The 115,343-nt window shown below is 49.7% G+C and carries 108 protein-coding genes (1 of these 108 running past the window's edge); 52 read left to right on the top strand and 56 right to left on the bottom strand.

Annotated features, from left to right (window positions below; translation table 11 throughout):
• From AC2YIT_RS09830 to rpsL, 32 genes are all read right to left on the bottom strand, one after another.
• Positions 1-240 carry the beginning of a DNA-directed RNA polymerase subunit alpha gene (locus AC2YIT_RS09830; protein ID WP_041735400.1) on the bottom strand. 750 nt of this gene lie to the left of the window's left edge, so the window shows 240 of its 990 coding nt (coding positions 1-240); its start codon is at positions 238-240; its stop codon lies beyond the left edge, outside the window.
• Positions 241-374: 134 nt separating this feature from the next.
• Positions 375-980, bottom strand: a complete 606-nt coding sequence (gene rpsD / locus AC2YIT_RS09825; protein WP_430844312.1) for a 30S ribosomal protein S4 — start codon at positions 978-980, stop codon at positions 375-377.
• A 90-nt stretch (positions 981-1,070) separates the two neighbouring features.
• Positions 1,071-1,466: a 30S ribosomal protein S11 gene (gene rpsK, locus AC2YIT_RS09820; protein WP_015813813.1), complete on the bottom strand. Its 396-nt coding sequence runs from the start codon at positions 1,464-1,466 to the stop codon at positions 1,071-1,073.
• A 42-nt stretch (positions 1,467-1,508) separates the two neighbouring features.
• On the bottom strand, positions 1,509-1,886 hold the full coding sequence (rpsM, locus tag AC2YIT_RS09815) for a 30S ribosomal protein S13 (protein ID WP_353722165.1): 378 nt from the start codon (positions 1,884-1,886) through the stop codon (positions 1,509-1,511).
• 5 nt (positions 1,887-1,891) lie between these two features.
• Entirely contained in the window at positions 1,892-2,008 is a 117-nt protein-coding gene (gene ykgO, locus AC2YIT_RS09810) for a type B 50S ribosomal protein L36 (protein ID WP_015813811.1), read from the bottom strand.
• Positions 2,009-2,047: 39 nt separating this feature from the next.
• Complete coding sequence (infA, locus tag AC2YIT_RS09805; protein WP_015813810.1) at positions 2,048-2,266, bottom strand: translation initiation factor IF-1; 219 nt, start codon at positions 2,264-2,266, stop codon at positions 2,048-2,050.
• Positions 2,267-2,278: 12 nt separating this feature from the next.
• Positions 2,279-3,076 (bottom strand): type I methionyl aminopeptidase, encoded by a 798-nt coding sequence (gene map, locus AC2YIT_RS09800; protein ID WP_487279069.1) that lies wholly within the window; start codon positions 3,074-3,076, stop codon positions 2,279-2,281.
• 1 nt (position 3,077) lies between these two features.
• Positions 3,078-4,391, bottom strand: coding sequence for a preprotein translocase subunit SecY (secY, locus tag AC2YIT_RS09795; protein ID WP_430844308.1), 1,314 nt, complete (start codon positions 4,389-4,391; stop codon positions 3,078-3,080).
• A gap of 60 nt (positions 4,392-4,451) precedes the next feature.
• Positions 4,452-4,898, bottom strand: coding sequence for a 50S ribosomal protein L15 (gene rplO / locus AC2YIT_RS09790; RefSeq protein WP_015813807.1), 447 nt, complete (start codon positions 4,896-4,898; stop codon positions 4,452-4,454).
• Positions 4,899-4,910: 12 nt separating this feature from the next.
• Complete coding sequence (gene rpmD / locus AC2YIT_RS09785) at positions 4,911-5,090, bottom strand: 50S ribosomal protein L30 (RefSeq protein WP_015813806.1); 180 nt, start codon at positions 5,088-5,090, stop codon at positions 4,911-4,913.
• Positions 5,091-5,123: 33 nt separating this feature from the next.
• Entirely contained in the window at positions 5,124-5,639 is a 516-nt protein-coding gene (gene rpsE, locus AC2YIT_RS09780) for a 30S ribosomal protein S5 (RefSeq protein WP_015813805.1), read from the bottom strand.
• A 14-nt stretch (positions 5,640-5,653) separates the two neighbouring features.
• Positions 5,654-6,007, bottom strand: coding sequence for a 50S ribosomal protein L18 (rplR, locus tag AC2YIT_RS09775; RefSeq protein ID WP_106594292.1), 354 nt, complete (start codon positions 6,005-6,007; stop codon positions 5,654-5,656).
• Positions 6,008-6,054: 47 nt separating this feature from the next.
• Entirely contained in the window at positions 6,055-6,612 is a 558-nt protein-coding gene (gene rplF, locus AC2YIT_RS09770) for a 50S ribosomal protein L6 (protein WP_430844304.1), read from the bottom strand.
• A gap of 21 nt (positions 6,613-6,633) precedes the next feature.
• Entirely contained in the window at positions 6,634-7,032 is a 399-nt protein-coding gene (rpsH, locus tag AC2YIT_RS09765; RefSeq protein WP_026350532.1) for a 30S ribosomal protein S8, read from the bottom strand.
• A 77-nt stretch (positions 7,033-7,109) separates the two neighbouring features.
• Positions 7,110-7,379: a 30S ribosomal protein S14 gene (rpsN, locus tag AC2YIT_RS09760; RefSeq protein WP_015813801.1), complete on the bottom strand. Its 270-nt coding sequence runs from the start codon at positions 7,377-7,379 to the stop codon at positions 7,110-7,112.
• Between the two features lie 29 nt (positions 7,380-7,408).
• On the bottom strand, positions 7,409-7,963 hold the full coding sequence (gene rplE / locus AC2YIT_RS09755) for a 50S ribosomal protein L5 (protein ID WP_430844303.1): 555 nt from the start codon (positions 7,961-7,963) through the stop codon (positions 7,409-7,411).
• A 73-nt stretch (positions 7,964-8,036) separates the two neighbouring features.
• Positions 8,037-8,378 (bottom strand): 50S ribosomal protein L24, encoded by a 342-nt coding sequence (gene rplX, locus AC2YIT_RS09750; protein ID WP_223401956.1) that lies wholly within the window; start codon positions 8,376-8,378, stop codon positions 8,037-8,039.
• Between the two features lie 42 nt (positions 8,379-8,420).
• Positions 8,421-8,789 carry a 50S ribosomal protein L14 gene (rplN, locus tag AC2YIT_RS09745; RefSeq protein WP_015813798.1) on the bottom strand — a complete coding sequence of 123 codons (369 nt, stop codon included), beginning with the start codon at positions 8,787-8,789 and terminating at the stop codon, positions 8,421-8,423.
• A 2-nt stretch (positions 8,790-8,791) separates the two neighbouring features.
• Entirely contained in the window at positions 8,792-9,055 is a 264-nt protein-coding gene (gene rpsQ, locus AC2YIT_RS09740) for a 30S ribosomal protein S17 (RefSeq protein ID WP_430844301.1), read from the bottom strand.
• A 14-nt stretch (positions 9,056-9,069) separates the two neighbouring features.
• Positions 9,070-9,264: a 50S ribosomal protein L29 gene (gene rpmC, locus AC2YIT_RS09735; RefSeq protein WP_015813796.1), complete on the bottom strand. Its 195-nt coding sequence runs from the start codon at positions 9,262-9,264 to the stop codon at positions 9,070-9,072.
• Between the two features lie 39 nt (positions 9,265-9,303).
• Positions 9,304-9,732: a 50S ribosomal protein L16 gene (gene rplP, locus AC2YIT_RS09730; protein ID WP_019941740.1), complete on the bottom strand. Its 429-nt coding sequence runs from the start codon at positions 9,730-9,732 to the stop codon at positions 9,304-9,306.
• Positions 9,733-9,776: 44 nt separating this feature from the next.
• On the bottom strand, positions 9,777-10,601 hold the full coding sequence (rpsC, locus tag AC2YIT_RS09725; protein WP_019941739.1) for a 30S ribosomal protein S3: 825 nt from the start codon (positions 10,599-10,601) through the stop codon (positions 9,777-9,779).
• 19 nt (positions 10,602-10,620) lie between these two features.
• Positions 10,621-10,995: a 50S ribosomal protein L22 gene (gene rplV, locus AC2YIT_RS09720; RefSeq protein ID WP_090152025.1), complete on the bottom strand. Its 375-nt coding sequence runs from the start codon at positions 10,993-10,995 to the stop codon at positions 10,621-10,623.
• A gap of 50 nt (positions 10,996-11,045) precedes the next feature.
• On the bottom strand, positions 11,046-11,324 hold the full coding sequence (rpsS, locus tag AC2YIT_RS09715; RefSeq protein ID WP_430844298.1) for a 30S ribosomal protein S19: 279 nt from the start codon (positions 11,322-11,324) through the stop codon (positions 11,046-11,048).
• 10 nt (positions 11,325-11,334) lie between these two features.
• Positions 11,335-12,159, bottom strand: coding sequence for a 50S ribosomal protein L2 (rplB, locus tag AC2YIT_RS09710; protein ID WP_430844297.1), 825 nt, complete (start codon positions 12,157-12,159; stop codon positions 11,335-11,337).
• A gap of 37 nt (positions 12,160-12,196) precedes the next feature.
• Entirely contained in the window at positions 12,197-12,484 is a 288-nt protein-coding gene (rplW, locus tag AC2YIT_RS09705) for a 50S ribosomal protein L23 (protein ID WP_487279068.1), read from the bottom strand.
• 2 nt (positions 12,485-12,486) lie between these two features.
• Positions 12,487-13,116 carry a 50S ribosomal protein L4 gene (rplD, locus tag AC2YIT_RS09700; RefSeq protein WP_106594289.1) on the bottom strand — a complete coding sequence of 210 codons (630 nt, stop codon included), beginning with the start codon at positions 13,114-13,116 and terminating at the stop codon, positions 12,487-12,489.
• Positions 13,117-13,121: 5 nt separating this feature from the next.
• Positions 13,122-13,742, bottom strand: coding sequence for a 50S ribosomal protein L3 (rplC, locus tag AC2YIT_RS09695; RefSeq protein WP_015813788.1), 621 nt, complete (start codon positions 13,740-13,742; stop codon positions 13,122-13,124).
• Between the two features lie 282 nt (positions 13,743-14,024).
• A complete protein-coding gene (rpsJ, locus tag AC2YIT_RS09690; protein WP_015813787.1) occupies positions 14,025-14,330 on the bottom strand; it encodes a 30S ribosomal protein S10 in 306 nt (101 codons plus the stop codon).
• Positions 14,331-14,465: 135 nt separating this feature from the next.
• The gene (gene fusA / locus AC2YIT_RS09685; RefSeq protein ID WP_430844294.1) at positions 14,466-16,586 is read right to left on the bottom strand and encodes an elongation factor G; all 2,121 of its coding nucleotides are present in this window, start codon (positions 16,584-16,586) and stop codon (positions 14,466-14,468) included.
• A 228-nt stretch (positions 16,587-16,814) separates the two neighbouring features.
• A complete protein-coding gene (gene rpsG / locus AC2YIT_RS09680) occupies positions 16,815-17,282 on the bottom strand; it encodes a 30S ribosomal protein S7 (protein WP_430844292.1) in 468 nt (155 codons plus the stop codon).
• A gap of 120 nt (positions 17,283-17,402) precedes the next feature.
• Entirely contained in the window at positions 17,403-17,816 is a 414-nt protein-coding gene (gene rpsL / locus AC2YIT_RS09675) for a 30S ribosomal protein S12 (protein ID WP_026350530.1), read from the bottom strand.
• Positions 17,817-18,213: 397 nt separating this feature from the next.
• On the opposite strand from rpsL, the gene AC2YIT_RS09670 reads away from it, so the two are divergent.
• The 8 genes from AC2YIT_RS09670 to AC2YIT_RS09635 all read left to right on the top strand — a co-directional run bounded on the left by AC2YIT_RS09670 (position 18,214) and on the right by AC2YIT_RS09635 (position 28,346).
• Positions 18,214-20,235: a CHU_0125 family OmpA-like outer membrane integrity protein gene (locus AC2YIT_RS09670; RefSeq protein WP_487279067.1), complete on the top strand. Its 2,022-nt coding sequence runs from the start codon at positions 18,214-18,216 to the stop codon at positions 20,233-20,235.
• A 109-nt stretch (positions 20,236-20,344) separates the two neighbouring features.
• The gene (locus tag AC2YIT_RS09665; protein WP_487279066.1) at positions 20,345-21,535 is read left to right on the top strand and encodes a deoxyribodipyrimidine photo-lyase; all 1,191 of its coding nucleotides are present in this window, start codon (positions 20,345-20,347) and stop codon (positions 21,533-21,535) included.
• Between the two features lie 147 nt (positions 21,536-21,682).
• Positions 21,683-22,264 (top strand): LemA family protein, encoded by a 582-nt coding sequence (locus tag AC2YIT_RS09660; protein ID WP_090152000.1) that lies wholly within the window; start codon positions 21,683-21,685, stop codon positions 22,262-22,264.
• Between the two features lie 69 nt (positions 22,265-22,333).
• Positions 22,334-22,777, top strand: coding sequence for a TPM domain-containing protein (locus AC2YIT_RS09655; RefSeq protein WP_487279065.1), 444 nt, complete (start codon positions 22,334-22,336; stop codon positions 22,775-22,777).
• Between the two features lie 3 nt (positions 22,778-22,780).
• Complete coding sequence (locus AC2YIT_RS09650) at positions 22,781-23,563, top strand: TPM domain-containing protein (RefSeq protein ID WP_487279064.1); 783 nt, start codon at positions 22,781-22,783, stop codon at positions 23,561-23,563.
• Between the two features lie 146 nt (positions 23,564-23,709).
• Entirely contained in the window at positions 23,710-24,618 is a 909-nt protein-coding gene (locus AC2YIT_RS09645) for a hypothetical protein (protein ID WP_487279063.1), read from the top strand.
• A gap of 157 nt (positions 24,619-24,775) precedes the next feature.
• Positions 24,776-26,269, top strand: coding sequence for a peptide MFS transporter (locus tag AC2YIT_RS09640; RefSeq protein ID WP_430844280.1), 1,494 nt, complete (start codon positions 24,776-24,778; stop codon positions 26,267-26,269).
• 37 nt (positions 26,270-26,306) lie between these two features.
• On the top strand, positions 26,307-28,346 hold the full coding sequence (locus AC2YIT_RS09635; protein WP_430844278.1) for a M13 family metallopeptidase: 2,040 nt from the start codon (positions 26,307-26,309) through the stop codon (positions 28,344-28,346).
• Positions 28,347-28,543: 197 nt separating this feature from the next.
• Here AC2YIT_RS09635 and AC2YIT_RS09630 read toward each other — a convergent pair whose 3' ends face one another.
• The 4 genes from AC2YIT_RS09630 to AC2YIT_RS09615 are packed head-to-tail and all read right to left on the bottom strand — an operon-like array spanning position 28,544 to position 34,510.
• Positions 28,544-29,704: a XylR family transcriptional regulator gene (locus AC2YIT_RS09630; RefSeq protein ID WP_430844277.1), complete on the bottom strand. Its 1,161-nt coding sequence runs from the start codon at positions 29,702-29,704 to the stop codon at positions 28,544-28,546.
• 12 nt (positions 29,705-29,716) lie between these two features.
• On the bottom strand, positions 29,717-30,973 hold the full coding sequence (locus AC2YIT_RS09625) for an MFS transporter (protein WP_487279062.1): 1,257 nt from the start codon (positions 30,971-30,973) through the stop codon (positions 29,717-29,719).
• A 52-nt stretch (positions 30,974-31,025) separates the two neighbouring features.
• Positions 31,026-31,856, bottom strand: coding sequence for an ROK family protein (locus tag AC2YIT_RS09620; RefSeq protein ID WP_430844273.1), 831 nt, complete (start codon positions 31,854-31,856; stop codon positions 31,026-31,028).
• Between the two features lie 47 nt (positions 31,857-31,903).
• Entirely contained in the window at positions 31,904-34,510 is a 2,607-nt protein-coding gene (locus tag AC2YIT_RS09615) for a family 20 glycosylhydrolase (protein WP_487279061.1), read from the bottom strand.
• A 155-nt stretch (positions 34,511-34,665) separates the two neighbouring features.
• On the opposite strand from AC2YIT_RS09615, the gene AC2YIT_RS09610 reads away from it, so the two are divergent.
• Genes AC2YIT_RS09610 through AC2YIT_RS09600 form a run of 3 tightly spaced genes read left to right on the top strand, consistent with a single transcriptional unit; the run spans position 34,666 to position 39,035 of the window.
• Positions 34,666-35,766 carry an acyltransferase family protein gene (locus AC2YIT_RS09610; protein ID WP_487279060.1) on the top strand — a complete coding sequence of 367 codons (1,101 nt, stop codon included), beginning with the start codon at positions 34,666-34,668 and terminating at the stop codon, positions 35,764-35,766.
• 3 nt (positions 35,767-35,769) lie between these two features.
• A complete protein-coding gene (locus AC2YIT_RS09605) occupies positions 35,770-38,190 on the top strand; it encodes a beta-N-acetylhexosaminidase family protein (protein ID WP_487279059.1) in 2,421 nt (806 codons plus the stop codon).
• A gap of 14 nt (positions 38,191-38,204) precedes the next feature.
• A complete protein-coding gene (locus tag AC2YIT_RS09600; RefSeq protein ID WP_487279058.1) occupies positions 38,205-39,035 on the top strand; it encodes an HpcH/HpaI aldolase family protein in 831 nt (276 codons plus the stop codon).
• A gap of 3 nt (positions 39,036-39,038) precedes the next feature.
• Here the strand turns inward: AC2YIT_RS09600 and AC2YIT_RS09595 are convergent, their stop codons facing one another.
• Together AC2YIT_RS09595 and AC2YIT_RS09590 are read right to left on the bottom strand one after the other, a co-directional pair.
• Entirely contained in the window at positions 39,039-40,013 is a 975-nt protein-coding gene (locus tag AC2YIT_RS09595; protein WP_487279057.1) for a nucleoside hydrolase, read from the bottom strand.
• Between the two features lie 96 nt (positions 40,014-40,109).
• The gene (locus AC2YIT_RS09590) at positions 40,110-45,497 is read right to left on the bottom strand and encodes a S8 family serine peptidase (RefSeq protein ID WP_487279056.1); all 5,388 of its coding nucleotides are present in this window, start codon (positions 45,495-45,497) and stop codon (positions 40,110-40,112) included.
• Between the two features lie 256 nt (positions 45,498-45,753).
• Between AC2YIT_RS09590 and AC2YIT_RS09585 the strand changes: the two genes are divergently transcribed.
• A complete protein-coding gene (locus AC2YIT_RS09585; RefSeq protein ID WP_430844262.1) occupies positions 45,754-46,527 on the top strand; it encodes a shikimate dehydrogenase family protein in 774 nt (257 codons plus the stop codon).
• Here AC2YIT_RS09585 and ribD read toward each other — a convergent pair.
• Positions 46,524-47,588 (bottom strand): bifunctional diaminohydroxyphosphoribosylaminopyrimidine deaminase/5-amino-6-(5-phosphoribosylamino)uracil reductase RibD, encoded by a 1,065-nt coding sequence (gene ribD / locus AC2YIT_RS09580; protein WP_487279055.1) that lies wholly within the window; start codon positions 47,586-47,588, stop codon positions 46,524-46,526. The genes AC2YIT_RS09585 and ribD overlap by 4 nt on opposite strands.
• A gap of 90 nt (positions 47,589-47,678) precedes the next feature.
• On the opposite strand from ribD, the gene prmC reads away from it, so the two are divergent.
• Entirely contained in the window at positions 47,679-48,539 is an 861-nt protein-coding gene (prmC, locus tag AC2YIT_RS09575; protein ID WP_430844260.1) for a peptide chain release factor N(5)-glutamine methyltransferase, read from the top strand.
• A 27-nt stretch (positions 48,540-48,566) separates the two neighbouring features.
• On the top strand, positions 48,567-49,520 hold the full coding sequence (locus tag AC2YIT_RS09570) for an AAA family ATPase (protein WP_430844258.1): 954 nt from the start codon (positions 48,567-48,569) through the stop codon (positions 49,518-49,520).
• Between the two features lies 1 nt (position 49,521).
• Here AC2YIT_RS09570 and yidD read toward each other — a convergent pair whose 3' ends face one another.
• Complete coding sequence (yidD, locus tag AC2YIT_RS09565) at positions 49,522-49,731, bottom strand: membrane protein insertion efficiency factor YidD (RefSeq protein WP_487279054.1); 210 nt, start codon at positions 49,729-49,731, stop codon at positions 49,522-49,524.
• Positions 49,732-49,781: 50 nt separating this feature from the next.
• On the opposite strand from yidD, the gene lgt reads away from it, so the two are divergent.
• Both lgt and AC2YIT_RS09555 read left to right on the top strand, forming a co-directional pair.
• The gene (gene lgt / locus AC2YIT_RS09560; RefSeq protein ID WP_430844254.1) at positions 49,782-50,612 is read left to right on the top strand and encodes a prolipoprotein diacylglyceryl transferase; all 831 of its coding nucleotides are present in this window, start codon (positions 49,782-49,784) and stop codon (positions 50,610-50,612) included.
• Between the two features lie 83 nt (positions 50,613-50,695).
• Entirely contained in the window at positions 50,696-51,310 is a 615-nt protein-coding gene (locus AC2YIT_RS09555) for a hypothetical protein (protein WP_430844252.1), read from the top strand.
• Between the two features lie 79 nt (positions 51,311-51,389).
• Here the strand turns inward: AC2YIT_RS09555 and AC2YIT_RS09550 are convergent, their stop codons facing one another.
• Positions 51,390-51,929 carry an RNA polymerase sigma factor gene (locus AC2YIT_RS09550; RefSeq protein WP_487279053.1) on the bottom strand — a complete coding sequence of 180 codons (540 nt, stop codon included), beginning with the start codon at positions 51,927-51,929 and terminating at the stop codon, positions 51,390-51,392.
• A 573-nt stretch (positions 51,930-52,502) separates the two neighbouring features.
• Here AC2YIT_RS09550 and AC2YIT_RS09545 point away from each other — a divergent pair.
• The 7 genes from AC2YIT_RS09545 (at position 52,503) to AC2YIT_RS09515 (ending at position 61,892) form a co-directional block, all read left to right on the top strand.
• Entirely contained in the window at positions 52,503-54,428 is a 1,926-nt protein-coding gene (locus tag AC2YIT_RS09545) for a PfkB family carbohydrate kinase (RefSeq protein WP_487279052.1), read from the top strand.
• Positions 54,428-56,671 carry a ligand-binding sensor domain-containing protein gene (locus AC2YIT_RS09540; RefSeq protein WP_487279051.1) on the top strand — a complete coding sequence of 748 codons (2,244 nt, stop codon included), beginning with the start codon at positions 54,428-54,430 and terminating at the stop codon, positions 56,669-56,671. Before AC2YIT_RS09545 ends, AC2YIT_RS09540 begins: the two co-directional genes overlap by 1 nt.
• A gap of 14 nt (positions 56,672-56,685) precedes the next feature.
• Positions 56,686-57,735, top strand: a complete 1,050-nt coding sequence (locus AC2YIT_RS09535) for a polysaccharide deacetylase family protein (RefSeq protein WP_487279050.1) — start codon at positions 56,686-56,688, stop codon at positions 57,733-57,735.
• Positions 57,736-57,748: 13 nt separating this feature from the next.
• Complete coding sequence (locus AC2YIT_RS09530; protein ID WP_430844245.1) at positions 57,749-59,968, top strand: ligand-binding sensor domain-containing protein; 2,220 nt, start codon at positions 57,749-57,751, stop codon at positions 59,966-59,968.
• 56 nt (positions 59,969-60,024) lie between these two features.
• Complete coding sequence (locus tag AC2YIT_RS09525) at positions 60,025-61,347, top strand: DUF3748 domain-containing protein (protein ID WP_487279049.1); 1,323 nt, start codon at positions 60,025-60,027, stop codon at positions 61,345-61,347.
• 81 nt (positions 61,348-61,428) lie between these two features.
• Complete coding sequence (locus AC2YIT_RS09520) at positions 61,429-61,632, top strand: DUF2683 family protein (RefSeq protein ID WP_430844242.1); 204 nt, start codon at positions 61,429-61,431, stop codon at positions 61,630-61,632.
• The gene (locus tag AC2YIT_RS09515; protein ID WP_309980760.1) at positions 61,623-61,892 is read left to right on the top strand and encodes a Txe/YoeB family addiction module toxin; all 270 of its coding nucleotides are present in this window, start codon (positions 61,623-61,625) and stop codon (positions 61,890-61,892) included. Before AC2YIT_RS09520 ends, AC2YIT_RS09515 begins: the two co-directional genes overlap by 10 nt.
• Here the strand turns inward: AC2YIT_RS09515 and AC2YIT_RS09510 are convergent.
• Entirely contained in the window at positions 61,882-62,436 is a 555-nt protein-coding gene (locus tag AC2YIT_RS09510; protein WP_487279048.1) for a Uma2 family endonuclease, read from the bottom strand. The genes AC2YIT_RS09515 and AC2YIT_RS09510 overlap by 11 nt on opposite strands.
• 71 nt (positions 62,437-62,507) lie before the next feature.
• Positions 62,508-63,536, bottom strand: coding sequence for a LacI family DNA-binding transcriptional regulator (locus tag AC2YIT_RS09505; RefSeq protein ID WP_487279047.1), 1,029 nt, complete (start codon positions 63,534-63,536; stop codon positions 62,508-62,510).
• A 143-nt stretch (positions 63,537-63,679) separates the two neighbouring features.
• Here AC2YIT_RS09505 and uxuA point away from each other — a divergent pair, with 143 nt between their 5' ends.
• From uxuA to AC2YIT_RS09475, 6 genes are all read left to right on the top strand, one after another.
• Complete coding sequence (gene uxuA / locus AC2YIT_RS09500; protein WP_487279046.1) at positions 63,680-64,885, top strand: mannonate dehydratase; 1,206 nt, start codon at positions 63,680-63,682, stop codon at positions 64,883-64,885.
• A gap of 24 nt (positions 64,886-64,909) precedes the next feature.
• Positions 64,910-65,701 carry an SDR family NAD(P)-dependent oxidoreductase gene (locus AC2YIT_RS09495; protein WP_487279045.1) on the top strand — a complete coding sequence of 264 codons (792 nt, stop codon included), beginning with the start codon at positions 64,910-64,912 and terminating at the stop codon, positions 65,699-65,701.
• 23 nt (positions 65,702-65,724) lie between these two features.
• Positions 65,725-66,582 carry a ThuA domain-containing protein gene (locus AC2YIT_RS09490; RefSeq protein WP_487279044.1) on the top strand — a complete coding sequence of 286 codons (858 nt, stop codon included), beginning with the start codon at positions 65,725-65,727 and terminating at the stop codon, positions 66,580-66,582.
• Between the two features lie 42 nt (positions 66,583-66,624).
• Positions 66,625-68,058 (top strand): Gfo/Idh/MocA family protein, encoded by a 1,434-nt coding sequence (locus AC2YIT_RS09485; RefSeq protein WP_487279043.1) that lies wholly within the window; start codon positions 66,625-66,627, stop codon positions 68,056-68,058.
• Positions 68,059-68,157: 99 nt separating this feature from the next.
• The gene (locus AC2YIT_RS09480; protein WP_487279042.1) at positions 68,158-68,493 is read left to right on the top strand and encodes a type II toxin-antitoxin system RelE/ParE family toxin; all 336 of its coding nucleotides are present in this window, start codon (positions 68,158-68,160) and stop codon (positions 68,491-68,493) included.
• A 17-nt stretch (positions 68,494-68,510) separates the two neighbouring features.
• A complete protein-coding gene (locus AC2YIT_RS09475; protein ID WP_430845347.1) occupies positions 68,511-68,822 on the top strand; it encodes a helix-turn-helix domain-containing protein in 312 nt (103 codons plus the stop codon).
• Between the two features lie 28 nt (positions 68,823-68,850).
• Here AC2YIT_RS09475 and AC2YIT_RS09470 read toward each other — a convergent pair whose 3' ends face one another.
• Positions 68,851-69,711 (bottom strand): AraC family transcriptional regulator, encoded by an 861-nt coding sequence (locus AC2YIT_RS09470; protein WP_430844230.1) that lies wholly within the window; start codon positions 69,709-69,711, stop codon positions 68,851-68,853.
• Between the two features lie 259 nt (positions 69,712-69,970).
• On the opposite strand from AC2YIT_RS09470, the gene AC2YIT_RS09465 reads away from it, so the two are divergent.
• From AC2YIT_RS09465 to AC2YIT_RS09435, 7 genes are all read left to right on the top strand, one after another.
• Positions 69,971-70,399, top strand: coding sequence for an META domain-containing protein (locus AC2YIT_RS09465; protein ID WP_430844228.1), 429 nt, complete (start codon positions 69,971-69,973; stop codon positions 70,397-70,399).
• Positions 70,400-70,646: 247 nt separating this feature from the next.
• Positions 70,647-71,474, top strand: coding sequence for a sugar phosphate isomerase/epimerase family protein (locus AC2YIT_RS09460; RefSeq protein WP_487279041.1), 828 nt, complete (start codon positions 70,647-70,649; stop codon positions 71,472-71,474).
• A gap of 200 nt (positions 71,475-71,674) precedes the next feature.
• On the top strand, positions 71,675-74,149 hold the full coding sequence (locus AC2YIT_RS09455) for a TonB-dependent siderophore receptor (RefSeq protein ID WP_487279040.1): 2,475 nt from the start codon (positions 71,675-71,677) through the stop codon (positions 74,147-74,149).
• A 21-nt stretch (positions 74,150-74,170) separates the two neighbouring features.
• Entirely contained in the window at positions 74,171-75,343 is a 1,173-nt protein-coding gene (locus tag AC2YIT_RS09450) for a PepSY-associated TM helix domain-containing protein (RefSeq protein ID WP_487279039.1), read from the top strand.
• A gap of 121 nt (positions 75,344-75,464) precedes the next feature.
• Positions 75,465-75,857, top strand: coding sequence for a transcriptional regulator (locus AC2YIT_RS09445; RefSeq protein WP_487279038.1), 393 nt, complete (start codon positions 75,465-75,467; stop codon positions 75,855-75,857).
• 250 nt (positions 75,858-76,107) lie between these two features.
• Positions 76,108-76,320, top strand: a complete 213-nt coding sequence (locus tag AC2YIT_RS09440) for a hypothetical protein (RefSeq protein ID WP_090151881.1) — start codon at positions 76,108-76,110, stop codon at positions 76,318-76,320.
• Positions 76,321-76,381: 61 nt separating this feature from the next.
• The gene (locus AC2YIT_RS09435) at positions 76,382-76,684 is read left to right on the top strand and encodes a hypothetical protein (protein ID WP_487279037.1); all 303 of its coding nucleotides are present in this window, start codon (positions 76,382-76,384) and stop codon (positions 76,682-76,684) included.
• Here the strand turns inward: AC2YIT_RS09435 and bioB are convergent.
• The 3 genes from bioB to AC2YIT_RS09420 all read right to left on the bottom strand — a co-directional run bounded on the left by bioB (position 76,662) and on the right by AC2YIT_RS09420 (position 79,950).
• Positions 76,662-77,642, bottom strand: a complete 981-nt coding sequence (bioB, locus tag AC2YIT_RS09430; protein ID WP_487279036.1) for a biotin synthase BioB — start codon at positions 77,640-77,642, stop codon at positions 76,662-76,664. The genes AC2YIT_RS09435 and bioB overlap by 23 nt on opposite strands.
• A gap of 146 nt (positions 77,643-77,788) precedes the next feature.
• On the bottom strand, positions 77,789-79,219 hold the full coding sequence (locus AC2YIT_RS09425) for a glycoside hydrolase family 125 protein (protein ID WP_487279035.1): 1,431 nt from the start codon (positions 79,217-79,219) through the stop codon (positions 77,789-77,791).
• Positions 79,220-79,398: 179 nt separating this feature from the next.
• Positions 79,399-79,950 (bottom strand): GNAT family N-acetyltransferase, encoded by a 552-nt coding sequence (locus AC2YIT_RS09420; protein WP_487279034.1) that lies wholly within the window; start codon positions 79,948-79,950, stop codon positions 79,399-79,401.
• A gap of 301 nt (positions 79,951-80,251) precedes the next feature.
• Here AC2YIT_RS09420 and AC2YIT_RS09415 point away from each other — a divergent pair, with 301 nt between their 5' ends.
• The 12 genes from AC2YIT_RS09415 (at position 80,252) to AC2YIT_RS09360 (ending at position 100,854) form a co-directional block, all read left to right on the top strand.
• Positions 80,252-81,376, top strand: coding sequence for a Gfo/Idh/MocA family protein (locus AC2YIT_RS09415; RefSeq protein ID WP_487279033.1), 1,125 nt, complete (start codon positions 80,252-80,254; stop codon positions 81,374-81,376).
• Positions 81,377-82,001: 625 nt separating this feature from the next.
• Entirely contained in the window at positions 82,002-82,475 is a 474-nt protein-coding gene (gene tnpA, locus AC2YIT_RS09410; RefSeq protein ID WP_430844212.1) for an IS200/IS605 family transposase, read from the top strand.
• Positions 82,476-82,520: 45 nt separating this feature from the next.
• On the top strand, positions 82,521-86,261 hold the full coding sequence (locus AC2YIT_RS09405) for a PVC-type heme-binding CxxCH protein (protein ID WP_487279032.1): 3,741 nt from the start codon (positions 82,521-82,523) through the stop codon (positions 86,259-86,261).
• Positions 86,262-86,539: 278 nt separating this feature from the next.
• Positions 86,540-89,731, top strand: coding sequence for a SusC/RagA family TonB-linked outer membrane protein (locus AC2YIT_RS09400; protein WP_487279031.1), 3,192 nt, complete (start codon positions 86,540-86,542; stop codon positions 89,729-89,731).
• 9 nt (positions 89,732-89,740) lie between these two features.
• On the top strand, positions 89,741-91,624 hold the full coding sequence (locus AC2YIT_RS09395) for a RagB/SusD family nutrient uptake outer membrane protein (protein WP_487279030.1): 1,884 nt from the start codon (positions 89,741-89,743) through the stop codon (positions 91,622-91,624).
• Between the two features lie 11 nt (positions 91,625-91,635).
• Complete coding sequence (locus AC2YIT_RS09390) at positions 91,636-92,325, top strand: DUF3823 domain-containing protein (RefSeq protein WP_487279029.1); 690 nt, start codon at positions 91,636-91,638, stop codon at positions 92,323-92,325.
• A gap of 187 nt (positions 92,326-92,512) precedes the next feature.
• Positions 92,513-93,385 (top strand): AraC family transcriptional regulator, encoded by an 873-nt coding sequence (locus AC2YIT_RS09385; RefSeq protein ID WP_430844204.1) that lies wholly within the window; start codon positions 92,513-92,515, stop codon positions 93,383-93,385.
• A 174-nt stretch (positions 93,386-93,559) separates the two neighbouring features.
• Complete coding sequence (locus AC2YIT_RS09380) at positions 93,560-97,321, top strand: hydantoinase B/oxoprolinase family protein (protein ID WP_487279028.1); 3,762 nt, start codon at positions 93,560-93,562, stop codon at positions 97,319-97,321.
• A 75-nt stretch (positions 97,322-97,396) separates the two neighbouring features.
• Entirely contained in the window at positions 97,397-98,554 is a 1,158-nt protein-coding gene (locus tag AC2YIT_RS09375) for an NRAMP family divalent metal transporter (RefSeq protein ID WP_487279027.1), read from the top strand.
• 9 nt (positions 98,555-98,563) lie between these two features.
• Positions 98,564-100,132, top strand: coding sequence for a glycoside hydrolase (locus AC2YIT_RS09370; protein WP_487279026.1), 1,569 nt, complete (start codon positions 98,564-98,566; stop codon positions 100,130-100,132).
• A 115-nt stretch (positions 100,133-100,247) separates the two neighbouring features.
• A complete protein-coding gene (locus AC2YIT_RS09365) occupies positions 100,248-100,688 on the top strand; it encodes a DUF6934 family protein (RefSeq protein WP_430844199.1) in 441 nt (146 codons plus the stop codon).
• A 13-nt stretch (positions 100,689-100,701) separates the two neighbouring features.
• Positions 100,702-100,854, top strand: a complete 153-nt coding sequence (locus tag AC2YIT_RS09360; protein WP_430844197.1) for a hypothetical protein — start codon at positions 100,702-100,704, stop codon at positions 100,852-100,854.
• Here AC2YIT_RS09360 and AC2YIT_RS09355 read toward each other — a convergent pair whose 3' ends face one another.
• Positions 100,855-101,196: a hypothetical protein gene (locus AC2YIT_RS09355; protein ID WP_487279025.1), complete on the bottom strand. Its 342-nt coding sequence runs from the start codon at positions 101,194-101,196 to the stop codon at positions 100,855-100,857.
• 334 nt (positions 101,197-101,530) lie between these two features.
• On the opposite strand from AC2YIT_RS09355, the gene AC2YIT_RS09350 reads away from it, so the two are divergent.
• Both AC2YIT_RS09350 and AC2YIT_RS09345 read left to right on the top strand, forming a co-directional pair.
• Positions 101,531-101,776 carry a hypothetical protein gene (locus AC2YIT_RS09350; RefSeq protein WP_430844194.1) on the top strand — a complete coding sequence of 82 codons (246 nt, stop codon included), beginning with the start codon at positions 101,531-101,533 and terminating at the stop codon, positions 101,774-101,776.
• Positions 101,773-102,171 (top strand): type II toxin-antitoxin system VapC family toxin, encoded by a 399-nt coding sequence (locus AC2YIT_RS09345; RefSeq protein WP_430844192.1) that lies wholly within the window; start codon positions 101,773-101,775, stop codon positions 102,169-102,171. Before AC2YIT_RS09350 ends, AC2YIT_RS09345 begins: the two co-directional genes overlap by 4 nt.
• Positions 102,172-102,275: 104 nt before the next feature.
• On the opposite strand, the gene AC2YIT_RS09340 is transcribed toward AC2YIT_RS09345, so the two are convergent.
• Positions 102,276-103,676, bottom strand: coding sequence for a S8 family peptidase (locus AC2YIT_RS09340; protein ID WP_487279024.1), 1,401 nt, complete (start codon positions 103,674-103,676; stop codon positions 102,276-102,278).
• A gap of 161 nt (positions 103,677-103,837) precedes the next feature.
• Between AC2YIT_RS09340 and AC2YIT_RS09335 the strand changes: the two genes are divergently transcribed.
• Together AC2YIT_RS09335 and AC2YIT_RS09330 are read left to right on the top strand one after the other, a co-directional pair.
• The gene (locus AC2YIT_RS09335; protein WP_430844188.1) at positions 103,838-104,164 is read left to right on the top strand and encodes an ArsR/SmtB family transcription factor; all 327 of its coding nucleotides are present in this window, start codon (positions 103,838-103,840) and stop codon (positions 104,162-104,164) included.
• Positions 104,154-104,648, top strand: coding sequence for an SRPBCC family protein (locus tag AC2YIT_RS09330; RefSeq protein WP_487279023.1), 495 nt, complete (start codon positions 104,154-104,156; stop codon positions 104,646-104,648). The genes AC2YIT_RS09335 and AC2YIT_RS09330 overlap by 11 nt, the downstream gene beginning before the upstream one ends.
• Before the next feature lie 80 nt (positions 104,649-104,728).
• Here AC2YIT_RS09330 and AC2YIT_RS09325 read toward each other — a convergent pair whose 3' ends face one another.
• From AC2YIT_RS09325 to AC2YIT_RS09295, 7 genes are all read right to left on the bottom strand, one after another.
• The gene (locus tag AC2YIT_RS09325; protein WP_430844185.1) at positions 104,729-106,153 is read right to left on the bottom strand and encodes an APC family permease; all 1,425 of its coding nucleotides are present in this window, start codon (positions 106,151-106,153) and stop codon (positions 104,729-104,731) included.
• 163 nt (positions 106,154-106,316) lie between these two features.
• Positions 106,317-107,576, bottom strand: a complete 1,260-nt coding sequence (locus AC2YIT_RS09320) for an NAD(P)/FAD-dependent oxidoreductase (RefSeq protein ID WP_487279022.1) — start codon at positions 107,574-107,576, stop codon at positions 106,317-106,319.
• A gap of 191 nt (positions 107,577-107,767) precedes the next feature.
• Positions 107,768-108,769 (bottom strand): 4-hydroxyproline epimerase, encoded by a 1,002-nt coding sequence (locus tag AC2YIT_RS09315; RefSeq protein ID WP_430844182.1) that lies wholly within the window; start codon positions 108,767-108,769, stop codon positions 107,768-107,770.
• A 112-nt stretch (positions 108,770-108,881) separates the two neighbouring features.
• Positions 108,882-110,363: an aldehyde dehydrogenase (NADP(+)) gene (locus AC2YIT_RS09310; RefSeq protein WP_430844180.1), complete on the bottom strand. Its 1,482-nt coding sequence runs from the start codon at positions 110,361-110,363 to the stop codon at positions 108,882-108,884.
• Between the two features lie 255 nt (positions 110,364-110,618).
• Positions 110,619-111,551, bottom strand: a complete 933-nt coding sequence (locus tag AC2YIT_RS09305; RefSeq protein WP_430844179.1) for a dihydrodipicolinate synthase family protein — start codon at positions 111,549-111,551, stop codon at positions 110,619-110,621.
• Between the two features lie 109 nt (positions 111,552-111,660).
• On the bottom strand, positions 111,661-113,595 hold the full coding sequence (locus AC2YIT_RS09300) for a DUF3857 domain-containing protein (protein ID WP_487279021.1): 1,935 nt from the start codon (positions 113,593-113,595) through the stop codon (positions 111,661-111,663).
• A 15-nt stretch (positions 113,596-113,610) separates the two neighbouring features.
• Positions 113,611-115,343, bottom strand: a 1,733-nt coding sequence (locus tag AC2YIT_RS09295) for a DUF3858 domain-containing protein (RefSeq protein ID WP_487279020.1), incomplete at its 5' end; no start/stop codon positions are given.

The raw sequence follows: 115,343 nt of genomic DNA, 5'->3' as shown, positions 1-115,343 counted from the left end.
GATGATTTCCGTAACATCCTCAACTATACCTTCGATAGAAGAAAATTCGTGAAGTACGCCAGGGAACTTCACACTCGTGATGGCATAGCCTTCCAAAGATGAAAGGAGAATCCTACGCAACGCATTACCAATGGTTACGCCGTATCCTTTCTCTAAAGGCTTAAACTCAAACAACCCGTGAAAGTCGTCTGCTTTCTCCATGACGACCTTATCAGGCATTTGGAAAGCTAATATTGACATAGTCCTTGCTCCTTTTATAGTAGTAAATGATAGTTGATCACGCTACCTTACCTTTGCGATCGCAAAATTGTGCTGTTGCCAGCAAAAAAAGCACTACCCCGGATATCGGGGGAGTGCATGTAATATGAAGATTATTATTTAGAATACAATTCAACGATCAGCTGTTCGTTGATGTTTTCTGGAATTGACTCGCGGTCCGGGAAAGAAATAAACTTGCCAGAAAGTTCCTGACCGTTCCATTCCAACCAGCTGAAACCTTTTGAACTATGTCCTGCAAGGCTATCGGTTACAGCTTCAAGAGATTTTGATTTCTCACGAACGGTAACAACCTGGCCTGGACGCAATGAATAAGATGGGATGTTTACTACTTCACCGTCAACCAGGATGTGCTTGTGCGAAACTAGCTGGCGGGCAGCACGACGTGTAGGAGCGATACCCAAACGGTAAACTGTGTTATCCAGACGTGCTTCACAGAATTTCAACAGGTTTTCACCGGTGATGCCGTCTTTTACAGAAGCTTTCTCGAACAAGCTACGGAATTGTCTTTCAAGAATACCGTAGATGAATTTCACTTTTTGTTTCTCAGCCAATTGCAGAGCGTACTCTGACTTCTTTGACCGACGACCCTTTCCGTGCATTCCCGGAGGGTAATTTTTCTTTGCAAGCGCTTTGCTTGGGCCCATAATGGGCTCTCCGTAACGTCTTGCGACTTTGGTTTTGGGACCTGTATAACGTGCCATTAAAACTATTTGTTTACTAAATTGATAAAAACCATTCTGTAACCCCAGTGTCCAAATTACGAATGGGTACCTTCCGGTACTAACTAATTACTATACTCTACGACGTTTTGGAGGACGGCATCCGTTGTGCGGAAGCGGAGTGATGTCACGGATAGTGGTCACTTCGATACCTGCATTCTGGATCGTACGGATCGCCGACTCACGGCCTGATCCAGGTCCTTTAACGAAAACCTCTGCTTTACGCATTCCGAGGTCGAACGCAACTTGTGCAGCGCTCTGTGCAGCAGTTTGTGCTGCATATGGAGTGTTCTTCTTAGAACCACGGAATCCCATTTTACCGGCAGAACCCCAAGAAATAACTTGTCCGTTGCTGTTGGTAATCGAGATGATGATATTATTGAAAGAAGCTTTGATGTGAACCTGACCAACAGGCTCGACAACAACCACTCTCTTTTTTGCTTTATCTTTTCTTTTATTCTGTGCCATTGCTCTTGGAATAAGTTGTGGATCACTCCACCGCTCACTTTATTATTTAGTAGCCTTTTTCTTGTTCGCGATAGTTTTGCGTTTACCCTTACGAGTACGTGAGTTGTTTTTCGTTCTCTGACCACGCAAAGGCAATCCTTTACGGTGACGGAGGCCACGATAACAAGCGATATCCATAAGACGCTTAATGCTCAACTGAACTTCGGACTTGAGAGCGCCTTCTACTTTATATTCCCCAGCAATAACCCCACGGATCGCACCAGACTCTTCGTCGGTCCAGTCGATCACTTTTTTGTTCAAATCAACACCTGCCTTTTCGAGGATTTTCTTAGCCGAGCTACGGCCGATCCCGAAAATATAAGTCAATGAGATTTCGCCTCTTTTGCGATCTGGAATGTCTACTCCTGCAATACGTGCCATAATTATTATCCTTGTCTTTGTTTATACCGTGGGTTCTTCTTGTTAATAACGTACACTTTACCCTTCCGGCGGATAACCTTGCAGTCCTCGCTGCGTTTCTTTACTGATGCTTTGACTTTCATCTGATTAAACTAAGTGTTAATTTAAGGTAATCGATCTCCTTACTTGTACCGATATGTAATCCGGGCTTTCGATAGGTCGTAAGGAGACATTTCCAGCTTTACTCTGTCGCCCGGCAATATTTTGATATAGTGCATTCTCATTTTACCTGAGATATGCGCTATCACTTCATGCTTATTCTCTAATACAACACGAAACATTGCGTTTGACAATGCTTCGAGAATTACTCCGTCTTGTTCGATTGATGCTTGTTTTGCCATTCGTAGCGTTTGTTACTGTACTTCAACCATAAGGCTGGTATTGGCCGTCACTTTTTCAATGTAATCGAATGTTGTCAGAATTTCAGCCTTTCCTTTTCTCACAACCACGGTATGTTCGAAATGCGCGGAATACTTTCTGTCGTTGGTCCGGATCGTCCAGCCGTCGCGCTCCTGCACTACTGCTTTCGCTCCCAGGTTGATCATCGGCTCGATAGCAATAACCATACCTTCTCTCAACCGTATTCCTTTGCCCCGTTTTCCGTAGTTTGGTACTTCCGGAGCTTCGTGCAGATCCCTGCCTACTCCGTGTCCTACCAATTCCCTCACCACTGTATAGCCACGGTCTTCAACATAACTCTGAACCGCATGGCCAATATCTCCGATCCGAAGGCCATCTACCGCTTGCTCGATACCCTTGTACAAGGATTTCTTGGTCGCAGTCAAGAGGTTCATCACCTCTTTGGAAACCTCTCCCACCGGGTAAGTGTATGCGCTGTCGCTATGATAGCCATTCAGCTTAACCCCGCAGTCAATAGAAACGATGTCCCCCTCTTTTAGCACGTAGCCCCCGGGAATCCCGTGGACTACAACTTCATTGACCGATATACAAAGAGAGGCCGGAAACTTGTTGAATCCCTTGAATGAAGGGATCCCACCATTATCTCTGATATACTCCTCAGCAACTGCATCCAACTTTCCAGTTGTAACACCCGGTTTTACCCAGGTCGCTACTTCTGCGTGTGCTTTGCCGAGCACCTGAGCACTAACCTTTATCAGGTTGATTTCCTCTTCTGTTTTAAGATAAATCATTTCAGATTGCTACGCTCTCGGTGCGTCCCTTTACACGTCCCGACTTCATCAAACCTTCGTAGCGACGCATCAGCAAGTAGCTTTCAACCTGTTGCAAGGTATCCAGAACCACACCTACCATGATCAGCAATGAAGTTCCTCCGAAGAAGTGAGCAAAGTCAGTCGAAATTCCCAAAAGGCTTGCGAATGCAGGCAAAGTAGCAACTACTGCCAACATCAATGCGCCTGGGAAGGTGATACGGTCTAGCACAGAGCTGATGTACTCAGATGTTTGCTGACCTGGTTTCACCCCGGGGATAAACCCGCCTCCACGCTTCATATCATCAGCGATCTGCTGAGGGTTTACCGAAATTGCGGTATAGAAGAACGTAAATACAATAATCAATACTGCGAACAGGAGGTTGTACTGCCAGGTTGTGTAGTTAGCAAAAATCGTTGCTACGTTGCTGGCAAAATCACTTTTCTCAGCGAAGTAAGACGCACCCAGTGAAGGGATGAACATCAGAGCTTGTGCAAAAATGATCGGCATTACACCCGCTGCATTCAATTTCAATGGAAGATATTGACGTTGACCACCCATTACACGGTTACCTACCACCTGCTTAGCATACTGGATAGGAATACGGCGAACAGCTTGAGTCAACATTACCGCACCCATAATCACAAAGTACAAGGCAACGATCTCCAATACGAACACAAGAACCTGGCCGCTACCTCTTGATACGAACTCTTTGTAGATCGCACCAGGGAAACGCGAAACGATACCGATCATGATCAGCATCGAAATACCATTACCGATACCCTTGTCTGTGATCCTTTCACCGAGCCACATACAGAACATTGTACCCGCTGTCAGTACGAATACTGAAGAAACGGTGAACATGCTTCTGGAAACCAGAAGAGCCTCGTCAGGTACAGTGGTATTCAAATACGCAGTACCTTGAACAAGTGTAACAACGATAGTCAGAACCCGGGTAATTTGGTTCAGCTTTTTACGGCCTGATTCTCCCTCTTTCTGCATTTTCTGGAAATATGGCAGCGCCATAGTCAACAGCTGGATTGCAATGGAAGCGGAAATGTAAGGCATGATACCCAACGCAAAAATGGACGCTTTGCTAAAAGCGCCACCTAAGAAAGTATCCAGCAACCCCAACAACCCTGCGGAGGATACATTCATTTGATCAGGTTCAACACCTGGCAACGCAACGTAAGACCCCAACCGGAAGATCGTTATAAACAAAAGAGTGTTGAGAATACGTGTTCTCAACTCCTCAATCGCAAATATGTGTTTTATAGTCTCTAAAAATCGTTTCATCTTCTGGGCTTACAACGCTCTGTTCAAAGTAAACAAATTCTGTCGGGTATCGCAGCTAAATTACAATTTAACTGCTTTACCACCTGCCTTCTCGATCGACTCGATAGCCGAAGCAGAAAACCCATGAGCCTGAACTTCAACCGCAGAAGTAATTTCGCCACGGTTAAGGATCTTAACCAAGTCGTTCTTCGCGCTGAGACCATTTTCACGAATCAGATCCAACGTTACTACCGCAGCTCCGGTTTTTTCGACCAACGCCTGGATTGCATCCAGGTTCAACGCCTTGTATTCAACGCGGTTGATGTTGTTGAAACCGAACTTAGGCAAACGTCTTTGAAGAGGCATCTGACCACCTTCGAAGCCCAGCTTACGGCTGTAACCTGAACGCGACTGCGCTCCTTTGTGTCCACGTGCAGCAGTGCCTCCTTTTCCGGAACCCTGGCCACGTCCAACCCGCTTTCCTACCTTAACGGAACCAGCAGCCGGTTTTAATGAACTTAAATTCATACTATTCGTATATTAAATTTCTTCAACTTTAACCAAGTGGCTTACCTTGCGGATCATTCCCGCGATGGCATCGCTGTTTTCTTTCTCAACAGACCGGTTCAGTTTACCAAGACCCAACGCTTTGATCGTTAGCTTTTGCTTCTCAGGGCGGTCAATTGTGCTTTTAACTTGTGTAATACGTACTTTTGACATGATTACTCTCAGATTGAGGATAATCCCGAAGGATTATCCGTTGAATACTTTTTCCAATTTAACGCTGCGTTGGAAAGCAACCTGATGCGGAGCTCTCATTTTCAAAAGAGCGTCAATTGTAGCCTTGATTACGTTGTGCGGGTTCGAAGAACCTTTGGATTTTGCAAGTACGTCTTTGATACCTGCACTTTCCAATACCGCGCGCATCGGGCCACCCGCCAGTACCCCTGTACCAGGAGCAGCCGGCTTGATCAGAACGAAACCGCCGCTGAACTTACCTTCCATTTCGTGAGGAACGGTATGTTTAAGCATAGGAATTTGGATCAGGTTTTTCTTAGCATCGTCAATTCCTTTGGCAATCGCGTCAGTTACCTCATTGGCTTTGCCCAATCCGTAACCTACAACTCCGTTTCCGTCTCCTACTACCACAATGGCAGAGAAGGAGAAACGACGACCACCTTTTACTACTTTTGCTACCCGGTTGATCGCTACAACGCGCTCTTTCAGGTCTGATTCGTTAACCTTTGAAGGTCTTGTATTTGTAGACATAGTCTTTGTTATACTTAGAATTTCAGGCCACCCTCACGAGCTCCGTCGGCCAATGCTTTTACCTTACCGTGATACAAATATCCGTTACGGTCGAAAACCACTGCCTGGATACCTGCTTCCTGCGCTTTCTCAGCGATCTTTTTACCTACCTGGGCAGCAACTTCAACGTTTGCGTTTTCTTTTCTGCCTCCCAGTTCTACCGATGATGCACTTGCAAGGGTAATCCCTTTAATGTCATCGATAATCTGAGCATATATGCTTGTGTTCGAACGGAAGACTGATAGTCTCGGACGTTCTGCGCTTCCCTTCACCCGCTTACGGATGTGAAGTTTAAGGCGTGTTCTTCTATCTGCTTTTGCGTTAGCCATCTTAAATCTTATCTTACTTGTTTATAACATTGATCGGTGGCTACGCACTATTTCTTAGAAGCAGACTTACCTGCCTTACGACGGACCACTTCACCAACAAAACGGATACCTTTTCCTTTGTAAGGCTCAACTTTGCGAAGGGATTTGATTTTCGCTGCTACTGCACCAATCAATTCTTTGTCGATACCTTCGAGGATCACCTTAGGGTTCTGACCTTTTTCTGAGGTCGTAGTAACTTTGATTTCTCCCGGAATCGCCATGAAAATGTTGTGTGAATAACCCAATTGAAGTTCGAGAACATTGTTCGTCGAGCTCGCTTTGTAACCTACCCCGATAATTTCAAGCTCACGCTTGTAACCTTCACCTACACCGATTACCATGTTGTTCAACAGGGAACGGTAAAGGCCGTGTAATGCTTTATGACGCTTCTGCTCTGTAGGGCGCTTCACTTTCAGCTCGCTACCTTCCACTTCAACAGTGATGTCGCTGTCAACAGCTTGGGTAAGTGTGCCTTTCGGGCCCTTTACAGATACTACGTTATCGTCTGCAACCGATACGGATACCCCCGCCGGCAACGTGATAACTTTATTTCCTATTCGTGACATTTCCTGAATAACTTTAAAATATTAATACACGAAACATAACACTTCACCACCCACATTCAGTGTCTTAGCTTCTTTATCTGTCATTACACCTTTCGATGTAGAGATGATCACTGTTCCTAAGCCGCCCAATACACGTGGCAGTGTTGATGAACCTGAATATTTACGTAGTCCAGGCTTACTAACCCTCTCCAATTTCACAATTGCAGATTGCTTTGTCACAGGATTGTATTTCAAAGCGATTTTGATAACTCCCTGAGGACCAACCTCGTCGAATTTATAGCTTTGAATGTACCCCTTGTCAAAAAGTACCTTTGTAATCTCTTTTTTTATGTTGGATGCAGGTATCTCAACAACCCGGTGCTTCGCTTTGATAGCGTTTCTGAGTCTCGTCAGATAGTCTGCTATGGGATCCGTTAACATGTTTATGCCAAGTTTAAACACCCCCTTTTGAACGGGAGTGCAAAGTTAAGTAATTGAAATCAGAATTGAAAGTATTCTTACCAACTTGATTTTGTAACTCCTGGAATTTTTCCATCTGACGCCATATCGCGGAACAGAACCCGGGAAATTCCGAATTTACGCATATAACCGCGAGGTCTTCCGGTGATTTTGCACCGGTTGTGCAGACGTACAGGAGAAGAGTTACGTGGTAACTTGTCAAGACCAACCCAGTCACCGGCAGCTTTCAACTTGCTACGTTTTTCAGCGTAGCGCTCTACTAGCGCTTGTCTTTTTCTCTCCCGTGCTTTTACTGATTCTTTTGCCATTGTCGGTAAATAATCTTAGTAGTATTTTCTTATTTATTCGCGTTCGTGAAAGGCATTCCCAATGCTTTCAGCAGCTCGTAGCTCTCTTCATCAGAGTTGGTAGAGGTCACAAAAGTGATGTCCATACCAGTGATTTTCGCTACTTTCTCGATGCTGATTTCCGGGAAAATGATTTGCTCTTTCACACCGAAAGTATAGTTTCCACGTCCATCAAATCCCTTGTCGCTGATCCCTTTGAAGTCACGTACACGTGGCATTGCAATGGTAGTAAGTCGGTCAAGGAATTCGTACATCCGGTCGCCGCGAAGCGTTACTTTCGCTCCGATAGGCATATTCTCACGCAACTTAAAGTTAGAGACCGCCTTTTTAGAAACAGTAGCGATCGCTTTCTGTCCTGTAATCAGGCTCAACTCTTCTACACCGGTGTCAACAAGTTTCTTGTCTGCCACAGCAGCACCGATTCCCTTATTGATAACAATCTTTGTCAAGCGGGGAACCTGCATGCTTGATTTGTACTGGAATTTCCCCTTCAATTGCGAAACGATTTCGCTAACGTATTTCTCTTTTAATCTAGGCGTTGCCATGTTTGAAAGTGATTATGTGGATTGCCGACCCACGCGCTTTTATAAAATTCGACTGCTTTCGGCTAAATCCGGATTACAACAAGTTTCCGGATTTTTTTGAATAGCGTTGGAGTTTTCCTTTGTCGTTCGCTTTACGGCCGGTTCTTGAAGCTTCTCCTGTTTTAGGATCTACTACCATCAGGTTACTGATGTGAATCGCGCCTTCGCGTTTTTCGATGCTTCCTTGTGGGTTTTGAGCGTTTGGCTTAACATGCTTGGTGATCATGTTCACACCTTCCACAGTAGCTCTCTGTTTTTCTACAAGCACCTTGGTGATTACGCCGGTTTCGCCTTTTGCGTTACCTGAAATCACTTTCACGGTATCACCTTTGCGAACGTGCAATTTTGCCGGTGCTTTTTTATTTGTACTTTCCATTGAGGTATTCTTCTTAACAGTTTAAAGAAATACTGATGTTTCCTACAACACTTCTGGTGCCAGTGATACGATTTTCATGAACTGCTTCTCGCGCAACTCGCGGGCAACTGGTCCGAAAATACGAGAACCACGTGGTTCGTCATTGTTGTTCAATAAAACTGCCGCATTATCTTCAAACCGGATGTAAGTTCCATCTTTGCGACGTACCTCTTTTTTAGTACGTACAACCACGGCTTTGGAAACCGTTCCTTTTTTCATGTTGCTCGAAGACAGAGCGGATTTCACTGTCACGACGATCTTATCGCCCACCGAAGCGTAACGCTTTCCAGTTCCGCCCAATACCCGGATTACGAGTACTTCTTTCGCGCCACTGTTATCGGCTACTGACAGTCTTGATTCTTGTTGTACCATGATTACTTCGCTCTTTCAAGGATTTCTACTAATCTCCAACGCTTGTTTTTGCTAAGCGGACGAGTTTCCATTACACGGATAGTATCGCCGATACCAACCTGGTTTGTTTCGTCGTGAACCATCAACTTGGTAGTTTTAGTCATAAACTTACCATACTTGGCGTGTTTCACTTTACGCACAACGGTGATCACACAGGACTTGTCCATTTTGTTGCTCACCACTTTGCCAATTCTCTCTTTACGTAAATTTCTTACTGTTGCCTCCATAATTTCTAAACTGTTTACTGTTGGTTAGATTTAGCCGACAGCTCGGTTAAGAGTCTTGCAATTTCCTTACGTGAGGCGCGAATACGCAGAGGGTTCTCAATTGGAGAAATAGCATGCGCAAATTTCAACCGGAGTAAGCGCTCTCTCTCTTGGGCGATCTGCTCTTTAAGCTGATCCTGCGACAGATTCTTTATTTCTTTACTAGTCATTGCTTTTGATAATTAGCGGTTCTTAATACGTTCGGACTACTATGATTCCTGATAATCCCGGCGTACGACGAACCTTGTCTTAATTGGCAACTTTTGTGCAGCCAAACGCAATGCTTCGTTTGCAGTATCCAGCGCTACACCAGTCGCTTCGAAAATGATAGTTCCAGGCTTAACAGGAGCTACCCAATACTCAGGAGCACCTTTACCTTTACCCATACGAACCTCTGCAGGTTTTTTGGTAATCGGTTTGTCAGGGAATACACGGATCCAAACCTGACCTTCGCGTTTCATCGCACGTGTTACCGAGATACGAGCTGCTTCGATCTGACGAGCAGTCAACCAACCTGGTTCCAGTGCTTTTATTGCAAACGATCCAAAAGCGATCTCATGTCCGCGGGTCGCGAGACCGTTGTGCGAACCTTTGTTCTTTTGTTGTTTGCGAAATTTTGTCCTTTTCGGCTGTAACATGATTCTAATCTATTTGAACCGGTTTGATACCGGAAAGTATCTGATTACTTCTTCTTGTTCTTGTTGCGTTTACGACGATCTGCATCACCGCCTCCTCCTTCGCCACGTGGAGCGCCGTCGTTTCTGTCACGACCGCCTCTTCTGTCGCCACGTCCGCCGCGATCGTTACCACGCTCGCCGCCTTGTGCGCTTCTTTCAGCTCTGTCGGATGCCGCAGTAGCTGCGCTTGGAGTCAAGTCACGCTTTCCGTACAATTCACCTTTGAAGATCCATACTTTAATACCGATCTTACCGTAGATAGTTTGTGCTTCGGAGATAGCGTAATCGATGTCCGCTCTCAATGTATGCAAAGGAATACGTCCTTCTTTGTATTCTTCTGTACGGGCCATTTCAGCACCACCCAGACGACCTGCCAAACGAATTTTGATTCCTTGTGTTCCTACACGCATTGCAGAAGCGATCGATTGCTTCATCGCACGACGGTAAGAAATACGAGCCTGCAATTGCTGAGCGATAGCCTCGCCTACCAGTTTCGCATCGATTTCAGGACGTTTGATTTCGTAGATGTTGATCTGAACATCTTTGCCTGTAATCTTTTTAAGCTCTTCTTTGATTTTATCAACTTCGCTACCACCTTTACCGATCACGATACCCGGACGGGCAGTGTGGATCGTCAATGTGATGCGCTTCAATGTACGTTCAATAACTACTTTTGAAATCGATCCTTTCGGGATACGTGCTTTGATGTAGTTACGGATTTTCTCGTCTTCAACCAGTTTGTCAGAGAAGTCTTTTCCTCCGTACCAGCTAGATTCCCATCCTCTAACAATTCCTAGTCTCAGACCTATCGGATTAACCTTTTGTCCCATTCGAAATAGATCGTTTTACTTATGATTCGATTACTGCTTCATTTACTGACACCGATGCGTCGTCTACCACGATTGTGATGTGGTTGGAACGCTTACGGATTCTGTGTGCTCTTCCCTGAGGTGCAGGGCGCAAACGCTTCAACATACGTCCACCGTCGATGAAAACGGTTTTAACGATCAGGTCAGCGTCTTCCAGTTTCGCTCCCTCGTTCAGTTGCTGCCAGTTGGCAACAGCCGAAAGAAGCACTTTGTGTAAAACCGGCGATGAAGCTCTCGGTTGGAATTTCAAAAGTGCCAACGCTTTGCTGACCTTCTGTCCGCGAATCATGTCGGCCACCAATCTCATCTTGCGAGGAGAGGTAGGCACGTCTTTTAATATAGCTCTTGCTTCCATGTTTCTTTTCAGATATCGGCTCGTCCGTTAGGACCAGCTACGTCGACAAATTATTTTCTTCCTTTATCTTTTTTTGCGGTGTGGCCACGGAAGTTACGGGTTGGAGAGAACTCGCCCAGTTTGTGTCCTACCATGTTTTCAGTCACGTAAACCGGGATAAACTTGTTCCCGTTGTGAACTGCAAATGTGTGCCCGATAAAATCAGGCGAAATCATTGAGCGCCGCGACCAGGTCTTGATAACTGATTTGCGAGAAGAGTTATTCATCGCATCAACTTTGGCTTCAAGACGGAAGTCGATATATGGTCCTTTTTTTAATGAGCGTGCCATGTTTTACTGCTTATTTTTTACGACGGCTGATAATCAATTTCTCAGAATGCTTGTTGCGGTTACGTGTCTTGAGACCTTTCGCGAACTGACCATTTCTAGAACGAGGCTGACCTCCTGACGAACGGCCCTCACCACCACCCATCGGGTGATCAACAGGGTTCATAGCAACACCACGTACACGTGGACGACGTCCCAACCATCTCCTGCGGCCCGCTTTTCCAAGCGAAACGTTCATGTGGCTAGCATTGGAAACAACTCCAACCGTTGCGATACAAGTTGAAAGTACCATGCGCATTTCGCCCGATGGCATTTTCAGTACCGCATATTTACCTTCTCTCGCTACCAGCTGCGCGTACGCACCGGCGCTTCTTGCAAACTGACCACCTTTACCAGGAGTCAATTCGATATTGTGTACAATCGTACCGATTGGCATAGATCCGAGTGGAAGAGCATTTCCAACCTCAGGGGCTACTGATGCGCCGGATACAATAACTTGTCCAACTTTCAGGCCGTTTGGTGCGATGATGTAACGTTTTTCTTCATCCTCAAACTGGATCAGGGCAATACGCGCTGAACGGTTTGGATCGTATTCGATCGTAAGGACAGTAGCGGGAGCGTCGAAACGATTTCTTTTGAAATCGATAACGCGGTATTTTCTTTTGTGACCGCCACCAATATATCGCATGGTACGATGTCCCTGGCTGTTACGACCACCTGTTTTCTTGATGGTTTCCAGAAGACTCTTCTCAGGCTTCGACGCGGTAATCTCCTCGAATGTAGGAGCCGAGCGGAAACGCTGACCAGCACTTGTAGGTTTTAATTTTTTAACTGCCATTTGCTATTAACTCGTCTAATGATTTGAAATCGTTCAACTAGGCTTCACCGTAAATATCGATGGCTTCGCCTTCGGCTACCGTAATGATCGCCTTTTTGATAGTTGACGTTTTTCCAGTGACAAACTTACCTCCCGATGTGCGGGATTTGCTTTTACCAATGCTGCGCATGGTGTGAACGCATTCTACGGTAACCCCGAACAGTTTCTCAACAGCTTTTTTGATCTCTACCTTGTTTGCAGTAAGGGAGACCTCGAAAGCGTATTTACCTTGACCACCCTGAGCCGTTACCTTTTCAGTAATAATCGGACGTTTCAGTACACTCATTGTTATTTGTTCAATTGGGTTTCCAAAATAGAAATCGCAGATTCACTTATCAGAAGACGGTCTGCATTCATCAGGTCATATGTATTTACCGAATCAACAGTAGTAACTTTCGCTTTTGGAATGTTACGGCTTGACAGGTATACATTGTTATCGATCTCAGGAAGGATCAATAATGTTTTGGTGTTCACCAATGAAAGGGAATTCAAAACATTCAGATAAGACTTTGTTTTAGGCGCATCGAAAGTGAAGGCTTCCAAAACAGAGATAGCAGAAGAAGCAGCTTTAACCGAAAGCGCAGATTTGCGCGCCAAAGCTTTAACTTTCTTGTTCAGTTTGAAACCGTAAGTACGAGGACGTGGACCGAAAATACGGCCACCACCTACGAACACTGGTGATTTCATGCTACCTGCACGAGCACCGCCGGTTCCCTTCTGGCGTTTCAGTTTGCGTGTTGAGAGACTAACCTCTGCACGCTCCTTAGATTTGTGCGTTCCCTGACGCTGGTTGGCCAGGTACAGCTTTACGTCGAGATAGATCGCGTGCGTGTTAGGTTCTATGCCGAATACTTCCTCGGACACGTTTACCTTCTTGCCGGTATCTTCTCCTTTTATATTTAATACGGACAGTTCCATTGGTACTACTTCTCAATGATTAGAAATGAATTCTTTGAACCAGGTACCGAGCCACTCACAACGAGAATGTTCTGCTCAGGTATCACTTTCAGAATACGCAAATTCTGAATCTTTACACGATTGTTACCCATGCGTCCACCCATACGGATACCTTTGAATACGCGTGATGGGAATGAACAAGCACCAATCGAACCTGGGTGACGGGCCCTGTTGTGCTGACCGTGCGTCTGGCCACCTACCCCGCCGAATCCGTGACGTTTTACAACACCCTGGAAACCACGACCTTTGGCAGATCCTACAACGTCAACAAACTCGCCTTCTTCAAAGATGTCCTGTACGGACAATGAAGTTCCAAGTTCATGTTCCACTTCGAATTCCTTGAACTCAACCAATTTTTGCTTGGGAGTCGTGTTGGCTTTCTTGAAGTGGCCAATCAGAGGCTGGGAGGTGTTCTTTTCTTTCTTCTCACCAAAACCTAACTGGATAGCCTTATAGCCATCCTTTTCTTCGGACCTAACTTGTGTTACAACACAAGGACCAGCTTGGATCACAGTACATGCCAGAGCCTGCCCGTCAGCATTGTACAAACTAGTCATTCCGATTTTTTTACCAATTAAACCAGACATGTTTGAAATTTAAATTTAGCAGGTAAAACCCCTTAATCTTTAAAACGGACTGCAAAGGTAGAAAAAACGATTTTCATATCCTAACAGCCTAAAAATATTTCTCGCTGATAATCAGCAAAAAAGGTCAGATGAACGAACATCTGACCTCATTTTTCAAGAAGCTGACTGATCCGTGGCATAACCCTGTGCCTGTCAGGCTTTTCTGAGCTCAGATGTGGTTTCCAGAGGAACCCGGACCTTCATCCAATTTATGTAGTTGCTTAACTGAATAAGCCGGTATTACTAAACTTTGATCTCTACGTCAACGCCACTTGGCAATTCGAGCTTCATCAGGGCGTCTACCGTTTTTGCACTTGTTGAGAAGATATCCACCAAACGCTTGTAAGTACAAAGCTGGAATTGCTCTCTTGATTTCTTGTTAACGTGCGGCGAACGAAGAACAGTGAATTTCTCTGTCTTTGTAGGCAAAGGAATAGGACCGCTTACTACCGCGCCTGTTGCCTTTACTGCCTTAACGATTTTCTCAGCTGACTTGTCAACCAAGTTGTGGTCGAATGACCGAAGTTTGATACGGATCTTTTGATTCATTGTATTTGTTTGTTTCCGGTTCAGAAAATCTCGCCGGTGACCCCGGCAATTACACCTGCGAAAGAACCATTTACTTCACAGGCTATATCATAGAAAATGCGTTGCAGAATCGCTCCTGCAACGCACTACATCATATTAAGCTTTAACCAGGCCTTTCGCTTTCTCGATCACACCATCGGCGATGTTCTGAGGTACGATCTCGTAGTGAGAGAATGTCAGGGAAGCAGTAGCGCGACCAGATGACATCGTACGAAGGTCAGTTACATAACCGAACAGTTCTGACAGAGGTACGTCAGCTTTGATAACCTGTGCACCGTTACGAGTGTCCATACCGCGCATGATACCACGACGACGGTTCAAGTCACCTGTGATTGGACCGGTGTACTCGTCCGGGGTCAGAACTTCAACAGCCATGATAGGCTCCATCAGTTTAGAACCGGCGTGACGTGCCGCTTCTTTGAAACCGATTTTAGCAGCCAATTCGAATGACAGTGAGTCGGAGTCAACATCGTGGAATGAACCATGGAACAAACGCACTTTCATTGAATCCAATGGGTAGCCTGCCAATGCACCGTTGATCATCGCAGCTTCGAAACCTTTCTGTACCGGAGCGATGAATTCGCGAGGAATAGCACCACCTACGATCTCGTTTACGAATTGCAGACCTGGCTTAACTTCCTGGCCTGGCTCGTGGTCATCACGTGGTCCGATTTCAAATACGATATCGGCGAATTTACCACGACCACCCGTTTGTTTCTTATAAACCTCGCGGTGTTCGTAGTTCTTGGTAAGGATCTCTTTGTAAGCAACCTGAGGAGCACCCTGGTTTACCTCTACTTTAAACTCACGACGCATACGGTCGATGATGATTTCAAGGTGAAGCTCACCCATACCCTTGATGATCGTCTGACCAGTCTCTTCGTTTGATTCAACCTGGAGTGTCGGATCTTCTTCGATCAGTTTGGTAATTGCTTTCGAGAAGTTGTCGCTGTCAGCAGCTTTCTTAGGCTCGATCGCATAACCGATAACCGGCTCTGGGAACACCATTGATTCGAGTACGATCGGCGCTTTTTCCTCAGAAAGGGTATCTCCCGTTTTGATGTCTTTAAAACCTACTACCGCACCAATATCACCCGCCTCAAGCTTATCGATCTGATTTTGCTTGTTAGCGTGCATTTGGAAAATACGTGAGATACGCTCTTTGTTCCCCGAACGGTTGTTCAATACATAAGAACCTGATTCAAGTACGCCCGAATAAGAACGGATGAAGCAAAGGCGACCTACATAAGGGTCAGTAGCGATCTTGAATGCAAGCGCGCAGAAAGGATCTGATTCAGAAGGCTTACGGCTTACTTCGTTTCCAGTGCGTGGATCTGTACCGACGATATTTTCGCGGTCAAGTGGTGAAGGCAGGATAGCCATCACGTAATCCAGCATAGTTTGAACACCTTTGTTTTTGAAAGAAGAACCGCAAACCATTGGCACGATCTTCATGCTGATGGTCGCAGCGCGCAATGCGGCAAGGATTTCGTCTTCCGAGATCGAGTTAGGATCTTCGAAATATTTCTCCATTAAAGTATCGTCGAACTCAGCAACCGCTTCGAGCAATTTCTCTCTCCATTCAGTAGCTTCTTCCAGCATATCATCAGGAATAGGCACCTCGGTGAAAGTCATACCTTTATCAGCTTCGTTCCATTCGATACCACGGAAGTTAACGAGGTCAACCACACCACGGAATGAATCCTCAGCACCGATAGGCAATTGAAGAGGTACCGCGTAGCTGCCCAGCATTTCTTTCACCTGGTTACAAACTTTCAGGAAGTCAGCACCTGAACGGTCCATTTTGTTTACAAAACCGATACGTGCTACGTTATAGTTATTAGCAAGGCGCCAGTTTGTTTCAGACTGTGGCTCAACACCATCTACTGCACTGAAAAGGAACACCAGGCCATCCAATACGCGGAGTGAACGGTTTACCTCTACGGTAAAGTCAACGTGTCCCGGAGTATCGATGATGTTGATGTGGTATTTTTCGCCGCGGTAGTTCCAGTTAACTGTCGTAGCAGCGGATGTAATAGTGATACCACGCTCCTGCTCCTGCTCCATCCAGTCCATCGTAGCAGCACCATCGTGCACCTCTCCGATTTTGTGGCTAACCCCTGCGTAGTAAAGGATACGCTCCGTTGTCGTTGTTTTACCGGCATCGATGTGCGCAGCAATACCTATGTTTCTTGTTAATCTTAAATCACGTGCCATGACAGATGGTGATGTGTTTTTTTATATTCAAAGTGCAATTCAATGCGAAGCTGTTCGAACTTTCCTCTTAGCGTAAAGTGCTGGTTTTGAAAATTCAGAGCGCAAAAGTATAAATTGTTGATTATAAAAACAATTAAGGAAAAGTTATTTTTCTCAAAACCACTAAAATAAAAATCGGGAACCCGGATAAACCGGGCTCCCGACCATCATTTATGCCTGCGCTCCTGATTAGAAACGGAAGTGCGAGAACGCCTTGTTGGCATCTGCCATACGGTGCGTATCGTCTTTCTTCTTCACAGCAGCACCTTCACCTTTCGCAGCAGCGATGATTTCGCCAGCCAAACGATCGACCATAGTTTTCTCACCACGCTTACGTGCGTAGTTGATCAACCATTTCATGCCCAGTGACTGCTTACGCTCAGGACGAACTTCGGTAGGAACCTGGAAAGTAGCACCACCTACACGACGGCTCTTTACTTCCACAGAAGGAGTAACATTATTCAATGCTTTTCTCCAAGTTTCCAGACCGTTTTCGCTGGTTTTTTTCTCAACCAGCTCCAATGCGTCGTAGAAAATGGTGAATGCGATACTCTTCTTTCCTTCGTACATCAGGTTGTTAACGAATTTAGTAACCTGTACGTCCCGGAACTTCGGGTCAGGAAGGATATATCTCTTTTTAGGTTTCGACTTTCTCATTTTGTCTTAATGTTTTTAACGAGGTTTCGTTTTGCAACTTATTCACCCTGAGGTAATGGTCAGGATTACTTCCCTTTTATAAGAATTGAATTACTTAATAAAAGCAGAGAGAGTTACTTTTTATTTTTTCTTACCTTTCACTGGTGCTGCCGGAGCTTGTCCTGGTTTCGGGCGCTTAGCACCGTATTTAGAACGACGTTGTTTACGGCCGTTAACACCTGCGGTATCCAATGCACCACGGATGATGTGGTAACGAACACCTGGCAAATCCTTCACACGACCACCGCGGATCAATACGATCGAGTGCTCTTGCAGGTTGTGGCCTTCACCTGGGATGTAGGCGTTCACCTCCTTGTTGTTCGACAGACGAACACGGGCTACTTTACGAAGCGCCGAGTTTGGCTTCTTAGGCGTAGTTGTGTACACCCGAGTGCACACGCCCCGACGCTGAGGGCATGAATCCAAAGCCGGAGACTTGGATTTCCATGTAATGGTCTCTCTACCTTTACGGACTAATTGTGAAATAGTAGGCATTTAACAATTTGATTTTGATCCGGTTAACAAACCGGTCGTTTGTTATATAAACACTTTTCCCGAAAAATCGGACTGCAAAAGTAATAAACCATCCTTGATTTACAAACCGTTAACAACTTTTTTTCATGCACTTCCTACCATTCGGTGTCAGGGGTTGTCAGGTGATGGTCAGGAAATAGTCAGGTTGTTATCAGGAAATGGCCAGTATGTAACCGCTGGAATTTGAAAGAAAGGTGGGTTCCGGCAGAGAAATGCAGCAAAAAATCACGAAAAGCTCATTTTTCGAATAAAATTCTTCCTATCTGGTATCCCGAATTTTATTTCCAATCGTTGTTTATTAGTATTGTTTTTCAGAAACCCAGTGCGCGTCGAATCGTTTGATTTTATACTTCACATTATGAAACTTTTCCGGAGTTACTTTACTCTCATAGTTTGTTTTGCCACGTGTTTATATTTGTCCGGCTGCAACTCGGCGATGCAGGCATACAAAGACGGCCAAAAGAAATTTGCGAACGGAGAATACGACCTGGCCATCAAGGGTTTCCAGAAAGCCGCCGAAGCCAACATTGAACCGGTACAGACAAGCTATCTAATCGCCGAATCCTACCGCCTTTCCAACCGCTTCAAGGAGGCCGTTCCCTACTACAAAAAAGCGCTCGACGGAGGCATTACCAATCCCGATGCCCGCTTTCAGTATGCTTATGCATTGAAAACAACGGGGGACTATGCCGACGCTTCCGCCCAATTCTCTGAATTCGCCAAAGGCGAGAACGTGCCGCAAAACTTGCAGGAACGCGCATTGCGCGAGGTGGAAATCCTGAAAATTGCCGATCGGTTGAAAACCACTAAAATGGAAGTCGAGCTGAAATCGCTCCCCCTCAATACGGCAAGTTCCGAGTTTTCGCCTACGGTAGTCGGCAATGAGCTGATTTTCTCTTCTTCCAAAAAAGAAAAAATCTATAAGAACAACGGCCAGCCGATGCTGGGCCTCTATAAAATCAATATCGCGTCTGACCCGGGCAATACACAGGGGAATCCGGTGGTGTTTAGCCAGGAAATTTTCTCCCCTGATGCCAATGAAGGCTCACCCGCATTCTCTCCTGACGGCAAAACACTGGTTTTTGCGAGAGGTAACACCGGCAAAAAGAACGGAGGTGTGGATGTGGACCTTTACATGAGCCGCAATATCAATGGCCAATGGACGCCCCCTGCAATCCTGCCTATCAACGACTCCCTGGCGTGGGACGGATCGCCGGCATTCTCCCGCGATGGAAAAACGCTTTACTTCGCATCTAACCGCGCAGGTGGTGTGGGTGGCATCGACATTTACCGCACCAATATGGATGCCTCTGGCCGGTTCAGCCGCCCGGTAAACATGGGACGTGACATTAATACCCCCGGTGACGACATGTTCCCCTATGTAGCCGAGGGGGGGAAACTCTATTTTGCATCGGACGGACACCCTGGTCTCGGTAAGCTCGATTTGTTTTCTGCAACGAGAACACAAGGTGTAATCACAATTGAAAACATGGGCCTGCCATTCAATAGCCCGCAAGATGATTTCGGACTGGTGTTTTATCAAAACCTTACCAAAGGCTTTTTCGCGTCCAACCGCGATGGCGGCAAGGGTGACGACGACATTTACTACTTTGCCGGACCGGAAGAAGAGGACACGACCAAAATCGCGAAACACACCGATCCGAACGACCCGCTTAATCCGAACAACCCGAACTACATCAACGGCAAGCGGAAAGTGGTGCGTTACTTCCTCGGCGGTACCGTCCTCGCGAATGGCGAAACCCCTACCCCGATCGATTCGGCGATAGTACATATTCTTCCGGACACTTCGGATACGCAAATCGCCGAATTCCCGACTGCAAAAGACGGCAAGTTCGGCCGGCAGCCGGTGGAAGAAGGCAAATCCTATCAGTTATTGGTTCAACGCAAAGGCTATATCAGCAAACGCGAGCCATTCTCAATGTCGGGCCGCAACATTCCGCCGATATTCCTGACTAAAGAACTGACAGACACGACATTCAACGTTACCATCAAACTCGACAAGCTGGAACTGAACAAAACCTTCGTTCTGGAAAACATCTATTACGATTTGAACAAATACAATATTCGCCCGGATGCCGCCGTGGAGCTGGATAAATTGGTTCAAATACTGAAAGACAACCCGACGATGACCATCGAGCTCAGCTCACACACGGATGCGCGCGCAACAGACGCTTATAACATGACCCTCTCGCAAAACCGCGCCGAGTCGGCTGTGGCTTACCTGGCTTCCAAAGGCATTGAACCCGATAGAATGGAAGCCAAAGGTTATGGAGAAAGGGAGCTCATTATTCCGAATGCAAAGACCGAAGAAGAGCATCAGCGCAACCGCCGTACGGAATTCACAATCCTGAGTTATTGATTTAGCCGACCATAAGAGGGCCCGCTGTGAACCGAACTATTCGCAGCGGGCTTTTTCGTATAATTGCATTTCTTAATATTTCCCAAAGAATACTTATCAGTTTATATTAATGGCCCGACGCATAATCTATTGGTTCCGGAATGATTTGAGGTTAAAGGATAACCAGGCACTTTCCGCAGCCGTTGGCTCAGCCGATGAAATCATCCCGGTATATGTTTTTGATCCCCGCCAATTTGAAAAAACAAAGCTCGGCTTCCGCAGAACCGGCGCATTGCGGGCGCGCTTCCTGATCGAATCCGTGGCCGAGCTCCGCGAAAATATACGGCAAAAAGGCGGCGACTTGCTCATACGCACGGGTAAGCCGGAGGAGATTGTGGCCAAGCTCGCTGAAGACTACAATGCCGACTATGTTTACACCAGCAAGGAAATCGCCCCGCAAGAAACCCGCATTGAATCTTCATTGAGCAAAAACCTCAAAACGGCGAACGTCGATATCAAACTGTTCTGGATGGACACGATGATCAGTGCATTTGACCTCCCGTTCCGGATATCGAAGCTACCGTCCGGCTTTCCGGAATTTGAAAGGCTGTTGAGTAACGACCTTAAAATAAAGGATCAGTTCCCAACGCCGACGGTAATCACATTACCCGCCGATTTCGAAGCCGGAGCCATTCCCGGGTTGCCGGAACTAGGCATTGACCCGAATGAAATCCCATCGGAAACCTCGGGCGTATCACAAGGCGGCGAAACCCGTGCATTGGCTGTTTTGAAGGAATATGTGGAGCAATATGTCAAAAAAGACATTGCCTACCCTTCGGCAGAACCGCTTACCGACACCCAGCTTTCTGACTGGCTCTCGCTGGGCTGCATTTCGGCATCTTATATTTATCGAAGTGTAAAGACTGCCCAGTCACATGCCGTAACGGAAGACGCTATCATTACTAACCTGCTGAGAAGGGAGTTCCTGCATTGGACATTGCTCCGTTTCGGCCCGCGGATGTTCAAGCCGAGCGGTGTGAAACATCATTTCAACCGCCGCTGGAAGAATGATAATGTCATATTCGAGAAATGGGTAAACGCGCAGACCGAGAGCGAGGCAATAAATGGTATTATCCAAAAGCTGGCTGCTACCGGCTTCATTACAGCAGCACAACGTGAATCCGCGGCTAAATACCTCGTCGACGACCTCGACATCAACTGGACCTGGGGTGCCATGTATTTTGAAAGCCTGTTGCTGGACTATGAGGCGTCTGTCAACTGGGGCCGCTGGAACAATATTGCCGGCGTCGGTGAAGATTAATTTACCGGGTTTTGACTTCAAAACCCGCCATCCCACGCTAGCAGGCCCATATTGCCTCAGGGGACCGGTTATGTAGTTTTTCTTAAAGATTTTGCTAGCTTTGGTCAACTTTGAACCACATTCAATAACTCTAAACTGAATATTAAAATGTCAAAAGGACTCATTGCAGTTATCGTCGTAGTTCTGATTCTCGGATTCGTTGGCTGCGGTAAATATAATGGCCTCGTACAGAAAGATGAGGTCGTAAAAGAGGCTTGGGCCGGAGTGGAAAGCCAGTACCAGCGCCGCGCAGACCTTATTCCCAACCTGGTTAACACCGTGAAAGGTGCGGCCGATTTCGAAAAAAGCACATTGACGGCCGTGATCGAGGCGCGTAGCAAAGCCACGCAAACCACGATCAATGCAGACCAGCTTACCCCTGAAAACATCGCCAAATTTCAGGCGGCCCAAGATCAGTTGAGCGGTTCGCTGTCACGCCTGCTTGTATCGGTGGAACAATACCCTCAGTTGAAAGCCAACCAGAACTTCCTCGAACTGCAAGCCCAGCTCGAAGGCACTGAGAACCGCATTACCGTGGAACGCGGCAAGTTCAATACGGTCGTGAAAGACTATAACCAGGAAGTGCGCACCTTCCCGACCAACCTCTTCGCCGGGGTGTTCGGCTTCTCCCAGAAAGGCTACTTCACAGCCGCTCCGGGCTCCGAAAAAGCGCCTACCGTACAATTCTGAGTTTCAGCGCCGGGCCATTCCAAAAAGCCCGGCGCAGTGTTTTTTCTCCATCCGTATCAATCCGGCCCCATGGCAACCGAACCCGTATTTTTCACCAACGAAGAGCAGCAATACATTGTTGAGGCAATTCAGGAAGCAGAAAAACAGACTTCCGGGGAAGTGAAAGTGCATATCGAAAAGAAATGTCCCACGCCCGACGTCATGGAGCGTGCCAAGGAGGTATTCCTTTTCCTGCACCTGCACGAAACCGCAGAGCGGAATGGGGTATTGTTCTACCTCGCATACGAAGACCGGAAATTCGCGGTACTCGGCGACAAGGGGATCGACGAAAAGGTCACTGCCGACTTTTGGGACAGTACCAAAGACCTCCTCCGCAAACATTTTAAAGCCGGGGAGTTTAAGGAAGGGCTTCGCCACGGCATTCTGGAAGCCGGTTTGCAATTGAAAAAACACTTCCCCTACCAGTCCGGCGACATCAATGAACTTCCGGATGATATTTCGTTCGGCCAATAGACTATGAAGCAATTCGTCATTTACCTACTGCTTGTCATCGCGGCATTTGCCGGCGTGCAGGCGCAGGATATTCCCCCCAAGCCCGATCCTCCAAGGCTCGTCAACGACCTTGCCAACCAGCTTAACCCCAACGAACGGCAGATGCTGGAACAGAAACTTGTGGCCTATAATGATTCCACATCCTCTCAGATCGTGATTGTGACTGTGCCGACATTAGGTGACTACCCTATCGCCGACTATGCATTCAAGCTCGGTACCGAATGGGGCGTCGGCCAGAAAGGCAAGAATAACGGTATTGTGCTGCTTTGGGCACCGAAAGAGCGAAAAGTATTTATTGCAACAGGCTATGGCCTCGAGGGCGCGATACCAGACGCTATTGCCAAGCGCATCGTCTCCCAGGTAATTACCCCGCAGTTCAAAGCGGGACAATTTTACCAGGGCCTTAATGATGGCGTCGATATGATCTTCAAATACGCTTCGGGCGAGTACAAGGCAGATCCGAAGCAGGACAACGGCGAAGGTGACGGCTTCCCTCCCCTGCTGATTGTCGTGATCATATTCATCATTATCCTCATCATCATATTCCGCAACCGGGGCGGTGGCGGCGGTAACCGTGGCTATCGCGATATAGGGGTTCCGCCTATATTCTTCCCCTACACCACGCATTCAGGTCGTGGTAGCTCATCGGGCAACTGGGGCGGCGGATTTGGTGGAGGAGATGGCGGCGGGTTCGGCGGATTTGGTGGCGGCAGCTTCGGAGGCGGCGGCGCAGGTGGTGATTATTAGTATTCAAAAAATCCATAATAGGAAAGCGGGTAGAAGCATTGGTCTTCTGCCCGCTTTTCTATTATGATCACAGCACGACGTATATTAGTGGCATACTTTTTTGTACCTATTCCATAAACTATATCACCAAAACCTAAACGTAGATTATGGAAAGAAAAAGCAATACCGGTCTGGTAGTCGGATTGATCCTGATGACCATCCTGGCAGCAGTGTTCGGATACCTTTATTACAAGGAACACAACATTACCCAAAAGCAGGAAACTGACCTTACAGCCCGGGTTCAGGAACTTGCGGCCTCCGAAATTAAGCTGGATTCGATCTCTAAACAGCTCGATGCCCGCATTCTGGAAGTACAGAATCTGGGCGGCGATATCGCTGAACTGCAAAAAGTCAAAGCCTCCCTTGAAAGTGACCGTGCGGCATTACGTAAGGGCAATGCAAGCATGGGCCGAAAAATCAAGGAATATGAGGAATTTCTCACCAAAAAGGACACTGAGATTGCTCAGCTCCGCGAGGAGAATCAACAGCTGATTAGCCAGAACGAAGGCCTCACCAAGGAACGCAACGAATTACAGACAAGCCGCCAGGCAGTACGCGACTCATTAAGCGGCGTTCAGGCCAAAAACACCGAGCTAGAATCGAAAGTGACCATGGCTGCGGCCTTGCGCGCACGTAACGTGAAGGTGTATGCGGTGTCGTCCAAGGGCAAAGTGCGCGAGGGCGAAAATGTAAAGTCAAAAAGAGTCGATAAAGTACGCGTGGATTTCATTCTCGAAAAGAACCCGCTCACCGCAACGGACAATAAAACCATCTATCTCCGTATCATCGACCCAAGCGGCGCTACCATTTCGGACACCAAAACCGGCTCCGGCGTTTTCCAATATAACGGCCAGGAACAAGCCTACACGATCAGCAAGGACATTGTGTATTCCAACAATAATCAGGACGTAAGTATCATGTACGACCGCGATGCCCCATTCACATCGGGCAAGTACACCATCGAACTCTATTCTGAGGGATTTTCAATCGGCGAAGGGTCGTTCTCCGTTAAGTAAGCCGGTCGTAAAACGTTTATTCACAGCGGTAGCAGTCGTCACAAACTGCTACCGCTTTTATTTTTATGATTGATTGATATTTACCCATAATTCCTATCTTGCACGATAAAAACGTCTGTTTACAACCCCAAAAACCAAATAAAACACTTCTCTTTCTATGTCTTCACAGATTTCCCAAAAACACCCCAAAGGGCTGTATGTCTTGTTCTTTGCCGAAATGTGGGAACGTTTCAGCTATTATGGCATGCGGGCCATTCTTCTGCTTTTTCTCCTCGATAATATCAAAGGCGGAATGGGAATGAGTGCAGCCGAAGGAACGGCTATTTACGGACTGTATACTGCTTCCGTTTATTTGCTTACACTGCCCGGTGGCTGGTTAGCCGACAACATTCTGGGTCAGAAAAAGGCTATATGGTATGGAGGCATCGTCATTATGCTGGGGCACATTATCCTGGCATTGCCCGCCGGACCGGCCATATTCTTTCTCGGATTAAGCACGGTAGCGATTGGTACCGGGCTTCTGAAACCGAATATCAGCTCCATTGTCGGCGAGCTTTATCCCGAAGGCGGGGCACGTCGCGACGCGGCATTCTCTATCTTTTATATGGGAATTAACCTGGGTTCCTTCCTCGGTATCGCTATCGTGGGCTATCTGGGCGAAAAAGTCAACTGGCATATGGGTTTTGGCGCAGCTGCAATAGGCATGTTGCTCGGGCTGATCGTGTTCCGGTATGGAAGCGCTACATACCTGAAAGGGCTGGGTGAAGTACCATCGGCGAAGGAAGCCAGCGAAGAAGCCGTTGAACCTGCATCAAGCAGCAACAAAATGCTGGGTTACGGCCTGATCGCATTGCTGGTCGTGTTCCTGATCGTGCTGCAATCGACAGGTACTATTAATATGACCACCGCGCAGGGCCTCGCGCAAGGCGCCGGTATCATTATCGTTTCCATTTCTGCTGCCTACTTCCTCTTTATCCTCGTAGCGGGCGGGCTTACGCGCGTGGAGAAATACCGGGTCGGGGTGTTGATCATACTCTTCCTGGCCATCGCATTGTTCTGGGCAGGCTACGAGCAGGCGGGCACCTCATTACAAATCTTCGCGGAACGCCACACGCAGCGAATGATTGGCGGGTGGGAAGTGCCTTCGAGCTGGTTTCAGAACTTCCAGCCTACTTTCGTACTGATCTTCGCACCTGTGCTGGCGAGCCTTTGGATATCGCTTTCTTCCAAAAACCGTAACCCTTCCATTCCTGTCAAATTCGCAATGGGTTTGATATTGCTCGGTCTGAGCTTCTTTGTAATGGTAGCCGCTTCGAACATCGCAGTGAAAGGGGAGCTGGCTTCGCCGTTTTTCCTCACATTTACCTACTTCCTGCACACGATCGGCGAGCTTTGCGTGAGTCCCGTCGGGTTAAGCTCCTACACTAAACTGGCGCCAAAGCGTTATGTGAGCCAATTAATGGGTATCTGGTTCGTTGGCGCATCGCTGGGTAACCTGATCGCCGGGCTCTTCGCGGGCGGTTTCGATGAATCGAATGTGTTGCAAATGCCGGCATTGTTCAACCAGGTGGCCATCATTACCACCATTTTTGGTTTGATCCTGCTCGTATTCTGGAAGCCGATCAAAGGCTGGATGGGTGGGATTCACTAAGTCTTTTTATATACTTCAAAAACAAATACATCAAAAAATGAAATCAGCCGCATTCCGTGCTGCCGCTCTGGCCCTTTTGGTGAGCCTGGCAGGATGTAAAAAAGAAAAGGAAGAAACCGACACCACCAAAGTACCCGGCTTCGATGTGAGCTCGCTCGACTCGACAGCCAAAGCCTGCGACGACTTTGATTCCTATGCCAATGGCGGCTGGAAAAAGAAAAACCCGATCCCGGGTACCGAAAGCCGCTGGGGCGCCTTCGGCATACTGGATAAGGAGAACAAGGAGGTGCGCCTGAAAGGTATCATCGAAGAGATAACGAAAGTTCAGAACCGCAAGAAAGGTACCGAAGAACAGCAGATCGCCGATTACTATCAATCGTTCCTCGACACGGCAACGGTAGAGAAACGTGCATTAGAGCCTCTGAAACCTTATCTCGACAAAATCAATGCGGTGGCTTCCCTTAAAGACCTCGCAGCGGTAGCAGGCGAAATGCAGAAGGTGGGTGTGGAAACCGTTACCGGCTTCGGTGTGGAAGGTGATTTAAGAAATAGCAAAGTTAACATCCTTTACCAGGGACAGGACGGTCTGAGTCTCGGCGAGCGCAGTTACTACGACCGCACCGATTCCAGCACCGTGAAAGTGCGCGGCGAGTTTGTAAAGCACGTCGACAAGATGTTCTCCATGGCAGGCTTTCCCGAAGCCAACCCGGGCCAGACAATCCTTGACTTCGAAACCAAAGTAGCTAAGCTGCAACTGACCAATGTGGAGTTGCGTGACCCGGTGAAGACTTATAACAAAATGGCCTTCGCCGATTTCGAAAAGCTGATCCCGGATTTCGACCAGAAAACGTTTGCAGATAAGCAGGACATCAAGACGGACACTTTGATTGTCCAGAACAAACCTTATTTGCAAAACCTGAACAAGCTGTTGAAGGCGACGCCGATTGCGACGCTGAAACTGTATTCCAAATGGCAGTTGCTCTCGACTTTCGCAGGTTATTTACCCAAAAAGTTCGATCAGGAGGATTTCCGCTTCTTCGCCACTGTCATGCGGGGTACCAAGCAGCAGAAAGGCCGCGTAGAACGTGCGATCCGCTCCACCGATGGTTTGCTGGGTATGCCGCTCGGTAAGCTGTTCGTGAAAAAATACTTCCCGGAAGAAGATAAGAAGAAGGTGTCCGAAATGATCGAGAACGTGCGCACTGTCTACGGCGAACGGATCGACAAGCTGACGTGGATGAGCGATTCCACCAAGGCCAAAGCCCATAAAAAACTCAAAGCATTTACCTACAAAATCGGCTATCCTGATAAATGGAAGGATTATTCGTCCATCGAAATCGCGCCGGACAAGCTATTTGAAAATGTGATTTCAGCATCGCTGTTCGCGCACAAGGAGAATGTGGACAAAATCGGCAAGGAGGTGGACAAGAAAGAATGGCTCATGACCCCGCAGACGGTGAACGCCTACTACAACCCGTTGAACAACGAGGTGGTGTTCCCGGCCGGTATCCTGCAACCACCATTCTATAACCGCAATGCCGATGATGCGATTAACTACGGCGGTATCATTGCCGTGATCGGCCATGAGTTTACCCACGGTTTCGACGATCAGGGTTCGCAGTTCGACGACGAAGGCAATCTCAAAAACTGGTGGACTGCCGCCGACCGCGCCAATTTCGACAAACTGACCAAACGCTACATCGACTATTTTAGCGGCATCGAAGCATTACCCGGTTTTAAGATTAACGGCGCACTGACCATCGGCGAGAACGTAGCCGACCTGGGCGGACTCACATTGGCTTATTATGCTTTGGAAAAATCTTTCAACGGGAAAGAGCCGGCTCCCATCGACGGCTTTACCTGGCAACAGCGTTTCTTCCTCGGCTGGGCCCAAGTATGGCACATGAACACCACCGACGAAGCGTTGCGCAACCAGGTACAAACCGACCCGCATTCACCGGCCCGCGACCGTATCAACGGTCCGCTGCCACATTTGAAGGAATTCCAGGCAGCATGGAGCTGCGGCGCCGGAAGCAAGATGGTACTGCCTGATTCGTCGCGGATTGTGATCTGGTAAGGGAGTTTATGAGTTCAAAGTTTATGAGTTCAAAGTTTATGAGTTCAAAGTTTATGAGTTCAAAGTTTATGACTTCAGAGTTTATGAGTTCAGAGTTGAAAGTTCAAAACTTTAAATTTTAACTCTGAACTTTAAACTCTAAACTTTAAACCCTCAACTTTAAACTCTAAACTCATAGACTCAAAATTCCACAAGCCTCACTTCCCTGCAAGATACTTGTTCCGATAAGCACTCGGACTACACCCCTTAGCCTGCCTGAACTGGCGGGCTATATTTTTGCTATCCCCCAACCCCATATCCAGTGCAATTTCAAACACTGACATGTCGGTATCGAGCAATTTTTGTGTGAATTTCTCGATCCGCAGATTGAAGATGTATTTGTAAATCGGATAACCGGTGATTTCCAGAAAACGCTTCTCCAACGCCCTGCGCGAAAGCGGTACTTGCTTCACAACTTCATCAACGTGCAGGTTTTTGTCAATATTCTGGTGAATGTATTTTAAGGATGAAGCGATGTGGTCATCGGCGGTGGCGTAAATGTCCGTCGAATGCCGGGTAATGACCTGGGTGGGACGTACTACCACGTCGTAATATTCCGTAGTGCCATGCTTGATCATGTGATCGAGCAGTTTGGCAGCGTCATAGCCCCCTTTTTCCACATCGAGTGCAATACTCGAAAGCGGAGGATCGGACAAGTCGCAGATCATTTCATCATTATCCACGCCCAGCACGGCCACTTCCTCGGGTATGCGTATGCCCACGTGCCTGCACGCCTCCGTGATGTGCTGGCCCTGGTTGTCGTCACAGGTCATGAGGCCGATCGGCTTGGGCAACGATTTCAGCCAGCGGCTCAGCGAGCTGGGCTTGTAATACCAAAGCTCCGTGGAACGCGACTTTTTATGCTCGAAATAATGTACTTTATGCCCTTTCTTCCGCAAATGCTCTTCAAAGCCTTCCGCACGCTCGCGCGACCACACGATATCGTTAAAACCGTAGAATGCAAAGTTGGTAAAGCCTTTTTTGAGGAAGTAATCGGCGCCCATTTGCCCGGCCTCATGGTAGGCACCGGTGATGTTGGGTATTTCGGTGAAGCGTTCCTTGAAATCCTGCGCAATGACCGGAATCCCGGCCCGGACGATCTTATCGATTTCTTTATTATACAATTGCCCTACAATACCATCCGCTCCCCACTCCAATGCCCATTTCAGGATGCCATCGATCCCGATTGTCTCGCGATGGAAAAGCGGCATCCGGCAGAAGATCCACGGGCCGAATTCTTTGGAATACGCATTGATCCCCTTCATCAGGCTCTTACTGTATTCCTCCGCAAAGTCGAGCAGGAGAATGATTTTGTACATATAAATACCCTTTCAACCGAGCTTGAACAGCTCTTTCACGCTCGATACCGTTTCATTGTTAACGAGCGGTTTAGCCCACATTCCAATACTTAAAATATAACCCAGTGGAATCAGCAGGAAGAGCATCGCAAAACGCAGCCCCACTAACTCCCCCAACCCACCGACGATCAGCGGCACAACCGCACCACCCGCAATACCCGCGCAAAGAATCCCGGAAAACGTGCCGTGGTGTTTTGGAACGGAGTTTAATGCCAGTGAAAATATCACCGAATACATCACCGACGCAAAAAAACCCGCCATCGGGAAGCCGATCAAAGCCATTTCTTTTGATCCGAACAAGGCCATCAGCAACGACGCAATGCCCCCGCAAGTGAAGAATACCAGTACTTTCCGGCTGTCGAAGATTTTCAACAATATCAAACCGAGGAAACAACCGATGGTGAGCAAGCCCCAGAAATAGGAAATCACCGAAGCGCCGGTCGTCGCCGGATCCACGTCATGATAGGTTTGCAAAAACTGCGAAATCCAATTGGCAATGCCCTGCTCGGTACCCACATAGGCAAATATCCCCAGGAAGAACAGCCATACCAGCTTGTTCGCCGCCAGTTCGCCGAACGATTTCCCCACGTCGATCCGCTCATCTTCCAGCAGTTCCACTTTCGGAAATTTCACCAAGGCGATGACTACGACCATCGCCAGCGCAATCACCGCAAAAACCCAATACAGCGAAACCCATTTCAGGTTCTCGGGCACCAGACCATTTAATATATCAATCAAAAAACCGGAATTCCCCGAATGCACATTCAATACCAGATAACTATAAAGCAGCGGGCTCAGAAATGACGCCGCACCAAAGAACAGCTGCGCAAGCACCGAGTAAAATGCAAACTTCTCCTCCCCGCCTGAAACCCGCAACAGGGGGTTAATGACCACCTGCAAAATGGCCATTCCAATGCCGATCAGGAAAAGTGAAAACAGTGCCACGAAAAAGCTGGGGACCAATGCAAAGAGCAGTGCTCCGCCGAACGCTAACAGGAACGCGCTGATCAGCATTACTTTCTCACCGAACTTCTCCACCATCAACCCCGCCGGAATCGACATTACCCCGTAGGCAACAAAGAATGCAAACGGCAGGAAACCCGCCAGACCAATGCTCAGATCAAAACTTTTGACGATATCAGGAATGATCGGACCGAGGATATTGGTCAGGAAGGAAATGACGAAAAAGATCAGGAAGATCAGTACTACGATGAAAATGTTCCTTTGCATCAGGGTCGCGCGTGGTTTGGTAGCCTAATTTAAATCTAAAAACTGCATTACATCAATCGTCGAGCAATGCCGCAGCGCCCAACAATGCAATATTTTCGTTTTCGGACAGCAGTAGTGTCAGCTTTTTCAAAGATTCGGGATAAGCAAAATCCTGAATGCTTTCCAGCATGCTATCCTGGAAAAAACGGTTGGCTTTGGCAATGGAGCCGCCCATAACGATCGCCTCGGGGTCGTAGGTATACATGATCGCCTTGATTACCGCCCCCAAATGCACCCCGAATTCTTCCCAGACTTCCATCGCCTCCTTGTTGCCCTTTAATGCTGCCTCGTGTGCCGCGAACGCGTCGATACCCAGGGATTCTTCGAAGAACCGGCTGCATACATAGTTTTCCAGTATCGAATCCTTGTAAGGCAGCATGCCGATCTCCCCTGCCCCGCAATTCTTTCCCGCGTACAAATGGTTATCAATGATAATGCCCGAGCCCAGGCCCGTACCAATCGCCATGCCGATCACCGACTGGAACTTCCGCGCCAATCCGAAACGGTGCTCGCCAAGCACGAAGCAGTTCACATCATTATTCACCGAAACCGGCAGGTTGAATTCCTTTTCCACAATGTCGCGCAATGCGACCTCTTCCCACGAAGGGATATTCATGACATTATAAACAATGCCTTTGTTCACGTCCACGACCGAAGGCACCCCAATACCGATACCTTTCACGGGATAGGCCGTCAAGGGACGGATGACGTCCATCAGTTGGTCGAGCGTTGCCGACAGCGAATGTTTGTTGGCCAGTAATGTCTGATTTTGCCGGGTAATATGGCCACCCGACTCGATGCCGGCACGAATGTTCGTGCCGCCGAGATCTACACCAATGTTCATCGACGGTGAGGAGTTGAGCTGTAAGCTGCGTTAAACGATCAGTTCGGTCAACGGGCTGTTACCACGCTGCTGCGGCTCGACCGTCCGGCCAGATCGAAGCTTTTCAGCGTAACAGTACCCGACACTTTCACAGGGTTTTCGTAAAGTTGTGAAGTCTCGGTAGGCTCGGAACCGTCGGTCGTGTAGCGAATTGCCAGGCCCGGCAATTCCACATTCGCTTTCAGCATTCCGTTTTCTATGATCGCGCCCGGCTGGGGCAGGCGGTAATTATAGCCCCCGTTGATATACTTTAGTCTCGGGAGATGCTTTTGGGCTATCGAGTTTGCAAAAATATTCCAGCCTTCGGCCATCATCGCCTTTCTGGCGGCATCGTCGGCTACGCTTTCCCACTTCCTTTCGGCTGCCCAGGCACTTTCAGAGAAACCCAAAAGCTTGGGCAGGATCGAATACTCCATCATATCACGACCTTTGATCGTCTCGCTCCAGAGCTGCGCCTCCACACCATAAACGTTCTTGCGTGCCTCTGGCCTCATCAGCTGCTTGCCTACAAACTCTTCCTTCATCGGCTTGCCCATGGCCGTCTCCTCAGTGGTACGGAACATATTAAACGGCGCAAATGCCCAGTTGTCGCGCGTGTCCACAAACCCGCCCCAATACAGGCCAGGCTCCTTGGGATCATTGTTGTACGACATGTCGAAATAGAAGTTGGTCACATTACAAAGCACCACCGGATAACCCGCATTAGCCAGGCGGTTACCCAGGTCAACATCATACACATTGTTCCAAACGTAGGGATATACCTGACGCCCCACAAACTCCGGATTGGCGAGGTATGCACCGGTTTCCGTTTTGTTCAACGCCACTTCTTCCCAGCCATGCACTTTCAGGTTACGTTTTTCGAGCATAGGCAGGAGCTTTCTAAAAAAATAGGTTTGCAGATAGCGCGGCCCTTTTACCTCCGGATGCTCTGCCAGCAGTTTGGCAGCCATCGGCGACTTCGTCCACACGCCATCCGCCACTTCATCGCCGCCGGTGTGGAAAGTATCCATTTTCAAGCCTGCCTGTTCGTACAGTTTCGCGATTTCATCCACTACTTTCACAAAGAAATTGTAGGTCGATTCACGCGCCACGCTCACGACATTGTTCTTGTAGCCCTGTGCCGAAATGTAAACCGACTTGTCATCCGGATCTATCAAACGGTACTCGTTCGCCTCTTTCTCTTTACCTTCCTTCATCAACCGCTCATACCGCGCTTCCATCGACTTGATAGCCGCCAGCGCGTGACCGGGGAAGTTGAGCTCAGGGATAATCTTAATGTGCCGCTCGTGGGCATATTTGAGTATTTCAATAAAATCGGCCTTGGTATAATAGCCGCTGCCGTGTTTGCCTTTCTCATTGGCAACCGGTCCCGACCCGTAACCCGGGTGCAATGCGTTCGCATTCATGCCGGACGTATGCTGACGCTGTGCGCCTACCTGCGTAAGCTCCGGCAAACCGTCGATCTCGATCCGCCAGCCTTCGTCCTCGGTGGTATAAAGCAGTAAGTGGTTGACCTTGTAAGATGCGAGCAGGTCTATAATGCGCTTCACCGATTCCTTCGTCTGGAAGTTACGCGCCACATCCAAGTGCAAGCTACGGAACTGGAACCGAGGTGCATCCTGTACCTGCACAAATCCAAAACCAACGGAAGCGACAGGTTTCTGGTAAGCGTCCGTCGGCGCGAGTTGCAAAAGGCTTTGAACGCCGTAGAACACGCCCGCAGCATCACTCCCCTCGATCGTAATGCCGGTTTGACCAATATTCAGATTATATGCTTCACTGGAAATCCCATTCACCGTGACCTTACCCGTTTTCAAAACAATGGCGGCTTCTTCCGAAGAACCTTTGCCGGGTAAGCCGACCTGGATCGGCAAGTCGGTGCCGGTGAGCGTTTTGAATTTGCTGATCAGGTATTTGGCTTCGTTTTCTAGCCCTTCCTGGTAAAAAACATTTGTTTTGCCCGTCAATGTAAATGTACCTGCGCCCGGAACGAGTTTCACCGGACTAGGGATAATTTTCAAAAGCTGTTCCTCGCTCAATTTGGTAAATGCGGTGTTGGCTTTATAACGCGTTTCGGCGGTCGGCACCTCTTTCAAATCCATTTTGCCCCGCAGGATCTGCTCTTTAGTAGTGAATGGCTCGATCGTATAATCCACCACCTCGACGATTTCCTTTTCCTTGCCCTCGTTATCATAAAACACAAAATACAAGCCCAGCGGCGCATCCGTTTCCTTGATGACACCCTCTGTGCCGGTGTACGTAATAGTCATCGAATCCCGCGGGCGCATTAGAAAATCCTTTGCCGGTACCATCTGGTACCAGTCGCCGTTGATATGCTCAACAACCGCTGGTTCCGGCGTTTTGTTCGACTGGATCGGCCGCGGCGACATATTCCAGAACAGCTTCCAGTTAGAACCGTCCAGCGTAAAATCACTGCCGTTTCGGATCGTAAACTGGGCTTTAAACGTTCCATCAGGTTCAGTAAAATTGCTGACGAGCTTCCAGGAAACTGCGATTTTCTCGGCCTGTTCCTTGCTTACATTGCCTGATCTTTTGCAGCCTGCAAGCAGCAGCATACCAAACAGGACAAGCGAAAGCGGAAGTAGTTTCTTCATAGGGTCAAAAAGGCTGGGGAATGATTTTCCGGTGTTAGGAATACAACTACCTAATTACTGACAATTGCGCAAAATATACTAGTGAAGGGTGCAAAAAGCGTCGGAAATAGCCCTTTTGTGCAATGTCTCCGTACATAACCCTATAAACGGCTGCTATGGAAAACCTTTCAGGCGCTTCGCCCCGATTACTTTCACTGGATGCAATGCGTGGTTTTACCATTGCGGCGATGATCATGGTCAATTTCCCGGGACACGAGGATTTTGTGTTTCCCACGCTTCGGCATACCCGATGGAACGGGCTGACATTCACGGACCTCATCGCACCTACTTTCCTTTTTATCGTCGGAGTTTCCATTGCATTAGCCTATTCCAAAAAACGGAACGCGCCGAAAGGAGGATTGTATCGCAAGATCATCATCCGCTCGCTGAAAATATTTGCCGTCGGCATGTTCCTCAACATGCTGCCCGATTTCAACTTCTCCGACCTGCGCTATACCGGCACGCTCCACCGCATCGCGATCGTGTTCCTCGTGTGCGCGATCCTTTTCTTAAATACCAGCTGGAAGCAACAACTCGGCCTGGCCATTACCATTCTCCTGCTCTACTGGCTCGCATTGACCACCATCCCTACGCCCGGTGTGGGTAAGGTAACGCTCGAACCGGGTGTAAACCTGGCTGCGTGGGTCGACCAGCAATATTTGCCGGGCAAAATGTGGCAGGGCACCTGGGACCCGGAAGGAATTTTGAGCACATTTCCGTCCATCGCGACCACCATTACCGGCATGCTCGCGGGTCAATTGATGCTCCGGCCACTATCTCCCAACGAGAAAAGCAATTACCTGCTGAGCGCCGGCTTTGCCACTGCCGCATTGGGCTATTTCTGGAACCTGATTTTCCCTACCAATGAAAACCTATGGACAAGCTCCTTCGTGCTGGTAACCTCCGGCTTTGCTTCCATGCTGCTCGGTGCATTGTATTTCCTGATCGACATCCGCGGAGGGAGGCGGGGCATTACACCTGGTGTCATTTTCGGGGCTAATGCAATCGCCGCTTACGTTCTGGCCGATATTCTTGCATTGCTATTTTACATGATGCCTGCCGGTGGCGATACTTTGAACCACCATACTGTTGCTGCGCTGTCGCAAACCGGAATGGACCCGCGCCTGGCCAGTATGCTTTACGCACTCTTTTTTGTGTGTATCAATTTCATCCCGGTTTACCTTCTTTATAAAAAACGGATTTTCATTAAGCTCTAACCCATGCCTTACCGAACATCTCTCCGGTTCCTGATCCTTCTGACCGTCGCCCTGCGGACCAGCATCGCGCTTTCGCAATCCCTTGATTTATCCCAAAGCCAGATTTTCAGCCCGAGCGACAAGGCTACATTGCTCCGAAGCATTGAAGTTCTGCAAAATGAGGTGGAAAAGCGGACAGGTATCAAACTCCCTGTTGCGAAAAAGCTTCCTAAAGCGGCTAATGTGATCCTGGTCGCATTGGAGAGTGACCTGAGCAAGTTGCCGGAGCCATACAGAAATGCTGTTTCCGTATTGCCCGAATTAAAAAGTGAGGGTTTCAAGCTGGTCACTGGCCCTTCGAATACCATTATTATAGCAGGAAAAGATGCCCGGGGAATATTGTACGGCGTCGGGCGGTTCCTGCGAAAGGCGGAAATGACCCGCAGTAAATTGCAGATCGATGCCCGGCTCGCGATCAGCACCAGCCCGCGGTACCCGATGCGCGGCCACCAGCTCGGTTACCGCCCCAAAACGAATGCCTATGATGCATTCACTGTCGCCGGTTTCGACCAATACATCCGCGAGCTGGCGCTGTTTGGGGCGAATACCATCGAAATTCTCCCTCCGCGGACGGACGACGATGCTACCAGCCGGCACATGAAAATACCTGCGGCGCAAATGATCGTCGAGCAGTCACGCATTTGTAAATCATATGGCCTCGATGTGTCGGTCTGGTATCCGAATATGGGGAAAAACTATGTCCACCCCGACTCCATTGCGAAAGAGCTCGCCGAGCGCGACCAGATATTCGCAAGCTTACCGAAGCTCGACGGCGTGTTTGTACCCGCTGGTGATCCGGGCGAACTGGAACCAGATGTACTTTTCGCATGGCTGGAAAAAGAGGCGACCGTATTACAGAAATACCATCCCAAAGCCAAAATCTGGGTTTCGCCCCAGGTCTTCCGCCCTACCCAGAAATGGTTCGATGCGTTTTTCAGCCATGCTAACAAAGAATATCCATGGTTCGGCGGGGTGGTATTCGGGCCTTGGGTGAAGATTCCCGTGCAGAAGATCAGAGAAATCCTTAAACCGTCGATCCCGATCCGGCATTATCCCGACATCACTCATAACTATTCGGCGCAATATCCGGTGCCGCATTGGGACCTCGCATGGGCGATGACGCTCGGGCGCGAGAGCATCAATCCACGTCCCTTTGATGAAAAGGCGATCCATAATGCATTGGACCAATATGGAATCGGCAGCGTGAGCTACTCGGAAGGGACCAATGACGATGTCAACAAATTTGTGTGGAGCGACCAGGATTGGGACCCGGACATGCCGGTTATCGAGACCTTACGCGATTATTCCAGGCTCTTTTTTGGTCCTGAATACAAGGAGGCAGGCGCGCAGGCGATCGTCGATCTTGAAAAAAACTGGCGCGGCGAGGTCGTCGGCAATGACGGGATTGGTATTACCCTCCGCCAGTGGCAATCAATGGAAAAAAATGCACCTTTAAAACTACTACAAAACCCGAGGTTCCAGATGGGGTTGATCCGCGCCTATTTCGACGATTACACCCGCCAGCGGCTCATTTACGAACTCGAACTGGAACAGCAAGCGCGACGCGCATTGGCATCTGCCGGCAAATCCGGAGCGATGAAGGCGATCCGTGATGCAGAAAGCCTGTTGGAAAAAGCCTGGAAGGAACGCATTCTCCCGGATCATCAGCAAAAATGCTATGACCTCGCCGATTCATTGTTCAAAAGCATCGGCGCACAGCTGACCATGAAAAAACACGGCGCTATGTCCGGCCGCGGTAATTTTGTGGATCTGATCCATATGCCGCTGAACGATGCACCCTATTTATTAGATCAGTTTAAAAGGATTGAAAAGCTGACCAGCGAGGCCGAAATGCTTCGGGAAATCGATCAGCTATTGCATCGTACAGACCCAGGCCCGGGTGGGTTTTACGACCATTTCGGCGACCCTGAGAGCTGGTACCGCGTTGTACCGGCCTTATCCTGGGAAAACGATCCGGGTAGTTTACGATCGCCGCGGATCGGTTTTGGTGTCGGTTTGGTAGGAGAAGAATGGGTGGACGAAATTCAGGCAACCGGCTTCAAAGGACAGGTGACCCCGCGTGCCTGGATGAAACAAGCCAAAACCCTCTACGACCAGCCATTGCAAATCCGTTACGACAATCTCGATCCCGACGCGTTGTATCGCATCCGCATTTCGTACACGGGGCGCTTCCGCTCGCGCATGCGCATGACCACCGACGACGGCCAGACGATCCACGATTTTATCCAGACCGGCGAGCAGCCCACATTTGAATTCAATGTACCTAAGGCGGCTACTACTGACGGCAAAGTTATTTTTGAATGGACTTGCGGCGAAGGCGAGCGTGGCTCGCAAGTGACGGAGATATGGCTGATGAAACAATAACTGAAGATATCACAATGGAATCCACATTACTCGAAAAACTGAAAAACGGAGGCAATGTATACGGCACCTGCATTACCTCCACCGGCCCGATGTGGCCAGCGGCTGTGAAGAAAACGGCTGTCGACTTCGTGTTCCTCGATACCGAGCATATTCCCTTAGGCAGGGCGGAAATGGCTGCATTATGTCAGCAATTCCGACATTTGGGCATTACACCCATTGTGCGCATTCCGTGCCCGGATCCCTACCTCGCCTGCCAGGCCATCGATGCAGGTGCAAAAGGCATCGTTGCCCCTTATCTCGAATCCGTGGCGCAGATAACGGAGCTGGTAGGTGCTACCAAGTACCGGCCGCTGAAAGGCGAAGTCTTGCAGAACTACCTGAGCGGCGCAGTGCCCTTGCCCGACCATATGCGGGATTATGTCGCCAAATATAATGCAGGGAATATCTGCATTGCCAATATCGAAAGCGTGCCCGCGATGGATAAACTCGATGCAATGCTATCGGTGCCGGGGCTGGACGCCGTTTTCATCGGCCCGCACGACTTATCGGTAAGCCTTGGACTACCTGAACAATATGACCATCCGGAGTTTGAAAAAGCCGTTTCCTACATTATCCGCGCGACACGTGCCAAGGGGTTGGCCATCGGTATCCACTTCTCGCTGGAACCCGAAAGGCAGATTCAATGGATGAAGGAAGGAGCGAATATCGTCGTGCACAGCTTCGATGTAGCACTTTTCGTGCAAAAACTGAATGCGGATTTTGACAAAATAAAAAGGGCGGCCGGCGACCCGGCGGCCGGCGACGATGTTCCGACTGCTCGACTTGATACTTCAATGGTGGTTTAAAACCTATTTGCCTTGCCACATCATCAGTCCTTCGATCAGCGCGGTAAGCTGTTCGAAGGGCATGTTGGGTGTGAGGTACGCGTGCGGGCCCATAGGATCATCCTGCCAGCTATTATTCCCGCCGTCGACGATGATCCTTCCGCGTTTTACACCAAAATAGGGCTGAATTCCCCGGATGGCCACCAATACGGCGGTCTGGTCCCAGCTCATCCGGCCGTCCGCGTCGCCTTTGGACAATGGCATCGCCATCGCAAAAACATCTTTCACAGGGCTTTTCAGATTTTCATTAGCGATTACCCGCCTACCAGTTTTGATTTCTTTTCCAATTTCAAAACCGCTGAACAGGATTTCGGTAGGCCACTCTGCAAAAACCTTGGCCGACGCAACCGAATCTACCAGCACATTGTATTCCCGCCCCTTCGGAAACCCGCCCGCCATCGACACCAGTTGCTTTACCTTTTTACGGACAAGGTTACTTCCCGACAGCTGTGAATTAGCATCCGGGCCTGAGTCCAGTAAATCCGCAAGGTTGGTCAGAAAGCCAACCGTAACAATGGTAACACTCTGGTCGGGTTGCTTGGCGAGTATTTTACGATAAGTTTCCACTGCATCCGGCGCATCCGACGTTTTCTCGATTTTATGCGGATATTTCTCTACCAGCATTTCCGGCCATTTTTGTGTGGCCCCGAAACTCGCCCCTTTTCCCTTAGGCGCACCGGTAGGTAATTCGGGACGACCGAAATAGGTATTCAGGATTTCGATAGTAGGTACTACCAATTCATTTTTATTGGAAGAAATCACTGCCAGCGGCTTCACCTCTCCCTTGTCGGCCAATGCATGCATGACGGCCATTGCGCCTACATCGTCGTAATCCGGGCCGATATCGGTGTCGAGGATCAGCGAATTGGCTGATTTTCCGGTTTGAGCATAAGAATTAGAGAGTGCGAAGAGGCAAAGGACTAGTAAAACTTTGTTCATGACATTCATAAAAATGCGGTCTGTTGTAAAGCTATTCGCTTTTACCTGCCGATATGCTGCATCAGGAGGATTTTTTCAACGATAGCAAAGGTTACATCAGTTTTTCAACACCTGGAATGCCTGTTTTGTTTCTCCATTCACCACCTCCAGTACATATATTCCCTCTACAAATTCACGGCCGGAGAGGTCGACCTTGCGTTTCTGCGCCTGCCCCAATGCTTCGCCGCCGAGTTGCTTCAAAATTCTCCCGTGCAGGTCATACACATTCACGGAAACCGAGCGGCTCGCAGGAACTTCGTCGCCAAGGTAGAAAACGCCTTTTGAAGGATTGGGATAAACCGACCATTCCGACCGGGCTTCGAAAGCGACCGGCCGCACGCGGGAATATTGATAAGTGCTGTCGATATCCACCATTTTGAGCCGGTAATACAAGTTCCCCCACTTGCCCGGCAGCTGATCGACATACTCGTATTTCCGGCCGCTTTTCAAATTACCTTCCCCCGAAACCTGCGCCAGCCGTACGAATTTCCCCTGTCGGTAAGCCTCGTCGCCGCTGGCCACCTCGATGTCGAAATGATCGAAATTCTCCTCGGAAGCGGTTTCCCATTCCAGGATCACGTCTTTCGATTGCAGGTCATCCTGTTTTTTCCGGGCATTGAAACTCACCAACTCGACAGGTAATGCGCCCGGATTTCCTACGAACGCTTTCGAAAGCCAGAATTCCGAAAAGGATTTCAATTTCATTTCAACATAATATCCTTTGTCATAAGGGACAATCGCCACTTCCCCTGCCGGATGAAACGACCAGCCGCCCTCGGTGCTGTTGGATAGCGAGCCATCCTCTTTCGCGGGGTTCGCCGTATTTCGATATTTGGAAATACCGAGCTCAAATGGATTCACGGGTTTACCGCAAGTACCGCAGCCCACTGCGTTGATCAACGCCTCACTCTCGGTTTCAAGGAAGTAGAACCGGACAGTTGCCAGGTTCGCGAGTTCGCTGTTGGCAGGTTTTACCGTAAAATTCCTGTCGAGATAATACTGGCCATTGCCATTTCTAACCCCTGCCGTATTCAAATACGACTGAACCTCGGTACTACCCATGTTCTGCCCGTTAGCGTTAATGGACGCTATCAATTTCCCGTTGCTTGTAAAATTCACCCAACCCGAACCGGATACCTGTTGCGTGGCCACACCACCGGTATTATCGAGTATCGGTGCAATTTTGTCAAATATGTGGATATCGTCCAGAGCTATTCCTTCGCGATGCGTGAAACCATCGGAGATCAGTACAAAACGTAATTTGAGGTTCGTAAACCCGGTGGGCAAAGCCATACTTGCCACGTGCCAGCGCAGATAATCCTGTAAAGCCCAGGCGCCGTTACCCGAGTAAGTTTTATTGTACCAGTTGGTACCCTGCCCCACTGCCCCCAGGCGCGTCCACGGACCGCCATTTCCGGAATATTCGATATACACATAATCGCAGGGGGTAGGTTCGCACACTTCCAGGTCGATTGCCGCGCTAAAACTCAGTGTAGGCGATGTCAGACTGCTTACATTAAAGCAAGGAGAGTACAAATAGGACTCTTCTTTGTCGTTATACCCCCCGGCAAGGTTGGTTTTCCACACCTTCGTCCCGCTAGCCGCTTTGTTCAGGGCGGACGAAGTAGGAGTCCCCCATTTCCAGGAGCTATTCGTTCCTTTGGCACTCCAGAAGCCGTCACCGTTTTCAAAATTCTCCAGATAAGGAAATGAGCTCAGTACCGGAGCATTAAAAACTTTCACCGCAAGTGTGTCATTGTCCCGGAAGCTGTCGGTCGCCAATTCCGACCAGGCTTTGAGATTCAGTGCCCCAACCGCTGAAAGATCGGCCTTGGGACCGAAAGTGAAATCGATGGTCGTGCGCTTGGCAAGCATTGCTATTGTATCGCGGAGTATTGTTCCGTTCGGCAGCGATAAGGCAATAGGCAGGTTGGCGATGTCCCGCGCGGAGCTGTTCCGGATACGAATAGCGATTGTTTCCGCATTGCTCAGCCCGCAGCTTTCCGTAGGCGGTGCAAGTAATGCCAGCATTTGAATATCGTCGATCACCGAAACAATGCGGATATCGTCGAAAGAATAGCCCGCCCCGTTGCTATAATCGGAAGTAATCATTTTTCCCCATTGTCCCCAGCGGACCTGGAAACTCGACGAGAAATTTTCCGCGTTTGCAGAAAGCAATGCACTTATTTCAAGTGGAGCGGTTGTCTTATATCCCTGGGTTGTGAGGTTCTGATTTGCAAACAGGTCGTAGGCCTCGACCCAGGCATCGGTATCCTTACCCCTTATCCATACCTTATTGTTACTGTTTGTTTTCTGACCGTGATTTTTGTAAGAAAAGATCAGCCGTAAATCATCGGTATTGATGTTGTATCCTGCCAGATTGAAAGTGCCCGTCAGGTAGCTCGTGTTACCCGCCGAATAGGCCCTGTTCGCATCGAGCGTCAGCGCTTTCTGACCGGATGCCGCAAAGCCTGTATTAACGAAAGTCCGGATCCTTCCGGCATCAGTGTCGGCACTGAAATCATACCGTCCGTCCCCCGTAAGCCCCATTTGTGCAACCGTCACATTTTGCGCAGGGAGGTTTTCGATGTCGTCGTGAAATGGCAATGCCAACTGGTCATTGGGCAGCTGTCTGAAAAGCTTCACCAGCGTGTCGTTCGCGGAAATCTTATCTGAATTGCTGTGGATAAATACCTTGAAATTGTAATCCCCGGGGTTCGCTAAATTGGCGCCCACCGCGAAGGTGTGGTCGTAGGTCTTACCCTTTTCGATAAAAGGACTAATCGTTTCAATCGGTACCGCTACGCCGTTAAGCTCATATCCAACATCCAACGAACCGTTGAAATCCACATCATCGAGATTTTTGATCCTCATTTTGACAAAAACGGCCCCACTTAGTTCCGTCGAAGTATTTTTCCTTCCCGATGACGCCGGCGTAACTATTGATTCGATTTTAAGGTCGTTGTCCGAAATGCTGCCCGCACAGGTTCCGGTATCCGGTTTACGGGAAATCGCCAGCGCCCTGCGTCCGGGCTGCCCGTTCAGGCGTGCCCGTACAGAGACGTAGTAGGTTGAATCTTTCACCAGTCCGCCCAAAGCGTAGCTAGTGCCGGAAGTTACGGCCACCGGAACCATCTCTTTCCCTTTCAGCATCATGACTTCATAGTCACTCGCGCCTGTTACCGCTGTCCAGTCCAGCGAAATGTACCCTTCGCATTGCAAGGCCGACAATGTTACACCCGGCACTCCGATCACCGTAAAAGGCTCTGAAATGCTCTGTGCCCCGGTGCTGTTCTGGATCACCCGCACACGCACCTTGTCCGAACGCATTCCCACAGGCACTGACCATGCAATCTGGCTGGTACCCGCTGCCACGGTAGAAATATTGGTCCATACACCACCATTATTACCGCTGTACTGTACCGTAAAACTGCTGGCGCTATTCCCAAAGGCATCCCACGAAATGTACATCGGGTCGCCGTCTTTCAGGCGCTCCCCGCCGATCGGGTTGGTAATGGTGAGTGAATTGGGAATGATATCGTAAACCACAAAATACTCCTGCGACGGCGACTGGCCTACCGTAGTCCCTTTAACCGAAATGGTGTAGGTCCCCGCCATTGGGTTGTTGATCACCACCTGCTCCATATTGTTGCGGTTATCTACGCCCGTGGTAGCCACATTATTGACATTGGCCGCGGTCGGATCCAGTATTCGCGGCAAGACGATGTTCGAGGCGGGGTTGGTTACCTGAAGATCGAGATTATGAACCAGGCTCTGCGACGCGAGTGTATTGCCTGCGGGGTCATTCCAATAAAGCATTACCTTAACCTGCGCCGTATTGTCCGGGACGTTGATAGAAAAATTGTTGGTTCCCTGATGCGCAACCTGGCCCGTGGTATAGCTCTGCGATTCGAGCATTTTGACTGAGCGAAGCAGGTTCAGCCATCCATAGCCAAATCCATAATCGGGGCCTTCGTTACCTTTATCGACGGCACCATTCACCAATAATGCTTTCATCAAGCCGTTCTTGGGATTCTGGTTCCCGTTCAGCTGCCGGTATCTTTCGTAGAGCATCGCAAGCCCTCCCGACACAGCCGGTGTGGCCATACTCGTGCCGCTGCCGCTGCCATACAAGTTGACCGGAATAGTAGATACAATGCCGCTGCCCTGCGCCGTAATCTCCGGTTTTAATCTGCCATCCTTAACGGGGCCCCGGCTTGAATTCGACATCAGCCCGCCGACCTCGCCGGTGGCGCCGACGGTGATGACGTTTTTGGCCGTCTGATATCCTCCCAGGACTGTTCCAAAGCCCAACGCAAACGGTGCACAAGTAGTGTTACCGCTGTTTCCGGCAGCAAAAACATGTTGCAGATAGGGCATTTCGAAAGCCTGTTGATCCAAAATATATGAATGGAGGTCATATGTTCCGTTCGTTTCGCAGGTAATCACATCCGATCCATACGAGTTATTGGTGATCACCATACCAAAATCCTGCACATATTGGGGCGAATAGGCCAGGATCGATGAATAACTTTGCGCTACGACGGTCGCCTTAGGCGCGTAACCTGTGTAGCGTTCGTCCATAATACCCGCACCTGCCATCGTCCCCATCACGTGAAGTCCGTGCGAACCGGCTTCGATAGGCGCCCTGTTGATGATACGGGAATTGAAGTCGATATGCCGCAGGGGATTAGACTCGTCCCCTATGCCAACGACCACCCCCGCTCCCGACAAGTTCCTGTTTCCGGGCAGGGCTGATTTCAGGACATTCGCCCGGCTGTTCGTGGTACTTTTATTGTTCAGTTGTCGATCCGTCTGCGGTATCGCCTGCACATATTGCACAAATGGCTGCCCGGCAAGCGTTTTTAACTCCTTCACCGGCACCCTGACGGTCAGTATCCGGTAGTTTTTATATTGATCCGAAATCACTTCGTATTGCCTGCTTTGCAATGCGGCTTGTACCTCTTCATAACTGAAAGATTTAGGATAGCTGATCCAAAGGTCGATTGTAGAGGGGCCGGCAAATGCATGCGATGGAATGTTCCCGTTGGCAAGTCCTGGCTGCATTTTTTGCTCCGCGCTAAGTTCCATGATGGCCCTTCCCCTGGTTCTTGCCAATGCCCCCGGGTTACTACCCGGCGCTATCGTTGCCGTGTAGGCGTAATTGGGTATATATTCAAGAAGTTCGATGCCCTCGCGCTTCAATTCCTGTCGCTCTTGTTCGGTAGGAATGTCGTCGAACTGTATTAATACCAGAGACTTCTGCCCGGTATTCGAAAGCCGGAATGCCGCATTGGAGCGACCGGATACGGATGAAATATTCCGCTCGGGTAGAATTGAACCGCTTTTGAGAAGGATTTGATAATCCTGGCGCTTCTGGCCTCTGACATGCCCTGTGAACAGGCTAGCTAATAATAGTGTGTAGTAAAGATTTTTCCACTTCATAATTTTTGGTACAGATAAAGGATAGGTAATTCTACCTCATTTAGCCTAATAATGCAAATTAATTCGGCCATTGTTTAATATAAATTAACCTGTGCAGGAAACCGGTTGAGACACAGCGTGATGAGCCATGCCAGCGCGCGAACCATGAATCGTATACGTGAATTTAACATGCCCTAATTCTGCACGCATTTGTAATTAGCTGATGGCTGGTATAACTTAGCAGGCCAAATTTTTGTCGTTCGTTGCACGCATTCTTATGAACTTATACGGCCTGATCGGATACCCGCTTACACACTCTTTCTCAAAGCGATATTTCACGGACAAATTCCTCAGGGAGAAAATCAAAGAGAGCAGTTACGAGCTTTTTGAGATGAAATCCCTCGAAGAATTGCCCGAACTGCTGAAAAAGAAGCACGACTTGCGCGGATTGAATGTTACGATCCCCTATAAGAAGGATGTGATTGCCTACCTCGACGACCTCGACGATGCCTCGGCTGAACGCATCGGTGCGGTGAACACGATCAAAATCTACGCCGACGGCAGCACGAAAGGTTTCAATACGGATTACTACGGTTTCCAGCAATCGCTCGTGGAATGGTTTGATAAACGGGGAGAATCCTGCAAGTATATGAAGGCGCTGGTACTCGGTAACGGCGGTGCCGCCAAGGCGGTGCAGGTGGCATTGAAAGACCTTGAGATGGAGTATAAGCTCGTTTCCCGCCAAAAAAGCGACGATTGCATTTCGTACGAAGGGCTTACCCAGGAAGTAATCGAAAACCATCGGCTGATCATCAATACGACCCCGCTGGGAACTTTCCCCAACACTGAAGAATGCCCCATGATCCCTTATCAGTGGATTACGAGAAGCCATTACCTGTACGACCTCGTCTACAACCCGGCCGAAACTCTGTTTTTGAAAAAAGGCAGCGAGCAGGGCGCCGCTACGATGAACGGACTAAAAATGCTTGAATTGCAAGCAGAAAAAGCCTGGGAAATCTGGACGACCGAAGAAAATCTCTGGAGCGTTTAAATACGATTGTAATAGGTCCACAAATCATCGCCGATTTGCTCCGAACCTTTGTACATGCCCCTGGGAACTGGGGCCGCGACACCTTGGCCGATGGCGAGTGTCCCCTGGCAGCGCCGGATCTCGTCCCATAGGCCGCTTTCCAGGAATGCGCTGATCACCGCTGCGCCACCTTCCACAAGAACGGATTGTATCTTACGCCGTTGCAGGCCTTCCAGCAACTGCGCGATTTCATCGCATTCCTTGTCTATTTTCAAATAGGCTGTCGAGGGTAGTGCGTAGCGTTCAGGATCGGCGGGAATTTCTGTCTCACGGTGATAATTGACCACGATTGTGCTTTGCGAATTGTCGAGCAGGTGCAGCTGCGGTGGCAATTGCAAACGCCTGTCGGTAACGATCCTGACCGGGTTTGTTCCGACCCAATGCCGCACATTCAGCCGCGGATTGTCCATTAAAGCGGTTTTGTAACCCACCATAATGGCATCTTCCTCGGTACGCCACTGGTGTACGCGCATATTCGATAATGTTCCGCTGATCTGCACGGGACTACCGGCTTCATAACCCAGAAATCCATCGGCCGTTTCGGCCCATTTGAGGATCACGTAGGGCCTTTTGAGCATCATAGCCGAAAAAAAACGCTTGTTCAGCTCTAATCCGCGTGCTTCCAGCGCATGGCATTCCACTTCAATCCCGGCCTCGCGCATTCTGCGAATGCCTCTGCCGGAAACCAGCGGATTGGGATCATCATTACAGATGACCACTTTTTTCAATTGGCGGCTCACCAAGAGGTCTGCGCACGGGGGCGTCTTACCCGTATGCGAGCAAGGTTCAAGCGTAACATAGGCCGTGGCTTGTGGCAGCAAATGCGAATTACCTTTCGCATCCACATCTTCAATTGCCCGTACTTCCGCGTGCGGCTCACCGTAGGCGCGGTGCCAGCCTTCGCCGATAATCCGGCCCTCATGGACGATCACACAGCCTACCATCGGGTTCGGGCTCACTGCGCCGCGCCCGTATTCAGCGAGCTGCAAGGCCCGTTCCATCCATTGATTATGCGTCTCCATGTGGCAAAAATACAAATGCCCTTTTAAACTCAACTTTCGGGAGTTCCCATAATTTGCTAACTTTCCGACATTGGATCAAAATCAGTGAAAATGACTTCCGCACGCCAGCTTTATTTATATATAGTAAAAAACATCACAGTTTATCCGGAAAAAGAGGCCCAGGCAATCTCGTTCATGCTGTTGGAGCATTATATGCGCCTCCGTAATATCGACGTGCTGGTGGATCGCCCGATACCTGAAAACACGGCGCAGCCCGACTGGGATAACATCATCAAACGCCTGAATAACAACGAACCGGTGCAACATATCATCGGTTCCACCGAGTTTTGCGGCCTCGAATTCCGCGTTTCTTCGGCCGTACTTATTCCGCGTCCCGAAACCGAAGAGCTGGTGCAAATGGTAACACGCGACTACGCGGAGCCCGATAAAAACATTTCCATCCTCGATATCGGAACCGGCAGCGGCTGTATCGCCATCGTGCTCGCGCGCTTCCTCCCGCATGTAAGCGTGCATGCGTGGGATGTCTCCGACGAAGCATTGGAAGTGGCCAGAGAGAATGCACGCCAGCTCATTGCTGATGTAACGTTCGCAAAACAGGATATGCTCAATGTGACTTTCCCGCTCCCCGGCAACATCGTGCAGTTCGACTGCCTGGTGAGCAACCCGCCGTACGTAACCTATTCCGAGGCAGAAAGTATGCGCCCGAATGTGCTCCGTTTCGAGCCGCACGAGGCATTGTTTGTGGAAGACAACGATCCGCTGCTGTTCTATAAAGCCATTGCCGATTTTGGGGTACACCATTTGAAACAGCATGGCAAATGCTATGTCGAGATCAACGAGCATTTCGGCGCCGAAACCAGGAAGGTTTTTGAAGAAAGGAATTATAAAAACGTGGAAATCCTTCGTGATATCAATGGTAAGGACCGCTTCGTAAGAGCTATATGGGCCTGATCCATTTAAAATTTTGACCTCATTTTCATGTACGTACAAAAAATCAGGGAGGTTCTGGACGAAATGGGCAAGGTGGTAGTGGGGCAGGACAAACTGCTGAACCGACTGCTGATAGGCCTTTTTACCGGGGGCCATATCCTCCTCGAAGGCGTTCCGGGACTTGCCAAAACTTTGACCATCAATGTCATGGCCAAAGTACTCCACCTGGAATTCAAGCGCATTCAGTTCACACCCGATCTGCTCCCGGCGGATTTGATCGGGACGATGATCTATAAACCCAAAATAGGCGATTACGAAGTCAAAAAAGGGCCTATTTTCTCCAACCTCATCCTGGCCGACGAGGTGAACCGCTCCCCTGCGAAGGTGCAGTCCGCATTGCTCGAAGCGATGCAGGAAAAGCAGGTGACGATCGGCGATGAAACCTTCCTCCTCGACCGCCCCTTTGTAGTACTCGCCACCCAAAACCCGGTGGAACAAGAGGGTACCTATCCGCTGCCGGAGGCTCAGATCGACCGGTTTATGATGAAAGTCTACGTCGATTACCTCGACAAGATGAAGGAACTGGAAGTAATGCGTCGGATGTCGGATATCAATTATGAATATAAAATCCGGCCTATTCTAAACAAGGAAGAGATTTTCGCAATTCGCGACGAAGTCAACAAGGTCAATATCTCCGATACGCTCGAACGCTACATTATCGAACTGGTATTCGCCACCCGCCGGCCGCTCGATTACGGGCTTCGCGACGAGGCACGTTACATCCAGTTCGGCGCGTCGCCGCGGGCTACGATTTACCTCAATCGCGCGGCAAAAGCGCTGGCCTACCTCGAAGGGCGGGATTATGTTTTGCCCGAGGACATCAAGGAACTCGCACCCGACATTATGAACCACCGCATTCTGCTGAACTACGAGGCCGAAGCCGACGGCGTGCGCACGACGACCATCATCGATTCCATTCTCCGGAAGGTTGCCATTGGATAATTCAGGGTACCGGGTCGTGACCGTGACCACCCCAGGGATGGCACCGTGCAATGCGTTTCAGTCCCATCCAACCGCCTTTGAACGGGCCATGTTTCTGCACGGCCTCGATCATATATTGCGAGCAGGTAGGCGTATAGCGGCACGAATTGGGAAAATAAGGGGAAAGTGCCGCCTGATAAAACCGCACGAGGGCTATGAGTAAAAATTTCATTTCGCGTCTTGTCTCATATTAGTATATTTGATCATTAACATCACAAACGCATGCTTTCATATATCATGTGGGACGTCAGTCCCGAAATTTTTACCATTCCGGAAATCGCCGGTTTTGGTCCCTTCCCTGTCCGTTGGTATGGTCTTCTCTTCGCAGCCGGCTTTCTGATCGGCCAGCAAATTATGATCTATATTTTCAAGAAAGAAGGAAAGACGCTGGAAGATATCGATTCGCTGACACTATATATGGTGCTCTCCATCGTCATCGGCGCCCGCGTAGGCCATTTCCTTTTCTATGAACCAGAAGTGCTGTTTAAAAATCCCCTGGAAGTAATATTACCTCCATATGCCGGGCTTGCGAGCCATGGTGCAGTGATCGGCACCGTGACCGGGCTCTGGCTGTATGCCCGTTCCCGCCGGGGCACGGGCCAGACGTTCTTCTGGGTCACCGACCGCCTTACCATCACCTTTGCATTGGGAGGCTCATTTATCCGTTTTGGTAACCTGATGAACTCCGAGATCGTCGGAAAGCCGTCCGATCTGCCCTGGGCATTCATTTTCCGGCAAAACACCGAGTTTCTGCAAATCCCGCGCCATCCGGCACAGCTTTACGAGTCCATTTCCTGCTTCATCCTCACGTTCGTCCTGTTCGGAATCTGGAACAAATACAAGGCCGCCACACCACGCGGGCTGATGGTCGGTGTGTTCCTCGTATGGGTGTTTACGTTGCGATTCCTGTATGAATTCCTGAAAGAAAACCAGGAAGCGTTCGAAGCCAATTATGCGCTGAATATGGGACAAATACTGAGTATCCCCGCTGTACTGCTCGGGTTGTACTTCATTATCCGCTCACGGCAAAATCCCATGGAGGTAGCCAGCTGAATCTCCTGACACGAGTAGGCGTGCATCAGTGCGGCGTTTTCATTACATTGTAATCAGTTTGAAACAACTCTAACAACTGTCAGATGAAAACATCCTTTATTGCCGCATTTCTTTCATGCGCCCTGCTCTTGACCGGTTGCGGAAGCAAACAGGAAGAAAAAGAAGCCGAGGAAAAAGCCGCTGCCGACAGTCCGGCCGACGCTCTTCAGGCTATTGCCGATAAAGCCAAGGAAATGGGCGATCGCAAGGCCGTCGACCCGGTGGATTTCCGTAAGCTGAAAGACCTTTTACCCGAAACCCTGGCCGGTATGAGCCGCACGGAAGCTACCGGCGAAAAAACCGGCGCCATGGGCTTTACCGTTTCGACCGCCGAGGCCAAATATAAAGGAAGCTCGGATGAAACGCTCGACGTCGAAATCGTGGATACCGGAGGCATTGCCGGCGTTTCGACCATGGCGCTCGCGGCTTGGTCAATTGCCGAAATAGATAAGGAAACGACCACCGGCTACGAAAAGACGACGACGATCGAAGGTTATAAGGCTTTTGAAAAATATAACAACGAAAGCAAATCCGGCGAAATCAACGTGCTGGTCGCGGACCGTTACGTCGTGAATGTGGAAGGGAATAACCTCAGCGTAGACCAGCTGAAAGATGCCCTGAAAGCCATCGACCTCGGCAAGCTGAACGATATGAAATAAACCAAAAAGGAAAGCAGAAGCGTAGGTGCTTCTGCTTTTCAAGGTTTTAGGAATATATAATATTGGACTAACCCGGGTGCTATATCGTTGCCAGATCCACTTTTTCGCGCAGGATCTGTTTTGCTTTCACCAATTGGTTCTTCACTGTATTTTTGGATATTCTCAAAAACTCTGCAATTTCCTGATAGGATTTCCCTTCTTCAATATTCAGCTTCAAAATCTGCCGGCGTTTGATCGACAACGATTCCACAGCTGCCTGCACGACGGTCAGCCTTCTCTCGGCCTCTTCCCGTTCTTCCTCACCCGCAGCGCGGATTGCCTCCATATAATGCTTACGCAGCTGCTCGCTCTTTTCCAGCTTTTTGAAATGGTCGAATGCCATATTCCGCAGACAAGTGAACAGATAGGAATTGAAATTATAGTCCGGCTTGATCTGGGTACGTCTTACCCAAATCTTGATAAACACGTCCTGAACCATGTTTTCAGCTTCTTCCTCATCTTTGAGCAGTGAAACCATAAACCGCAGTGCAGGTGTTTTGTAGTGGTTATACAATTCTGCAAAGGCCGCTTCGTCGCCTTGCGTCACTCTGATCAGGGTATTTTCGTCGGGATAGGCCACAGTCGTACAGTTTTAGCTTATAGAAAAGGGAACTAGGTAAAGAGATTCCTGTATTAATTAAAAAACTTTTATTCTTAATTTGATCCTATTTATCGGCCGGCATCAGTTTTGCTATTATTATTAATAGGTAATTAGTCAGGTATTAAAATAAAGTTGTTTCAAACATCACCCTGGCAGCGGAAAATTCTGCTTTCGAAACAATCGGCGATGCTTTGTATTGAGCGGCGTATTTGCAATTGTTTGATAAATCTACACCTCCGGATTTAAAATTCAAATCGCAAACTGCGTAAAAATATCTTCATTTTGCGCATCATTGTACGATTTAATCATAACATAATAGTAACTTATCATTTATCACATATTTCCTCATTTCCAGATAGTTCTTGGCGAAAAATACTTGGGAACAACCGACAGTTTCGCTTCCGTTTTACGACTGCAGCTTTTAACAATTTTGTAACATTTGCTGCAAATCGCCGGTGTTACGATAGCCCTCCTTCCGGCATCGGTCGTATTACCCAAAAACACCTCAACATCCATATCCATTTTATCCTAAATCCAGACTAACCTTTGCTCATGGATCAAAGCCGCATCAATCAGATACTAGAGAAAATCTCCGCCGTTCAGATCGCCGTGTATGGCGACTTCTGTCTCGACTCGTACTGGGTCATGGACGACCGCACTTCCGAAGTTTCCATTGAAACCGGTTTGCAGGCCCAGGCCGTTGCCCGGCATTACTATACGCCGGGAGGGGCAGGGAATGTCGTGGCCAACCTTGCCGCGCTCAAACCGGCGGGGATCAGGGTGATCGGTGTAGTAGGCGACGACATGCAGGGACGGGAACTCACAGCACAGCTCCAACAGCTCGGTGCGGACACGAGCGCATTCATTATCCAGAAAGACAATTTCAATACATATAGTTATCTCAAACGGCTCGTCGACGGCCAGGAAGAGCCGCGCATTGATTTTGGTGTATATAATGAAAGGAGCGTCGATACGGACAAGCAACTTGTAGCCGCGCTTGAAAAAGCATTACAGGAATGCGACGCATTGATTTTTAACCAGCAGGTGACCGGGAGCATTACCAACGTTTCGTTTATCGACGATGTGAACACGCTTTTCACTAAATATCCCGACAAAATCGTGATGCTGGATTCGCGGCATTTCAACGACAGCTTCCGGAATACATATCTTAAATGCAACGACCGCGAGATCGCTTCTTTGAATGGCCTGAATGTTGCACCGGATGAAACCGTGCCTGTAAGCGATGTGAAAGGTTATGGCACCGAAGTGTTCAGCCGGTACCGCAAGCCCGTGTTCGTAACCTGCGGCGAGCGCGGCATTATCGCATTCGACGAAACAGGTTACCACGAAATTCCGGGCATCCAGCTGAAAGGCAAACTCGACACCGTCGGAGCGGGCGATACGGCGATCAGCGCCATTACGCTTTGCCTTGCTGCCGGGCTATCGCCTGCCGAGGCCGCATCGTTCGGCAATTTTGCAGCGGCGGTGACCGTGCAGAAGCTATTTACAACCGGAACCGCAACCGGCGAAGAAATTGCCGTGGTGGCTAAAGACCCGGATTACATTTACAATGCCGACCTTGCCGAAAACGAGCGCGCAGCGGTTTACTATCCTGAAACGGAATTCGAAATCTGCGTGCCGGAGATCCTGGATAAGCTGGGCCATATACGCTATGCCGTTTTCGATCACGATGGTACCATCAGCTCGCTTCGGCAGGGTTGGGAAGAGATTATGGAGCCTGTGATGATGAAATCCATTCTCGGGCAACAGTACGACACGATCGATGCCGGCACATTCCATAAAGTACAGGCCGAATGCAAGGCATTCATTCACAAAACCACGGGCATTCAGACCATTTACCAGATGGAAGGGCTGGTAAACCTGGTGCGTGAATTCGGATTTGTGCCCGAAGACCAGATCCTTGATAAATTCCAGTACAAGGAAATTTACAACGACGGCCTGATGGAGATGGTGAACAAGCGCATGGAAAAGCTCACCAACGGAGAACTAGGCCAGGAAGACTATACCCTGAAAGGTGCAGTTGCATTTCTGCGGGAACTTAAACAACGCGGCGTGACCATGTACCTTGCAAGCGGTACCGATGCCGAAGATGTGAAAAACGAAGCCCGGATGCTTGGCTACGCCGATTTGTTCGACGGTGGAATTTACGGTGCATTGCGCGATTACACCAAGTTTTCAAAGAAAATGGTGATCGAGAAGATCATCCGAGATAATAACCTGCAAGGCAAAGAACTGGCGGTATTCGGCGATGGCCCCGACGAAATACGCGAAGGCCGCCGCGCGGGAGGCATTTCGGTGGGCATTACGAGCAACGAAGTACAGCGCTTCGGGCACAATCCAGCCAAGCGCCCACGGCTCGTACGCGCAGGCGCGCAACTGCTCATCCCCGATTTCTCGCAACATAAAAAACTGATCAGCCTGCTGTTTCAGGAGAGCGAAAACTACGCGGAAGCCTGATGCGACGTTTCGAAAAACAGCTGATTACCTGGCTGACCTGCGGATGCCTGTCGCTGCTCATCGCGTGCAAGAATGATAAAACTGTCGGAAATGAACCCTCCTTTTACCAGGATGAGGCTTTCATTCAGGAATATCACGAAGCCTATCCGATGGAGGGCAACGACGTGCGGGCAGTCCTGGCCGATCGCAACGGTAATGTATGGTCAGCTACGGCGAAAGGTGTTTTTCGTAAAATGAAGCATTACAGTAACTGGGTATCCGTGCTAGATGGCTACTCGAACGGGCCTTCGTTTGCTTTGGCGCAGGATTCAACAGGTACAATCTGGCTGGGAACGTGGAATGGGTTATACCAACATCAAAATGGAATAGTCAGCAAGGTGAATGGACCTATTGGGCCAATCTCCACGATTTGCACCAATGCAGGCACCGTTTACGCGATCGGCCCGAACGGCTTTTGGGCGGGTAATGAGACCGCTTTTACGTTACAAAAAGCAGCCATAGCAAAATCGGTGCGCGATGTGATCAGCGACGGGAAAGACGGCCTTTGGATAGCCTCCGATGTGGGACTTTACCATTGGACTCCCTCGCATCTGGAACACACCTATAAAACAGACGCTTTGATTGCCGCTTACACCAAAGGTTTAGCATTCAACCATGACGGAAGGCTCTGGATTGGCGGCCTGGGCGGAGTTACCATTCAGAATAACGGAAAAAAGGAGTCGGAACTGAGAACAGCCGACGGCGTTCCTTCTACCTATGTCACGGCCGTCCGTCTCGCTCCCGACAGCTCGATGTGGGTCGGCACGCAGACCGGCGTAATACGTTTCCGGAAAGACGGCAGCCGTTCGTTGCTGTTTTCAAGAAGGTGGCTGCTGGACGATCGGGTCAATGATATTGCATTTGACCATGATGGCAATGCGTGGATAGCGACGCCGCAGGGTGTAAGCGCCATTAAAAAGCGGGATATGACGCTAGCGTCCAAAGGCGCATTCTTTTATAATGTTTTGATGAAAAGGCATATCCGCGCTCCGTGGATCGCCGGGCAGGCGCATTTGCGCATTCCGGGTGATACAACGAGTTGGGAACCTGAGGACGATGACAACGATGGTGAGTACACCGGCAACTATCTCGCGATGGAAAGCTTTCGGTACGCTGCTACGAAAGATCCCGTTGCCAAGGAGAATGCGAAAAAGGCATTCGGCTTCCTGAAAATGTTGCAGGAGGTAACCGGTACCAACGGCTTCTTTGCGCGCACGATCATACCCGCTACGTGGACCCACATGCACGATGGCAACCGCGCGTATACGGAACGCGAGCGCGCGGACGAGCTCGTGAAGGAGCCGCGGTTCAAACCCGTGGAAACACGTTGGCATTTGTCGGACGATAAAAAGTGGCTTTGGAAAGGTGATACGAGCAGCGATGAAATGTGCGGGCATATGTTTGGCTACTACCATTACTATACGCTCGTAGCGGACGCCGCAGAAAAGGAAATCATCGCCGCACACGTAAGCAGGATCGTCGACTATCTCATGCAGCATAAGCTGAATTTCGCAGATGTGGACGGTAAGGCTACCCGCTGGTCAGTATGGTCGCCAGACCAGCTGAACCGCGACCCGGAATGGCTGCCCGACCGCAACCAGAACTCGATGGAAATGCTCGCATTCCTGAAACTGGCGCATTTCATGACCGGCAATGCCAAATACCAGAACGAGTACGTCAGGTTGATCGAAAAAGAGCATTACCTCGACAATATGAAAGAGGTGACGAAACAAAACCCGGCCTGGTTCATCTATTTCGATGTGATTTTGCAAGCATACCTCTATCCGATCCTGATCCATTGCGAACAAGATCCCGAGCGGTTGAAGTTTTATAAAAATCACCTGGAAGAGTGGTACTCGAAGCGCAAAGGCGACCATAACCCGCTGATTAACTTTATATACAACGAATGTCTCGACAAAAGGGCGGAGCTGAAAAATTCCGTGGATTTCCTGATCGACACGCCGCTGGATTTGGTAGACTGGCCGATCGATCACCGGAAAAGGGAGGATATCAAAGTGGTGCGCACGCCGGTTCTGGAAGACGAACAAGTAAGCGAATTACAGCCCGCCAGCATACGGCTCACCGTCCGATGGGACAAAAATCCATGGACATTAGCCGGCGGTGACCCGCAAGTGGAACGTGAGCCGGTTTTCTGGCTCCTACCCTATTGGATGGGCCGATATTTGGGAATGATTTCAAAATAGAAACAACATTCGATATGAAGACCTATCTTTTGCTCATCAACCTGCTATTACTGGTCATGCAAGAAACATCAGCACAACAGACCTATGCCGAAAAACTCGGCTGGCCCAAAGGCGCGAAGGTCATTATTTTCCATGTCGACGACGCGGGAATGTCGCATTACTCGAACGAGGGCGCAAAGAAATCAATCCAGAATGGCATTGCCACCTCGTGCAGCATTATGATGCCGTGCCCGTGGGCAGCGAGTTTTGCCAAATTCGCCGTCGCTAACCCAGGTATGGATGCCGGTCTGCATTTAACACTCACCTCGGAATGGAAAGACTACCGCTGGCCACCGCTGAACGGCATTGCGCATTCGGAAGGGCTCGTGGACGATGAGGGATGTATGTGGCATGAAGTGGAAGACGTGATCAAACACGCCAGCCCGGATGTGGTGGAGCAGGAAATACGCGCGCAACTGAGCCGTGCATTGAAACTCGGCTTGAAACCCACCCATATGGATTCGCATATGGGAACGCTGTTCGCGCATATCCCCTATCTGGAAAGGTATATCAAAGTCGGAGCAGAATTCGGCATTCCGGTCATGTTCCCCGGCGGAAACAACCAGCTTTTGAAAGAATGCCTGAACAATCCATTGGTCAAAAAGCTGAAAGCGGAGGGCAAATGGAAAGAAGGTATAGAACTTCCCGAACCTGAAATCACCAAGCGCTCGGCCGAATTCGGACAAAAAATATGGGCGGCCGGCTTGCCGGTACTCGACGACCTGCACACGATCAGCGGCGACTGGAAGCCCGAAGGCAGCGACGTCGCGCCCGAGCAATGGGGTAAATACAAGGCTCAGAAATTCATCGAAACGATCCGCAAAATGCAACCCGGCGTGGCGATGATGATCGTCCACAGCAGTGACGTCACCGACGATTTCAAATACATCAGTGCATCGGGCGGTTCGCGGTATGCCGACATGCGCTCGATGCTCGATCCCGACCTGAAAAATTTTATCCAGTCGGAAGGCATTATCCTCACCACCTGGAAAGAGATGATGGAAAGAAGGAAAAAAGTTAAATAACCAACTCAATACAATGCAAAAGCACTTTTTATTATCCCTCCTATTACTGACGGGCGCGGCTTCCGCACGTGCGCAGGTACAACCTGTGCATAAGGACAAGCCCTATTTGCAGGATTTAAGTATCAAATATTATGCTGATACCACTCAGAGTTCACTCCAACAGGTTGCCGCCGACCGCAACGGCATTATCCAGATGTTGGCCAAAGAGGGACTTCGGCACATTTCTGCGGGGCAATTCCTCTACCCCGGCAAAGTCGTTCCCGACCGGAATTACCGCTACATGAAGGATAAGAACATCAGCAACCTCATTTCCTACGAAAATCAACTCGTTTACCTCACCGACCAGGTGGTGTTCAGCAATGCGTGGGCTGGAACGCTGTTTTCAAGACACAGTCTTCCAAAGGCCAGCTTGCTCGCGGGCGGCAAGGATTTTACCTTCCTCGTTTCCGATGGTGCTTCGCTCGAATTGATCAAAGACTCGAAGAACCTCTGGAACGGCAAGCTGCCCGACGATGCTGTGATAGGACTAGCATTTCAGGATAATGCAAACCAGTTCTGGATTTTGGGGAACAAATCGCTTTACAAACTGGGTGTTCAGGACAAAAAGCTGACGAAAGTGCTCGCAGGCACCGATTTCACCGCATTTGATATTACTTCCAAAGAAACGAAGATCATCATTGGTACCAGCGACGGCTACCTTACTTTGGATATTCCAACCGGAAAGCAGACCGGCAGCATTAACCGCAAACTGCCCGTTACCAGGATTACCGCCGTGAAAGAAGTGAACGGCAAAGTATGGTTCGGCTCCGATATGGGCGCATTTGCATTGCGCGGCGATGGCAAGTTTGACTATTATTTTGGAGAGCGCTGGCTCCCAGGTAATACTGTTTTGGATATTGAAAAGGGGCCTAAGAACTCGGTACTGGTTTTAACGACCAAAGGTTTGGGACAAATCCAGTTCAAATCGATGACTTTGGAAGAGAAAGCTAAACTGTTTGACCAGCAGGTACGCCTGCGGCACATCCGCAACGGCTTCAACTCGCAACTTACCGGGCTGAATCACGGCGATTTGTCGACCGGCTACACCGAAGATTCGGATAATGACGGCCTTTGGACATCCATGTACCTTGGCGGCCAGATTTTCCGGTATGCAGTCACTAAAGATTCCGAGGCATTGCAAAACTGCCGGGAGTCGATGGACGCCATGGAACGACTTTACACCGTGAATCCCGTGGCCGGATTTCCGGCGCGTTCCTTTGAGCGTTCGGGGCATATCAATGAGCTGCACGATGTTGAACGCTGGCAGCATTCGCCCGAAAAAGAATGGGATTGGAAATCGACCACCAGCAGCGATGAAGTGATCGGGCATATTTTCGCCTTCGGTGCGGCCGCAGAACTGGTTGACGACCCGAAAATCAAGAAACAGGCCATTATGCTCATTGATACGGTCATGTCGCACATTGTAAAAAACAATATGTATCTGATAGACTACGACGGCAAACCTACTATGTGGGGTAAATGGCATCCCGACTATGTGAATGCCTTCCCCACCAATGTGGGCGACCGCAAGCTGAACTCGTCCAACATTGTAGCTATGCTCCAAACTGCCTACCATTTCACCAAAAAGGAGAAATACAAGACAAAAGCGTTCGAGTTGATGAACAAGCACGGCTATTTCGAGAATATGATGCGGCCCATGAGCGTAATCGGCCGGGCGCCGGAGGATGCCGACGAGCATGCGAAACACATGTCCGACGGCTGGAACCACTCCGACGACGAAATGTATTTCCTCGGGTACTGGGGGCTTTACCGCTATGCTTTTAACGATACGCTCAAAGCCAGTTACAAGAAGCAGATTATCGACCACTGGCAGGCGGAACGCCCCGAGAAAGAAGGAGCCTGGAACATTTTCACTGCGCTAACAGGCACCAAAGATTTTGACCTGAACGAATCTGTATGGTATTTGCAAGAGCATCCGATGGACCTGATCGACTGGGTGATCAGGAACAGCCACCGCAAGGACATCGAAAAGCTCGAACCCAACTTCCGTAAACAGACCACGAAAGAAGTCTTACCTCCGGATGAACGCCCTATTCAACGGCATAATGGTAATATGTTCAGCCTCGACCGGAACGGCGGCAACGGTTCCGGTGAGCATAGCGCCGGTGATATCTGGCTCCTCCCCTATTGGATGGGCCGTTACCTCGGCATCATTACCGGCCCCCAAAAGTAGATTTACCCATGAGACTTGTTTCTATTCCGCTTTTAACGTTCCTAACATTTTTGAGCATGCAATCCTGCCAGACCGACATCGCAGAAAAACAGATCACGCACGACCTGACCTACCACCACGACCTGGACAATAATGACAACTTTTCGCCCGATGGCGAATGGCTCGTGTATGACACCAGAACCGACGAGGGGGGAATCGCGGAATCGGCGCGGATCGAGCGTGTGAATATTGAAACGGGAGAGAAACAAGTCCTTTTTGATATTAAAAGCAATGCAGTTTGGGGCCCGGGTGCCGGGGCTGTGAGTTATAGCCCCAAAGAAAACGCCGTTGTATTTATTCACGGCCTTTCCACCAGCACCAAAGAGAATCCCTACCAGCAATGGCGCCGTACCGGCGTGATCATCTACGACGATCGCCCGAACGTGCCCGTATACATGGATGCGCGTGACGTGACGCCCCCATTCACACCCGGCGCGCTACGCGGAGGCACGCACCGGCACGAGTGGAGCGGCGACGGCCAATGGATCGGGTTCACCTACAACGACGCTATCCTGAAAGCGCTGGAAGACTCGACCGGGCAGAAGCGTAACCTGCGGACAATTGGTGTTTCCAAAAAAGTGAGGGCCGTTAAAGTGGATGAAAATGCGGAAAATGTATCCGGCGAATGGTTCAGCGCGTTGGCAGTTCGAGTTGTTCCAAATCCTGCTCCTGGAAGCGATGAAATTAGCCACGCGGCAAGTGACAGCTGGGTTGGAACAAATGGTTATACCGATACAAATGGCACCCGCCAGATCGCACGGGCATTTCTTGGCACTGTGAGGGATCAAAACGGCCGCGACGTACCCGAAGTTTTCATCGTCGATATTCCCGAAGACATTACTCAATCCGGACCACTAGGGCCATTGGAAGGGACTCTCACCGATTTCCCGATGCCACCCAAAGGTACCAGGCAACGTCGTTTGACTTTTACCGCCAACACGCCACATCCAGGTTGTGCGGGCATTGTACGGTCGTCACCGGACGGCAGTCAACTTGCTTTTGTTGCCGGGGATGCCAAGGGGGTCAATCAGATTTTCATCATTTCCCCAAATGGCGGCAAGCCGCGCCAAGTCACCGAATGCGCTTCCGACATTACCGGCAACCTGCGCTGGCATCCTGACGGCAAGCATGTTACCTATGTTTATGAAGGAAGCATTGTGCTTTGCGCGGTGGGAGACGCACCATTCAAAGAGAGAATCCAGGTTTTGAGCGAACCATCGGAGTTTGCTACGAGCAACCTGGTATGGTCAGCGGATGGGAAGGTGCTTGCATTTAACAGACTATTGAAGAATGAGGCCGGGAAGGGGGTGCAGCAGGTATTTGTGTTGCGACTAAATTGACAATTTGGGTATTAGACATTCTCTAACTGCTTTGGAGAGGTTTTCGAAAATTCATAACTTTGATATAAACCATTTCAAGTTATGGAAACTTTCATCGTGCAGCCGAAGAACGAGAATGAGCGTAATGCGATCGAAGCATTCTTCAAAGAGTTGAATATATCTTTCAAAACAGAAGACCGCGAAACCCTTTATGATGCCGAGTTTGTAGCCAAAATCAAACGGGGTGATCAGGATGTTGCAAGAGGACGCACTACCAAGATAACCCTGGACGACATATGGAAATAAAGTTGACGTCTGACGCTTTGAACGATTTGCAATACTGGAAAAAGACTGGTAATACACAAATTCTAAAAAGAGTCAAGCAACTTTTAGAAGCCATTCAATCAGCACCATTCCATGGCATCGGAAAACCAGAAGGGTTAAAAGGAAATCTTTCCGGCAAATGGTCGAGGAGAATTGATAAGGAACACAGATTGGTATACTCCGTAAACGATGACAATGTCATCGTTTTTTCTTTGAAAGGGCATTACAAAATCAAAAGCTGACTTTTCTGTAAACTACGCTAAGAGGCAAGTCTGCTTTGAAATAAGGCAATCTAATTACATTTTCTATTTTGTCATAGAATTCAACATACCAGCGCTCACCATCACGGATGTACATTTCAATCTGGCATTTGGCCTGTTCGATTATCAGGTAATATTGCAGTGAAGGCTCCGAGGAATATTCGTGAAGCTTTTCAACACGATCGGTTTTGGCTGTGCTTTCCGATAATACCTCAACTATAAGCAATGGTAAAGTAGTATACCGAACAGCGTCGCCCTTTTCTTCACATATCAGAAAATCGGGGATACGAACAACCCTGCCATCTTCAACTCGCAACTTTACAGCGTTTTGATAGAGTTCGTATGAGCTATCTTCTAATATTTTAGCGAGGTAGCGATGAATATTCCCAGCAATCCTATTGGAAGTAGTTGTTTCTCCAGACATCTCGATGATTTCTCCGTTGACGAATTCAAACCGGCCTTCGTGGGTTTCACAAAAGGCGAAGTATTCTTCCAGTGAATAGAGTCTTTCAGCCACAGCTTCCATATTTCTGCTTTGTTTTCAAAAATAATGAATTACAGGAGAATGCGATTGGCAAACGTTGAATGTAACGCAATTTACGACTTATCCAACCGAATCGACGACCTTCTGATAATCAGTTCCGAGCGTAGGATAATTGGTTCTGAATTGTCTGTGATTTTAGTCCCATTTAGTTGGCCGATCATGGTAGTCATCGCTGTCTTACCCATCTGATAGCCCGGATAAAAAACGGTTGTGAGCTGCGGCGACACTACTTGTGAAACCGGATCATTATTGAAACCAACAATGGCCATATCCTCCGGGATTTCATACCCCTTTTCTTTCAACGCCTGCATGCAGATCGCCGCACAAAGATCATTAGTAATAAAAATGCCGTCCGGTTTTTCTTCCATTCCGTCTATTTGCTCAGCTATGATCCTACCCGCTTCCTGGCTGAGGTCGGTCGATATAACAAGTCGATTATCCACCGGCAAGTTCTCATCAGCGATCGCCCGTTTGAAACCCTCTAGTCGGTCGGCATACACATTTCTTCGCAGGTCGCCGGTTGCGTGCATGACCCTGCGGCAGCCTTGATCCAGCAAATGGCGTGTTGCGTCGTAACCGGCCTGCTCATTATCGATGATCACCGCGCCGCATCGCGGGTGGTTCATAATGCGGTCGAAGAACAGGACGGGAATGTTCCGGTCGATAAATGTAGAAAAATGTTCAAACGAATCGGTGTCATAGGCCACAGAGACCAGCAGGCCGTCCACACGGCTGTTAAACATGGTTTTGGCATTGGCCTGCTCCTTCAATTGGGACTCCAACGATTGACTGATCAACAGGTTATATCCGAAATTATTGGCTACCTCCTCCATTCCCGCCAATACGGTTGACATAAAATTGCTATTCAACCTCGGCACGATCACACCGAGCGTGTTCGTCTTGCGGGTCCGCAAATGGCTCGCAAATGTGTTGGAACGGTACCCGAGCTCGGCTGCCTTCTCCGCAATGAGCGCCTTGGTTTTAACGTTAATCGCAGGATGGTCGTTCAATCCCCGGCTCACAGTCGCGGGCGACAATGCGAGTATTTTTGCGAGGTCGTAAATGGTAATTTCCTTTTCCATTATTCTTTTCTTGTAGGGGATCGCAGGCGCGTTTCCCGTCTATTGCAGGACAGGAATCCCTGCAGCCAGAATTTATGGCAAGTTAATGCAATCGGTTACAATACAAGATAATATTTATATTTTTATAAAAAAACCTGTTACTTATGATTCAAACAATGCGCTGGTTCGGCCCGAATGACCCGGTTTCGCTGATGGACATCCGTCAGGCGGGGTGCAGCGGCGTCGTCACTGCGCTGCATCAGATACCGGTCGGCGACGTCTGGACGAAAGACGCGATCCGGGAAAGGATCTCGCTAGTCGAAGCGGGCAATGAACGGTACACTGCCCTGAAATGGCTGGTCGTAGAGAGCCTTCCGGTGCATGAGCATATAAAGAAAGGGTTGCCGTCGCGCGAGCAGTACATTGAAAACTACAAAGAGTCTTTGCGTAATCTGGCAGCGGAGGGAATCCGGACGGTGTGTTACAATTTCATGCCGGTACTCGACTGGTCGCGCACCGATCTCACCTACACCTTCCCCGAAGGCCACAAAACGCTGCGGTTCGTATGGGAGGACTTTGCATTGTTCGATCTCTATATTCTCCAACGTCCTGGTGCTGAGGCGGATTATGACGAGCAGGTACGCGAATCGGCCAGACAGAAATTACAAGGCATGTCACCCACCGATATTCAGGGACTGACAAACACCGTTTTGCTGGGCCTGCCAGGTTCAGAGGAGGCATTTGAACTCGCCAATTTCCAGGAGTTACTCAATGCGTATGCTGCGATCGGAGATCGTGAGCTTCGTGAAAATCTATATTACTTTGTCAGCCAGGTGGCGCCGGTGGCGCAAGAGTTGGGTATAAACCTCTGTATCCACCCCGACGATCCGCCGCGACCTTTACTCGGCCTGCCGCGGGTCGTGAGCACCGAAGCCGATCTCGCGCAGCTGATGAATGCATGCGATGTCCGGGCAAACGGTATCACATTCTGCACCGGCTCACTGGGCGTCAGAGCGGATAACGATTTACCGGGAATTATTCGGCGGTTCGGCGACCGCATTCATTTCGTTCATCTCAGAACAACCAAAAGAGAGCCCGGTGACAACCGCAATTTCCACGAAGCACCGCATCTCGATGGCGATGTGGATATGTATGAGGTTGTCAAGGCATTGCATCAGGAAGAGCTGCGCCGCGATACAGCACATTATTCTGACAACCTGCTGCCTATGCGCCCCGACCACGGCTTTCAAATGCTCGACGATCTGCACAAAAAGACGTATCCCGGTTATTCCATGATCGGTCGGCTCAAAGCGCTGGCCGAGCTGCGGGGACTCGAAATGAGCGTTGCACGGTCGGTTCAGGATTATTAATCAAGATTTTATAGATTTTAAATAATGTCCACGAATATTCAAATCGAAACAATACCATCACTGAATGTCTTCTCCCTGGAGGGTAAAATTGCACTCGTAACCGGCGGGGGAAGCGGAATCGGCTTTTACATAGCGCAATGCCTCGCGCAGGCGGGCGCACAACTCGTGATCACCGGCAGGCGCGAGGACGTTTTGAAAGAAGCACTGCCCAAGCTCGGCGCGAATGCCCGTTATTTTGTCAACGACATTACAGACCTAAAATCGCTGCCTGCATTGATCGAAATAATCGAAGCGGAAGTTGGAGAAATAGACATTCTGGTAAATAATGCAGGCATTAACATGAAAAAACACGCCGTCGAAGTTTCCGACGAGGATTTCGACCGTGTTATCCAGACCAACCTGCACGCCGTTTTCTCGATCACCCGAGAATGCGGCAAGCGGATGGTAGAACGCAAGCGCGGCTCCATTCTGATGATCACGTCTATGGCTGCATTGTACGGTATCGATCGCGTGGTGGCTTACACCGCATCGAAGTCCGCCGTTGGAGGGATGGTGAAGGCATTAACTACGGAGTTTTCGCCCTATAATGTTCGTGTAAATGCCATTGCCCCCGGTTTCATCGAAACGCCGATGATGCTAACCGCCATGAATGGCGACCCTTCGCGCCGCGATAAAGCCATGGACCGCACGCCCATGGGTACCTGGGGTAAGCCCGACGACATCGGTTGGGCAGCAGTATTCCTGAGTTCGGAGGCCGCAAAATTCATTACCGGCGTTACACTGCCTGTGGACGGCGGCAATTCAATTGGATTTTAGTTAAACCTTTTCTTTTCGTATCAATGAAAAAACAAAACATCCTGACAACATGCCTTCTCTGCCTGTTATTCTTCGGGCTGGGGGGATTCGTAAGTACACACGCGCAAAAAATCAAATGGAACAAAGTTAAGGTACTGGTTTATACCAAAAACGGGAAGGGTTATGTGCATGACAATATTGCCAATTCCAAAACAGCGATCCTCGCCCTGGGAAAACAGCATGGTTTCGCCGTAGACACCACTTCCGATCCCTCGAAGTTTACGGATGAAAACCTGAAACAATACGACTGCCTGGTTTTCTCGAATACCAACAACGACGTTTTCGACACCGACGCGCAGCGGGTGGCTTTAATGCGCTACATTCAGGCAGGCGGCAACTTCGTGGGATTACATTCGGCATCGGGTACCGAGCGTAAGTGGCGGTGGTTCAAGGACCTGCTGGGCGGAACGTTCTTCTGGCATGAGCCGGGGCAGAGCTTTTCAGTCAAAATCCTGGATCCTAAGAACCCTTCGCTTGCACACCTTGGAAAAGAATGGCAGCGGCAAATCGATGAATTCTATTTTATCAAAGAACTCGGCGTAAATCTGAATGTACTGGCGGTAAATGATCACTCAACCATTCAAAAACCTGCCGGAAAGGCGCTGGATACATTTGGAAGTGTGTTTCCCTCTGTCTGGTGGCATGAATACGATGGCGGACGTTCCTTCTACTCATCGCTTGGACATCAGAAGGAGGATTATGAAAAGGAGGACCTTCGTAAACACATCCTTGGTGCCATTGAGTGGGCAATCGGGCCGCAGAAACCCAGAAATTACAGCAGGGCTTACGCAACGAGCCCGCAAGACCCGGTGCGAAACACTATTCCGGCGCTTTCGAAATAACCACCAACATATTAGTCATCAAATCCTAAATCTGCATACAACATGAAAGATCAGAGGGAGCAAAATCAGGACAGAAGGTCATTCCTGAAAGCAACTGCAAAAGGTACAGCGGGCATTATCGCAGCGTCGATGTTCCCTGCCATCGTACCGGCATCCGTTTTCGGCAAGAATGCGCCGAGCAACAAAATCAATATCGGACAGATCGGCTTCGGTCGTATCGGTTCTACGCACGACTTGCCGGAAGTGATCAAAAATGAAGCCGCACACGTGATTGCCGTGGCTGATCTTGATAAAAACCGCCTTGCGAAAGGCAAGGAATGGATTGAACGGAAATACGCCGAACGTACCGGCAAAGACAAATACCTCGAAGTAAAAACGTACGATGATTACCATGAAATTCTCGGTCGTAAAGACATCGACGCGGTCATCATCAGTACGCCCGACCACTGGCATGCCCAGCCAGCGATGGAGGCTGCCGTTGCCGGCAAGCACATTTATATGCAAAAACCTACTTCGCTCACGATACGCGAAGGCCGCCAAATGGCCGATATGATCAAGAAGAAGGGGGTAATTTTTCAATTGGGTAGCCAACAGCGCTCCATGAACCCGTGGCCGCAGTTCAAGCGCACCTGCGAGCTGGTGCGCAATGGCCGTATTGGAAAGCTGAAAAAAGTATATGTGGGCCTCCCCGGTGATCCTGCCGGTGGAAATCCGGCGCCTATGCCCGTTCCATCCAACTTGAATTATGATATGTGGCTCGGCTCGACGCCGGAGGTTTACTACACGCTGGACCGTGTCCATTCGCAAACGGACATCAACGACCGTCCGGGCTGGCTTCGTCTCGAACAATTCGGTGCCGGTATGATCACCGGCTGGGGCTCGCACCACATCGACATCGCGCATTGGGGGATGGATACCGAACTCACAGGCCCGATTGAGATCGAAGGCAAAGCCACATTCCCTGCAAAGGGTTCCGGTCTTTGGGACGTGCATGGCGATTTCCTGGTAAATGCATTGTATGAAAATGGGGTACAAATGGAAATCGGCGGTACCAACCCTAATGGCGTGAAGTTCGAAGGAACAGACGGCTGGATTTTCGTTTCGCGCGGAAATGTAGGCGTTACAGCCTCCGACCCGGTTGCAGCACAAAATGCCAAGGAGAATAAGGCATTCTATGCCAGCGATCCAAAAATTCTGGGTTCGGTAATCGGAGAAAATGAAATCCATTTGTACGAAAGCCCCGAGCAGCACCAGAACTGGATCGAAAGCATCCAGAGCGGCAAGCAGACCATTAGCCACGCCGAAATCGCGCACCGCTCATGCACCGCGTGCCTCCTCGCGCACACGGCCATGAAACTCGGCCGCAAAGTGAAATGGGATCCGAAAAAGGAACAATTCATTAATGATAAGGAAGCCACGGCCATGCTCTCACGGCCGCAACGCGGGAAGTATGGGACTAATAATGTGAAAGGATAATGCTTTGAAATATCCTGGCTCAGCATTGACTGGTCAGGATATTTTTTTACCTTAGAAGTTTCCAAATTTGGAAACACACATTATCTTTATATTCACCACATGCACTATTTCAACACACTAATATTAGAAGAGGCCAATCGGTTTCTTCGTACCCTTCAACCGCAGGCGGTAGATAAAATATTTTACAACATGGGAGTGGCGGCACAAACGAATGATCCCAGACTGTTAAAAAAAATTCATCAGCATATTTGGGAATTAAGGACAACTTTTAATGGTAATGAAATTCGGCTGCTTGCCTTTTGGGACAAGTCAGATACAAAAAACACGCTGGTAGTAGCTTCCAATGGTTTCATTAAGAAGTCGGCGAAAATCCCGTCGCAGGAAATACAACGAGCGCTAAGAATTAGAGCTAGATATTTTGAAGAACAACAATAATCATGGGAAAATCAAAAATGAAGGTATACACTTTGGAAGAATTGAAAGACGAGTACATAGGCCCAATTGGTACTCCTGCCAGAGATGCACATGAACATAAGCTAAGCATGGATCTGCTCGGAAGAGCCATCAGAACCATTCGTAAAGAGCGGAATCTAACGCAGGAGCAACTTGGAGAACTCGTCGGAGTGCAAAAGGCACAGATTTCTAAACTCGAAAATGGCACCAATAGTGCAACCATTGATACCATCCTGAAAGTTTTCAGTGCCTTGAAAGCAGAAGTTCAGTTCAATGTTACAGTCAATCAGCAAACATTGACCATTAGATAGCGGCAAGTAACAATAGGTTCAGATATCATCAATAATTCCCCTTATACTCCCGCGGCGTGTGCCCGATGTATTTCTTGAAATTCCGGTTGAAATTAGATAGCGAATCGAAACCGCTGTCGTAGGCGATCTGTGCAATGGTCCATTTGTCTTCGAGCAGGAGTTTGCAGGCATGACCGATGCGGATTTCGTTGACGAAGTCGATGAAGGTTTTATTCGAGCGGGCCTTGAAATAACGGCAGAATGCTGCTTCGGTCATGCCGGCAAGGGAGGCGACATCGCTGAGGCGGATTTCCTGGAAGAAATGCTGCAACACGTAGTTATGCACTTTTTGCATTCGTTCGGTTTCCGATACCTTAAAGTTGTTTACATAGCCATAGCTCGAAATGAACTCGCCGGAATTGTCGTGCGCAAGTTTGTCGAGCAGCGTCAGCAGTTGCAGAATGCCTTTAAATCCTTCCGTAGTCGTGAGCGAGATCAGTTCGTCACGAATATGCTCCGAGAGCGCGCCTTTATAGGAAATCCCTCTCTTGGAATCAGCCAACAGCTGACGAAGCCCCAGCATTTCGGGCTTGTCGAGAAAGTCCTTACCTAAAAAATCTTCCTGAAAATAGAGCACGATGCCATGGGTCATCAACGATGAACCCGTTTCGAAATAGGCCGGGTCGCTTCGCCAAAGGTGCGGCACGTCCGGACCGAGAAATACCGTATCCCCGGGGCTGAAAGTTTGGATGGAATCTCCAATCAACCGTTTGCCAGTTCCCTCCAGAACGGTAAATAATTGGTAATGCGGATGAAAATGCCAATTGGGATCGAAATGGGGCTCTTTGAGCTCGTGAACCGTCACGGTACGTACCTGGCTCTCGATATTTTTGTGGATTGGTGCTTTCATATTCTGTCAGGATTTTACCCAAAAGATCAGCAATATTACATTATTAATATCAAAATATGATCATTTACCGAATTTATTCACAAAAAATAGATTGAGCCATCGGCAAAAGAATCTAGTCCTGGAACCGTTATAAATTATACCGTCCATGCTCGGACGACTGGCATATTTTTTGTAGATTTATAGAGCCGCTCAACTTTTTTGCAACCTTTTTTGCGAGTACGATGTCAATCATAGGTAGTTCTGAAATTTATTTACGCATATGAGAGCCCTTATAATTCCGACAGCATCCGTGCTGTTTTTTTCGCTGCTGACGGGCTGTGGAAAAACTACCACAATCAGCAGCAATGTGGAGTTGACCGGCAAATGGCAATTGGAGAGTATTGTGCAAGAGGACGATACCATTCATAAACCTGCTACCACGAAAGGCGTGATGGATATAGGCCTCAATTTTAAAGATAAAGGCGAGCTGGAAGGCACTACTTCCACCAATATTCTTACAGGCTTTTACGAAACCGCTCAGCAAAATACGATCCAGATCGGCGGCGGCGGCACCGAAAGAGCAGAAACGAGCTGGGGTAACCTGTTCGTCAACGCACTGCCGAGCGTGAACCTCTACGATTTGAAAACCAATCGGTTGATCCTGTACTACGAAAATAACAACCAGCTCATTTTCAGCCGCGTGCAGTAATATACATTGAACATTAGCTTCAAAAAGTGGCGGTCCTTCCAAAAGGGCCGCCACTTTTGTATTTTGGTCAATGAGTCGATTTTACCCCGATACTCACGCAAGCAGACGCGAACTTATCAATATCAGCTAAGTACTCGTCAAATCGTGTATATTGAACAGTACTTTTTTACTTTAAGATTGTATACTGAAAAGACAGGGGCATTTGCATCCCGCCTAATCCATTCGCAGCGAAATAAATTCGATTTTGATGAAATACAGCATGAACCTCCTTTTGTGGGGAAACCAGATTGATGAAAACCTATTTCCTACCCTCGAACTCATCAAAGAGATCGGTTTTGACGGCGTCGAGGTGCCTATTTTCAATACAAATCCAGACCATTGGTTCAAGTTCCGACAGAAGCTCGATAGCTTGGCCCTCGCGTGCGAGACCGACACGATCTGCGGGCCTTCGGAGCACCTCATCAGTTCCGACCCGATCATGCGCCGCCACACGATCGATCATTTGAAACGTGCATTGGATTGCTCACTCGTACTTGGTGCAAGTCGCCTGATGGGTCCCTACCATTCGGCATTGGGTGTCTTCACCGGAAAACCGGCCACGGAAGAAGAATGGCAATGGGGAATCGAGGGAATCCGTGAAGTAGCCGACTACGCAGAGTCTCTAGACATCACCCTGGGTTTGGAATACCTCAATCGCTTCGAGCTGTACCTTACCAGCTGCGGCGACGAAATTATCCGCTTCGTGGACGACGTGAACCATCCGAACTGCAAGATCATGTTCGACACCTTCCACGCGAATATTGAAGAGAAAAATATCGGCGACACCATCCGCAAGGCCGGCGACCGCATTTCGTTCATCCAACTTTCCGAAAACGACCGCTCCACGCCCGGCAAGGGTAATGTGGATTGGGAAGGCGTTTTCCAGTCAATCCGCGACATCCAATACGATGGGTGGATCAGCATCGAGGCATTCAGCCCGAAACTGCCGGTGGCCAACATCTGGCGCAAGATGTTCGATTCGGAAGAGCAGCTGATGCGCGACGGACTGGCATTCATCAAATCCAACTTGGGATAATCTTTCCTGTTTTTATTGCCAGTTAAATGTATCCAAAAGTCACATTTAACTGGCAATAAAAGTATTAACAGAAAAAATTGAACAATTAGAACGAATTAAAAAATGAGTACAGAATAACAGAATTCATTATTTGGGATTGGTCTAAATAAGACTACTTTTGGCTTCGTTTTGCCATAGCCAGTCTATTTAACCCCAATATCATGAGGATATTTTGTTTACTCATCCTTTCTCTTTGTTGCTTCACCGCCTTTGCGCAAACAGGCCAGATTAAAGGTAATATTAAGAACGACGCGGGCCAGCCAGTGGAATCTATCAACCTGATCCTCAAAGGGACGGGACATGGAACATTGACAGATGCTGACGGCGATTTTGAATTTAAAGCGTTGGTACCCGGCCACTATGTACTCGTTGGTACGGGTGTGGGCGTCAAGCGTATCAACCGCAACGTGCAAGTGAAGGCAGATGAAACCGCCACCCTCGAAATCACTACCGAAGAAAATACCCAGGAATTACAAACCGTAGAAATAGTCGGTAACCGCGGGACCAGCTACAAAAACGACCTCTCTTTTATCGCCAGCAAGACCGCCACGCCGATTAAGGAAGTTCCTCAGGCTATTTCTTACATTACCAAGGAAGTAATGCGCGACCAGGGGGTGTTCCTGATGGGCGACGCCGTGAAAAACATGAGCGGTGTAAATCAGTTTACATTCTATGATGATCTCACGATCCGCGGCTTCCGGATGAACGGCGGCAGCACTACCCAGCTCGTGAACGGGCTGCGTACATTTTCGGGCTTCTGGAAACAGCCGCCGGTAAACTACCTCGAACGCGTGGAAGTCATCAAAGGCGCTGCATCCGCATTGTACGGCAACACTTCGCCTGGCGGGACAATCAACCGCGTGACCAAAAAACCGCTCGATATGCCCCGGAAATCATTGAGCTTTACGACCGGCAGCTTCAATACCCTGCGCACGCTGGCCGATTTTACCGGCCCGATGAACGAAAGCAAAACTTTGCTTTACCGCCTCAACCTGGGCTATGTGAATGCACAAGGCTTCCGCAATATGCAGTTTGATAAAAACATCATTGTCGCGCCGTCCGTATCATTCCTGCCTACCGACAAAACCCGCATCAACTTCGACCTCGTTTTCAACCGTTCCAACAGCCGCCTCGACCGTGGCCAGTCTGTGAAGGGAAATGACTTGTATTCGAGCTCGATCCGCACCTCGCTGAATGCAGTGAATGATTATCTCAATGAAGAAACCTACCTGATTACCACTTCTTTGAACCACCAGTTTACTCAGAATACCTCATTCAACGTCGCTTACCTGCGTACGGGCTATTCTGAAGACCTCCTCGAACACCGCAGCAGTAACGCGAATGCTGTGGATTCGGCAGGAAAGGCTATCGAAAACCTGGTAGCGCGGCAGGTGTTTGTCCGTAAAACGAAGTCGTTCATGGATAACGTATCGCTGTTTTTCAACCACAATTTCAACACCGGCATTGCGGAGCACAAACTCGTAGCAGGTTACGATTTTATCCAATCGTCGACGCCGAAAGGCTCAGGCCAGCAGACCGCGAACGGTTACCTGCTCAAAGCCGGCGGTGCAGCAGCTTACAATCCCAAAACGCCAGAAAAGTATGTGTTCTACAACTATACCGAGAACGGCGTTACTTACAGCATTCCCAAGCCGAATATTTCGCACTACGACCTTACGCTGCAAAACAACAACATGGAAGATCCTTCCAAATATATTTACAACGTGACGGCCAATTCTGCAACCACTCCGGTGCTTTATAAATTACACGGGTTGTATTTGCAGGAACAACTGAAAATCAAAAAGTTGCAGATTCTGCTCGGCTTACGCTATGACACCTACATTGATAAGAAGGGTTACACCACCCACAACGAATCGAATGTAACGCAGCATGCATTGCTGCCGCGCATCGGGGCCGTTTATTCACTCACAAACCATGTCAATGTGTATGGTACTTACACCCAGGGCTACAACCCGCAAGACCCTGTTGTACAAAGCAACCCACTATCCGGCGGGCCATTCGACCCGATTCGCAGCAGCCTTTCGGAAGCTGGTTTAAAAACGGAATGGCTTGACGGCCGCCTGACCGCGAATGTCTCGGTTTACAAAATCACCCAGAGCAACACCCTGTATTCAGCCAATGCAGCCGACCGACCCGACCTGATGATCCAGGTGGGTAAGGAAACTGCAAAGGGGGTTGAATTCGACGTAACCGGGAATATCCTTCCGAACTGGAACGTGATCATGACTTACAGCTACAACGATGCGAAGATCACCGATGCGGGCTCAAAGGCCACTGATCAGGTGCTGGTGAACCTGCAAAAACCCAATGCGCCAAAAAACCAGGGCAGTGTATGGACAAAATACACCTTCGTGGACAACTTCCTGAGCGGCTTCGGCGTCGGGCTCGGTGGTAACTTCGTAACGGAGCGTAACCTATCGCTGAACAACACCCAGACATTGCCCGGCTACGCTTTGCTGAACGGGGCTTTCTATTACAAAATCGACAAATTCCAGTTCCAGGTCAACCTCAACAACCTGGGTAACAAGACCTATTGGGTAGGCGGGTATGATTACCTGCGCCTCTTCCCGGGCGCGCCACGCAACTTCATGGCGACCATTTCTTACACTTTCTAATGCGTGCTATTTCATAAATCTGTGAAAAAGACATTCAAGAGAATTGCGTCGCAACTGCATTTATGGCTGGGGGTTTCCTCCGGCCTTGTGGTTTTTATAGTGGCGCTAACGGGAAGCATCCTGGTTTTCGAGGAGGAGCTGGAACCAGTCATTTACCCGAAGTTCCACGTCGTAGAAGCGTCGAAGGATCAATCAACGCTTCCGTTGGATAAGTTACGTTCCGCCGTCGCGAGCGCCTACCCCAAGCAGCGCATTGCCCGCATTGTGATCGAGCCCCACCCAAGCCGAACGGTCATATTTGGTTTGGTGAAAGGCAAGAAAGAAAAGGATGTCTTTTCAGTAGCTGTAAGCCCCTACACCGCTGAAATCACCGACACACGCCGCGAAAATGAATCCTTCTTCCATATTGTGCTCCAATTGCACCGCTACCTGTGCCTGGAAAACACTGGCAAAGCCATTACCGGTGTCGCTACCATTATGTTCATCGTGATCATGATCACCGGCCTTGCTCTCTGGTGGCCCAACCGCAAGCAAGCTAAACAACGCTTTACCATCAAATGGAATGCCAAATTCAAGCGCCTCAACTGGGATTTGCATGCTGTTTTTGGCTTCTATGTATTGCCGTTCACCTTCCTGATCGCATTAACCGGCCTCGTTTGGAGTTATCAATGGGTCAACAATATGATCTACCTCACCTTCGACGGCAAACCGCAGCAAAAACGCGAGGCGCCCGCGAATGTTGGCATTAGGAATACAACGTCAATGGGCACATTAGCCAAAATCATCTCCGAAACCAATCGCCTCCTCCCCCATCCGGGCCGCATTCAGTTCACATTGCCCGAATCCGACAGTCTTTCCATTACCGTTTCCAAAGTCAACGAAACCGCCTCGGTCAGTAACGTCGTCGATTTCTTGTACTTCGATCAAAACGACGGCCATTTGCTCGGCAAGCGCCTTTATGATGATGAAACTACGGGTATGAAAGTACGGCGGCTCGTATTTCCGATTCACACCGGGAGCATTTGGGGATGGCCTACGAAGGTGCTGGCACTGATTGTTGCTTTGATTACCGCTACTTTGCCGGTTACGGGGATGGTGATTTGGGTTGGGAGGAAGTTTAAGAAGAAGGAGAAAGTAGTGAGAAAAAATGCCGCGCCGCATACCGCCGGCCATGCGAAGGCTGCCGTTAGTTAACTGCCTTTCCGTCTGATAAGTCAAATAGGAGACTTGATAAAGAGATCCCTGATAAAGCTAAGACTCACTTAGTTTTATCAGGGATTTTTATTACTAACCAACAAATCGACGCTAGACTATCATGGAGGATTCAAAACCAACCTACACAGTTAATGACGAAAATGAGTACGCCGTATTGCTAGAAAAAGTAGACGGATTAATGAAGAAAGGCGAAGCTAACACTACGCTGGAAGAACAGAAACATATTCGGGCGATAGGTGAGGCGCTGATGGCATACGATAAGCGTATGTACCCTATTCCTGAGCCCTATACACTCGTGGGAATTCTTGAATTAAGAATGTATGAAATGAGGACGAAGCATCAAGATCTCGCTCAGACACTTGGAATCTCGCAAGAAGAGCTTGAAATGATCTTATGGGAAGATAAGAAGGCGGACACCTCTCTGCTGAATGTTATTAAAGAGAAGCTCGACATTTCTTCTGAGGTCATTTCAAACTATATCGAAAAGTTGTGAAGACTTTTATTTCAATAGAACAGGCATTTGATTGGTGGCTAAAAACAATTTACCCAACGCTCCCCCCAAGTTTGAAAGAAGGTAAGTACCGAAATGCATGGCGTGATTACAGCTTCAAAAAAGGCATTTCACAGAAGCGCATGAGGGAGATACTTTCAGACTTCGGGGACATTTCTGAGAGAGTTACCGTCACTTTCAATTTGAAATAGATTCTTGTTGGAAACCTGCACAAATCCCTATCTTTGTCTTAATGAAGACATTCGCTTCCATGGAGGAGGCTTTTCAGTGGTGGCTGACAAATATCTACCCATCGCTTCCAGCCGAAGTAAAGAAAGGAAAATTGACCTACGCTTGGAGAGACTTCACTTATAACAGAGGCATTTCACAAGCGAGAATGAAAGAAATCCTTTCAGAGTATGGAGAAATAGAAGTGCAAACTTTGATCAAGTATTCTCCGAAATAAAATTTTTTGAACTGTATTTGTTGGAAAACTACACAAAATACTCACTTAAACTTTCACAACTATGGACACACTTAAAGACTCACAAACAAGACAAACAACTGATTTTCAAAGCCAAATAGGCTCCGCACAGCATTCCAGCTCGATGCAGCGGCAGATAATCAAAGACTTCTTCCTGAAAGACAGCGGCAGCGAAATGATCGAATCCCTCAACACCTTAATTGAAGCCTACCTATTTACCGAAAACCTCACACGTGTAACGCCCGAAATGCGGGAGCACATTGCCAATCAACTTCGTGTGGCGACATTAATCGCAAAGCTCCAAGCCAGTAACGACGACATTGCTAAGCACTCACCTCCTCTTTAACAAGCGCTTTCAACCCCAAGACCTCCATCATCTCCCGATCCTGCCCGATCCCCGGATTCGGCGTGACCAGTAACTCTCCATTCTCATTCGTAAAAATAGAATTGGCACCAGCCATAAAGCAGAATGCCTGCTCATATTCACTCATTTCCATACGTCCGGCGCTGAGGCGCACCATCGCTTTGGGCATCAGAATGCGGGCGGTGGCGATCATGCGTACCATTTCCCAGGTATCGACCTTTTTCATATCGCCCAACGGTGTTCCCTGTACGCGGGCGAGCGCATTCACGGGTACGGACTCCGGGTGCTCGGGCATCGTGGCTAAAGTGTGGAGCATTTGAATGCGGTTCTCTCGGGTTTCACCAAGACCGATGATACCTCCGCAGCACACGGATATACCTGCATTGCGCACATGGTCGACAGTGTTCAGGCGGTCGTCGTAAGTACGCGTGGTGATGATTTGGTCGTAGTATTCAGAGGAAGAGTCCAGGTTGTGGTTATAAGCGTAAAGGCCGGCGGCTTTGAGCTTTTCGGCCTGGGTTTCAGTCAGCATGCCGAGCGTGCAGCATACTTCAAGTCCCAGCCCGGCTACTTCGGTCACCATTTCGAGTACACGGTCGAAATCGCGGTTGTCCTTCACTTCCCGCCAGGCCGCGGCCATACAGAAACGGCTCGAACCACCCTCACGAGCACGACGGGCAATGGCCACCACATCATCCTTTTTCATCAATGCTTTTACATTAATGCCCGTCTGATACCGCGCAGCTTGTCCGCAATAGGCGCAGTCTTCGGGGCAGCCGCCGGTTTTGATGGACAACAATGTACATACCTGAATGCGCTCCGGGTCGTGCCACTGGCGGTGAACGGTCGATGCGTCGTAGATTAGTTGAAGTAATGGGCGGTTGTAAATAGCTTCGATTTCGTCGAGCGTCCAGTCGTTGCGGATGATTGCGGTTTGCATGGTGATATTATTTTCGGGCCAAATGTAGCCTGCCAGCCGGCTCAGGACTGCGTCCGGTTTAGCAGAAACCTTGTAGTCCGGCGCAACAAAAATGCCTCCCGGTTTGTAGTCCGGGAGGCATCGGAGAATGGCATCTGCGCAAATGCCTAATATACTTTCGCCAGCAAGTGCGGGCGCTCTTTTTCGAGTTTCAGGATCAGTTCACCGAACAGCGTGTTCACCCATGCAAACCACTTACGCGTGAATTTCGAATCATCATCTTTATCGAATGACTCGTGCATGAAACCGGTGTGGTTATGGGTTGTTTTAAGCAGTTTCAGCTGCGCTTCGATCTCTTTGTCGCTGGTTGAGGTGATGGCGCGTGCGATAATCCCCATCGGCCAGACCTGGTTCACCAGCGTATGCGGACTGCCCAACCCTTCTCCCGCCTTTCCTTTGAAGAAATACGGATTGGAATCGCTCAGCACATATTTACGCGTATTGATATAAATCGGATCTTTCACCGAAACTGCATTCAGGTAGGGCAAGCTGATAAGCCCCGGAATACCGGCATCATCCATCATCACATGGTTTCCAAAACCATCGGCTTCGAATGCGTAGATTTTCCCAAATTCTGTATGTTCAATGACGGCGTGCTTTTTCAGCGCAGCTTCCACCTCAGTGGCCAGCGCCCTGAAATCGGCCGCCAGTTTCGCGTTTTTCGTGGCTGATGCTTTTTCCAACAACTCTGCTACCTCGCGGAACGAAACGACCGCGAAGAAGTTAGAAGGAATGAAGAACGAGAAGATCGTCGCATCGTCCGACGGGCGGAAGGTGCTGGCAATCAGCCCCACCGGCTTGATCGGATTACCGTAGCCGTTGCCAGGCACCGTGTCGGTCGACCAGGATGTTACACGACCGAACTTGTAAGGCCCCGGACCGTCTTTACGCTGTTGCTCCTTGCAAGTTTTGAGCACCAGTTCCATTGCCTTCAACCAATCGGCATCGAAGGGTTTTGTGTCACCGGTGGTTTTCCAGTAGTTATAGGCCAAACGAATGGTATAGCAAAGCGAATCGAGTTCCCATTTACGCTCGTGGAGCATAGGCTTCATGTCCGTCTGATCCTTGGTCCACTCGCTCTCTTTCGGCCGGTCGTAAAATGCGTTGGCGTAAGGATCAATGAGAATGCACTTGGTCTGGCGGTTAACAAGCCCTGCCACCATGTCTTTCAGCTTCGGATCATCTCTCAGCAAGGGCAAATATGGCCAAACCTGCGCCGTACTGTCGCGCAGCCACATGGCATCGATATCGCCGGTAATCACGAAGGTATCGGGTTTGCCGTCTACCGGATTATAATGTACGGTGGTATCGATTGTATTCGGGAAGCAGTTTTCAAAAAGCCACGCCAGTTCGGGATCTTTGATTACCTTTTTCATCCGGGCAATGGTCGCTTCCACGGCCGGACTTGTGAAATTGCGTTTATCGACCGGAATCCGGACCACAGGAAAATCAGCACTTTTTGCGAACGACCATTTCGGAACAGCCATGCCGGCGACCGCCAATGCACCCGCTTTGATGAAGTCTCTTCTTAAGAACATGAGGTAGGTTTATATGGGATGCTCGATACAATAAAAAAGCAATTTAGACAAAATTTGCAGACGCCCATCTACAAATTTCGAAACCTCAACCTAACCGTTTGATAATAAACAAGAGCCGTTTAATCAAAGCTTATCCAAGGGCTTCTTCGGGCATAAAAACAGCGTGACGCGGCAACATTTCAAAGATCGCGCACCATATGGAAGTACCGGTGCCCCATAAAGTCTTTCTCGCCGATGGCTTCAAAACCCAGCCTTTCGTACAGTTTCCTGGCAGCGGGATTCACTCTATCCACAATCAGTCCTGCACGAGCATGCCCGAGCGCCCCTGCATGTACGCATAAGGCGCGGATCAGCTGACTTCCAATGCCCTTTCCCTGATGCCCCTGGTGTACATTGATGCAATCGAAGTAGAATTCTCCCGGACCGGTTTCGTCGTCCGGATCGAAGGTTGGGTCCGCTTCGTGGAGCTTATCCAGCACAGGTTGTCGCAACACATGCAGCAAGGCGCCGTCGTAACCATTGATGGAGCCGATAACGCCTCCCTCCGTTTCGAAAACCAGCGTGTTGGTATAGCTGTATTGATTGGCCGGATGCAGAAAAAAATCACGAAAGAAGGGGATCGCATCGGCGTGGTTATCCGAGCGTGCGAAAATACCTGCAATATGCCCCATGCCGAGAATCAGCAACGGCGCTACGGAATCAGCATCTTCGGGACGGGCGGGTCGGATCATAAAAAGGGAATTTTGGTAAAGAAAACGGCTCAATTATCGCAAAATCGACCTTTTCGAGCGCTTTTTCTATCTATTTTTTGCATTAAAACTGATATTAACTTAAAAATAGATCAAAATACGCACAGTACTAATCAAAACTTGAAAAGTTTTTAGCACTATTTTGCTTTAAAATTGTATTGTCGATTACTGTCCACACCAACTCATCTTGAAACACCGGTCCATCCGGCGGGCGGTCTGAGCAGAAACAATGCATATTTCTGTTAAACCGCTGATCTACTGAATCATTAACCTGTTAATCAATATGTCTAGGAAAATTAATGTTGCCATTATCGGATTAGGCTTTGGAGCCGAGTTTATTCCCATTTACCAGCAACATCCCAATGCCAATATGTACGCGATTTGCCAGCGTACCGAATCGAAACTGAACGAAATCGGCGACCAGTATGGCATTGAAGTACGCTATACCGACTATGACGAGCTACTGAAAGACCCCAACATCGACGCAGTCCACATCAACTCCCCTATCCCCAACCACGCAGAGCAGACATTGAAAGCACTTCGCGCAGGCAAGCACGTGGCATGTACCGTACCGATGGCTACGAGCGTCGAGGATTGCATCGAGATCGTGAAAGCGACCCGCGAAACGGGCAAGAAATATATGATGATGGAAACCGTGGTATACGCCCGCGAATTCCTGTTTGTTAAAGAATTGTACGAAAAAGGCGAGCTGGGCAAAGTTCAGTTCCTCAAAGCGAGCCACCAGCAGGATATGGAAGGCTGGCCCGATTACTGGCCAGGATTGCCTCCGATGCACTATGCGACGCACTGTGTGGGTCCCGTAGCAGGCTTGCTGAAACTGGAAGCGGAATACGTTTCATGCTTCGGTTCAGGAACGATCTCCGAAGACCTGATCAAAATCCACAACTCGCCATTCGCGGTGGAATCGGCGCATATTAAATTCAAAGACAGCGACTTGTCGGCTTATGTATACCGCTCATTGTTCGACGTGGCGCGTCAGTACCGCGAGAGCTTCGAGGTTTACGGCAGCAAAAAATCATTCGAATGGCCGCTGATCGAAGGTGAAGATCCCGTAATCCACACCGCGAAGAAGCCTGAGCATGAAATCCCCGAGCGAGTGCCTACCCCTGACTACGCACATTATCTGCCGGAGGAAATCCGTCATTTCACCGGTCACGGTGTTTACAACCTGGATGATAACGCACACTTGTCGTTCGTACAAGGCGGTGGCCACGGTGGTTCACACCCGCACCTGGCGCACGAGTTCATCAGCGCATTGATCGAAGACCGCGACCCGTTCCCGAATGCATGGCAGTCGGCCAACTGGACGAGCGTAGGTATCCTGGCGCACGAATCGGCATTGCAAGGCGGCGCGATCATCAAGTTGCCGGATTTTAAGAATGTGTAGGTGAAAAGGTTTGGTAGGATAAAATGGAATCAATAAAACGGCATTAGAAATGTTTATGATCTATTCCCAAACAACCAAATCATAACCGCCACAACGTCAACAAATTTTTCTGTGCTACAAGTCTTTCGGTGCTCTGCACCTTGAAAAATGGGGGTGACGCCTGGATTTTCTACAAGTATTTTGGTGCTCTGCACCATGCACAGGGAATAGAAAATTAACGTAGGTGCAAAACACCGCAAGATTTGTAAAAACACACGGTAAACCAAGGCAAATGCCAAGGTGCAGCGCACCGCAAGATTTGTAAAAGCACGCGGTAAACCAACACAAATGCCAAGGTGCAGCGCACCGCAAGATTTGTAGAAACATGCGGTAAACCAACGCAGATGCCAAGGTGCAGCGCACCGCAAGATTTGTAGAGACACGCGGTAAATCAACGCAAATGCCAAGGTGCAGCGCACCGCAAGATTTGTAGAGACACGCGGTAAAACAACACAAATACCAAGGTGCAGAGCACCGCAAGATTTGTAAAAACACGCGGTAAAACAATACAAATGCCAAGGTGCAGCGCACCGCAAGATTTGTAGAGACACGCGGTAAATTATCACAACAACACACATTATCAGAAATGGCAAATACCTATACACAGCTATACATACAAATTGTTTTTTCTGTCAAAGGCCGCGAAAGTCTGGTCAGCAAAGAATGGAAAAATGATCTGTATGCCTATGTCGGAGGAATCATCCTCAACCATAAATCGAAACCTTTGGCGATTAATGGAATGCCCGATCACATACATATGCTGATTGGTTACAATCCATCAACACCGTTACCGACATTGGTTGAAGATATTAAAACATCCTCGAACAAGTGGATTAAAGAGCATCACAATATCCCGATGTTCAGCTGGCAAAAAGGTTACGGAGCATTTTCGTACAGCCGTAGCAGCATCGACAATGTGATCCGTTACATTGCCAACCAGGAGGAGCATCATAGAAAAACGACGTTCCGCGAAGAATACCTTCAAATGTTGCGAGACTTTGAAGTTGAATACAAAAATGAATATCTGTTTGATTTCCAGGAAATTTATAAATGGAGTTGACAGATTTTAATTAGTTCCTAAATACAACAAGAAACAATTAATCTAATGAAAACCAAAGCGTTATCCTTTATCTTAGGTATTGTCCTGCTGGGATGTGCCTCTCAGCAAAACTCCCAGAACGCGTCGGTTAAAACTTCCAAAAGTGAAGCGAAGGCTCGCCGTTTGGAAATCCTGTTTCTGGGCGACAAAGGCCATCACAAGCCCGCAGAACGCGTTCCGCAGATCATGGCTGCATTGGGTCCCAAAGGCATCAACTTTACCTACACGGATAACCTCAACGACCTGAACCCCGAGACGCTAAACAAGTACGACGCATTGATGCTGTACGCCAACTGGGACTCGATCGCGCCGCAACAGGCTAAGTCGCTGCTCGACTATGTGGCCAGCGGAAAAGGTTTTATTCCTGTTCACTGCGCTTCTTATTGCTTCCGCAACAACCCGGAAGTTGTGAAACTGATCGGCGGTCAGTTCTGGCGCCATACCTGGGATACGATCCAGCCGGTATGGACCAAGCCTGACCATCCCGCCATCGCAGGCGTGAAGCCATTCAAAACGGTCGATGAAACGTACCTGCACACGTTGCTGCAACCCGACAACGTCGTACTCACCGAGCGCCTGATCCAGAAAGACCAGGAGAAAGACCGTCCCGGACAGCAGAAAGAACCTTATACCTGGGTGAGAACACATGGTAAAGGCCGTATTTTCTACACCGCATATGGCCACGACGAGCGTACCTGGGGCACACAAGGCTTTGCAGACCTGATTGAAAAAGGCATTCTGTGGGCCGTGAACGACGATGCGCGCAAAGCATTGGCCGCATTGGCGCCTAAGCCATTCGAATACCGCGAGGCAAAGCTGCCCAACTATGAGCAGCGCCCCGGTCCGCAAATGCAGCAACTGCCGCTTTCACCGGAAGAGTCGGTGAAGCACATCCAAATCCCGGTTGACTTTACATTGAGCGTCTTCGCACACGAACCCGACGTCATGCACCCCATCGCGATGACCTGGGATGAACGCGGCAGATTGTACGTCCTGATCACCAAGGATTATCCCAACGAACGCAAGGATACCGGCGGCAGCGACTACATCCTGATCTGTGAGGACACCAACAACGATGGCAAGGCTGATAAATTCACCAAGTTTGCCGATGATTTGAGCATTCCTACCGGTATGACTTTCGCAAATGGCGGTCTGGTAGTTTCACAAGCTCCGCACATGCTCTTTTTGCAGGATACTAACGGAGATGACAAGGCTGACGTGAAGAAAATCCTCTTCTCCGGCTTTGGCACAGGCGATACGCACGCGGGACCTTCCAACCTGCATTACGGCTTCGATAACTGGGTTTATAGCTCAGTAGGTTACTCGGGCTTCAAAGGCAAAGTAGGCAACAGCGAACAGCTCGATTTCGGCCAGGCATTGTTCCGCTTCAAACCGGATGGCTCGGATATGGAAATCGTGGCTAAAACCTCGAACAACACGTGGGGATTGGGCTTCAATGAGGCCGGCGATCTGTTCGGCTCAACGGCCAATAACTCGCACGGCTGGTACAGCGCCATTCCTAACCGCTATTTCGGAGCAAGCAAAGTCGATAACGGCAGCCGCAGCACCGATACGCACAAGGATATGCAGCCAATCACCCAGAAAGTACGCCAGGTTGACGTTTTCGGCGGATTTACTGCCGCAGCAGGCCATAACTTCTACACCGCCCGCGCTTATCCGAAGCAATATTGGAACAAAGTCGCATTCGTGTCCGAGCCTACCGGCCACATTCTGCATCAGAATGTGATGGTGAAAAAAGGTACGGATTATGAGGATCAACTCGGCTTCAACCTCCTCGCGGGTGCCGACGAATGGGTCGCTCCCGTATTTGCAGAAGTTGGCCCGGATGGCGCCGTATGGGTAGCCGACTGGTACAGCTACATCATCCAGCACAACCCAACTCCTAAGGGCTCCGAAAACGGAAAAGGTAACGCCTACGAAACGCCGCTGCGCGATTTCACCCATGGTCGCCTCTACCGCATCGGCTGGAAGAATGCACCGAAGTACACGCCGATTGCATTAAGCAAATCGCGTCCGGAAGAATTGGTAGCGACTTTGAAAAACAACAACATGTTCTGGCGCCAGCACGCGCAACGCCTTTTGGTGGAACGCGGCAACAAGGATGTGGTTGCGAAATTGGTTGAACTCGTTAAAGATAAATCCGTCGACGAAATCGGATTGAATACCGCTGCGATCCACGCATTGTGGACATTGGAAGGCCTGAATGCAATCTCCGACCCGCAAGTACTGCCGGTAGTGGTGGAAGCATTGAAACACCCATCCAACGATGTACGCAAAACGGCTGTAAAAGTGCTTCCACGCACCGCTGCAACCGGTGAGGCATTACTCACTGCCGATGCATTGCACGATAAAGAGCCGTTGGTAGTCTTGAACACGCTCCTGGCATTCTCCGAAATCCCGTTGACTCCGCAAATCGAAACGGCTGTGCTTACATTGCTGGATACCTATTCCAATGCAGAAGACCGCTGGATGCCGGATGCATTTGCCGCTATCCTGAACTCGCATGACGGAGCATTGCGCACAAAATACATTGCTCAACGTGTTGCGAAAGCTGGTTCAGCGGGTGCTACCCAACAAACAGCCGCTGCCAGCCACGCAGACCACTCGGCAATGAACCACGAAGGCCACGGTGCAAGCAAAGTGACGGTACAGGGCTCCGCTGACCTTGCGGTAACCAACATTACGATCGAGCCGAAAACGCCTTACGTACGTGAATATGCCCGCGTGGTGATCGAAATTACCAACATCGGGTCAATACCTGTGACCAAGGAGCAGGTGCCGACGGTGAATGTGGGTATCCGCAGCCGTTCTCTGAACACCAATTACATCAGCCGCCAACTCACCAACGGCATCGCGCCGGGCGAAACGGTGAAGCTCGTAGAAGGTAACAACGGTCCGTGGAAAACTGCATTCGGTTTCTCATCTGATGAAGCGGGTAAAGTGAATGTAACCGCGACCGTGGATGTGGATAATGTGGTTCCTGAAAAAGATGAGAACAAAAACAACACGATGAGCAAGTCGTTCGAAGTGCGTCGCCTCGACCGCCTCTCCGACTTCGCCCTCGAACGTACCGTACGCGGCTACACTTCCTATGCAAGCGGTGACGATGTATTGAAACTCATTCAGACTTCCCAATCACTCGACCCACAAGGCCGCAATGCGATCGTGAAAGGCATTCTCGGAGCATGGAATCCTAAACGTCAGGAGACAGCTAACGACGAAGGCAAAAAACTGCTGGCAAGCGTAAAAAGCACGATCCCGGATGACCTGAGCAGCCGTTACACCACCCTGCTGGAATCTTATGGCATTAAGGAAGAAGTAGCGACCGACCCGAATGTACAAGTCGTGACGATTAAGGCTATTCGTGAAGAAATGAAGTTCACTGTCACCGAATTCACCGCGGTGGCTGGTAAAACGGTTGAGATCGTGTTCGAAAACCCGGATGCGATGCAGCACAACATTGTGGTAGGACGTCCCAAGTCTACCGAGATCATCGGCGCTGCTGCCGACAAGATGATCACCGCCAAAGACGGCGCAGAGAAGAATTATGTACCTAATATCCCTCAGGTTTTGGCCGCGACACCGCTCGTAAACCCCGGCCAGACTTACCGCTTGAAGTTTGTAGTACCGGATCAGGTTGGAGACTATCCGTATGTATGTACGTTCCCTGGCCACTGGCGTCTGATGACCGGGGTCATGAAAGTTGTAAAGGACAAAGGGTTATAATTCTAAACTGTGCTTCGCCTATGATTTCAAAATTCAATCAAGCTTAGCGTATAACCATCAACGTTCAGATTCGCGGGGCATTTTAAATGCCTTTGCGAATCTGGATGATTGATTTCGAAAGACCAAAATGTGCGACGGGTTACCGAAACCCGACGGAGGGTTATTTTTGTGTCATTTTTGAAATAGTATTTATTCAATAATTTTTATTAATAAATAATAATAAAGGTCAATAAAAAGACAATGCTGTAACAACTACTCACATCTAACCCAGGTTAACAATGAACAACCAAAACAGACGAAACCCCTTGCTGGGGCTTCGCAGGCCTCTTTTTGCCCTTTTGGCGGCAGGATGCCTGTCGCCCCAGCAAGGTTGGTCGGAAAAACTCCGCTTCGAACCAGCCCTCACTTACCGGAAACCGATCGACAAAACGATTACCGGAAAGGTCGTCGACGAAAAGAACAGCCCGCTTCCCGGCGTAAGCGTCGTTGTGAAAGGCACGACCACCGGAAGCATTACGGGTGCCGACGGTACTTTCTCCCTGAACGTGGCGGAAACGGCCACCACGCTCGCATTCTCATTCATCGGTTACTCCTCGCAGGAAGTTGCGATAGGCAACCAAACGAACATTCAGGTAACCTTGCTGCCTAGCAGCGAGGAGCTCACGGAAGTGGTTGTAGTGGGTTACGGCACGCAATCTTCGGCAGCGGTGACCGGCGCGGTAAGCAACATTCAGGCCAAGGACCTGATCCGCACACCGTCGATCGGGACTTCCGATGCATTGGTAGGCCGCGTGCAGGGTATCACCGCCCGCAAGGCCGACGCTCGCCCAGGTGCCGCCACCACCATTCAAATCCGGAACATGGGTACACCCCTGTTCGTCATCGACGGAGTGCCTTCTGACGCCGCCAGCTTTAATAACCTCGGGCAGAACGATATTGAAAGTGTTTCGATTCTGAAAGACGCTTCCGCCGCGATATACGGTCTGCGGGCTGCCAACGGAGTAGTTTTGGTGACTACCAAAAGAGGTAAGGCAGGTGATGGGACGAAGATCAGCCTGTCGGGCTACTATGGTTTGCAAAACTTCACGCGGTACCCCAAGCCTGCCAATGCGTACCAGCACATGCGCGGGCTCGTGGAGTCGGATGTGAACCAGGGCCGCACGCCGTCCATTACTCCTGCGGAACTGGAAAAATGGCGCGTCGGCACCGAAAAGGGCTACCAGAGCTTCAATTACTACGATATGGTGATGCGCCCGAATGTGCCCCAGTACTTCGGCAATGCAAGTGTGCAGGGCGGCAGCGATAAGATGAACTACTTCCTGTCGATCAGCCACCTGAACCAGGATGCGCTGATCCGCGATTACAACTTCAAGCGAACCAACATCCAGGCGAACATTGAGGCCAGCTTAACCAAAGGCCTGAAAGTAGGAACGCAGATCAGCGGCCGGATCGAAAACCGGTTCCAGGTGGGCGTGCCGGGCCTGGACGACTACTTCAACCCGTTCCTCAGTATTTTCACCATGTGGCCTACGGAACGTCCCTATGCGAACGACAATCCGAAATACATTAACCAGACCCACAATGTAAACGTCAACCCGGCTACCTATAAAAAGGACGTGACTGGCTACATCGACGAGGTCTGGCGGAATATCAAGGGCAACTTCTATGCCGAATACGATTTCAAATTCGGACTGAAAGCGAAAGGAACCTATTCCTATGCATTCACCAACTTCGATTTCGACGGTTTCGAATATACTTACGATGCCTACACCTACGACGCCAAGAACGATACCTATAATGTAGTACCAGGCGGTGGTAACCAGAATCCCTGGCGCGAACGCCGGAAACGCAATATCGTCGACCGGTTTGCACAGTTCCAGCTGAGCTATGCCAAAGCATTTGGCAATCACGACATCTCAGCCGTAGCCGCCTATGAGCGTTCCGACAATGTGAATACTTACCTGGTGGTCCACACCGTTCCGCCGAACAACTACATTCCATTGATGTCGTTTGCCAACCAGGACTTGCTCATCGACGAATGGAGCACCGAAGCGCGGGCCGGTTATGTAGGTAGGATTAATTATGATTTCAAACAAAAATACCTGCTCGAACTCGTGGGCCGCTATGACGGCTCCTTCCTGTACGCGCCCGGCAAACGGTACGGTTTCTTCCCCGGCGTTTCGGCGGGTTGGCGTATTTCGGAGGAGAATTTCTTCAAAGGCAAGCTTGAAAATGTATTCAGTAGTCTGAAACTCCGCGCCTCCTACGGCCGCACAGGTGCCGACCGTCTAAGCAACAACGACTTTGTGGTGGCGCCATTCAGTTATCTGCCTGGCTACAACTTCTTGCAAGGCAGTGCTATTTTCGACGGCAATTATACCATTGGCGTTCGCCCGAGAGGTTTGCCGATCACCACGCTTTCGTGGATCACCAACATTACGACCAACATTGGTCTGGATTTCGGCTTAATGGGTGGAAAGCTCTCCGGCCAGTTTGATATTTTCGAAAGAAAGCGCGAAGGCTTGCCCGCAGCCCGTTACGACGTGCTCCTGCCTTCCGAAGTCGGTTACTCCCTGCCGAACGAAAACCTGAACTCCGATACCCACCGCGGTCTGGAAGGGGTTTTGACCTACAAAAGCTCGGTAGGCCAGGTTGACTACACTTTGAGTGCCAATGCGACACTGTCGCGCCGGCGTGACCTCGATTTTTACAAACCGCGCTTTGGCAACTCTTACAACGAGTACCGGGATAGCTATGTAGACCGCTGGGGCAATATCAACTGGGGATACCAGGTGGTGGGCCAGTTCCAGTCGATGGAAGAGATCGAAAGCCACAAAGTGGACAATGACGGCCAGGGCAACCGCAGCCAGCTTCCGGGCGACTTTATTTACAAAGATGTGAATGGCGACGGCATGATCAACGCCCTCGACGAACGTCCGATCGGCTATGCGGAAGGTGCTAACCCTTATTTGAGCTTCGCATTGAACGGAAGCGTTTCATACAAAGGCTTCTCGATGTTCTTCGATTTCGCCGGTGCTTCGCTGCAAAGTTTCCAGCGCAACTGGGAGTTGAAGATCCCTTACCAGAATAACGGTACCTCGCCGCATTTCATGCTCGAAGACCGCTGGCACCGCGAAGATCCGTTCGATCCGAACAGCAAATGGATTCCAGGCACCTACCCGGCAATCCGCAAGGACAATACCAGCCACGTGAACTTCCGGAAAAGCGATTTCTGGATCACCAATGTGCGTTACATCCGCCTGCGCAACATCGAGCTTGGCTATTCTTTCGACCAGAAAATCTCCAAAAAGCTGGGCCTTTCCGCGTTGCGCATTTATGTGAATGCCTCCAACCTGTTCTCGATCGACAATGTGAAGAAGTACGAGATCGATCCGGAGATTTCATCGGGTAATGCATTGGTGTATCCGCAGCAGCGATTGTTCAATGCAGGTTTCAACCTCACTTTCTAAAAACTGGTTATGAAAAGATTATCACTGAAAATATTTGTCTCTGCCTCCATGCTCGTTTTTGCCGGATGCAACGACTGGCTCGAACGCAAGCCGCAGAACATCATCCTCGAAGAACAGGTCTGGAACGATCCGAAGATGATCACCGGGCTCTTAGCCAACTACTATGATCGCCTGCCTTACCATACCGACCTCAGCCATGGCTCGAATGGCGATGTAAATGCAACCAACCGCGAAGGCTGGCAAGATTTTGCCGCCTATGACGAAGCCATGTGGTCCAATAACGACGATGCGCGCAACAATATCATTAACTACGCCTTCGACCGCTGGCGGCTATGGGATTACGGGCTCATCCGCGACATCAACCTCGCATTGGAGAACATCGAGAAGTACGCCGTGAAGATTTCCGACGCACAAAAAGCACAGTTTTCCGCGGAATTACGCTTCCTGCGCGCATTCGTGTATTTCGAGCACGTGAAACGCATGGGCGGTGTTCCCCTGGTGACGAAGCAGTTGATCTACAACTTCGACGGCAACCCGGCCGCGCTGCAACAGCCGCGTAATAAGGAAGAAGAAGTGTATGACTTCATCGCCAGCGAGCTGGATGCCGTGAAGGACCTCCTCGGCAATGGTACCAGCAACACCCGCGCCAACAAGTTCACCGCATTGGCCGTTAAAAGCCGCGCGATGCTCTATGCCGCCTCCATTGCCAAATACAATAGCAAAATGGCGTCACCTATTTCCACACCGGGTGGTGAGGTAGGTATTTCCGCGGGTAAAGCCAATGACTACTATGCCAAATCGCTCGCAGCATCGCAGGAAATTATCAACAGCGGGAGTTATGAATTGTACAAATCGAACCCCGATAAAGGCGTGAACTTCTACGAAGCCATCACCAAAAAGAGCGCCAACCGCGAGGTAATCTGGGCGCAGGATTTTCTGGTGAGCAAAGACAAGCGCCACGGCTTTACCTACGACAACATCGCGCGCAATGTGCGGGAGGACAACCTGTCGTCGTCGTCCATAACACCTACGCTGAACCTCGTAGAAGACTATGAATATCTGGATGGTACTTCTGGAGAGCTGAAAAACCGCAATGCCGGCAATACCGACTACATTTATTACGATAAGTTGCAGGACATTTTCGCCAACAAAGATGCCCGGCTCTACGGAACGGTGATCTTTCCCGGAACAACTTTTCGCGGCACGGAAGTGCAGATCCAGGCGGGTGTAAAAGTGTGGGACAATGCTTCCAATGCTTTCAAAACCGTCGAATCCAACGTTTTGGGCTCCGCTTATGATGACGGCGGCCTCCTTACCGGTGCCTCCGGGCCGCAGCGTTCGCAAACCGAGGTCTCTAATACCGGTTTTTACCTCCGTAAGTATGTGGACCAAACGGCGATGTCGAGCACGCGTGGTATCCGCAGCGACATGTGGTGGGTACGCTTCCGGTTGGGCGAAATTTACCTGAACGCCGCCGAGGCTGCATTCGAACTGGGGCAGAATGCGGAAGCGTTGAAATACGCTAACACCCTCCGCGAACGTGCCGGTTTCCCGACCAACAGCCTGAAAACGCTTACACTCGAAAAGCTACAAAACGAGCGCCGTGTAGAGCTGGCCTTCGAAGACCACCGTGTTTGGGACCTGAAAAGATGGCGCATTGCACATGAAGTATGGAACGGCAACGCGTCCAATCCGGATGCGGTGATGTACGCCCTGTATCCTTACCGCGTAGTACGCCCGGGCCACGCCACGCATGGCAAATATGTCTTCGACAAACTTGTAGCGCCGCGTTTCCGTGCGCCGCGGTTCTTCCAGATGGGTAATTACTACTCGGCCATCCAGCAGGTAGTGATCGATAACAATCCGAAAATCGTCCGCAATCCATTCCATTAATTCCAAAAGCAATGAAATCAAGAATCATACAAGGCATTCCCGCGCTGCTGCTGGCATTGATGACCGGCCTTTCCGGATGCGAAAAAGATAACCGCACCGAGCCAAAATCGGTGCTGAAAGGCAGGGTTGTATTCGAGGGACAACCCGTAGGCTTGCGCTCGAATGGTGTGCAGCTCGAACTCTGGCAGCATGGCTACCAGCTTTTTACCAAAATCCCTGTACATGTAGCTCAGGACGGTACATTTTCGGCGTCGCTTTTTGATGGTAACTACAAACTTGTAAGGCTGCGCGGCAATGGCCCGTGGGCAGACAATACCGATTCCATCGACGTCGAATTGCGTGGTTCCAAAGAGATTGATGTGCCAGTCAATCCCTTCTTTATCCTCAAAAACGAAGTGTTTTCCAAAGGCGAAGGTAAGGTATCGGCAACTTTCAATGTGCAGCAGGCTACGGCCGGCCGTACCATCGAAAGGGTGAACCTTTACATTGGCACTACCATGATCGTCGACCCTGGTAACAACGTGGGTAATGCGCAGGAGGTAGCAGCAAACATCACCGACTTGTCAAAACCGATCACGCTGACTGCCGGCATTCCAGCCAACCTTGCCTCACGCGAGTACATATACGCGCGCATCGGCGTGAAGACTTCGGGTGTCGGCGAGATGCTTTTCGGCATGCCGCAGAAGATTATGCTGAAATAACGAGGCAATTTATTTTCTTACTACTTATCCCGGGTGCGCAGATTTGTCGCACCCGGGATTCGTTGCAACGAGTTCAGAAATTTTGGTTATTTCCACTCGATTGCCTCCTATGATAAATACAAAGGGGCTACCGAAAACATCTTCCGCCATGAAGCATTAGCCAACCTTCCTGCGTATATTTAATATTATGAAAGTCGTACAATTCACCATACCCGTTTCCCGCGAAAGTACAATTGTTGTTCAGGAGGAAAAGCTGCCGCATTACTATCCGCATTTGCACCGACACCGCGAGGTACAGATCGAATGGGTGGTGGAGGGTACTGGAATCCTGGTCGCGGGGAACTACATGCAACGGTTCGAATCGGGCGACATTTACATTATAGGAGCTAACCAGTCGCATATTTTCAAGAACGATGAGTCCTACTTCAACCCCGACGAGCCCAGGCAGATCCACTCCGTTTCCATATTTTTTGACCCCAATTATTTATCGCAAAATATACTGAGCCTTCCGGAAATGGCCAATATCCGGAAATTTGTGAACGGCGTGCATAATGGCTTTCAGATTCCGGAAGAAGCACGGGAGGCGGTACAGAAAATCATTTCGGAAATCATTCACCACAAGGAAAGTCAGCGGGTAGCAGCATTTATCAAGCTGCTTTACCAGTTCTCTACCACGCGCGACCTCAAACCGCTTGCGACGAGCAACAGCGAGCAAGTCATCTCCGAAGTCGAGGGGATCCGCATGGACCGCATTTTCCAATACCTGGTCACCAACTACAAACGCCACATTTCGCTCGCCGAAATCTCCGAAATTGCTAACCTCACACCCCAGGCATTCTGCCGCTATTTCAAAAAGCATACCGACAAGACCTTCGTCAGCTTTCTGAATGAAGTACGTATCAACGAGGCCTGCAAAATTATCCTTTCCGGCAAATTCGACAGCTTTTCCGATATCTGTTACCAGACCGGTTTCGACCACGTGACGAATTTCAACCGGGTGTTTAAAAAGACGACCGGCATGTCACCGGGGGAATATCAGAAGGGGTTTAGGGATATTTAGGCGTTGCAGGGGTGTTGTCAGGTGTTGTCATTAGTAGTCAGGAATAGTTTAGGAGGCTCCGCTGGGGCCGGGCGGTCCAAACTCACCCAAATTCACTTAATACTGCCCAATCCGCGCATTATGCCTCGAATTGGCTAAATTGGGGCTGATTATCTATGCTCTTAAACCGTTCCTTTGAAAACCACATCCGAATCCACCTGGCGAATCTGGATCGACACCGGCGGGACTTTTACCGACTGCCTGGCCATTGATCCGGCCGGGAATAAAACGCGCATCAAAGTTCTCAGTTCCAGTTGCCTCCGTGGCCGCATTATCGAAAAAATAGGTCCCGGCACTTACCTTTTCGAAGCTTCCTGGCCGTACGATGGGGATCTCTTCAAGAACTACGCATTCAGGCTGCACGGCTACGAGGTACCCAGCCGCATTGCAAGTGTCAACCGGCAGCAGCACACGATCACATTAGCCGACGATCTTCCGTTCCGGCGACCTGTTGATTTTGAAATAACCACTGGTGAAGAAGCGCCCATTCTCGCAGCACGCCTGCTCACACAAACACCGCTCGATCAACCACTTCCACGCATTGCCATGCGATTGGGCACTACCAAAGGTACCAATGCATTGCTCGAACGGAAAGGAGCAAAAACACTTCTGGTTGTTACGAAGGGGTTTAAAGATCTGCTCTATATCGGTAACCAGCAGCGGCCATCACTTTTCCAACTCAATATTCCCGAGCCGAAATTACTTTACAGCGAAGTATTGGAAGTCGATGAGCGGCTGGACGCCCACGGAGTTGTAATTGAAGCCCTGGATTTAACTGATTTCAAATCAAAAGAAGCACCTACTGATTACAAGTCAGTTGCTCTTTCGCTTTTACATTCTTACCAAAACCCGGCACATGAATCACGGCTAGCCGAGTGGTTCCGGGAAAATGGTGCAAAATACATATCCGCATCATCCGATCTGTTTCCGTTTTCGCATTATTTACGCCGGACGCAAACAGCGGTAGTAAATGCTTACCTTGATCCCGTCCTCGACCAATACCTGGCCAATATCCGTGCCGCGTTAACCGACGGCAGCCTGCAAGTCATGACCAGCACGGGCAGTCTTTCCGAAGTCAGCGGTTTCCGTGCTAAGGATAGTCTCCTGAGCGGCCCCGCCGGAGGAATGGTCGCAGCCGCCAATTTTGCCCAAAAACTGGGTTTCCCCAGGGCCATTACCTTCGACATGGGCGGTACCAGCACCGATACGGCGCTGATCGACGGCCAGCCGGAATTGAAATACATTACCGAAATCGACGGCATTGAATTCCATAACCCTACCCTGGCTATCGAAACCGTGGCGGCGGGCGGCGGTTCTGTTTGCTGGTTTGACGGCTTTTCGCTGCAAGTAGGCCCGGAAAGTGCCGGCGCATCACCCGGCCCGGCCTGTTATGGCGCGGGCGGTCCATTGACTGTAACAGACATCAATCTGCTGCTCGGCAAGCTGGAAACTTCCAAATTCAGCATTCCTATTAATGCCGAAGCCGCTATTGCGAGGCTGGAAGAACTTCGCACGGGCATTCAATCCCAGACCGGCAACCTGCTCAGTCACCGGGAAATCCTCACTGGTCTGGAAAGTATCGCCAACGAAAAAATGGCTGACGCGATCCGTAAGATTTCGGTGGAAAAAGGCATTAATCCGAATGCATTCGCCCTCGTCACTTTCGGCGGTGCCGGAGGCTTGCACGCATGCCAACTGGCCGAATTGCTGGATATGAACACAGTGTTGCTGCCCTACGACGGCGGCCTTTTCAGCGCGGCGGGCATTGGTGAGGCGCTCATCAGCACGATTGTTTCCAAACAGATCCTCGCTCCCTGGACCGAGGCTGCACAAAGCGTTGCCGAGTGGCAGGAAGCACTGGAAAAACGGGCCGCAAGTATTTTACAAAATCAGGGTATTGCAGCCTTTGAAACAGTATTCTGCCATGCTTACCTCCGTTTTGCGGGCCAGGAGAACACGGTTGAAGTCCCCTATTCCGGCGATACCACGCTGGCTGTTTTTGAGGAAACCTATCGCGCACAATTCGGTTATTACCCTGCCAATGCGGTGGTGGAGTTGGAGAGTATTAAGCTAAAAGTGCAGGAGCGTGGCCCCGGCATTAATCCATTGCAGCTCATTAAAAATGGCCCGAAAGCACAGCTTTCGAGCAATAGTGAGCCGTTTTTGACTGACCTAAAACTACCTGAAACAGCCGTTTACGAATGGGACAGTCTCCAACCCGGCGACCAGCTGGAAGGGCCCTCCATTCTGCTCAACAATACTTCCACCACTTATTTACCCAAAGGCTGGAAATTGGTGATCCAGCACGGCCAGGACGCCATAGCCTGGCGAACGGAAGTGGGTGCCACGCACGGCGGTCAGCAAAGCGAGGAAGTAGCATTACAGCTTTTCACCAACCGCTTCAAAGCCATTGCCGACGAAATGGGCGTCCAGTTGCAGCGGACTGCGTTTTCTGTGAATGTCAAAGAACGCCTCGATTTTTCCTGCGCATTACTCGATGCCGACGGCGAACTCCTCGTGAACGCGCAGCACATTCCCGTGCACCTCGGTAGCATGGGCATATGCGGGCGCCTCGTGCGCGAGGCCATCGCCATTGGTCCGGGCGATGTCGTGATTACCAACCATCCGCAGTATGGCGGATCGCATTTGCCGGATATTACACTGCTCGCGGGGGTATTTACAGAGGACGAAACTTGCATAGGCTACGTGATCAACCGCGCGCATCATGCCGAAGTCGGTGGTAAAACTCCGGGTTCGATGCCTCCGGACGCTACTTGTCTGGCCGAGGAGGGCGTAGTGATCGTGCCGCAGTATCTGGTAAGGGCGGGCGAGTTTCAATGGGAGGCATTGCGAGAGCTGTTTACAAGCGGGCCGTACCCTACCCGGTCTTTCCTTTCCAATGAAGCCGATATTATTGCTGCATTGTCGGCACTGAAAAAGGGCAGCGCGCAGTTGCTGAAACTGGTGGAAAACCACGGCCTGGAAACAGTGCGAAAATATATGGAAATGCTGAAACAAACGGCCGTTTCGCAGCTTCGAAATGCATTGCAGCCGTTGCAGGGGCAGGTCTTTGAAGCTTCCGAGCTTTTGGACGATAATTATCGGATAGCCGTAAAAATCAGCATAACCGATGATAAGCAAATTTTCGATTTTACCGGCACGTCTGGCGTTCATCCGAATAATCTGAATGCCAATATTTCCATTCTGTACAGCGCCATTCTATATGTTCTAAGACTTTTGGTGGACAAGGAAATTCCTTTGAATGACGGCTTAATGCAAGATGTAGAGATCAAACTGCCGGACAACAGTTTCCTGCACCCTCAGTTCTCCGACGATCCGTGGCAATGCCCGGCTGTCGTTGGCGGGAATACTGAAGTAAGCCAGCGACTGGTGGACACTTTGCTGAAAGCATTTGGCCTGGCGGCTTGCAGCCAGGGAACGATGAACAACTTCCTTTTTGGCAACGAACAGTTTGGCTATTACGAAACCATCGGTGGCGGCGTAGGCGCGGGTAACGGGTTCCATGGTCGTTCGGCGGTGCACCAGCACATGACCAACACCCGCATTACCGATCCCGAGCAACTGGAACGGAAATACCCGGTGCGGTTGCTGGAATTCGGCGTCCGTCGCGGTTCCGGTGGTGCGGGACGCTGGCGCGGCGGGGATGGCATCCTGCGGAAACTGGAATTCCTGGCGCCGTTGCAGGTTACTTTGCTGGCTCAGCACCGGCGGTATGCGCCTTATGGATTGGCCGGAGGCGGCGATGGCGCTTGCGGCCGGCATATGCTCGTTTCAAATGGTCCGATTAATGAATTACCCGGAATTTGTAGCCTGAAAGTGAACGCGGGGGATGTTTTGACTATTGAAACTCCTGGGGGCGGAGGTTATGGTGTTTAACTTTAATATGCCACGAAGGCACGAATTAAACACGAAGACATTCGTGCTTCTTCGTGTAATCCGTGGCAAAACAAAATGTCAAAAAACAAAAACGCCCTGCTAGGCGCGGCATTCCTGATGGCCACCTCGGCAGTAGGCCCCGGCTTCCTGACTCAAACGACGGTCTTCACCGAAAAGCTGGCGACCAGCTTCGGCTTTATCATCCTGCTGTCAATACTGATCGACCTTGCCGTCCAGTTTAATATCTGGCAGATCATTACCGTCTCCGGCAAACGCGCTCAGGACCTCGCCAACGATCTTTTACCAGGTCTTGGCTACCTTCTTGCATTCCTCATCGTCGCAGGAGGCCTGGCTTTCAACATTGGCAACGTAGCCGGTGCAGGGCTCGGCATTGAGGCCATGACGGGCGTCAACGTACGAACCGGCGCCATTGTCAGCGCAGCCATTGCCATTGGCATTTTCCTCTTCAAAGAAGCCGGCAAAGCGATGGACAGTTTTGCCAAAATCCTGGGCTTTGTTATGATCGCCCTCATTCTGTATGTCGCATTTACCTCGCATCCGCCATTGGGCAGCGCCATCCAGCACACCTTTTTTCCTGAAAAATTCGACCCTGTCGCCACCCTCACGCTCGTGGGCGGCACCGTGGGCGGGTACATCTCCTTCGCAGGCGCGCACCGCCTGCTCGACTCGGGCTTACGCGGGGAAAGTGCATTAAAGGAGGTGAACCGCGGCGCATCCACCGGCATCCTCATCACCGCTTTGATCCGCTATTTGCTGTTTCTGGCTACTCTCGGCATTATCCTCACCGGCGCAAGCATTAACCCGGACAATCCCGCCGCCTCGGTCTTTGAAAATGCCGCAGGCGCATTCGGCAGGCAACTTTTCGGACTTATGATCTGGGCAGCTGCCATTACTTCGGTGGTGGGTGCCGCTTACACTTCCATTTCGTTTCTTCGGTCTTTTCATCCTTTGATCGAGCGGTACCAGTCGTATGTGACCATTGTCTTTATCCTCATTTCTACCATCATTTTCCTGCTGGTAGGTCGGCCGGTGAAAGTACTCGTGTTCGTGGGCACATTAAATGGCTTTGTACTTCCCATTGCCCTCGCCATTTTGCTCGTAGCCAGCCGGAAACAGCGATTAATGGGAAAATATAAACATCCGTTATTGCTTCAAGCTGCGGGCTGGATCGTCGTACTTGTCCTCCTTGCAATGGGCTTCAATGTATTTTAAATGCTGATCATGAAAAAACTGCTGCTCACTACTCTTTTAATGCTTACCACAGTTCTTACCCACGCCCAAAAGCCGAAAGAACTGACCATCAAAATAGACATTAAGAACAAGGCCCAGCGAATCGACAACTTCGGTGCCGCCGGGGCCTGGTTCACTGAGGGCATTGCCAAACACTGGCCCGCTCAAAACCGCGAGCAAATGGCCGAATGGCTATTCAGCAAGGAATTCGATGCCAATGGTAGTCCCAAAGGCATCGGACTTTCGGCCTGGCGCTTCAACATCGGCGGCGGCACTGCCGAGCAGGGCGACAGCAGCGGCATAGCCGATTTCCGCAAGCGCGTGGAATGCTTTCTACGCCCCGACGGGACTTATGACTGGACGAAGCAGCCCGGTTATATTTGGTTTACCAAAAAAGCAAAAGCATACGGCGTCGAGAATCTGATCGCGTTTTCCAACACACCGCCCGTGCAGTTTACGAAGAATGGCCGGGGCTATAAAACAACGAAAGATTACATTTCAAATCTCAAACCGGAGCATTACGGCGACTATGCCCGCTTCCTGGCCACGGTTTTGAAGCATTTCGATGAGGAAGGTTTGCATTTCAACTACATCAGTCCGGTCAACGAGCCGCAATGGGACTGGTACCACGCCCCGGGTCAGGGCGCCAAGCAGGAAGGCAGCCCCTGGCGCAGCGACGAGATTGCCCACGTAGCCAAAGCCCTCGACAGCGCATTGACCGCCACCAGCTCTACCTCCCAAATCCTGATCACCGAAGCCGCCCAACTCGATTTTCTCTACGGAAAAACAGGTAACGCTACCCAACAAACGCAAGCCTTCTTCGACCCAAAGAGCAAGTTGACATTAACCAACCTGAAACACCTCCCGCGCCTGATCGGCGGCCACAGCTACTTCACCGATAAAGGCGATAGCGCTCGCATTGCGATCCGTCGCCACGTAGCCGACACCACCGCCAAATATGGCGTCACCTTCTGGCAAACCGAGTATTCCATGCTCGCCGACGGCTACCGCGAAGGCAAAACCGGCCGCATTCCCGCCATGGACTGCGCCCTGTTCCTTTCGAAAGTCATCCACGACGACCTTGTATACCGCAACGCCGCCGCCTGGCAGCTCTGGAATAGCTGGGAGCCCGGCAACCCCGATTTCGACACCCGCTATTACCTCATCGCCCTCGCGCCCTCGTCACGCGAGTACGTGGACGGCACCATTACCGCCACCAAGAACTTATGGGCATTGGGCCATTACAGCCGCTTCGTCCGCCCTGGAATGCACCGGTTGAATATCCAACGCAGCGATAACCTCAGCAAAGAGCAAATTGCACAGGATCTGATGGTTTCGGCTTATGCGAATGAGAAGCAAATCGTGCTGGTAGCAATTAATTACGGGAATGAAGAGCGGATTTTGCTGCCGGAGGTTGGTGGATTTAAGGTGAAAAATGCGGAGGTTTATTTGACTACCGGTGAGAAGGGGGTTGATATGCAACGGTCAGAAGTTGGCAACTTGAAGGATGGGGTGAAGATTCCGGGTCGGGGGATGGCGACGGTGGTGTTGAATCAATAGTATTTATTTGCCGGCTCGCGCTAATGTGCAACCAACCGCCGCCCTACTTTTAAGCGTGAAGGCGATTATCTAATTTGGGTACCATTCCCAATTCAAGAATATATACTTCATCTTCATGCTGGAAAAGTACTCTGACATATTCATTTCCCACGATTACAAGTATTACAAATTCACAAGTATCGGCACCAAGGGAAGCATCACCAAAGTAGTGCGATATTACGATCTCGATCTTAAAGATTACTACAATCTGGGATTCGGTGATCAGGATCCTATCACAGGCGATCTGGATGATTTGGCAACTTCGAACAACGGTGATAGCGAAAAGGTACTGGCGACCGTTGCAATGACTCTTTTTACATTCACGAGTCAATATCCAAAAGCGAAAGTTTATATTACCGGAAGCACCGAGGTCCGAACAAGATTATATCGTATTGCTATTTCCCGGCACCTGTGTTCAATTGAAATGGATTTCAAAGTCGAGGGACTACTGGATAGCGAATGGGAACTTTTTAAGAAAGATGTCCCTTACGAAGCATTCCTTGTCACTAAAATTTAATAAATTTATAACTATGAAAACCGCATCACAAAACAAGAAACTTCCGAAAGGCTTCAAGATTGACCCAAATCTTGCGGACAGGTATGCCAATGAACCTCTTTTTGTAAAAAAAGCAGAGAAGGCTAATGCAACATTGAGAGCCGTGGGTGTTCCCAAAGGCTGGTAATCAAATCATCTCCTCTCGCATCCCAAACTCCCGCATCTTCCTTAGCAACCGCATCAAAATCTCGCTATTATCAATCGCGTACAGCGCATGCTCGCGCGAGATGTTCCATTCGTGCGCAGGGCGGAGATAATGAAGGAGCATATCATTGAGAACGTGCTCCAATTCCACAAGATCCACATCGTCGTTCAGAAAATCTTTGAGCAACTTGAATGCCGCCTGGTCACGGCGCTGTTGATGAAAATCGGTGTGCATATCGATCGGGTTGATGATGGAATGCAGCAATAAACGGTGCCGCACTTGCCGTTGTCCAACTCCCGAGTAGAGTAATGGTTTCGCTCCCATTACGGTAGTTACGGCACCGTTCATTGCTACAAGAATCTCTATACAACCACAATATGACTGCGAGCGAAACGATACAAATAACTACTTGGGTATTTTGGACGGAGTAAACTTAAACCGCTTACCGTTAATTACAAAGTCGCAACCGTTCAATTGAAGGAGAAATGAATAAGTGGCCGGTTTCGCTTATCAAGCAAGTTGACTTGACGTTTACGCAAGGATTAACTTTGCATTCCATACTCAGAAAATGCCTGCGGTGCATGAAGGTCGGCCTCGCGTCGTTGAGGGGTATCCTCTTAGTGTACATGCGGGCATTTTTTTGTAAATTTAAAGGAAGATGAAACCAACAAAGAGAAATACTACACTTGTCGATGCATATGCATCACTTCTAGGCAACCTGAGCGCCGATGACAGGGCCGCATTGGTGTCCAGGCTTAGCAAAACCGGGGAAATCTCGACCAGAAAGAAAAAAGCTACCTTTCGAGAAGCATTTGGTGCCTTTATTTCTGAAAAATCTGCCGAAGAAATCATTGAAGACATCCGGAGCAGTCGAATTTCCAATCGCCAAAACGAACCACTTTGAAGGAATTCCTGATCGATACAGATATTGCCATCTATTTCATGAAAGGTAAGTTTGATCTTCGAAACCGTTTTGACAAGCTTAAACCCGAACAATGCTATATTTCAGAAATTACGCTGGCAGAATTGAAATTTGGCGTAGAAAAAAGCGAAAGACCTGAACACAATTTCAAGGCCTTACTCGCCTTTCTTGCGGGAGTACAGATATTACCCATTTTTGACTCCATTGACTTATTTGCCCGAGAAAAGGCAAGACTACAAAGGGCAGGTACCCCTCTCGACGATTTTGATCTTTTAATCGGGGTTACGGCCGTTAAATATCATCTAACGTTGCTAACCAATAATACTCGACACCTTCAGAGAATTGATGAGATTGTGCTGGAAAATTGGATAACCTAATACTTCCCCAACTCACAATTCAACTACTGAGGTCAGTAATATATTCGAAAAATAAAAGGGGAACAGCCCAACGCCATTCCCCTTTCATCAATCCGAAAATCAACCTACTTACTCAAAGCCGCATTTACATCCAACCTTCCGCCAGTAACCGTCTTTCCGGCCAGCGAAGCCGTAGGCACGGCGCTGGACAGGATGGCGTTGCGGATCTGTGCGACGGACGCGCCTGGGTGCGTGGATGCGTACAAGGCCACCGCGCCGGTTACGTGCGGGGTCGCCATAGAGGTACCGTTGTAAGATGAATATGTGTTGTAGGCTGTGGTAGAATTGATAGCAACGCCTGGCGCGCCGATATCAACGGTGGTAGCTCCGTATTGAGAGAAGCTGGCCAAGGCTCCGTTTTTATCGATAGCCGCAACGGCAATCACGTTGGGAAGATTGTAGTTGGATGGATAGCTCGCGGTAACGTCGTTGTTGGTTCCGGAGTTGCCGGCAGCAGCGATGAACATGATTCCCGCATTGTTAGCGCGCGAAATAGCATCGTACAATGCTTGCGAGTAGCCTCCGCCTCCCCAAGAGTTATTGCTTGCCACGATGTTGATACCGCGGTTTTTAAGATTGGTGAGGTAATCGACCGCCTTCACTGCATTAGCCGTTGTGCCGCCGCGGCGACCAAGGAACTTCGCCGAAATAAGCCTGATATTCCAGTTTACACCAACCACTCCCTGTCCATTCGCTTTGCCGCCGATGGTACCGGATACGTGGGTACCGTGGTCGTCGAGCGAGCCTTTGGTGCCTCCGTCGTAGATGGTGGCATCGTTATTGGCAAAATCCCAGCCGTTGGTATCGTCTACAAGGCCGTTGCCGTCGTTGTCGACACCGTCTGTCGGATCGGCAGGGTTAACCCAAACCTGGCCTGCCAGATCAGGGTGGGTGAGCTGAATGCCCTCGTCGATCACGCCCACGTACACCGAAGCGGCTCCGGTGTTTCCCGCTGCCCAGGCTGCGGCTGCATTGCTACCGTAAGTACTCGCTGGGCTTGTGGATGGGCCATACATGCCCCAAAGCGATCCGTTTGTGAAATAAGTGTCGGTCGAAGTTGCGGTGTGGTAATACACATAATTGGGCTCGGCGAATTCCACCCCTTCGGCGCCATTGAGTTCCGCAATGGCTTCCAGGACATTTTTATTAACCTTCACCAGCGCCAGCCCCTCTTTCTTCCCCGCCCGCTCCATGGCCTTTGTCAGGATTTTCTCTACGGGCTGCCCTTTTACTTTTTCGAAAGCCTTTTGTTTGGCAGCTGCCGATGCGCCTTCTTTAAACTGGATAAGCAACTCCCCTTCTACAAATTCATTGTCACCACCTGTCCGCAACGAATTACCCGAATTTTCCGAAGGTGCAGACGGTTGATTTTCAATGGAAGTTTCCCGACAGCCTGTGACGGTAAAGGCGATGACCACAGCAGCAACCAATACCCTGTGCGTCAACAAATTGTACATACTTTTCATAGATCAAATTTTTAAGGTGCGATTATGATCCAATGTGCACAAAAATTAGCTTCCGGTAAATACTTCCGTACAAACAGATCAAAATAATTTACAAAAAAATTTGCGCAACCCAAAAGTTGCATATATATTTGCAACCATCGAGTTGCATATTTCGATCGTATATGAAAGGAGATATTTTTCAAGCTATTGCGGATCCGACGAGAAGGGCCATTCTCGTGCTGATCGCGGCACAGTCTATGACGCCTAATGCGCTGGCAGAACATTTTGATACTTCCAGGCAGGCGGTTTCGAAGCATATTAAGGTACTCGCCGATTGCGATCTGCTTACGCAGAACAAGGTCGGGAGGGAGATCCATTATTATTTCAATCCGGTCAAAATGAAAGAGTTCGACCACTGGTTGACACAGTTCAAAAAACACTGGGAAGACCGTTTCAATCAATTAGATCAACTTTTAATCAACCTAAATTCCAATTCAGATGAAAACTAGCTTAGTAATGAATTTTTCGGTAGACAAGGAGAATAACCGTATCAATGTGGAACGGGAATTTGCCGCCCCGGTGGGGAAAGTTTGGGCCGCATGGACACAGCGCGAGTTGCTCGACCAATGGTGGGCGCCACGTCCGTGGAAAGCACGCACCAAGTCTATGGATTTTCGTGAAGGCGGTACCTGGCTTTACGCCATGGTAGGCCCTGAGGGCGAAGAACATTGGTCAAAAGCGGATTACCTCACCATCGATGCGAAAAAAAGCTTCTCGGCAATCGACGCATTCTGTGATGAAAACGGGGAGATCAATAAAGATTTCGCGCGATCGACCTGGACGAATACTTTCACCGAAGCCGACGGCAGCACTACGGTTTCTGTCGTGATTCAATATGATAAATATGAGGACATCGAGCAGATCATGCAGATGGGCTTCAAGGAAGGTTTCACGATGGCGCTTGGTAACCTTGACGAGCTGCTGGAACAGTAATCAGTGCATTTCATCAACAAACAAATGCCCCCTGAACGGTCCATTCCGTCAGGGGGCATGTTATTTTTTTCTAATACCATTTAGTCTTGCTCCACAGCTGCGACCTCTTTCCTGGCAACCATATAATAAACCGGGATCCCCAATAGCACAATGATCAGCCCCGGCCAGGTGTATTCCGGCTTATAGACGATCAGCAGCACGCAGAATGCCACCCCCATGATAATGTAAATAACAGGCAGGAATGGGTAGCCAAATGCCTTGTAAGGCCGCGGTGCGTCGGGGCGTTTTTTACGGAGGATGAATATCCCGATGATCGTAAGCATATAAAACACTACGACCACGAAGGAAATCATATCCAGCAGGTTACCATATTTCCCGCTGAGCGCCCACAAGGAGGCGATTACGCATTGCAACCAAAGGCCGATTTCCGGTACAGCGTTCTTGTTCAGTCGACCTACTTTCCGAAAAAACAGGCCGTCTTTCGCCATCGAGTAATACACGCGCGCACCCGACATGATCAGCCCGTTGTCGCAACCGAAAGTGGAAATCATGATCATTACCGCGATGACGATCGTGCCCGAATTGCCAAAAATGACGTGCGATGCAGTTACCGCCACACGGTCCTTGTCGGACGCTGCGATTTCCTGCAGGGAGAGCACGCCGGTATACATGACGTTGGTAAGTACGTAAATGACTGTTACAATAATTGTCCCCAATGCCAGGCTGAGGCCGATATTGCGTTGCGGGTTCTTGATTTCCCCGGCAATGAATGTCACGTTATTCCACGAGTCGCTGCTGAAAATGGAGCCTACCATAGATGCCGCAATGGCGCCGAATGCGGCGATGGTGGTATAGGACTCAATGCTGCCGTCTGGGGCAAGTTTGTGCAAATCCCACATACCTTCACCCCAGTTGGCGGCCCATACTTCGGGTTTCATGAAGATCAGCCCGAAAACAATGAGGCCGAGCAAGCTCAGGAGTTTGGTTAATGTAAATGTCGTCTGAATGATTTTCCCGCTGTTGACGCCACGTGTATTCGTAAACGTCAGTACCACGATGACGACAATGGACAGTAGCTGGGCCGGACTTATTTTGAGAAACCCTAGGTCCAATGCGACCAGATCCTCGCTGAATTGCGGGATGAGGTAAGCGGTAAATTTGGCGAATGCGACGGCCACGGCGGCGATAGTGGCGGTTTGGATAACTGTGAAAAAGCTCCAACCGTACAGGAAGCCGATCAGCGGATTGTAAGCTTCTTTGAGATAAATATACTGACCACCAGCCTTGGGAAACATCGCGCTAAGCTCGCCATAGCTTAATGCGGCCGTGAGCGTCATGAAACCGGTGATGAGCCACACGAACATCAGCCAACCCACACTGCCGGTATTGCGCATGATATCGGCGCTGACAATAAAAATGCCCGATCCGATCATACTGCCGGCAACGAGCATCGTGGCGTCAACAAGACCTAGTGAGGGCTTGAAAGAGGTGTTTTCTTGTGGCATAAGGGGTAATAGGTTATTAGGTCAGGTTTTAAACTGTGTAAACTACGAAGTATTTGGACTACTCACAATATCCCCGCCCCGCCACGGGCCAAAATGGCCCGAAATGCCGCCTTGCTTAGCCCTGGGCGACCCCGCCTGCGCGGCCCGACCTAGGCGGCCCCGCCTATTGATAACGTTCCGGATCGTACAGTGCGACATCTACGGAAGGCTTCATACGCTCCGCTAGTTCGGCCACGATTTTTCCGGTGCCGGGTCCGAGGCTGATACCCATCATACCGTGCCCACCGGCGACGATCAGATTGCTCAATTTTCTGGAATACCCCAGATAGGGCAATCCATCGGGTGAGCAAGGCCGGAAACCGTACCAGATGCGGTCCTTTTGCGGAACGGTTACATTGAGTTCAGGATAATATTGCGGGATGGAATTGACGATCCCCTCCACCCTGTTCATATTGATCTGATTGTTGAGCGGCGCGAGCTCCATAGTACCGCCGAAGCGCACCTGCCCATTCATAGGGGTTACTGCCACGCGGGCTTCGAGGAGCAACGCGGGGTGCACAATTGGATGTGCGGAGTTGGGCTCCATGAAAGAGTAACCTTTGCCGGGCATTACCGGAATGGATAACCCGGCTTGTTTGGCCAGTTGCGGCAGCCATGAGCCGCCGGTCATGACAACCAGATCACCTTCGTACGTTTTCGCAGCCGTTTTAACTCTTCTGATTTCCCCGTTTTGAATATCAAACCCGGTCACCTCCGTGTTTTTGACAATTTCAGCGCCGAGTGTGGTAATGCTTTTGATCAAACCATTTATCAATGCCGTTGGGTACAAATGTGCATCGCAGCGGTAATGCACGGCACCGGCTACGTCGAGTTTAATGCCCGGTTCCAATGCTTGTACCTGCTCGCGGTTGAGCATATCGATGTCCAGGCCCAGTTGCTGGCCTTGCTTACCTACATGTATTTCCTCTTCACCAGTTTTATCTGATTTATAGAGCATTAATATGCCCTTTTCTTCCAGTCCAAAATCCAGGTTCTCGTCCCTAACAAGGTCCTCATACAGTTTTTTACTCAACAAATGATAATCCCGCAAATGCGGTGCCGCACGCTCGACGTTAGCTTCGGTCGCAGCATTCATAAATTTCAGACCCCACGAAATGAGCGAAAAATCGAGGGATGGTTTTACATAAAAGGGGCTGCGGCTGTTGAACATCCATTTGATACCCTTCGAAACCATGCCCGGAGCGGCGAGTGGGATGAAATGGCTCGGCACGATCATGCCCGCATTGCCGATGGAGCAGTTATCGAACAGATCGCCCTTGTCGAGCAACGTCACTTTCCATCCGCTTTTGAGCAAATAATAGGCCGAAGCCAGACCCGAAATTCCGCCACCGATGATGACGGAGGTGCCTTTTTGAACGTTCATTGGAAGCTATAAGCTGTAAGCCATAAGCCTTAGGTTAAAGGTTACAGCTGTTTTATTTTCGTTTATTTAATTATTAATAATCTGCTTTGAGCAATAAGCTTTAAGCCGTAAGCTGTAATTGACCTTTACCATCAACTTTTATCAGCCTTAGGGTCCACAGCTTAAGGCCTGTAGCTTAAAGCTTACAGCCCTTACAAAACCTGAAACCCAAACGCATAAGGATCCTCCTCGTCGTCGATGAAGATGGTATTGTGGCCGGTGATAACGGCCCAGCCTTCGATGCCGGGGATCATGGCGGGTTTGTCGCCGATGGTCGTTTCTTCCTCCACCGTACCGATGAATTTGGAGCCGATAATGCTTTCGTGCACGAAACGGTCGCCTTTTTTGAGCTTGCCCTTCGCGTGCCACTGCGCCATACGTGCTGACGTGCCCGTGCCGCATGGAGAGCGGTCGATGGCCTTGTCGCCGTAGAATACCGCATTACGCGCCGTCGAAGTCGGGTCTAACGGAGCGCCGGTCCAGAGGAAGTGGCTCAGGCCTTTGATATGTTCGTTTTCGGGGTGAACGAATGTGTACTGCTCGTTCATCCGCTGGCGGCAAACGCGGCTCCAACTAATCAGCTGATCGGCCGTATGGTTTTCAATGCCTTTGAAATTCTCCTGGGGATCTACGATGGCGTAGAAGTTCCCCCCGTAGGAAACATCGACCGTCAACGTTCCCAAATCAGGGCACTCCACAGTCAGTTTCTCAGCCGCAAGGAATGACTTGATATTGATGAGTTTGACAGACTTCACCTTCCGGCCTTCCTGCATATATTCCACCAGTACCAGCCCTGCCGGCGTTTCAAGGCGCAGCTTACCAGGCACTTTCGGGGTTACCAGCCCTTCTTCGATAGCAATGGTAACAGTACCGATCGTTCCGTGGCCGCACATCGGTAGGCAGCCGCTGGTTTCGATGTAGAGCACACCAATATCATTCGCCGGATCAATGGGCGGGTAGAGAATGCTACCGCTCATCATGTCGTGCCCGCGGGGCTCGAACATCAGGCCCTTGCGGATCCAATCGAATTCCCTCAAAAAATGGAGCCTGCGCTCCATCATGCTGTTGCCCTCAAGGAGCGGCCCGCCACCTGCGACTACACGAACAGGATTGCCGCAGGTGTGGGCGTCGATACAGAAAAAAGTTTTACGCATAATATGGCTTCAGGCTTTAAGCTGTATGCTTTAGGCCGGGTATAGTTGGGGCTTTAGGCTATAAGCTTTAAGCCATAGGCTTTATTCATTTTTCATTAACTGTACTTATAGCTTACAGCCTAAAGCTTACAGCTTCTTTCGTCACCTCATTATCCACCGTCCGCCAGATACCCAGCGGGTTGGCGTTTTTCAATTCATCGGGTAAAAATTCGTCGGGCCAGTTCTGGAAGCTTAGCGGGCGGGTAAACCGCTTGATCGCGTCAGGGCCTACCGAGGTAAACTGGGAGTTGCTCGACGACGGGAACGGTCCGCCATGGTGCATCGATTTGCAGACTTCAACACCCGTTGGGAAGTTGTTGAAGATAATCCGCCCGCATTTGTTCTGAATGGCTGCCACCAACTCGCGGTGAGAGGCCAGGTCGTCGCTTGTCGCCAGCAATGTCGCCGTCAGCTGGCCATGCAATTTTTCGGTTACCGCCAACATTTCATCGGCATTCCGGCATTTAACAATCAATGCAAACGGACCGAAGACTTCGGTTTGCAGCTCGTCATTGATCAGGAAATCTACACCCGAGACCGTAGCGACCGTCGCTGCACCCTGACCTTCGCCAGCTTCCGTGGCAGCTACCGCTACCAGTTCTACCCCCGACTGACCGATCACTTTCTCGCGGTTTCCGCGGTAAGCGATCGCGATACCGGCATTCAGCATCGGTGCAGGAAGGATATTCACGATCTCCTGGTTCAATGCTTCGATGAAGCTGTCCGCAGCAGGGCTATCTTCTGTGATCAGCAGTCCCGGGTTAGTACAAAATTGCCCCACACCCAATGTCAGCGAGCCCGCATATTGCTTCGCCAACTCGGCGCCCGCGGTGCCCAACTTCCCGGACAACAGGAACACAGGGTTAATGCTTCCCATTTCCGCAAACACCGGGATAGGCTCTTTACGTTTGTTGGCTACCTCTACCAATGCCATACCGCCGCGGTTGGATCCCGTGAAACCGACCGCCTTGATCACCGGATGGGCAACCAATGCCTGCGCCTCTTCAATGGTATCGGTAAAAATGTGTGCAAATGTGCCTTCTGGGAAACCGCTCTTGGCAACTCCACGACTAATGGCATCCGCCATGATCTGTGAAGTTTTCGGATGGCCGGGATGTGCTTTCACTACCACCGGGCAGCCCGCTGCGATAGCACTCGCTGTGTCCCCACCGGCCGTCGAAAATGCGAATGGGAAGTTACTGGCACCAAATACGGCCACCGGGCCTAATCCTACATTTGTTTTACGGATATCAGGCTTTGGCACCGCACGCTGCGGGTTCGCGGTATCGATGCTCGCGTCGAGCGAATATCCTTTTTCGACCGCATCGGCATAGCTTCTCCATTGGAATACCGTCCGCGCTTTTTCGCCGTTCAAACGTGCTTCGGGCAGGTTGGATTCCGCCATGGCAGTCTGGATCAGCTCGGGACCGAGCGCTTCGATCTCATCGGCAATGGTGTTCATCAATGCAACCCGGCGGCGCAATGCGTAGGCATTCATCGCAACGAATGCCTCCTGGGCTTTTTCAAGAATAAGGTCTAAATCGGACAATTTCATAATGAATGGTTTTGACAAAAAGGTAACAATCCTACGCAGCGAATCTAACGATCATGCAGCGCATTTTTTGTCAATATTACAGGTATTGCCTGGGTAGAGGCCATCCGGATAACAGGAAACCCTTCCGGGCTTCGGATCATTACAAATCTTCCGGTGCAGCGCACCTACAATTATTGCGGCGCTCTGCGCCTTGTGATTTTCGGAAGGTGCAGAGCACCGGAAGATTTGTAGGTGCAGAGCACCGGAAGATTTGTGTTACGCCACGTCAACCGTCAAATTCAAATAATCGGGCAATTCAGGCTGGGTAGCGATGGCCTGATCGATAATCGCGAGTACTTTCTCGCGCTCTGCACCGTGGAGCGGCAGACGCGGCGCACGTACGTATTCCGATCCGATGCCCATTTTGGCTGCGGCCAGTTTGATGTTTTGTACGAGTTTGGGATGAATATCCAGTTCGAGCAACGGCAGGTACCAGCGGTAAATCGCTAATGCCTCCTTGTATTGACCGGCCTTAACCAGGTTGAAAATCGCAACGGTTTCCTTCGGAAATGCATCCACCAGGCCTCCGATCACGCCGTCGGCACCGAGCATTACCTCTTCCATGATCAAGGTATCCACACCACAGAATACGCGGAAGCGGTCGCCGAACTTGTTGAACAGGCGCGTTACATTGCTCACGTCGCGGGTCGATTCTTTGATCGCGTGGATGTTCGGAACTTTCGCAAGTTCTTCGAACATCGGCAGCGTCACCTCGATTTTATAGTCGTAGGGATTATTATAGATCATGATCGAAAGCGAAACGCTTCCGGCGATGGTTTTGAACCAGGTCACAGTTTCGTCATCGTCGGCTTTGTAGCGCATCGGCGGCAGGATCATCAGACCGTCGGCGCCAACGCTTTCGGCTTCTTTCGCAATGCTTACCGCTTCGGCTGTCGATTGCTCGGCGATACCCAGCACCACCGGCAGGCCGGCAGGGAGTGCCTGTTTAGCATATTTCACCAGTTCCATTTTCTCGGCGCGGGTGAGCGTGCTGGCTTCCCCGAGCGAACCGCCTACGATTACCCCGGTAATACCTGCTTCAACCTGCGCTTCGAGGTTCTTGCCGAACAGCTCAAAATCAATTGTATCATCTGATTTGAATGGCGTCACCAACGCTGGGAAAATGCCAGACCATGCTTCTTTGTTCATATCCTGCTTATGTTAAAATTTTAGTTCAAAATTAATCCATGCTTCCATGCGGATATTCACATGTTTTAATCAATTCCTTACATATTTTAACATAGTCTCTAAAATCGCCTCAAAGCTTGTTTTCGACAAACACCACCTGCGCCCTGTCGGCTTTCCTGATCTTTTTCAAGAAATCGACCCAGGCTGCAAAATTCTCCGATCCGTAGCGTCCGCCGTTCATTACCACTTTCCTCGCGCAAATGAGCTTCTTGTTCTCATAGGTCGTTTTCAATTCATAACTGCCAAATGCGGAAGCAATCTGGAATGCGGGCAATGTCGTTTCCAATTTGTAGTTGGCCGGAACTTCATACGATATAGTATCAAGATCGGTAAAGTTGTAATCTGAAACGGGCAGGTAGAAATCCGATGAACGCTCGCTCACAGAAGGAAGCTCGAATGGGCGGCTCAGCAGGCTCGGCTTAACAAACAGCCGGGTACCCGTTTTGGTAGCGCAGTTGCGCACATTCAATGTCAGCTTTTCCGTCACCGAGGGGTCTTGCCCCTGGGTCAGTTCAAAGCGCTGCAAATCGAGGCTGGGCAGGTTAATGTGGTTCAAAAGCCATTTTTTCTGTTCTTCCTTGGACCCGCTGTTGATCACACTGGCGCGGGTCTCGTGCTGCAAGCCGGTATACAGCACCTGCACGTCCACGACGCCGTCGCCCGTCTCGCCGAGCTTCACCATCGCATGGCTGTTCCGCACGTTCTGTCCTGATTTATAGTCTTGCGTACGCACGAGCTTTCCGCCGTCGGGCGTCACGAGCAATGCGTAGCGCCCGCCCGTGAAGGAACCCATAAAATTGGGCTTTGTAGTCTGGCTTGTGCATTCGAGCCACAATGTATCCCTATCCACCAATGCGCAAGCAATGGCGTGGTTAAACTGGTTACTCGGGAAGTCGGACTTGATCTGCTCCTCTTTTCCGGCGGCGATCAATGCGGTGTAGCCCTGGATACCGACCGACCGTAATGCGGCGAGCGTGAAATTGGTCAGGGCCTTGCAGTCACCGTAGCCGGTATTCGCGACCGTAGTAGCGTCGATCGTCTGCCAGCCGCCGATCCCCAGCTGAATACTCACGTAGCGGGAGCGCGATTGCATCCATTTGTAGATCAATTCAACCTTCTCACGGTCCGATTTGGCCGTTTTCACCACATTTTTGATCTCCGCAAGTATACTGGCTGGCAGCACATCCCTGCCGGCATTCAGCGTATAGTAAAACTTCCCGAAATCTGCCCAGGTATTGAAATTACCCTTATAATCCTGCACCTCAAACTCAGAAGGCGCCACGATCATGTGCGGCACACGGTCCTCCTGGGGCAAAGGGTAAAAATCATCCGACTTTCCGACTGCGTAATCTTTGAGCGTCCATTGATACAGATCGTTCCCATCGGCATCCGTCGACTTTACCATCGCGGGGGCGTCGTTGTATTCCTTATACCTGAATTTAAACCCTGCGGGCGCCTTGATTTTGTAAGTCGAGAGTTCCACCGCCGATTTCTCGTCCGACACGGGCGTCCACCATGGGTACATCATCATGTTTCGCTTGCGGGCCTCGTACACGTACTCGATCGTGTAGGGATAGGCATAGCTCTTCTTTCCGAAACTCGCGAGCTTCACACGAGCGTCGCTGATATCGTCACCGCCTGAGCCATAGCCGTAGTCTTCGATGTCGGAATTACGCAGCTTCTTGACTTGCTTGCCATCCGCATCGTACAGGGTTCCGCTGATATCGGAAATCTTCGTGAACTTGTCGTACCGCACAAACAGCGCCCCGTGTTTTTCCTCCCCGGTTTCATTCAAAATGGTGACCACCGTCCTGATCTTCTGAATGGCCTCACCTTGCGATTTGATTTCCCAAATCAGTTCATCCACTCGTACCACAGCATTTGCATCCTTCATTAATACAGGATTGATTTTATCCACATTAAAATCCGACTGCCCCGAAACACCGAGCGGAAACAACAGGCACACAGCTATCACATGCCTGACCGATATTTTTAATTTTTGCATGAAAACAGGAAGATATTAAATGTTCTTTTTCTTGATCACCAATTGCTGTGCGTGTTTCTGCACAACACGCTCGAAAAACTCTTTGAGGTCCGGATATTCTTCGGGAAGGAAACGGGTCCGGCTCACCTGGATCATCGTGTTGACCTGGATCACATTGCCCACCTGCCGCACCTGGTAAGAGAATTTACCTCCCTTGTCAGGCAGCACCACAATCTCAGCCTTCGGCATTTCCTCCAAAGCATACCCGTCGGGCAGTGTGAAGTTACCGATGAAGGAGGCTGAGATACCCGTTCCGAGATCGATCGGATAAATGCGCTCCTTGGATTTAAATGGGTTCTTTGTCCAACGACCGGCCATAATAGGATTGAAGTACAATACGCCCGGTGAAGCATTTTCATCCTCCGCCTCAAAATCGCAGCTGACGTTCACGGTGCCTTTAAGGTCCTCCGTTTTGTTTTTGATACTCACATTCTGGATTTTCCATTCCGGCACTTCTTTTTTCAATGCGTCGTGCACTGCATTGTCGGCTCCGGCTGCATATTCGGAGCGCCAGTCGAGTGCTTCATAACCGCCGTAGGAAATGCTGTAAGTACCCTTCATTGTCCCCTCCTCAGGTGAGACGGTCGCAGTGATCATTTCCAGTTTGCTTTGCGAATCGCCCGGAATGATTTCCAGAAACTTACCCGCTCCCTTTTTCGGGATCAGCCTTCCGAAACCATTCAATGCCCTTTCCGGAAGCATACCCGCCTTGGTATAGGATTCAGACGCGTCCAGGAAATACGTTTTCTCTCCTATCTTGACATGCGCCACCACATAATTGAAACTCTCGATCATCGGGATCTCCTGGTGCAGGTACCCGTGGGAGCGCGTGCTCAGCAGGAAAGGGTTACATTCCAGGTCCAGCTCCCTGAGGAGCACGGTGAGCATCAGATTAATGTCACATGCATTGCCTTTTCGGTTATCATAGGCTTTTTTAATACCGGTATCGGAAAACAAGCCCGAGTAACCGTCCCATTTCATGTGGTTCTGGATATGCTTGTAAGCCAGGTTCATGCGTTCGGTCGGGTCGGTTGTTTTCGCGGTGATTTCATCGCGGATTTCTTTCAGGAAGCTACTTTTCCGGAGCTCACCCCCAAACCAGGCGGCTTCGTCGAGCGTTCGCTCCACATTGTCCCAGGTTTGCGAAAAGTTCTTCTTCATCTCACCGGGTATCGTAATGCTCGCCAACTCGAAGTTGATTTTGGATATGTAGTCCGAAGCCGTCGTTATGTAAGGTTCATTCACAAACGCAGGAACGTCTTTGATAACAAACCGGTAAGATATTCCGGGCCCGTCATAGGTCGAGTGGCCGACCGACACGTTTTCCGGCTGCTGCTTGTGGATATCGAGCGTCAGGTAGCCGCCCATGGTCATTTTGTAGTCCAGAAAACCTGGTATGGTGATATTGTATTCACTCCATTTGCGCGGTATCGATCCCTGGAAAGCCCACATATCAGGCTCATGCCTCACGTTCATCGGCGAAACGAGCGAGTAGGAGTATTCGATGATCGAACCTTTTTTAGCATTGGGAAGGTTAAACTTAACAGTAGTCTGAGTGTCGGAAGTTTTCTCGCGACGGATGGCTTTCTTTTCGAGCTCTGTGCGGACGATCTGGCCATTATCGAGATTGTAGGTGTAGCCTTTCAGGTCGTCGATCCATTCCTGTTCCTTGTAGCTGGAACCCATATAATGCGGAATGGCAACCGAGG

This window comes from Dyadobacter sp. SRI_021, from assembly GCF_057586235.1.
Note: the sequence above shows the minus strand (reverse complement) of the source record. Positions and strands in the feature narration are given on the sequence as shown.

Bases quoted from the DNA above. Each gene is read 5' to 3' on its own strand.
- rpsD (WP_430844312.1), bottom strand. From the start codon at position 980: ATGGCACGTTATACAGGTCCCAAAACCAAAGTCGCAAGACGTTACGGA.
- rpsK (WP_015813813.1), bottom strand. From the start codon at position 1,466: ATGGCACAGAATAAAAGAAAAGATAAAGCAAAAAAGAGAGTGGTTGTT.
- rpsM (WP_353722165.1), bottom strand. From the start codon at position 1,886: ATGGCACGTATTGCAGGAGTAGACATTCCAGATCGCAAAAGAGGCGAA.
- ykgO (WP_015813811.1), bottom strand. From the start codon at position 2,008: ATGAAAGTCAAAGCATCAGTAAAGAAACGCAGCGAGGACTGCAAGGTT.
- infA (WP_015813810.1), bottom strand. From the start codon at position 2,266: ATGGCAAAACAAGCATCAATCGAACAAGACGGAGTAATTCTCGAAGCA.
- map (WP_487279069.1), bottom strand. From the start codon at position 3,076: ATGATTTATCTTAAAACAGAAGAGGAAATCAACCTGATAAAGGTTAGT.
- secY (WP_430844308.1), bottom strand. From the start codon at position 4,391: ATGAAACGATTTTTAGAGACTATAAAACACATATTTGCGATTGAGGAG.
- rplO (WP_015813807.1), bottom strand. From the start codon at position 4,898: ATGAATTTAAGTTCATTAAAACCGGCTGCTGGTTCCGTTAAGGTAGGA.
- rpmD (WP_015813806.1), bottom strand. From the start codon at position 5,090: ATGTCAAAAGTACGTATTACACAAGTTAAAAGCACAATTGACCGCCCT.
- rpsE (WP_015813805.1), bottom strand. From the start codon at position 5,639: ATGTCTACAAATACAAGACCTTCAAAGGTTAACGAATCAGACCTGAAA.
- rplR (WP_106594292.1), bottom strand. From the start codon at position 6,007: ATGGCTAACGCAAAAGCAGATAGAAGAACACGCCTTAAACTTCACATC.
- rplF (WP_430844304.1), bottom strand. From the start codon at position 6,612: ATGTCACGAATAGGAAATAAAGTTATCACGTTGCCGGCGGGGGTATCC.
- rpsH (WP_026350532.1), bottom strand. From the start codon at position 7,032: ATGTTAACGGATCCCATAGCAGACTATCTGACGAGACTCAGAAACGCT.
- rpsN (WP_015813801.1), bottom strand. From the start codon at position 7,379: ATGGCAAAAGAATCAGTAAAAGCACGGGAGAGAAAAAGACAAGCGCTA.
- rplE (WP_430844303.1), bottom strand. From the start codon at position 7,963: ATGGCAACGCCTAGATTAAAAGAGAAATACGTTAGCGAAATCGTTTCG.
- rplX (WP_223401956.1), bottom strand. From the start codon at position 8,378: ATGGAAAGTACAAATAAAAAAGCACCGGCAAAATTGCACGTTCGCAAA.
- rplN (WP_015813798.1), bottom strand. From the start codon at position 8,789: ATGGTACAACAAGAATCAAGACTGTCAGTAGCCGATAACAGTGGCGCG.
- rpsQ (WP_430844301.1), bottom strand. From the start codon at position 9,055: ATGGAGGCAACAGTAAGAAATTTACGTAAAGAGAGAATTGGCAAAGTG.
- rpmC (WP_015813796.1), bottom strand. From the start codon at position 9,264: ATGACTAGTAAAGAAATAAAGAATCTGTCGCAGGATCAGCTTAAAGAG.
- rplP (WP_019941740.1), bottom strand. From the start codon at position 9,732: ATGTTACAGCCGAAAAGGACAAAATTTCGCAAACAACAAAAGAACAAA.
- rpsC (WP_019941739.1), bottom strand. From the start codon at position 10,601: ATGGGACAAAAGGTTAATCCGATAGGTCTGAGACTAGGAATTGTTAGA.
- rplV (WP_090152025.1), bottom strand. From the start codon at position 10,995: ATGGAAGCAAGAGCTATATTAAAAGACGTGCCTACCTCTCCTCGCAAG.
- rpsS (WP_430844298.1), bottom strand. From the start codon at position 11,324: ATGGCACGCTCATTAAAAAAAGGACCATATATCGACTTCCGTCTTGAA.
- rplB (WP_430844297.1), bottom strand. From the start codon at position 12,159: ATGGCAGTTAAAAAATTAAAACCTACAAGTGCTGGTCAGCGTTTCCGC.
- rplW (WP_487279068.1), bottom strand. From the start codon at position 12,484: ATGAGTGTACTGAAACGTCCGATTATTACTGAAAAGGTAACGGCTCAG.
- rplD (WP_106594289.1), bottom strand. From the start codon at position 13,116: ATGGAACTGTCCGTATTAAATATAAAAGGAGAAGATACCGGCAAGAAG.
- rplC (WP_015813788.1), bottom strand. From the start codon at position 13,742: ATGTCTGGTTTAATTGGTAAAAAAATCGGAATGACTAGTTTGTACAAT.
- rpsJ (WP_015813787.1), bottom strand. From the start codon at position 14,330: ATGAATCAAAAGATCCGTATCAAACTTCGGTCATTCGACCACAACTTG.
- fusA (WP_430844294.1), bottom strand. From the start codon at position 16,586: ATGGCACGTGATTTAAGATTAACAAGAAACATAGGTATTGCTGCGCAC.
- rpsG (WP_430844292.1), bottom strand. From the start codon at position 17,282: ATGAGAAAGTCGAAACCTAAAAAGAGATATATCCTTCCTGACCCGAAG.
- rpsL (WP_026350530.1), bottom strand. From the start codon at position 17,816: ATGCCTACTATTTCACAATTAGTCCGTAAAGGTAGAGAGACCATTACA.
- AC2YIT_RS09670 (WP_487279067.1), top strand. From the start codon at position 18,214: ATGAAACTTTTCCGGAGTTACTTTACTCTCATAGTTTGTTTTGCCACG.
- AC2YIT_RS09665 (WP_487279066.1), top strand. From the start codon at position 20,345: ATGGCCCGACGCATAATCTATTGGTTCCGGAATGATTTGAGGTTAAAG.
- AC2YIT_RS09660 (WP_090152000.1), top strand. From the start codon at position 21,683: ATGTCAAAAGGACTCATTGCAGTTATCGTCGTAGTTCTGATTCTCGGA.
- AC2YIT_RS09655 (WP_487279065.1), top strand. From the start codon at position 22,334: ATGGCAACCGAACCCGTATTTTTCACCAACGAAGAGCAGCAATACATT.
- AC2YIT_RS09650 (WP_487279064.1), top strand. From the start codon at position 22,781: ATGAAGCAATTCGTCATTTACCTACTGCTTGTCATCGCGGCATTTGCC.
- AC2YIT_RS09645 (WP_487279063.1), top strand. From the start codon at position 23,710: ATGGAAAGAAAAAGCAATACCGGTCTGGTAGTCGGATTGATCCTGATG.
- AC2YIT_RS09640 (WP_430844280.1), top strand. From the start codon at position 24,776: ATGTCTTCACAGATTTCCCAAAAACACCCCAAAGGGCTGTATGTCTTG.
- AC2YIT_RS09635 (WP_430844278.1), top strand. From the start codon at position 26,307: ATGAAATCAGCCGCATTCCGTGCTGCCGCTCTGGCCCTTTTGGTGAGC.
- AC2YIT_RS09630 (WP_430844277.1), bottom strand. From the start codon at position 29,704: ATGTACAAAATCATTCTCCTGCTCGACTTTGCGGAGGAATACAGTAAG.
- AC2YIT_RS09625 (WP_487279062.1), bottom strand. From the start codon at position 30,973: ATGCAAAGGAACATTTTCATCGTAGTACTGATCTTCCTGATCTTTTTC.
- AC2YIT_RS09620 (WP_430844273.1), bottom strand. From the start codon at position 31,856: ATGAACATTGGTGTAGATCTCGGCGGCACGAACATTCGTGCCGGCATC.
- AC2YIT_RS09615 (WP_487279061.1), bottom strand. From the start codon at position 34,510: ATGAAGAAACTACTTCCGCTTTCGCTTGTCCTGTTTGGTATGCTGCTG.
- AC2YIT_RS09610 (WP_487279060.1), top strand. From the start codon at position 34,666: ATGGAAAACCTTTCAGGCGCTTCGCCCCGATTACTTTCACTGGATGCA.
- AC2YIT_RS09605 (WP_487279059.1), top strand. From the start codon at position 35,770: ATGCCTTACCGAACATCTCTCCGGTTCCTGATCCTTCTGACCGTCGCC.
- AC2YIT_RS09600 (WP_487279058.1), top strand. From the start codon at position 38,205: ATGGAATCCACATTACTCGAAAAACTGAAAAACGGAGGCAATGTATAC.
- AC2YIT_RS09595 (WP_487279057.1), bottom strand. From the start codon at position 40,013: ATGAACAAAGTTTTACTAGTCCTTTGCCTCTTCGCACTCTCTAATTCT.
- AC2YIT_RS09590 (WP_487279056.1), bottom strand. From the start codon at position 45,497: ATGAAGTGGAAAAATCTTTACTACACACTATTATTAGCTAGCCTGTTC.
- AC2YIT_RS09585 (WP_430844262.1), top strand. From the start codon at position 45,754: ATGAACTTATACGGCCTGATCGGATACCCGCTTACACACTCTTTCTCA.
- ribD (WP_487279055.1), bottom strand. From the start codon at position 47,588: ATGGAGACGCATAATCAATGGATGGAACGGGCCTTGCAGCTCGCTGAA.
- prmC (WP_430844260.1), top strand. From the start codon at position 47,679: ATGACTTCCGCACGCCAGCTTTATTTATATATAGTAAAAAACATCACA.
- AC2YIT_RS09570 (WP_430844258.1), top strand. From the start codon at position 48,567: ATGTACGTACAAAAAATCAGGGAGGTTCTGGACGAAATGGGCAAGGTG.
- yidD (WP_487279054.1), bottom strand. From the start codon at position 49,731: ATGAAATTTTTACTCATAGCCCTCGTGCGGTTTTATCAGGCGGCACTT.
- lgt (WP_430844254.1), top strand. From the start codon at position 49,782: ATGCTTTCATATATCATGTGGGACGTCAGTCCCGAAATTTTTACCATT.
- AC2YIT_RS09555 (WP_430844252.1), top strand. From the start codon at position 50,696: ATGAAAACATCCTTTATTGCCGCATTTCTTTCATGCGCCCTGCTCTTG.
- AC2YIT_RS09545 (WP_487279052.1), top strand. From the start codon at position 52,503: ATGGATCAAAGCCGCATCAATCAGATACTAGAGAAAATCTCCGCCGTT.
- AC2YIT_RS09540 (WP_487279051.1), top strand. From the start codon at position 54,428: ATGCGACGTTTCGAAAAACAGCTGATTACCTGGCTGACCTGCGGATGC.
- AC2YIT_RS09535 (WP_487279050.1), top strand. From the start codon at position 56,686: ATGAAGACCTATCTTTTGCTCATCAACCTGCTATTACTGGTCATGCAA.
- AC2YIT_RS09530 (WP_430844245.1), top strand. From the start codon at position 57,749: ATGCAAAAGCACTTTTTATTATCCCTCCTATTACTGACGGGCGCGGCT.
- AC2YIT_RS09525 (WP_487279049.1), top strand. From the start codon at position 60,025: ATGCAATCCTGCCAGACCGACATCGCAGAAAAACAGATCACGCACGAC.
- AC2YIT_RS09520 (WP_430844242.1), top strand. From the start codon at position 61,429: ATGGAAACTTTCATCGTGCAGCCGAAGAACGAGAATGAGCGTAATGCG.
- AC2YIT_RS09515 (WP_309980760.1), top strand. From the start codon at position 61,623: ATGGAAATAAAGTTGACGTCTGACGCTTTGAACGATTTGCAATACTGG.
- AC2YIT_RS09510 (WP_487279048.1), bottom strand. From the start codon at position 62,436: ATGGAAGCTGTGGCTGAAAGACTCTATTCACTGGAAGAATACTTCGCC.
- AC2YIT_RS09505 (WP_487279047.1), bottom strand. From the start codon at position 63,536: ATGGAAAAGGAAATTACCATTTACGACCTCGCAAAAATACTCGCATTG.
- uxuA (WP_487279046.1), top strand. From the start codon at position 63,680: ATGATTCAAACAATGCGCTGGTTCGGCCCGAATGACCCGGTTTCGCTG.
- AC2YIT_RS09495 (WP_487279045.1), top strand. From the start codon at position 64,910: ATGTCCACGAATATTCAAATCGAAACAATACCATCACTGAATGTCTTC.
- AC2YIT_RS09490 (WP_487279044.1), top strand. From the start codon at position 65,725: ATGAAAAAACAAAACATCCTGACAACATGCCTTCTCTGCCTGTTATTC.
- AC2YIT_RS09485 (WP_487279043.1), top strand. From the start codon at position 66,625: ATGAAAGATCAGAGGGAGCAAAATCAGGACAGAAGGTCATTCCTGAAA.
- AC2YIT_RS09480 (WP_487279042.1), top strand. From the start codon at position 68,158: ATGCACTATTTCAACACACTAATATTAGAAGAGGCCAATCGGTTTCTT.
- AC2YIT_RS09475 (WP_430845347.1), top strand. From the start codon at position 68,511: ATGAAGGTATACACTTTGGAAGAATTGAAAGACGAGTACATAGGCCCA.
- AC2YIT_RS09470 (WP_430844230.1), bottom strand. From the start codon at position 69,711: ATGAAAGCACCAATCCACAAAAATATCGAGAGCCAGGTACGTACCGTG.
- AC2YIT_RS09465 (WP_430844228.1), top strand. From the start codon at position 69,971: ATGAGAGCCCTTATAATTCCGACAGCATCCGTGCTGTTTTTTTCGCTG.
- AC2YIT_RS09460 (WP_487279041.1), top strand. From the start codon at position 70,647: ATGAAATACAGCATGAACCTCCTTTTGTGGGGAAACCAGATTGATGAA.
- AC2YIT_RS09455 (WP_487279040.1), top strand. From the start codon at position 71,675: ATGAGGATATTTTGTTTACTCATCCTTTCTCTTTGTTGCTTCACCGCC.
- AC2YIT_RS09445 (WP_487279038.1), top strand. From the start codon at position 75,465: ATGGAGGATTCAAAACCAACCTACACAGTTAATGACGAAAATGAGTAC.
- AC2YIT_RS09440 (WP_090151881.1), top strand. From the start codon at position 76,108: ATGAAGACATTCGCTTCCATGGAGGAGGCTTTTCAGTGGTGGCTGACA.
- AC2YIT_RS09435 (WP_487279037.1), top strand. From the start codon at position 76,382: ATGGACACACTTAAAGACTCACAAACAAGACAAACAACTGATTTTCAA.
- bioB (WP_487279036.1), bottom strand. From the start codon at position 77,642: ATGCAAACCGCAATCATCCGCAACGACTGGACGCTCGACGAAATCGAA.
- AC2YIT_RS09425 (WP_487279035.1), bottom strand. From the start codon at position 79,219: ATGTTCTTAAGAAGAGACTTCATCAAAGCGGGTGCATTGGCGGTCGCC.
- AC2YIT_RS09420 (WP_487279034.1), bottom strand. From the start codon at position 79,950: ATGATCCGACCCGCCCGTCCCGAAGATGCTGATTCCGTAGCGCCGTTG.
- AC2YIT_RS09415 (WP_487279033.1), top strand. From the start codon at position 80,252: ATGTCTAGGAAAATTAATGTTGCCATTATCGGATTAGGCTTTGGAGCC.
- tnpA (WP_430844212.1), top strand. From the start codon at position 82,002: ATGGCAAATACCTATACACAGCTATACATACAAATTGTTTTTTCTGTC.
- AC2YIT_RS09405 (WP_487279032.1), top strand. From the start codon at position 82,521: ATGAAAACCAAAGCGTTATCCTTTATCTTAGGTATTGTCCTGCTGGGA.
- AC2YIT_RS09400 (WP_487279031.1), top strand. From the start codon at position 86,540: ATGAACAACCAAAACAGACGAAACCCCTTGCTGGGGCTTCGCAGGCCT.
- AC2YIT_RS09395 (WP_487279030.1), top strand. From the start codon at position 89,741: ATGAAAAGATTATCACTGAAAATATTTGTCTCTGCCTCCATGCTCGTT.
- AC2YIT_RS09390 (WP_487279029.1), top strand. From the start codon at position 91,636: ATGAAATCAAGAATCATACAAGGCATTCCCGCGCTGCTGCTGGCATTG.
- AC2YIT_RS09385 (WP_430844204.1), top strand. From the start codon at position 92,513: ATGAAAGTCGTACAATTCACCATACCCGTTTCCCGCGAAAGTACAATT.
- AC2YIT_RS09375 (WP_487279027.1), top strand. From the start codon at position 97,397: ATGTCAAAAAACAAAAACGCCCTGCTAGGCGCGGCATTCCTGATGGCC.
- AC2YIT_RS09370 (WP_487279026.1), top strand. From the start codon at position 98,564: ATGAAAAAACTGCTGCTCACTACTCTTTTAATGCTTACCACAGTTCTT.
- AC2YIT_RS09365 (WP_430844199.1), top strand. From the start codon at position 100,248: ATGCTGGAAAAGTACTCTGACATATTCATTTCCCACGATTACAAGTAT.
- AC2YIT_RS09360 (WP_430844197.1), top strand. From the start codon at position 100,702: ATGAAAACCGCATCACAAAACAAGAAACTTCCGAAAGGCTTCAAGATT.
- AC2YIT_RS09355 (WP_487279025.1), bottom strand. From the start codon at position 101,196: ATGGGAGCGAAACCATTACTCTACTCGGGAGTTGGACAACGGCAAGTG.
- AC2YIT_RS09350 (WP_430844194.1), top strand. From the start codon at position 101,531: ATGAAACCAACAAAGAGAAATACTACACTTGTCGATGCATATGCATCA.
- AC2YIT_RS09340 (WP_487279024.1), bottom strand. From the start codon at position 103,676: ATGAAAAGTATGTACAATTTGTTGACGCACAGGGTATTGGTTGCTGCT.
- AC2YIT_RS09335 (WP_430844188.1), top strand. From the start codon at position 103,838: ATGAAAGGAGATATTTTTCAAGCTATTGCGGATCCGACGAGAAGGGCC.
- AC2YIT_RS09330 (WP_487279023.1), top strand. From the start codon at position 104,154: ATGAAAACTAGCTTAGTAATGAATTTTTCGGTAGACAAGGAGAATAAC.
- AC2YIT_RS09325 (WP_430844185.1), bottom strand. From the start codon at position 106,153: ATGCCACAAGAAAACACCTCTTTCAAGCCCTCACTAGGTCTTGTTGAC.
- AC2YIT_RS09320 (WP_487279022.1), bottom strand. From the start codon at position 107,576: ATGAACGTTCAAAAAGGCACCTCCGTCATCATCGGTGGCGGAATTTCG.
- AC2YIT_RS09315 (WP_430844182.1), bottom strand. From the start codon at position 108,769: ATGCGTAAAACTTTTTTCTGTATCGACGCCCACACCTGCGGCAATCCT.
- AC2YIT_RS09310 (WP_430844180.1), bottom strand. From the start codon at position 110,363: ATGAAATTGTCCGATTTAGACCTTATTCTTGAAAAAGCCCAGGAGGCA.
- AC2YIT_RS09305 (WP_430844179.1), bottom strand. From the start codon at position 111,551: ATGAACAAAGAAGCATGGTCTGGCATTTTCCCAGCGTTGGTGACGCCA.
- AC2YIT_RS09300 (WP_487279021.1), bottom strand. From the start codon at position 113,595: ATGCAAAAATTAAAAATATCGGTCAGGCATGTGATAGCTGTGTGCCTG.